This is a genomic window from Grimontia celer, assembly GCF_900055185.1.
GTDB lineage: Bacteria > Pseudomonadota > Gammaproteobacteria > Enterobacterales > Vibrionaceae > Enterovibrio > Enterovibrio celer.
Genome location: NZ_FIZX01000001.1, coordinates 749,729 through 865,071 on the forward strand (window position 1 = coordinate 749,729; position 115,343 = coordinate 865,071).

At 48.5% G+C, this 115,343-nt stretch carries 96 protein-coding genes, 1 tRNA gene, 1 other RNA gene and 1 riboswitch (1 of these 99 cut by a window edge); of the genes, 49 read left to right on the plus strand and 49 right to left on the minus strand.

Going from position 1 to position 115,343, the window contains the following annotated elements:
• Positions 1-22: 22 nt before the first annotated feature.
• From GCE9029_RS03405 to GCE9029_RS03420, 4 genes are all read right to left on the minus strand, one after another.
• Positions 23-3,151, minus strand: coding sequence for an efflux RND transporter permease subunit (locus tag GCE9029_RS03405; RefSeq protein WP_062661033.1), 3,129 nt, complete (start codon positions 3,149-3,151; stop codon positions 23-25).
• Positions 3,148-4,878: an efflux RND transporter periplasmic adaptor subunit gene (locus tag GCE9029_RS03410; RefSeq protein WP_062661034.1), complete on the minus strand. Its 1,731-nt coding sequence runs from the start codon at positions 4,876-4,878 to the stop codon at positions 3,148-3,150. Before GCE9029_RS03410 ends, GCE9029_RS03405 begins: the two co-directional genes overlap by 4 nt.
• A 13-nt stretch (positions 4,879-4,891) precedes the next feature.
• Positions 4,892-6,268: a TolC family protein gene (locus GCE9029_RS03415; protein ID WP_062661035.1), complete on the minus strand. Its 1,377-nt coding sequence runs from the start codon at positions 6,266-6,268 to the stop codon at positions 4,892-4,894.
• An 86-nt stretch (positions 6,269-6,354) separates the two neighbouring features.
• A complete protein-coding gene (locus GCE9029_RS03420) occupies positions 6,355-6,744 on the minus strand; it encodes a hypothetical protein (RefSeq protein ID WP_062661036.1) in 390 nt (129 codons plus the stop codon).
• 182 nt (positions 6,745-6,926) lie between these two features.
• A riboswitch (TPP riboswitch) is annotated at positions 6,927-7,024 on the plus strand.
• A gap of 66 nt (positions 7,025-7,090) precedes the next feature.
• On the opposite strand from GCE9029_RS03420, the gene thiD reads away from it, so the two are divergent.
• From thiD to kch, 4 genes are all read left to right on the plus strand, one after another.
• The gene (gene thiD / locus GCE9029_RS03425; protein WP_062661037.1) at positions 7,091-7,936 is read left to right on the plus strand and encodes a bifunctional hydroxymethylpyrimidine kinase/phosphomethylpyrimidine kinase; all 846 of its coding nucleotides are present in this window, start codon (positions 7,091-7,093) and stop codon (positions 7,934-7,936) included.
• A 13-nt stretch (positions 7,937-7,949) separates the two neighbouring features.
• Entirely contained in the window at positions 7,950-8,735 is a 786-nt protein-coding gene (gene thiM / locus GCE9029_RS03430; RefSeq protein ID WP_062661038.1) for a hydroxyethylthiazole kinase, read from the plus strand.
• A 14-nt stretch (positions 8,736-8,749) separates the two neighbouring features.
• Positions 8,750-9,373 carry a thiamine phosphate synthase gene (gene thiE / locus GCE9029_RS03435; protein ID WP_197475341.1) on the plus strand — a complete coding sequence of 208 codons (624 nt, stop codon included), beginning with the start codon at positions 8,750-8,752 and terminating at the stop codon, positions 9,371-9,373.
• A 128-nt stretch (positions 9,374-9,501) separates the two neighbouring features.
• Positions 9,502-10,710 carry a voltage-gated potassium channel protein gene (gene kch, locus GCE9029_RS03440; RefSeq protein WP_082804261.1) on the plus strand — a complete coding sequence of 403 codons (1,209 nt, stop codon included), beginning with the start codon at positions 9,502-9,504 and terminating at the stop codon, positions 10,708-10,710.
• On the opposite strand, the gene btsR is transcribed toward kch, so the two are convergent.
• The 3 genes from btsR to GCE9029_RS03455 all read right to left on the minus strand — a co-directional run bounded on the left by btsR (position 10,707) and on the right by GCE9029_RS03455 (position 14,708).
• Positions 10,707-11,435 carry a two-component system response regulator BtsR gene (gene btsR / locus GCE9029_RS03445; protein WP_062661040.1) on the minus strand — a complete coding sequence of 243 codons (729 nt, stop codon included), beginning with the start codon at positions 11,433-11,435 and terminating at the stop codon, positions 10,707-10,709. The genes kch and btsR overlap by 4 nt on opposite strands.
• Positions 11,429-13,126 (minus strand): sensor histidine kinase, encoded by a 1,698-nt coding sequence (locus tag GCE9029_RS03450; protein ID WP_062661041.1) that lies wholly within the window; start codon positions 13,124-13,126, stop codon positions 11,429-11,431. The genes btsR and GCE9029_RS03450 overlap by 7 nt, the downstream gene beginning before the upstream one ends.
• 97 nt (positions 13,127-13,223) lie before the next feature.
• On the minus strand, positions 13,224-14,708 hold the full coding sequence (locus GCE9029_RS03455) for a carbon starvation CstA family protein (protein ID WP_062661042.1): 1,485 nt from the start codon (positions 14,706-14,708) through the stop codon (positions 13,224-13,226).
• Positions 14,709-15,093: 385 nt separating this feature from the next.
• Between GCE9029_RS03455 and GCE9029_RS03460 the strand changes: the two genes are divergently transcribed.
• Entirely contained in the window at positions 15,094-15,387 is a 294-nt protein-coding gene (locus GCE9029_RS03460) for a winged helix-turn-helix domain-containing protein (RefSeq protein ID WP_062661043.1), read from the plus strand.
• A gap of 61 nt (positions 15,388-15,448) precedes the next feature.
• On the opposite strand, the gene fabV is transcribed toward GCE9029_RS03460, so the two are convergent.
• The 3 genes from fabV to mobB form a co-directional block, all read right to left on the minus strand.
• A complete protein-coding gene (gene fabV / locus GCE9029_RS03465; RefSeq protein ID WP_062661044.1) occupies positions 15,449-16,645 on the minus strand; it encodes an enoyl-ACP reductase FabV in 1,197 nt (398 codons plus the stop codon).
• A gap of 10 nt (positions 16,646-16,655) precedes the next feature.
• Positions 16,656-17,111, minus strand: a complete 456-nt coding sequence (locus GCE9029_RS03470; RefSeq protein WP_062661045.1) for a methylglyoxal synthase — start codon at positions 17,109-17,111, stop codon at positions 16,656-16,658.
• A gap of 224 nt (positions 17,112-17,335) precedes the next feature.
• Entirely contained in the window at positions 17,336-17,917 is a 582-nt protein-coding gene (mobB, locus tag GCE9029_RS03475; RefSeq protein ID WP_062661046.1) for a molybdopterin-guanine dinucleotide biosynthesis protein B, read from the minus strand.
• A 388-nt stretch (positions 17,918-18,305) separates the two neighbouring features.
• Between mobB and GCE9029_RS03480 the strand changes: the two genes are divergently transcribed.
• The 6 genes from GCE9029_RS03480 to GCE9029_RS03505 all read left to right on the plus strand — a co-directional run bounded on the left by GCE9029_RS03480 (position 18,306) and on the right by GCE9029_RS03505 (position 24,964).
• Positions 18,306-18,806 carry a hypothetical protein gene (locus tag GCE9029_RS03480; protein WP_062661047.1) on the plus strand — a complete coding sequence of 167 codons (501 nt, stop codon included), beginning with the start codon at positions 18,306-18,308 and terminating at the stop codon, positions 18,804-18,806.
• A gap of 52 nt (positions 18,807-18,858) precedes the next feature.
• Positions 18,859-19,968 carry an endonuclease/exonuclease/phosphatase family protein gene (locus GCE9029_RS03485; RefSeq protein ID WP_062661048.1) on the plus strand — a complete coding sequence of 370 codons (1,110 nt, stop codon included), beginning with the start codon at positions 18,859-18,861 and terminating at the stop codon, positions 19,966-19,968.
• 220 nt (positions 19,969-20,188) lie between these two features.
• Positions 20,189-21,187, plus strand: coding sequence for a BMP family lipoprotein (locus GCE9029_RS03490; RefSeq protein ID WP_062661049.1), 999 nt, complete (start codon positions 20,189-20,191; stop codon positions 21,185-21,187).
• Between the two features lie 141 nt (positions 21,188-21,328).
• Positions 21,329-22,873 (plus strand): ABC transporter ATP-binding protein, encoded by a 1,545-nt coding sequence (locus GCE9029_RS03495; RefSeq protein WP_062661050.1) that lies wholly within the window; start codon positions 21,329-21,331, stop codon positions 22,871-22,873.
• Positions 22,870-23,988, plus strand: a complete 1,119-nt coding sequence (locus tag GCE9029_RS03500) for an ABC transporter permease (protein ID WP_046303509.1) — start codon at positions 22,870-22,872, stop codon at positions 23,986-23,988. The genes GCE9029_RS03495 and GCE9029_RS03500 overlap by 4 nt, the downstream gene beginning before the upstream one ends.
• 1 nt (position 23,989) lies before the next feature.
• Positions 23,990-24,964 (plus strand): ABC transporter permease, encoded by a 975-nt coding sequence (locus tag GCE9029_RS03505; RefSeq protein WP_062661051.1) that lies wholly within the window; start codon positions 23,990-23,992, stop codon positions 24,962-24,964.
• A 69-nt stretch (positions 24,965-25,033) separates the two neighbouring features.
• On the opposite strand, the gene speG is transcribed toward GCE9029_RS03505, so the two are convergent.
• Positions 25,034-25,558, minus strand: a complete 525-nt coding sequence (gene speG, locus GCE9029_RS03510; protein WP_002539068.1) for a spermidine N1-acetyltransferase — start codon at positions 25,556-25,558, stop codon at positions 25,034-25,036.
• A 155-nt stretch (positions 25,559-25,713) separates the two neighbouring features.
• Entirely contained in the window at positions 25,714-26,919 is a 1,206-nt protein-coding gene (locus tag GCE9029_RS03515; RefSeq protein ID WP_062663105.1) for a sugar transporter, read from the minus strand.
• Between the two features lie 528 nt (positions 26,920-27,447).
• Between GCE9029_RS03515 and GCE9029_RS03520 the strand changes: the two genes are divergently transcribed.
• Complete coding sequence (locus GCE9029_RS03520; RefSeq protein WP_062661052.1) at positions 27,448-28,572, plus strand: M14 family metallopeptidase; 1,125 nt, start codon at positions 27,448-27,450, stop codon at positions 28,570-28,572.
• Positions 28,573-28,752: 180 nt separating this feature from the next.
• Here GCE9029_RS03520 and GCE9029_RS03525 read toward each other — a convergent pair whose 3' ends face one another.
• Entirely contained in the window at positions 28,753-29,739 is a 987-nt protein-coding gene (locus GCE9029_RS03525) for a hypothetical protein (protein ID WP_062661053.1), read from the minus strand.
• A gap of 343 nt (positions 29,740-30,082) precedes the next feature.
• On the opposite strand from GCE9029_RS03525, the gene GCE9029_RS03530 reads away from it, so the two are divergent.
• Positions 30,083-31,687: an ABC-F family ATPase gene (locus tag GCE9029_RS03530; protein WP_082804263.1), complete on the plus strand. Its 1,605-nt coding sequence runs from the start codon at positions 30,083-30,085 to the stop codon at positions 31,685-31,687.
• A gap of 83 nt (positions 31,688-31,770) precedes the next feature.
• Here the strand turns inward: GCE9029_RS03530 and GCE9029_RS03535 are convergent, their stop codons facing one another.
• The gene (locus GCE9029_RS03535; RefSeq protein WP_062661054.1) at positions 31,771-32,781 is read right to left on the minus strand and encodes a medium chain dehydrogenase/reductase family protein; all 1,011 of its coding nucleotides are present in this window, start codon (positions 32,779-32,781) and stop codon (positions 31,771-31,773) included.
• A gap of 143 nt (positions 32,782-32,924) precedes the next feature.
• On the opposite strand from GCE9029_RS03535, the gene GCE9029_RS03540 reads away from it, so the two are divergent.
• On the plus strand, positions 32,925-33,821 hold the full coding sequence (locus GCE9029_RS03540) for a LysR family transcriptional regulator (protein ID WP_062661055.1): 897 nt from the start codon (positions 32,925-32,927) through the stop codon (positions 33,819-33,821).
• Between the two features lie 72 nt (positions 33,822-33,893).
• On the opposite strand, the gene GCE9029_RS03545 is transcribed toward GCE9029_RS03540, so the two are convergent.
• The 5 genes from GCE9029_RS03545 to GCE9029_RS03565 all read right to left on the minus strand — a co-directional run bounded on the left by GCE9029_RS03545 (position 33,894) and on the right by GCE9029_RS03565 (position 39,102).
• The gene (locus tag GCE9029_RS03545; protein WP_062663107.1) at positions 33,894-34,910 is read right to left on the minus strand and encodes a CNNM domain-containing protein; all 1,017 of its coding nucleotides are present in this window, start codon (positions 34,908-34,910) and stop codon (positions 33,894-33,896) included.
• On the minus strand, positions 34,910-36,286 hold the full coding sequence (locus GCE9029_RS03550) for a hemolysin family protein (RefSeq protein ID WP_062661056.1): 1,377 nt from the start codon (positions 36,284-36,286) through the stop codon (positions 34,910-34,912). The genes GCE9029_RS03545 and GCE9029_RS03550 overlap by 1 nt, the downstream gene beginning before the upstream one ends.
• Positions 36,287-36,584: 298 nt before the next feature.
• Entirely contained in the window at positions 36,585-36,842 is a 258-nt protein-coding gene (locus GCE9029_RS03555; RefSeq protein ID WP_062661057.1) for a hypothetical protein, read from the minus strand.
• Positions 36,843-36,891: 49 nt separating this feature from the next.
• Positions 36,892-37,143 (minus strand): hypothetical protein, encoded by a 252-nt coding sequence (locus tag GCE9029_RS03560; protein WP_062661058.1) that lies wholly within the window; start codon positions 37,141-37,143, stop codon positions 36,892-36,894.
• A 129-nt stretch (positions 37,144-37,272) separates the two neighbouring features.
• Positions 37,273-39,102, minus strand: a complete 1,830-nt coding sequence (locus GCE9029_RS03565; RefSeq protein WP_062661059.1) for an ABC transporter ATP-binding protein — start codon at positions 39,100-39,102, stop codon at positions 37,273-37,275.
• A gap of 560 nt (positions 39,103-39,662) precedes the next feature.
• Between GCE9029_RS03565 and GCE9029_RS03570 the strand changes: the two genes are divergently transcribed.
• Positions 39,663-41,069 carry an eCIS core domain-containing protein gene (locus tag GCE9029_RS03570; protein ID WP_231870029.1) on the plus strand — a complete coding sequence of 469 codons (1,407 nt, stop codon included), beginning with the start codon at positions 39,663-39,665 and terminating at the stop codon, positions 41,067-41,069.
• A gap of 71 nt (positions 41,070-41,140) precedes the next feature.
• On the opposite strand, the gene GCE9029_RS03575 is transcribed toward GCE9029_RS03570, so the two are convergent.
• The 4 genes from GCE9029_RS03575 to GCE9029_RS03590 all read right to left on the minus strand — a co-directional run bounded on the left by GCE9029_RS03575 (position 41,141) and on the right by GCE9029_RS03590 (position 48,264).
• A complete protein-coding gene (locus tag GCE9029_RS03575; protein WP_062661061.1) occupies positions 41,141-44,311 on the minus strand; it encodes a chitinase C-terminal domain-containing protein in 3,171 nt (1,056 codons plus the stop codon).
• Positions 44,312-44,821: 510 nt separating this feature from the next.
• Positions 44,822-45,484 (minus strand): YccT family protein, encoded by a 663-nt coding sequence (locus GCE9029_RS03580; protein WP_062663108.1) that lies wholly within the window; start codon positions 45,482-45,484, stop codon positions 44,822-44,824.
• Between the two features lie 67 nt (positions 45,485-45,551).
• On the minus strand, positions 45,552-46,739 hold the full coding sequence (locus GCE9029_RS03585) for a class I SAM-dependent methyltransferase (protein WP_062661062.1): 1,188 nt from the start codon (positions 46,737-46,739) through the stop codon (positions 45,552-45,554).
• A 139-nt stretch (positions 46,740-46,878) separates the two neighbouring features.
• The gene (locus GCE9029_RS03590) at positions 46,879-48,264 is read right to left on the minus strand and encodes a methyl-accepting chemotaxis protein (RefSeq protein WP_062661063.1); all 1,386 of its coding nucleotides are present in this window, start codon (positions 48,262-48,264) and stop codon (positions 46,879-46,881) included.
• 98 nt (positions 48,265-48,362) lie between these two features.
• On the opposite strand from GCE9029_RS03590, the gene yccX reads away from it, so the two are divergent.
• Positions 48,363-48,635 (plus strand): acylphosphatase, encoded by a 273-nt coding sequence (gene yccX, locus GCE9029_RS03595; RefSeq protein WP_062661064.1) that lies wholly within the window; start codon positions 48,363-48,365, stop codon positions 48,633-48,635.
• Between the two features lie 40 nt (positions 48,636-48,675).
• On the opposite strand, the gene GCE9029_RS03600 is transcribed toward yccX, so the two are convergent.
• From GCE9029_RS03600 to GCE9029_RS03625, 6 genes are all read right to left on the minus strand, one after another.
• Positions 48,676-49,005 carry a TusE/DsrC/DsvC family sulfur relay protein gene (locus GCE9029_RS03600; RefSeq protein WP_062661065.1) on the minus strand — a complete coding sequence of 110 codons (330 nt, stop codon included), beginning with the start codon at positions 49,003-49,005 and terminating at the stop codon, positions 48,676-48,678.
• Positions 49,006-49,097: 92 nt separating this feature from the next.
• A complete protein-coding gene (locus tag GCE9029_RS03605) occupies positions 49,098-49,763 on the minus strand; it encodes a Bax inhibitor-1/YccA family protein (RefSeq protein WP_002539047.1) in 666 nt (221 codons plus the stop codon).
• Positions 49,764-49,976: 213 nt separating this feature from the next.
• A complete protein-coding gene (locus GCE9029_RS03610; RefSeq protein ID WP_062661066.1) occupies positions 49,977-50,726 on the minus strand; it encodes an amino acid ABC transporter ATP-binding protein in 750 nt (249 codons plus the stop codon).
• Positions 50,727-50,744: 18 nt separating this feature from the next.
• The gene (locus GCE9029_RS03615; RefSeq protein WP_062661067.1) at positions 50,745-51,845 is read right to left on the minus strand and encodes an amino acid ABC transporter permease; all 1,101 of its coding nucleotides are present in this window, start codon (positions 51,843-51,845) and stop codon (positions 50,745-50,747) included.
• Positions 51,846-51,848: 3 nt separating this feature from the next.
• Positions 51,849-53,057, minus strand: a complete 1,209-nt coding sequence (locus GCE9029_RS03620) for an amino acid ABC transporter permease (RefSeq protein WP_062661068.1) — start codon at positions 53,055-53,057, stop codon at positions 51,849-51,851.
• An 84-nt stretch (positions 53,058-53,141) separates the two neighbouring features.
• On the minus strand, positions 53,142-54,287 hold the full coding sequence (locus tag GCE9029_RS03625) for an amino acid ABC transporter substrate-binding protein (protein ID WP_062661069.1): 1,146 nt from the start codon (positions 54,285-54,287) through the stop codon (positions 53,142-53,144).
• Between the two features lie 553 nt (positions 54,288-54,840).
• Here GCE9029_RS03625 and GCE9029_RS03630 point away from each other — a divergent pair.
• Positions 54,841-54,931: transfer RNA gene (locus GCE9029_RS03630), tRNA-Ser, on the plus strand.
• Between the two features lie 44 nt (positions 54,932-54,975).
• Positions 54,976-55,121: non-coding RNA, RtT sRNA (locus GCE9029_RS03635), on the plus strand.
• A gap of 70 nt (positions 55,122-55,191) precedes the next feature.
• On the opposite strand, the gene GCE9029_RS03640 is transcribed toward GCE9029_RS03635, so the two are convergent.
• A complete protein-coding gene (locus GCE9029_RS03640) occupies positions 55,192-55,845 on the minus strand; it encodes a hypothetical protein (protein WP_062661070.1) in 654 nt (217 codons plus the stop codon).
• A 518-nt stretch (positions 55,846-56,363) separates the two neighbouring features.
• On the opposite strand from GCE9029_RS03640, the gene GCE9029_RS03645 reads away from it, so the two are divergent.
• The 19 genes from GCE9029_RS03645 to GCE9029_RS03735 all read left to right on the plus strand — a co-directional run bounded on the left by GCE9029_RS03645 (position 56,364) and on the right by GCE9029_RS03735 (position 80,975).
• Positions 56,364-57,701 carry a type VI secretion system protein TssA gene (locus GCE9029_RS03645; RefSeq protein WP_062661071.1) on the plus strand — a complete coding sequence of 446 codons (1,338 nt, stop codon included), beginning with the start codon at positions 56,364-56,366 and terminating at the stop codon, positions 57,699-57,701.
• Between the two features lie 34 nt (positions 57,702-57,735).
• Positions 57,736-58,254 (plus strand): Hcp family type VI secretion system effector, encoded by a 519-nt coding sequence (locus tag GCE9029_RS03650; RefSeq protein ID WP_062661072.1) that lies wholly within the window; start codon positions 57,736-57,738, stop codon positions 58,252-58,254.
• 69 nt (positions 58,255-58,323) lie between these two features.
• Positions 58,324-58,833: a type VI secretion system contractile sheath small subunit gene (gene tssB / locus GCE9029_RS03655; RefSeq protein WP_062661073.1), complete on the plus strand. Its 510-nt coding sequence runs from the start codon at positions 58,324-58,326 to the stop codon at positions 58,831-58,833.
• Positions 58,833-60,314 (plus strand): type VI secretion system contractile sheath large subunit, encoded by a 1,482-nt coding sequence (gene tssC / locus GCE9029_RS03660; RefSeq protein ID WP_062661074.1) that lies wholly within the window; start codon positions 58,833-58,835, stop codon positions 60,312-60,314. The genes tssB and tssC overlap by 1 nt, the downstream gene beginning before the upstream one ends.
• Positions 60,315-60,362: 48 nt before the next feature.
• Positions 60,363-61,712, plus strand: a complete 1,350-nt coding sequence (locus GCE9029_RS03665) for a type VI secretion system contractile sheath domain-containing protein (RefSeq protein ID WP_062663109.1) — start codon at positions 60,363-60,365, stop codon at positions 61,710-61,712.
• Positions 61,709-62,128 carry a type VI secretion system baseplate subunit TssE gene (gene tssE, locus GCE9029_RS03670; RefSeq protein ID WP_062661075.1) on the plus strand — a complete coding sequence of 140 codons (420 nt, stop codon included), beginning with the start codon at positions 61,709-61,711 and terminating at the stop codon, positions 62,126-62,128. Before GCE9029_RS03665 ends, tssE begins: the two co-directional genes overlap by 4 nt.
• Complete coding sequence (tssF, locus tag GCE9029_RS03675) at positions 62,121-63,902, plus strand: type VI secretion system baseplate subunit TssF (protein WP_062661076.1); 1,782 nt, start codon at positions 62,121-62,123, stop codon at positions 63,900-63,902. The genes tssE and tssF overlap by 8 nt, the downstream gene beginning before the upstream one ends.
• Positions 63,884-64,864, plus strand: a complete 981-nt coding sequence (locus tag GCE9029_RS03680; protein ID WP_062661077.1) for a type VI secretion system baseplate subunit TssG — start codon at positions 63,884-63,886, stop codon at positions 64,862-64,864. Before tssF ends, GCE9029_RS03680 begins: the two co-directional genes overlap by 19 nt.
• Before the next feature lie 11 nt (positions 64,865-64,875).
• Positions 64,876-67,491, plus strand: a complete 2,616-nt coding sequence (gene tssH, locus GCE9029_RS03685; RefSeq protein WP_062661078.1) for a type VI secretion system ATPase TssH — start codon at positions 64,876-64,878, stop codon at positions 67,489-67,491.
• An 83-nt stretch (positions 67,492-67,574) separates the two neighbouring features.
• Positions 67,575-68,741 (plus strand): D-alanine--D-alanine ligase family protein, encoded by a 1,167-nt coding sequence (locus GCE9029_RS03690; protein ID WP_062661079.1) that lies wholly within the window; start codon positions 67,575-67,577, stop codon positions 68,739-68,741.
• The gene (locus GCE9029_RS03695) at positions 68,738-70,951 is read left to right on the plus strand and encodes an MFS transporter (RefSeq protein WP_062661080.1); all 2,214 of its coding nucleotides are present in this window, start codon (positions 68,738-68,740) and stop codon (positions 70,949-70,951) included. The genes GCE9029_RS03690 and GCE9029_RS03695 overlap by 4 nt, the downstream gene beginning before the upstream one ends.
• Before the next feature lie 5 nt (positions 70,952-70,956).
• Positions 70,957-72,090 carry an ABC transporter substrate binding protein gene (locus GCE9029_RS03700; RefSeq protein ID WP_062663110.1) on the plus strand — a complete coding sequence of 378 codons (1,134 nt, stop codon included), beginning with the start codon at positions 70,957-70,959 and terminating at the stop codon, positions 72,088-72,090.
• Positions 72,091-72,846, plus strand: a complete 756-nt coding sequence (locus tag GCE9029_RS03705) for a substrate-binding periplasmic protein (RefSeq protein ID WP_082804264.1) — start codon at positions 72,091-72,093, stop codon at positions 72,844-72,846.
• On the plus strand, positions 72,830-73,843 hold the full coding sequence (locus GCE9029_RS03710; RefSeq protein WP_062661081.1) for a type VI secretion system-associated FHA domain protein: 1,014 nt from the start codon (positions 72,830-72,832) through the stop codon (positions 73,841-73,843). The genes GCE9029_RS03705 and GCE9029_RS03710 overlap by 17 nt, the downstream gene beginning before the upstream one ends.
• A 1-nt stretch (position 73,844) precedes the next feature.
• Complete coding sequence (tssJ, locus tag GCE9029_RS03715) at positions 73,845-74,330, plus strand: type VI secretion system lipoprotein TssJ (protein ID WP_062661082.1); 486 nt, start codon at positions 73,845-73,847, stop codon at positions 74,328-74,330.
• Positions 74,331-74,340: 10 nt separating this feature from the next.
• Positions 74,341-75,654 (plus strand): type VI secretion system baseplate subunit TssK, encoded by a 1,314-nt coding sequence (gene tssK, locus GCE9029_RS03720; protein WP_269449264.1) that lies wholly within the window; start codon positions 74,341-74,343, stop codon positions 75,652-75,654.
• A 5-nt stretch (positions 75,655-75,659) separates the two neighbouring features.
• Positions 75,660-76,802: a type IVB secretion system protein IcmH/DotU gene (icmH, locus tag GCE9029_RS03725; protein ID WP_062661084.1), complete on the plus strand. Its 1,143-nt coding sequence runs from the start codon at positions 75,660-75,662 to the stop codon at positions 76,800-76,802.
• A 1-nt stretch (position 76,803) separates the two neighbouring features.
• On the plus strand, positions 76,804-80,265 hold the full coding sequence (gene tssM / locus GCE9029_RS03730; RefSeq protein WP_062661085.1) for a type VI secretion system membrane subunit TssM: 3,462 nt from the start codon (positions 76,804-76,806) through the stop codon (positions 80,263-80,265).
• Complete coding sequence (locus tag GCE9029_RS03735) at positions 80,262-80,975, plus strand: protein kinase domain-containing protein (protein WP_231870030.1); 714 nt, start codon at positions 80,262-80,264, stop codon at positions 80,973-80,975. The genes tssM and GCE9029_RS03735 overlap by 4 nt, the downstream gene beginning before the upstream one ends.
• 42 nt (positions 80,976-81,017) lie before the next feature.
• On the opposite strand, the gene GCE9029_RS03740 is transcribed toward GCE9029_RS03735, so the two are convergent.
• The 8 genes from GCE9029_RS03740 to GCE9029_RS03775 all read right to left on the minus strand — a co-directional run bounded on the left by GCE9029_RS03740 (position 81,018) and on the right by GCE9029_RS03775 (position 91,271).
• Positions 81,018-81,317, minus strand: coding sequence for a PAAR domain-containing protein (locus GCE9029_RS03740; protein ID WP_062661086.1), 300 nt, complete (start codon positions 81,315-81,317; stop codon positions 81,018-81,020).
• On the minus strand, positions 81,314-81,889 hold the full coding sequence (locus tag GCE9029_RS03745) for a DUF6931 family protein (protein ID WP_062661087.1): 576 nt from the start codon (positions 81,887-81,889) through the stop codon (positions 81,314-81,316). Before GCE9029_RS03745 ends, GCE9029_RS03740 begins: the two co-directional genes overlap by 4 nt.
• A complete protein-coding gene (locus GCE9029_RS03750; RefSeq protein WP_062661088.1) occupies positions 81,889-83,877 on the minus strand; it encodes a type VI secretion system Vgr family protein in 1,989 nt (662 codons plus the stop codon). Before GCE9029_RS03750 ends, GCE9029_RS03745 begins: the two co-directional genes overlap by 1 nt.
• A gap of 234 nt (positions 83,878-84,111) precedes the next feature.
• Positions 84,112-85,338 (minus strand): sodium/glutamate symporter, encoded by a 1,227-nt coding sequence (gene gltS / locus GCE9029_RS03755; protein ID WP_062661089.1) that lies wholly within the window; start codon positions 85,336-85,338, stop codon positions 84,112-84,114.
• 278 nt (positions 85,339-85,616) lie between these two features.
• On the minus strand, positions 85,617-86,882 hold the full coding sequence (locus GCE9029_RS03760) for a glycosyltransferase family 87 protein (protein ID WP_231870031.1): 1,266 nt from the start codon (positions 86,880-86,882) through the stop codon (positions 85,617-85,619).
• Between the two features lie 106 nt (positions 86,883-86,988).
• Entirely contained in the window at positions 86,989-88,791 is a 1,803-nt protein-coding gene (locus GCE9029_RS03765; protein WP_062661091.1) for an amidohydrolase, read from the minus strand.
• 70 nt (positions 88,792-88,861) lie between these two features.
• Positions 88,862-89,875 carry an adenosine deaminase gene (locus GCE9029_RS03770; protein WP_062661092.1) on the minus strand — a complete coding sequence of 338 codons (1,014 nt, stop codon included), beginning with the start codon at positions 89,873-89,875 and terminating at the stop codon, positions 88,862-88,864.
• Between the two features lie 181 nt (positions 89,876-90,056).
• Complete coding sequence (locus GCE9029_RS03775) at positions 90,057-91,271, minus strand: NRAMP family divalent metal transporter (protein WP_062661093.1); 1,215 nt, start codon at positions 91,269-91,271, stop codon at positions 90,057-90,059.
• A 315-nt stretch (positions 91,272-91,586) separates the two neighbouring features.
• Here GCE9029_RS03775 and GCE9029_RS03780 point away from each other — a divergent pair, with 315 nt between their 5' ends.
• Together GCE9029_RS03780 and GCE9029_RS03785 are read left to right on the plus strand one after the other, a co-directional pair.
• Entirely contained in the window at positions 91,587-92,078 is a 492-nt protein-coding gene (locus GCE9029_RS03780; protein WP_062661094.1) for a DUF2867 domain-containing protein, read from the plus strand.
• Between the two features lie 64 nt (positions 92,079-92,142).
• Positions 92,143-92,829 carry a ribonuclease T2 family protein gene (locus tag GCE9029_RS03785; protein ID WP_062661095.1) on the plus strand — a complete coding sequence of 229 codons (687 nt, stop codon included), beginning with the start codon at positions 92,143-92,145 and terminating at the stop codon, positions 92,827-92,829.
• Here GCE9029_RS03785 and GCE9029_RS03790 read toward each other — a convergent pair.
• Positions 92,826-94,457 carry an MFS transporter gene (locus GCE9029_RS03790; protein ID WP_062661096.1) on the minus strand — a complete coding sequence of 544 codons (1,632 nt, stop codon included), beginning with the start codon at positions 94,455-94,457 and terminating at the stop codon, positions 92,826-92,828. The genes GCE9029_RS03785 and GCE9029_RS03790 overlap by 4 nt on opposite strands.
• A gap of 375 nt (positions 94,458-94,832) precedes the next feature.
• On the opposite strand from GCE9029_RS03790, the gene GCE9029_RS03795 reads away from it, so the two are divergent.
• From GCE9029_RS03795 to GCE9029_RS03805, 3 genes are all read left to right on the plus strand, one after another.
• Positions 94,833-95,312, plus strand: coding sequence for a GNAT family N-acetyltransferase (locus GCE9029_RS03795; RefSeq protein WP_062661097.1), 480 nt, complete (start codon positions 94,833-94,835; stop codon positions 95,310-95,312).
• Between the two features lie 374 nt (positions 95,313-95,686).
• Positions 95,687-97,507, plus strand: a complete 1,821-nt coding sequence (locus GCE9029_RS03800; RefSeq protein WP_062661098.1) for a M28 family metallopeptidase — start codon at positions 95,687-95,689, stop codon at positions 97,505-97,507.
• 115 nt (positions 97,508-97,622) lie between these two features.
• On the plus strand, positions 97,623-98,201 hold the full coding sequence (locus GCE9029_RS03805; protein WP_062661099.1) for a hypothetical protein: 579 nt from the start codon (positions 97,623-97,625) through the stop codon (positions 98,199-98,201).
• Positions 98,202-98,224: 23 nt separating this feature from the next.
• Here GCE9029_RS03805 and GCE9029_RS03810 read toward each other — a convergent pair whose 3' ends face one another.
• Positions 98,225-99,157, minus strand: coding sequence for an AraC family transcriptional regulator (locus GCE9029_RS03810; RefSeq protein WP_082804265.1), 933 nt, complete (start codon positions 99,155-99,157; stop codon positions 98,225-98,227).
• 166 nt (positions 99,158-99,323) lie between these two features.
• Here GCE9029_RS03810 and GCE9029_RS03815 point away from each other — a divergent pair, with 166 nt between their 5' ends.
• Together GCE9029_RS03815 and GCE9029_RS03820 are read left to right on the plus strand one after the other, a co-directional pair.
• Complete coding sequence (locus tag GCE9029_RS03815) at positions 99,324-99,884, plus strand: cytochrome P460 family protein (RefSeq protein WP_231870033.1); 561 nt, start codon at positions 99,324-99,326, stop codon at positions 99,882-99,884.
• Positions 99,885-99,906: 22 nt separating this feature from the next.
• The gene (locus GCE9029_RS03820) at positions 99,907-100,449 is read left to right on the plus strand and encodes a cytochrome P460 family protein (RefSeq protein WP_062661101.1); all 543 of its coding nucleotides are present in this window, start codon (positions 99,907-99,909) and stop codon (positions 100,447-100,449) included.
• A gap of 348 nt (positions 100,450-100,797) precedes the next feature.
• On the opposite strand, the gene uraH is transcribed toward GCE9029_RS03820, so the two are convergent.
• Together uraH and GCE9029_RS03830 are read right to left on the minus strand one after the other, a co-directional pair.
• Positions 100,798-101,151, minus strand: coding sequence for a hydroxyisourate hydrolase (uraH, locus tag GCE9029_RS03825; RefSeq protein WP_062661102.1), 354 nt, complete (start codon positions 101,149-101,151; stop codon positions 100,798-100,800).
• A 214-nt stretch (positions 101,152-101,365) separates the two neighbouring features.
• Positions 101,366-102,577, minus strand: coding sequence for an MFS transporter (locus GCE9029_RS03830; protein ID WP_062661103.1), 1,212 nt, complete (start codon positions 102,575-102,577; stop codon positions 101,366-101,368).
• A gap of 35 nt (positions 102,578-102,612) precedes the next feature.
• On the opposite strand from GCE9029_RS03830, the gene GCE9029_RS26970 reads away from it, so the two are divergent.
• Positions 102,613-102,741 carry a hypothetical protein gene (locus tag GCE9029_RS26970; RefSeq protein ID WP_306455691.1) on the plus strand — a complete coding sequence of 43 codons (129 nt, stop codon included), beginning with the start codon at positions 102,613-102,615 and terminating at the stop codon, positions 102,739-102,741.
• 170 nt (positions 102,742-102,911) lie between these two features.
• On the opposite strand, the gene GCE9029_RS03835 is transcribed toward GCE9029_RS26970, so the two are convergent.
• The 3 genes from GCE9029_RS03835 to GCE9029_RS03845 form a co-directional block, all read right to left on the minus strand.
• On the minus strand, positions 102,912-103,796 hold the full coding sequence (locus tag GCE9029_RS03835; RefSeq protein WP_062661104.1) for a sulfotransferase family protein: 885 nt from the start codon (positions 103,794-103,796) through the stop codon (positions 102,912-102,914).
• A 140-nt stretch (positions 103,797-103,936) separates the two neighbouring features.
• Positions 103,937-105,646, minus strand: a complete 1,710-nt coding sequence (locus GCE9029_RS03840; RefSeq protein ID WP_062661105.1) for a sensor domain-containing diguanylate cyclase — start codon at positions 105,644-105,646, stop codon at positions 103,937-103,939.
• A gap of 188 nt (positions 105,647-105,834) precedes the next feature.
• On the minus strand, positions 105,835-106,551 hold the full coding sequence (locus GCE9029_RS03845) for a type 1 glutamine amidotransferase (protein ID WP_062661106.1): 717 nt from the start codon (positions 106,549-106,551) through the stop codon (positions 105,835-105,837).
• Positions 106,552-106,979: 428 nt separating this feature from the next.
• Between GCE9029_RS03845 and uvrY the strand changes: the two genes are divergently transcribed.
• From uvrY to pgsA, 3 genes are read left to right on the plus strand one after another with little or no spacing between them, the layout of a single operon-like run.
• Positions 106,980-107,624, plus strand: coding sequence for a UvrY/SirA/GacA family response regulator transcription factor (gene uvrY, locus GCE9029_RS03850; protein WP_062663114.1), 645 nt, complete (start codon positions 106,980-106,982; stop codon positions 107,622-107,624).
• Between the two features lie 15 nt (positions 107,625-107,639).
• On the plus strand, positions 107,640-109,466 hold the full coding sequence (gene uvrC / locus GCE9029_RS03855; RefSeq protein ID WP_082804267.1) for an excinuclease ABC subunit UvrC: 1,827 nt from the start codon (positions 107,640-107,642) through the stop codon (positions 109,464-109,466).
• Between the two features lie 42 nt (positions 109,467-109,508).
• The gene (pgsA, locus tag GCE9029_RS03860) at positions 109,509-110,063 is read left to right on the plus strand and encodes a CDP-diacylglycerol--glycerol-3-phosphate 3-phosphatidyltransferase (protein ID WP_062661108.1); all 555 of its coding nucleotides are present in this window, start codon (positions 109,509-109,511) and stop codon (positions 110,061-110,063) included.
• A gap of 160 nt (positions 110,064-110,223) precedes the next feature.
• Here pgsA and GCE9029_RS03865 read toward each other — a convergent pair whose 3' ends face one another.
• The 4 genes from GCE9029_RS03865 to GCE9029_RS03880 all read right to left on the minus strand — a co-directional run bounded on the left by GCE9029_RS03865 (position 110,224) and on the right by GCE9029_RS03880 (position 114,631).
• Positions 110,224-111,576, minus strand: a complete 1,353-nt coding sequence (locus GCE9029_RS03865; protein WP_062661109.1) for an ATP-binding protein — start codon at positions 111,574-111,576, stop codon at positions 110,224-110,226.
• A gap of 1 nt (position 111,577) precedes the next feature.
• Positions 111,578-112,252 carry a response regulator gene (locus tag GCE9029_RS03870; RefSeq protein ID WP_062661110.1) on the minus strand — a complete coding sequence of 225 codons (675 nt, stop codon included), beginning with the start codon at positions 112,250-112,252 and terminating at the stop codon, positions 111,578-111,580.
• 215 nt (positions 112,253-112,467) lie between these two features.
• On the minus strand, positions 112,468-114,150 hold the full coding sequence (locus tag GCE9029_RS03875) for an aspartate:alanine antiporter (RefSeq protein ID WP_062661111.1): 1,683 nt from the start codon (positions 114,148-114,150) through the stop codon (positions 112,468-112,470).
• Positions 114,151-114,367: 217 nt separating this feature from the next.
• Entirely contained in the window at positions 114,368-114,631 is a 264-nt protein-coding gene (locus tag GCE9029_RS03880) for a GrxA family glutaredoxin (RefSeq protein ID WP_062661112.1), read from the minus strand.
• 346 nt (positions 114,632-114,977) lie between these two features.
• Here GCE9029_RS03880 and GCE9029_RS03885 point away from each other — a divergent pair, with 346 nt between their 5' ends.
• Positions 114,978-115,343 carry the beginning of an iron-containing alcohol dehydrogenase gene (locus GCE9029_RS03885; RefSeq protein ID WP_062661113.1) on the plus strand. The gene runs 816 nt beyond the window's last position, so the window shows 366 of its 1,182 coding nt (coding positions 1-366); its start codon is at positions 114,978-114,980; its stop codon lies off the right edge, out of view.

A 115,343-nucleotide genomic window follows, 5' to 3' on the forward strand; every position in this document is an offset into this window, starting at 1 on the left:
GCTTTTCAGCCCAGTGGATTTGTTATGCGTTTTGGGTGACTTCTTTGTTTTTCCAAAGCTTGAAGATGGCTGGGAGAACCAGCAGGGTAAGTAACAGAGCAGACGCCATGCCGCCAATCATTGGCGCAGCGATACGCTGCATAACCTCAGAGCCTGTGCCTTCACCATACATGATGGGGATAAGGCCAATGATGACTGTCAGCACCGTCATCATGACCGGACGGACACGTAAGCCTGCGCCTTCTCGAATGGCGTCAGTTAAATCCGTCATCTTGAGTGTTTGGCTTTCTTCCTGAGCATGGAGTTTGCGGTAATGCCAAGCCTGATTGAGGTAAACCAGCATGATGACGCCAATCTCGACGGCAACACCGGCGAGAGCAATAAAACCAACACCAACAGCGACAGAGAAGTTGAAGCCGAGGTAGTGCATCAGCCACAGGCCGCCGACCAGAGAGAGCGGCAGGGTAGCCATGATGATCAGTACTTCACCGACACGGCGAAAACTCATGTAAAGCAGCAGCATGATGATGGCGATCGTCACAGGAACAACAACGCTCAAGCGTTCTTTGGCACGTTCCATGTATTCGTATTGCCCTGACCAAGCGAGTGAGTATCCCGCTGGCAGTACCAACTTTTCTGCGACGGTTTGCTGTGCTTCTGCCACATAAGAGCCCAGATCCCGGCCATCGATATCGACAAACACCCAGCCGTTAGGACGCGCGTTTTCCGTTTTGATCATCGGTGGGCCATCTTCGTAGCGAATATCTGCGACATCCGCCAGTGCAATTCGTGCACCGTTTGGTGTCACCAAAGGCAGCTCCTGAAGCTTGACCACTGAGTCGCGGTAATCTTGCGGATAGCGCACGTTGATGGGGTAGCGCTCTAAGCCTTCGATGGTCTCGCCGACATTCATGCCACCCACTGCAGTAGTAATCACCTGCTGAACATCTTTGATGCTGAGGCCGTAACGGGCGGCGGCACGACGTTTAATGTCGATGGTGACGTAACGCCCGCCAGCAACGCGTTCTGCGTAAACTGAGGCTGTTCCTTCGACGCCATTAAGGATTGGCTCAAGTTGGGAGCCAATGGTTTCAATCACCGCTAAATCTGGGCCCGCGATCTTAATACCAATCGGTGTCTTGATTCCTGTTGCGAGCATATCGATGCGGGTTTTGATTGGCATTACCCAGGCATTGGTTAATCCGGGGAATTTCACCAGATCATCGAACTCTTTACGCAGTGAATCTGTCGTGACGCCGTCACGCCATTCTTCGCGAGGCTTCAACTGAATAACCGTTTCAATCATGGTCAGCGGGGCAGGGTCAGTCGCGGTCTCAGCACGGCCAATCTTGCCCCAGACAGATTCCACTTCAGGTACGGTTTTGATCAGCTTGTTAGTCTGTTGCAGCAGTTCGCGCGCTTTACCGATGGAAATGCCAGGGTAAGTGGTTGGCATGTACATCAGGTCGCCTTCATCCAGCGGTGGGATGAATTCGCTGCCGAGCTTACTGGTGGGGTAGTACGCCGACGCCATCAGAGCTATTGCTACCACAATCATGGTTTTCGGGAATTTCAGGCTGAGGTTCAACAGTGGGCGATATAGCGCCACCAAACCGCGGTTTACCGGGTTCTTGTTCTCAGGCAGTACCTTTCCGCGAATGAAGTAACCCATCAACACAGGCACGAGTGTGATCGCCAAACCCGCAGCGGCAGCCATTGCGTAGGTTTTGGTAAATGCCAGCGGCGAGAACATCTTGCCTTCCTGACCTTCCAGAGCGAACACGGGGACAAAACTCAGCGTAATGATCAGCAGTGAGAAGAACAGTGGCGCACCGACTTCCTCTGCCGCTTTGCTGATCACCTGCCAGCGATTTTTGTCCGTCAGCGGCGTTCGTTCAATGTGCTTATGGACGTTCTCTATCATCACGATAGCGCCGTCCACCATGGCACCGATGGCAATAGCGATACCGCCTAACGACATGATGTTGGCGTTAATGCCTTGCCAGTGCATCACGATAAACGCAGACAGAATTCCGATGGGTAAACTGATGGCGATAACCAGCGACGAGCGGATGTGGAACAGGAACAGGGCACAGACCACCGCAACCACGATGAACTCTTCCGCGAGCTTCTTCCAGAGGTTCTCAACGGCCGCATCAATAAGCGTCGAGCGGTCATAGGTTGGGACGATTTCCACACCTTCCGGCAAGCTGCGTTTGAGGTCTTCCAGTTTCGTTTTAACGTTGGCAATCACCTCGCTGGCGTTCTCGCCAAAGCGCATGACAATCACGCCACCAACCGCTTCACCTTCACCGTTAAACTCGGAGATACCGCGGCGCATTTGCGGGCCGATGTTGATGTCCGCGATGTCACCCAGCAACAGAGGCGTGCCTTTGTCGGTGACCTTGATAGGCAGTGATTGAATATCCTCCACGCTGGAAAGGTAACCCGTGGTGCGCACCATGTGCTCGGCTTCGGCAATTTCGATCACCGACGCGCCCGCTTCTTGGTTGCCGTTCTGGATTGCCATGTTGACCTGTTGCAAGGTCAGGTCATACGCTCGCAGTTTGGCAGGGTCAATTTGTACCTGATATTGCTTCACCATGCCGCCGACAGTGGCCACTTCTGACACACCTTCGACCGTTTGAAGCTCGTATTTCAGGAACCAATCCTGCAAGCTGCGAAGTTCAGCCAGATCGTGTTGCCCGGTTTTATCCTGCAACACGTAGCTGTAAATCCAGCCCACACCGGTAGCATCCGGGCCAAGGGTGGGCTTGGCATTTGGTGGCAGTTTGGGTGCAACCTGGCTTAGGTATTCCAACACACGGGAGCGAGCCCAATACATGTCGGTATCATCATTGAAGATGATGTAAACGTACGAGTCACCAAAGAAAGAATACCCGCGTACGGTTTCCGCGCCCGGCACCGCCAACATCGCGGTAGTGAGTGGGTAGGTGACCTGATCTTCCACTACCTGTGGCGCTTGGCCGGGATAGGTGGTTTTGATGATCACCTGAACATCAGACAAATCAGGAATGGCATCAACAGGCGTATTTTTTACGCTGTAGAGACCACCCAATGTCAGGAATAAGGTCGCGACCAACACCAGAAAACGGTTGGCAATCGACCAGCGAATAATTGCGCCAATCATTGATTACCTCCATTCAGCTCCAGCGCTTTAAGTGTGTAGTCAGAACCATTTTTCTGAACCTGAAAACGTACCGTCTGACCTTCTGCAAAACTGCCAAGGTCAACGTCTCCATCCACCGAGAAGTTCATTTCTCCTGCTTCCCAGTTCCACTCATCTACCGGCTTGTGGTTGAGTGTGATCATGCCGAAATCTGCCATCAACATGGAGATATCGCCGACGACCCAAACTTCATTTGGTGTTGTGCTTTCACTGACTTTGTAATCAACGATTTCGTATTGACCGGAAGCGCCTTTCTGCATCTCGAAGTCGATTGCCTGACCTGCAGAGAAGTCGCCCATTTCGATGCCTTCTGCAAAGGTGAAATCCATCACCATGCCCGGCCAGTTCCATTCTGGAACGGGTTCATGGTTGATGGTCAGCATGCGGTGGCCTGCCATCACGTTAGTGATTTCGCCTTTTGCCCACTGAGTTTCTTGTGGTGGTTCTACACCGTTTATTCTGGCGAGATCGGCAGATTGGCTAGACTCAGAATCCAGCATGAAGTGCGCAGAAGTGACAATGCGATCTTGCTCTGTCAGCCCTTGCAGCACCTCGATCTTATCGCCTGCTTCGCGACCAATCTCGATGCGGGCAGAGCGATATTTCCCTTCACCTTCGGCTAATACAACGCGGGTCATACCGCCAGAGCGGATCACTGACGACTTAGGAATGGTTACCACTGCTTCATCGGTCACTGGTTGCAACGCGATATTGGCGAACATGTTGGGTTTGAGATCGCCATCCTGATTCGAGAATTTCAGGCGAACGCGAAGGGTACGGGTTTTTGGATCCAGAATCGGATAAACGTAGTCGACCTTACCTTGCCACTCCTGACCGGGAATCGCGTCGAGTGTCATGGTGGCTTTGCTGCCTGCTTTCACCCAGTGCGCCTGACGTTCGAAGACTTCGGCATCAACCCAGACTTCTTCCAAAGGGCCAGCACTGATCACGGCTTGTGCAGGTGAGAGATAACCCCCTTCTCGAATGTTTAGGCTTGCGATGACACCGTCAGCGAGTGCTTTTACTTCAATAGTTTGTGAGGCTTTGCCACGCTTTTTAATTTGCTGGATCTGTTCGCGGTCGACGCCAAGTGAAACCAGACGTTCGGTCGTGCCTTTAACGAGACCATTTCGGCCAGTGCGGTAGGCGTTGAGCAGTTCTTCCTGCGCTTTGACCAGTTCAGGAGAGTACAGCGTGAAAAGCACATCGCCTTTACTGACTTTCTCTCCGACTGCGTTGATGTAAAGTTTCTCAACCCAGCCCGCGACACGGACGTTGGTTTGCCATAGCAGGCTCTCATCGAAGGCGATGTAACCGACGGTTTCGATGCGTGGAGATAGTTGAGATAACTCAACGGCTGCCGTTTTCACGCCAAGGTTATTTTCAACCGCAGGATCGATTTTCACTGTGCCGGGTTTGTCGTTACCCCCAGCCAGGTCTTCGGCATAAACCGGGATCAAATCCATCCCCATGGGTGACTTGCCGGGCTTATCTCGCTGATAATTAGGGTCCATGGGGGCAACCCAGTACAAGGGCTCGTCTGAGCCTGCAGATGAAGTGCTTTCCGCCATGGCCGACATATCATGGCTGTGTGCCGAAGAGAGGTGCCCTGCCATAAATTGATTCGCTCTAAACCCAATCACGCCACCGATCAGTAACGCCAATGTGGCTACTTGCATTGTTTTCATTGTTATTTCCCCGTTATTGATGAGCGTTTCTTGTTGTTGGTTGTGCGATATTCGGCGTTTCGACGCGGTAGTCAAAGCCACCCAGCAAAGCAGCGAGGTTGCTATTCACTAAGTTCAGGTCAGTGATAAGGCGCTGTTTTTCCAGCGCGAGTGTCAGCTCATCGCTGGCAGCGGCAATCACATCGCTGAACTGTGCGGTGTTGTTCTGATATCCACGTTCAACGGCTTGAGTACGCGCCTTTGCTTGTTCAGTCAGGGTGTTTCGGTAGCGCTCCAAACGCTGTTCCAGGTTTTCCCTGTCAACGAGCAAGGCATTCACCTTGGCGTTCATCTGTGCGAGGAGAAGATCTTTCTGGGATTTGGCTGCACCTACCTGGTACTGGGCAGCAGCATGGTTTTTATCCTGACGGTTATCCGTAAACAGCGGTAAATCCATGGTCAGGTAAGCACTGACTAAATCGGATGCTGGTTGGCCGTTCATGCCGTTTGCCTGTCGGTAGGCATACATGACTTCAACACCAAATTGCGGTGCGTAAGCTTGCTCGGTAATTTCTACCAGCGTTTCGCTGGCTGAAATGGCGGCATCGGTCATTTTGACCTTAGGGTGATCGACCAATAGTGCGTAATGCTCTGTGCCGTCTGAGCGTTCAATGCGTTGGTTTAGGTGTAACCAATCGAGTTGGTTTGACGTGAGAAGTTGACCATTTTGTGCCAGCCATTCTGTACCCAGCCACTCGGAAAGCTGCGAGGTAATGCGGCGCTGCATTTGGGCATTGGCCTGAAGCTTTTCATCCAGCTTGCTCACTTGCAGTTGGGCATTCAGTAGATCCTGCGCTTCATTCTTACCAATCGAATAATTGGTTTGAATGAAGTTGGCCAGTTCGCGCATCAGGCGTTGGTTTTCTTTCAGGATATCTTCGGCTTGTTGCTGATACCCCAGTTCCAGCCAAAGTTGGGTAACACCATTGGCAATATCGCGCTCGCGGGCGTCGACTTGAAGTGACATACCGTCAGCCTGGTGATTGGCTTTTCTTTGCTGTAGCGAGAGGGTTTCACCACGTTCGAATTGTTGCATCAGACCCAAAGAGATATTGGTCATTGGGTCTTGGTCGAACTGAAAACTGTCGATAGGCAGCCCGCCGAACCCGACTTTAAGTTTCGGGTCCATCAGTGTTGCGCTGGCAATGCCGGTTTCACGCATGGCTTGAGATTGCGCATAAAACTGTTTGCGACTGGCATCGTAGCGCAGCGCCTGTTCAATCAACTGTGTCAGAAAGTCTTGCTTTGCCGTTATCTCAGCTGATGTTGCCACGCTGTGGGCAAAAACAGGTGCAGAGACAGAGACCAGAGCACATACCGACAAAGCCAGTAAGCTTGGTTTGAATTTCATAACTAAATCCATTTCTGGCGTCGAAAAGCGACGCGAAAACACACTCAGCGCCTTATTTCGGGCGCAATAAGGTCAAGATGATGGATTTAGGATATTGGAGGTCTGTAGAGAGACTGTGGTTGATAGACCGTCGGGGCTGACAGGTCGGTATTCATCAGTGCCAGTTTGGCCTGATTGAGGGGGGATGTTTGATGGTCTGTGAATAGCGCAAAAGCAGAGAAGCAGGTTGCTGGGCAACAGTTGTGGTCCATGCCTGCTGCTGAGCCGCAGTCAGGGGCAGAGGCTTCGGTCATCATGGTGTGACTGGCATGCGGGTTAGCCATTTGCTCTTTCATTTCGCAGGCGACAACAGGCTGATGATGTTGCGTCATCATTTCCATTGCATTCATTGGGGAGCCAGATGCAATAGCCGACACCAGCATAGCAAGCAGGCTGATGATGGATATCCAGTATTTTCTGAGAGAAGAAATACGCATCTAACTTCAATAGCGAAACGACATTAGATCCAGAATAAACCTTCCCCCTACGGTAAGGTCAATGGCTTTCAATATCACTCGCTACAGATTGCTGGTTTTTCCCACCAGTGAGTGGCTCTCCACAGAACAAAACGTTGAATCTTACTTAGTGATTGCGCTAAACACCGAACTTGTTACTATCAGAGAAATAGTCGGGGAGCCATTTGGCTGAGAACGCATCGCGTGACCCGTTGAACCTGAGGCAGTTAGTACTGACGTAGGGAACTATGATTTCGAACGATATGCATTCCTTCGGATTTCTTCTATCGCTCGATCTCCGTTCCCTGAGTCTTTAAAGGGAACCCATATGAACACATCTTCCAATCCCATATCATCAAAAAGCACTCCTATTGTGTTGACCATTGCTGGTTCTGATAGCGGTGGGGGCGCAGGTATTCAGGCAGATATCAAAGCCATCTCTGCGACAGGCAGTTATGCCTGCTCGGTGATCACAGCAATTACCGCACAGAACACCCGTGGCGTGTCTGCCATTTTTCCTATCCCTATCGAGCACGTTGCCTACCAATTGGATGCGGTGTTTTCCGATCTTAATGTGGTCGCGGTGAAAGTCGGTATGTTGGCAGATGCCAATATCATCAAAGTCGTCGCAGAAAAAATCCGCCATTATCGCCCTCAGTATCTGGTGGTTGACCCTGTGATGGTCGCAACCAGTGGCGATTTGCTGTTGAAACAAGAGGCCATCAGCACGCTGAAAAGTGAACTGCTGCCGTTGGCCAATATCATTACGCCCAATTTGCCGGAAGGCTCCGCATTAACAGGCGCGGAGGTGCCCCAAACCGAGCAAGAGATGAGTGAGATGATTGCAGACCTGCGCGCTCTGGGTGCTGGGTCGGTGCTTTTGAAAGGTGGGCATTTGGAGTCCGACGAAAACAGCAATGACCTTTTGATTTTCGAAGACCACGTAGAAACTTTCTCTGCCAAACGCACGCAGACCAAAAATACGCACGGCACAGGTTGCACGCTGTCTTCGGCTATTGCGTCGTATCTGGCGCAAGGCAATGAGTTAAGTCAGGCTGTAGCTCTGGCCAAACACTATATCTCAGAGGCCATTTCTCACGCGGACGAACTCGAAGTCGGGCAGGGCCACGGCCCGGTAAATCACTTTTACCAAGGACACGGCGCGGTGCGCTGAAAAGGAGCAGGCGATGAACACAGAAACGATCGTAGCGGCACTTAAACAGGTTAGAGAGTCCAAACCGCTGGTGGTGAACATTACTAACTATGTGGTGATGAATAACTCTGCCAACGCGTTGCTGGCGCTCGGTGCGTCCCCAATCATGGCGCACTCCCAGAAGGAAATGGCAGAGATGATGTCATTTGCCGGTGCCTTGGTGATCAATATCGGTACGCTGGACAGCGCTTGGACGCCGCGCATGATTCATGCTGTTGAGCAAGCCAACCTGAATAAGAAAACCGTGGTGCTGGATCCTGTCGGTTGTGGAGCCAGTGCGCTTCGCACCGAGACATCAAGACAAATCGCAGCCTGGGCTGAATCCCTCATCATTCGGGGCAATGCCTCAGAAATCATTGCATTGGCCGGAGAGCGAGCGCAAAGCAAAGGTGTGGATGCGCTGGACAGCAGCGAAGCCGCACTTGGGGCAGCGCGGCATTTGGTCGAAGCTTACAACTGTAACCTTGTGGTCTCTGGCGCGACAGATTACATCGTGACATCTCAAGGGGAAACCCAGCTCAACAACGGCCATGAAATGATGCCTTACGTCACGGGTATGGGGTGCTCGCTGTCTGCTCTCACTGGCGCATTTGCAGCTGTCGGGGAGAAGACCGGACTTGCAGCCGCAGCCGTCATGGGCGTGGTAGGAGAAATTGCCGCTGAAAGGTCAAAGGGGCCGGGCAGTTTGCAAGTTGAAATCCTGGATGCGCTATATCAATTAGATGAAGCGACGCTTCTCAAACGCTTGAAAATCTCATGAATACGGAAAAGACGGTGAACCCATATCGCTTGTATCTGGTGACTGATGACCAACAGGATTTGGATACGTTGAAAAACGTGGTATCCGAAGCTGTGGCAGGTGGTGTCACCATGGTGCAGGTGCGAGAGAAGCACGGTGATGTCAGGGCGTTTATCGAGCGGGCAAATGCGGTGAAAGCGATTCTGGCTGGAACCGGCGTTCCACTTATCATCAATGACCGCGTTGATGTGGCTTTAGCCGTTGATGCGGATGGCTTGCACCTTGGACAGTCGGACATGCCAGCGGATATTGCCCGTGATTTGATTGGTCCTGACAAACTGCTGGGGCTGTCGATTGAAACCGAAGTCCAGCTTAAAGAGGCCGATAACTTACCTGTCGATTATCTTGGTCTCAGTGCGATATTCGCGACGCCAACAAAAACTAATATCAAGAAAGAATGGGGCATTGATGGGTTGAGGAAAGCCGTTGAGCAAAGCGGCTATCCGATTGTCGCGATTGGCGGTATCAACACCTCAAACCTTGATAAGGTGATGGCGACAAGGCTTTCAGGTGTTGCGCTGGTGTCAGCAATTTGCCACGCGGAATCGCCAAAGCGGGCGGCTGAGGAAATCCTTGCCCAAATGAACCGCACAGATTGAATCAAAGTCAGTCTTGAAAACCCGCCCAGCGCGGGTTTTCTTTTGCATCCCGCTGTCTTGCCAACAAAACATAGCGCAAGTGGGCTGAGAACTATACTCCCATCGAATTAGTCTCTCAGGTGACCAGATTGCACATTCATCTTCTTCAAAAAGCGCTCGAATTCTGGCGTCGTGTTCGTCACTCACTGGTCGCCGCATTGGTGTTTATCAATGGCTTTCTGATTTTCCGTTCCGTATGGGGGCAAAACCTCGATTTGGTGGCGCTGTTCCACATCAAAAACTTTACCGACATCAACTGGACACATGCGGTCAATGGGCCTTGGTTACTACTCGGTATGTTCTTGATGCTGAACGCCTTTGGCTTGCTGTTTCGGGCGCGGATTGCCTGGGCGGTAAGCCTGATTCTGCTGATGATTGTGTTCACCTTTACCTGGCATTTTTTCCCGCATCTCGGGGCGCATCTCTATTGGAGTGCCAGTGCTGTTTTACTGCTGATCTTGCTCAGCAAAGACTTCAACCATTCCAGCGCGACGGCTGGCGGTATCGCAGCCTTTATCAGCTTTGCCGTCTTGTTGTTTTATTCCACTTACGGAGCGCTCTATTTCGGTGAAGGCTTCCATCCTGCTATCCATGATTTGATGACGGCGTTTTACTTTTCCATGGTGACCATGACCACTGTCGGTTATGGCGACATTATTCCTCAAACCGAAGCGGCAAGGCTGTTTACCATTTCCGTCATCATCGCGGGAATCACCGTATTCGCCACCTCTTTGACTACCGTATTTGGCCCGATTATTCGGGGCGGTTTGAATAAGCTTGTGAAAGGAGTACAAAAGCCAATGAACAGGAAAAACCACTTTATTGTTTGTGGCACTTCAGTGCTGGCATCCAGCACCATTTGGCAACTTCACAAGCGCGAATTGCCCGTGACCATGGTGACGATTGAAGACGAAGATAAGTTTACCCAGATTGAGCAAAGAGTCGGGACTAAACTGGACATCATTTCCGGCGATAGCACCGACAGTGATGTGTTGCTGGAAGCGGGTGTCGAGCATTGTCATGCTGTGTTGGCCTTAACGGAAGATGATGCCACCAACGCGTTTATCGTACTTTCGGTCAAGGCGATTTCACCTGATATCAAAGTGGTCACCGCAGTGAATGACGCCAAGAATATGAAGAAAGTAAAGCGGGTGAATGCGGACGTATTGCTATCGCCTCAGCTGTTTGGCAGCGAGATCCTCGCCAGTGTGTTATCTGGGGAGCCCATCAGCAATGAACAGTTGTTGGGTATGCTGCTGCGCTCCGGTGATGGTTTGGTAAAGGAAGAGCAAGATTAGCCTGTCAGCCCAATCACTTCCTTCAGCGTTTTCAAGTAGCGACGACTGATTGGAATCGTAAACCCGCTGGCAGTAATCACTTCCGCCAGTCCGTTTTCCAGCAATTTGATTTCGCTAATGTGATTGACGCTGACCAGATACTGGCGGTGACAGCGCAGTAGCGGCGTCTTTTCTTCCAACGTTTTTAGGGTGAGTTGAGTCGTTGGCGTTTTATCTGCGGTGTGAACATGTACGCCACTGATGTCACTATACACACTCTCAACCTGATCAATTGGTATTAGCAGAATGCGGTTATGGCCAGTGCAGGGGATTTGGCACAGCTTTTCTGGTGCCAGTGCGGATAGATTCTGTGGGGCAGACTGTTTTTTCACTGTGCGGGTCAGTTTCTGCACGGTTTTGATTAAGCGGCTTGGCTCAACAGGTTTTAGCAGATAGTCAAAGGCATTCTCTTCGAATGCTTCAATGGCGTATTGATCGTACGCAGTGACAAAAACAACAAACGGCATGTTTTCCAGGTCCAGCATGGAAAGTAGTTCCAGCCCGGTGATTTGCGGCATCTGAATATCCAGAAACACCACATCCGGCTTCAATTCATTGATTTTCTTGAGGCCGATGATAGCGTTTGGCGCATCACCGACTATCTCAATCTCGCCGGTTTCTTCCAACAATGTCGCGAGTTCTTCGCGGGCAAACTGTTCGTCGTCAATGACCAGTGCGGTTAACATCCTACCTTTGCACCTGTGCTTACTTCTGAGGCCGGAATAATAAACGTCATCCGGGTGAATTGATCGGGTTCGCTTTCAATTTTCAGCGATGAGTCACGCCCAAATTGATGCTCAAGTCGTTTCGTAACAATTTCTAGCCCAAGCCCCTGGTGATTCTCCGGCGGTGGCATGAAACAACCCGCGTTGTCTTCCACTGAAATCGAAAACCCGTCAGCCGTCGGCTGGCTGAAAATACGCACGGTTCCCCCTTCCAACAAGTTTGAAATACCGTGTTTGATAGCGTTTTCAACCAGCGGCTGAAGGGTGAAACTCGGGATTTGCACATCCAGCAAACAATCGTCGATTTGTATGTCGACACTCAGTCTGTCAGTGAACCGCGCTTTTTCAATGCTGAGGTAAGCGTTCACATGGTCGAGCTCGTCGCGAAGCGACACAGAGCGAACATTTTGCTTGAGGTTGCTGCGAAAGAACTGCGACAAGTTCTGAATCAATTCGCGGGCTTTATCCGCATCGCGACGGACTACAGCGCTGATGGTATTGAGTGCGTTAAACAGAAAATGTGGGTTCACCTGAGCGTGAAGCAGTTTTACTTCCGCTTGGGTTAGTAAGGACTTCTGTTGTAGGTAGCCACTGAACAGGATTTGGCTGGAAAGCAGCTGGGCAATCCCTTCAGCCATCGACATATTGATGGTCGAAAATAGCTTATGTTTGCGTTCGTAAAGCTTGATGGTGCCGACGACGTCTTCGCCGGAACGAAGCGGAATGATGAGAGCCGAGCCAAGTTTACAATCTGCTGAGAGCGAGCATTGGTAAGGCTTTTCTGCGCCATCCAGATACATGATTTTGTTCATCTCAATGGCATCAAGCGTGTTCTGCGAAGAGATTTTGGTGTCCGGTAAGTGGTGGTCATCGCCGATGCCAACAAAGGCTAGAATCTTTTCCTTGTCGGTAATAGACACCGCACCAACTTGGGTTTCTTCATAAATAATGCGGGCTATTTTCCCGGCGGATTCGCCGTTCAAACCGTTATGGAGAATACCTACGCAGCGGTCAGCAATGGTCAATGCGCGACGGGAAAAAGAGGCAGAGTACTTTTCAAAGATGGTTTTTCGGTCCTGAAGGATGCTCATAAACAGGGCAGCGCCGCAGGAATTGGCAATGATCATTGGCGCGGCGATAGTCGAAACCAGCGCATAGGATTGGTCGAAAGGTTTTGCTACAAGCAAAAGAATCGCCATTTGCACCACTTCTGCCACAAAGGTAATACCGAATACCACCACGGGGTTGAATAGCTGGCTGACGCGGTTTCGCTTAACGAAATACACATGCATCAGACCGCCAATCAAACCTTCTGCGGTAGTGGATATCGCACAGGCTAAATCGGTAAACCCGCCCAGAGAATAACGGTGAATGCCGCCCGTTAAACCCACGAAAAAGCCAACAACAGGCCCACCAAAAAGGCCGCCCATCACAGCGCCAATTGCGCGGGTATTGGCGATGGCATCATTGATCTGAAGGCCAAAATAGGTGCCGAGAATACAAAAGCCGGAGAAGAGCACGTAACAAATCAGGCGGTGGCTTAAGCGGGATGAAATGTTTAGCAAAGGCAGGACAATCGGCGTTTTACTCAGCATATAAGCCAGCACCAGATACACGCACATTTGCTGCAGCAGCGAAATAACCAGTTCCATGGTGAACCTTTGTTTTAGTTTTCTTCATTGTATCTGCACAAAATCCAGATACAACAAGAGCCTGCTAGGCAGGCTCTTTCTCTAACGTTTTGTTATATCAGGCAGTTTTGGTCTCCACTTTTGGCTGCTCTTCATCAGCCAGGTCAGTTTCACCTTTACCTTTAGAGGTTTTAATCACGTAGCCTGCAGCGGTCAGGGCAAACAGTACGCCAGCACCGGTCGAAATATTCATTGGCAGACCAAAGCCCAATGAGCTGTTGTTCAGAATGAAGGTCACACATACAGACGTCATGAACATAGCAGGGATAGTGGTGATCCAGTGCAGCTTGTTGTGACGCAGCAGGTAAGCAGATGCAGTCCACAACATCATCACTGCTGTCGCTTGGTTCGCAAAGCCGAAGTAGCGCCAGATAATTCCGAAGTCTACCTGAGTCAGGATGCCACCGATAACAAACAGAGGCACAGCCATCATCAGGCGGTTACGCAGTGTTTTCTGTTCCATGTTGAAGTACTCAGCAAGGATAAGGCGGCTAGAGCGGAATGCGGTGTCGCCAGATGTGATAGGCAGGATAACCACACCCAGGAAGGCGATGATGCCACCGAACACACCCAGCAGGCCAAATGATGCACTGTAGACCACGTTGCCTGGGCCGCCGTTTGCGACTGCTTCATTCAGTCCCTCCAGCGTGCCGAAGAAAGACAGGGCAATCGCACACCAAATCAGCGCGATGATGCCTTCACCAATCATTGCACCGTAGAACACAAAGCGGCCGTTCTTTTCGTTTTCCATACAGCGCGCCATCAGCGGAGACTGGGTCGCGTGGAAGCCAGAGATTGCGCCACAAGCGATGGTGATGAACAGGGCTGGCCACAGTGGCATATCGTTAGGGTTCAGGTTGCTGAACATGTCGCTCACTTCAAAACCGCCCATTACTGTGTGCTCGTCAGAGAAGCCAATCGCGGTCATCAGGCCAACAGACATGAAAATCAGTAGCGCGCCGAAGAACGGGTAGAAGCGACCGATGATTTTATCGACAGGTACAATGGTCGCGATGATGTAGTAAGCGAAGATGATAACGACCATGCTGGTCATGGTGACCGTCAGGCTGGTTTGCTCGTTGATCAGGTTAGTGATCATGCCAGCAGGGGCTGAAACGAACACAACACCGACGAGAAGCAGAAGGATAATGGCAAAAATGTTCATGAAATGTTTTGCGCCGTTACCCAGATAGCGACCGGTAATCGTTGGTACTGATGCACCGCCATTGCGGACAGACAACATGCCAGAGAAGTAGTCGTGTACTGCACCTGCGAAGATACACCCCACCACAATCCAAAGCATCGCCGCTGGGCCGTAAAGCGCACCCATAATCGGACCGAAGATTGGGCCCACACCCGCAATGTTCAGAAGTTGAACCAGATATACCTTAGGGGTCGACATCGGCACATAGTCAACGCCGTCTGTTTTGGTGTGAGCAGGGGTTTTACGGTGTTCATTAACGCCGAACACTTTTTCGATAAATGCCCCGTAGAGGAAGTAGCCGCCAATCAGCGCAGCGACACAGGTGAGAAACCATATCATAGCCATTGTCCTTATTGAGTTGATTCACGGTGCCAACTCTACGGCTCGCCTGACAATGATGCATTCGCTCAGTGGTTGAGTGGTGGAATAGAAAATTAAGTGGTCGTTTAGAGGATTAAGCGGCAGTGACTTTGGTGAGTCTATGATGAGCAGTAGATTCTATAAACTACTCCATTGATATAACAGGAAAAACAGATGGTGAAATCAGTAAAATGCTGCTGGATACCATGGTGTTGCAATCCCACCTTCATATTGACGGTTAGCTCGTTTGTCGATAAGACGTGAGTTGCTGCACTAAAAACGCGGGATAACATTTTTATGCCATGCTTTGGCGTTACACTCAAAGTCAGTCTAAGTCAGGCTAAAAATCTGAAAGGGAAAGCATTTGAGTAAACCGAGCAAAACCAAAACCAGTTTCTATCGCCGCTTGCTGGTGGCGCACCTTATCGACAACGGCGTAAACACCGTCCCTAGCATCATGGATGTAACCGGCATGCCAAGACGCACCGCGCAAGACACCATTGAAGCGTTGGGTGAGTTGGACATCGAAACCGAATTTGTCGGTGCCAATAAAAATGGCGGATACCAAATCACCAATTGGGGCGCGATAAACCGCACTTGGGTGAAAAAGCATCTTGCCGAGATCAAAGCTTTGTTGGACTATCCAACGACAGGATAATCGATTGAAAATGGCAGGTTAATCCTGCCATTTTATGTTCTTATGTGAACCAAACAGAAAGCTAGGGACGAAGCGTTTTCAACGCTTCAATATCGACCTCTTGGGTGTAGTCGACAGAAGGGAATTCAAAACCGTTGAGCTGCAAAAACTCACCCAATACGCCTTTGTAATCGCCAATCTCAGCGAAGCTATCCGGCGTCATTTCGGCGAGCAGTGCGTTCACTTCTTGCTGCACATCATCACGCAGTTCCCAGTCATCAATGCGGATGAGGTTCTCCTCGTCCCGCTCAGTGTGGTTTTGCCACTTGCTATAAAACAAGCGGTTCATCTGCTCAATGCAACCCTCATGAAGCCCTTTCTCTTTCATCACTCGATACAGCGCCAGAAGATAAGGGGTCAACCCTGGTATAAACACGCTGGCTTTGGTAACGAGTGCTTTGCAAACCGCAATGTTGGCGTTGCCCTCGATGTTCTCAAGCAGAACGTTGATGTCATCACGGGTGTTGTGCAGATGGGTTTTCGCCAGCCCCAGTGTGCCTTTGTGGTAAATGGCATGAGTATGCTCAGGACCAATATAAGAGTAAGCAACGGTTTCACACCCTGTTGAAAGCAAGTTTCTCTCGCTGAGGAATTGAATCCAGCTTAACCAGTCTTCTCCACCCATTACCTTCACGGTTTCGTCTATTTCCTGCTCGGTTGCAGGCGGCAGTGAAACTTTATCCAGACTGTTTTTCTCGAAGTTAACGGAATAGCCTTCTACGGTTTCCCCAACAGGGCGAATCGCCGAACGCCAGAATTCGCCCGTTTCCGGATTAGGTCGAATGCCTGTTGCGAGGGAGTAGACGACCAAATCAACCTGACCACCCAAATCCTGTTCAATCGCTTTTGCCACTTGCTCACGGGTCTCAGCAGAAAACGCATCGCCCAAAATGTTAGTGGATATCAGTCCTGCTTTTTCAGCAGCTTCATGGAAGAAGATATTGTTGTACCAGCCGGCGCTACCAATACCTTTTTCGGACATGCCACGTTCAAAGGAGACGCCAATGGTGGCCGCTTTTGCAGGGCCAAATGCCAGTGCAATGCGGGAAGCGAGGCCAAACCCAGATGAGGCGCCCAGTATCAACACACGTTTTGGTAGTGCATCTGACGCGGATTGTTGTGAGAGTGATTTTGAAATTTGCTCAGAGATAGCGGCCTGGCAACCGAAAGGGTGGCAGCTACGTGCTACCACACCTTGAATTTGGGGCAGGATAATCATGAGATAAGGATTAAAGCCTTTCTGATAGGTACTTGTCGTAATCCGGTACTTCGATATCAATTTCGTGCGTCATCATTGGTGAGGTGATGAGGTAGTTAGCTGATGCACGGTTAATGGCTACCGGAATGTTCCAGACCGCAGCGATGCGCAGTAGTGCTTTTACGTCTGGGTCATGTGGTACGGCGCTGAGTGGATCCCAGAAGAAGACCAGAACGTCGATTTTCTTCTCACAAATCATTGCGCCCAGCTGTTGGTCACCACCCATTGGACCACTCATTAAAGAAGTGATGGATAGGCCAGTTTCTCGGCTCAGAATATTACCAGTAGTTCCTGTAGCGAAAAGTTGGTGGTGAGCAAGCGCGTCTCTGTGTTCTTTCACCCAACGCAGTAATTCTGATTTGCAGTGGTCGTGGGCAACCAGCGCAACTTGTTTATGAGGACTGACGGTGCGGGTAGTTGACTTCATATCTAACTTCTTATGCATTTTTATAAAGTCCCATTTTGAAGTTTTTAACCGAAACGGGCGACACAATAATGGGAAAAGGCAGACATAGATCGTCAATTCGCCTTATATGCATCAATTTGGCTGCTGCAATAGTATACAGGTGACGCCAATAGTCCCGACACAAATTGATTGTGGCACCGTAAGTGCGCTTATTCACGTCAATATGTTAGGCAAAATAGGTGTTTTTACAGCTCAGAATCATAAGCGAGAAATTTCTCACTTTCGGGCGCATTTGTCAGCCAGTGTTTTATGAATTCAGCAATGTCTGAAGGTTGGTTCAGATCGAGACTTGGCAACTTGAACGTATCAAAAGCATCAGGTTTCTGGTCATAAGCAACGGCGATAATATGTTGGTCGCAGGTAAAAAGGGTTGGCTTTCCATAGCTTGGCCTGTGTACTTCAATCTTCGTGAGAGTGTCATCGCGAAAACCTTCTACGAGGACAATATCAAGCCGTGAATGATCGAGTTGAACCAAACATTCTCGCAGTTCAGGCTCACGTTCTTCGTCGTCGTGATACTCAAAAAACAGCATGTGGCGTTTGGACGTTGCCAGTAAAAGTTGATCACTGCCCGCATAGCGGAGTCGATAACTGTCTTTGGTGGGTTTATCCGGTTCGATGTTGTGATGGCTGTGTTTCAAAAGCCCAACCCGCAAGCCAGACGCTCTTAAATGAGGGATAACGGCTTCGAGCAAGGTGGTTTTACCCGAGCCGCTGAATCCGGCAAAGCCAAGTACGGGTGTCAGAATGTTTGATTGGGATGTCATCTATATTGCCAATGGCTAATTTTCTAAAAATTGATAAACCGCTAATGAATATGCCATACGGTTAATGTTTTTTCGTGCAGAAAAAATGAAACGCACTACATTTAGTTTCGTATGTTAATCGTTCGCTGTTGCATATGGGTGGTAGCACAGTCGCTGATAAATCCCAGCCGAAACCGATTTATTGACAGAGTGATGGGATAAACCTCTCTACTTTGGTCAGAAATTCCACAGGTTTTTGGTCTGAGGTATACAATCAATGCTGAATACAAATGATGTGTTATTGGGATGATATTGCAGGGCAAATTGGATGCGCCCGTAGCAGTCAACCCGCGTCAGACAGGTATTCTCGCCGACCATTATGAACACAACATTATCATGGAGCGATAATATGTGGGTTACCCTCGATTTTGAAGCGTCTGGCCTCACGGAAGCTTCATATCCCATTGAAGTTGGCTACAGTTTGCCCGATGGCAACAGCGTCAGCTTACTGATCAACCCAGATACCTCTCCCGAAAACTGGCAATACTGGGATGAGTTCGCCGAAACTGAAATTCACGGTTTGAGCCGTTTCTCGCTAAAAACAGAAGGACTCTCCGTCGTAGACGTTTGCACACACCTTAATGGTGCACTTTGTTATTACGACGACGTACTGTGCGACAGCCAGTGGGATCTGTTCTGGCTGGGTCGACTGTATAAAGCCGCGCACATGCGACCAACCTTTACGCTCACGGAAGTGGGTCATTGGCTGCTGAACCATGATGGAATTAACCGGGAAGATTTTCTCACCGCGCTGGAATCACTGGGGCCTGCGCCACATCGTGCAGAGGCTGATGCCAAGTATATCCGCGAAGCCTTGTCTATGGTTCTTAGTCAGGAACGCTGTTCTTAGGGGGCTCAGAGGGTTACCATTCGCTGACTGAAAACGAGCGAGTAGTATCATCATGTCTGAGCACACATCTGAGCAAAAATCGCTGAGGTTTGCGACGTTTAATGTCGCGATGTCTGCAGATAAATCCGGCGAAGTCTTCAGCCAACTGAAAGAGGAAACATCTCGCCGTTTCACTAGCATAGCGGCCATCATTCAAAATACTCAACCAGATGTTTTATTACTCTGCGAGTTCGACCATCTCGGACATGGCGGTGATGATGGCATGCTGGCGTTTTTCCAAAAGGAATATCTGGAAAAACCACAACTCGGTCAGTCCGCTATTCATTTCCCTCACACCTACCTTTCTGCGACGAATACCGGACTACCTGTCGTTGAAGGGGATGATATCTCACTGTCACCAGAAAGAGCGCATGGATTTGCGAGACATCACGGCCAGTACGGGTTCGTTATCCTCAGTAAATACCCGCTTGATATCGAAAACAGTCGAAGTTGGCAGACGCTACCTTGGCAGGATTTTCCCGGTAGCCGCATGCCAGAATCCTACTTTCAAGCGAAGGGGTTGCAATCTATCCGCCTATCATCCAAGAACCACATTGCGCTGCCTGTCCTCGTTGGCGACCAGCGTATTCATTTAGTGGCTTGCCACCCAACACCGCCGGTTTTTGATGGACCTGAGAGACGTAACCTCAGAAGAAATGCCGATGAGCTCCGTTTGCTCCACGACATCGTCACCAACGCTGCGTTTCTCGTAGACGACAAAGGAAAGGGCGGTGGGCTGGATAACCGTGACGCCTTTGTGATCATGGGAGATCTCAATGCGGACCCCGCCAACGGTGACGGAGACAGAGCTCAAATCCGAACCTTGCTGTCTGACCCTATTCTTCATGACGTTCAACCCCATAGCGCAGGCGCTTCTTCGTGTATCTCTGACTCACGGATGAGAGGCAAAAGCCGTGCGACCCACAACCGCGGGCTAAGACTGGATTATGTGCTGCCGTCACATCATCTTAAACCTGTCGATTCGGGTGTTTTCTGGCCAAAAGTGAACGATGCATTAGCGTCATTCATCTATAACGAGAGTGGCAAGCCGGTATCAGGTCGGTCTTCCGATCACCGTCTTGTATGGGTGGATGTGATATTGCAGGGAGCTTCACAGGAGTAAACTCGTGAAAACGAGAAGGTGAGCACAGAAAATAAGGCTGGGTGTGAATGTGTTCAAGATTTCATCGCAAGCGGAACGATATTTGTCCGTACTTTGTGGATGAAATGTTAATTTGTCCTATGAATACATATATCCGAATCATATGAAGCTCTGAGTCTTCATGTGGCTAGCGTATAAATTTCTCAAATAACGGATTTCCTCAATAGATGGAGTATCAAGGATGAAAACGATCACCTCACTGGCTGCAGCAGTTACCCTGGGTCTTATGTCTGCATCGGCGTCAGCAGCTCAGTTCAAGCCTTCTGTCATTTTCGATATGGGTGGTAAGTTCGACAAATCATTCAACCAGGCGGCTTACACTGGTGCAGAAGCGTTTAAGACTGAAACAGGCATCAGCTATGGTGAGTTTGAAATCACCAATGAAGCACAGCGTGAGCAAGCGATGTTGCGTATGGCTCAGCGTGGTTTCAGCCCTATCGTTGCGGTAGGTTTCCAACAAGCACCTATTGTAGAGAAAGTGGCGAAGCAATTCCCTAAAACTGAATTCGTTATCATCGATGCAGTGGTCGATCTGCCAAACGTACGTTCTGTTGTGTTTAAAGAGCACGAAGGTTCGTTCCTGGTAGGTGCACTGGCGGTGATGAAAAGTGAAAGCGACAAAGTCGGTTTCGTTGGCGGAATGGACATTCCTCTGATCCGTAAGTTCGCGTGTGGTTACGAGCAAGGCGCGAAGTTCCAGGCAGACGGTGCGGACGTTATCCAGAACATGACGGGCTCAACACCAGCAGCATGGAACAACCCAACCAAAGGTGCAGAGCTGGCGAAATCTCAGTTCGATAAAGGTGTAGACGTAGTTTACGCTGCGGCGGGTGGTACCGGTGTAGGTGTTTACCAAGCAGCCGTTGATGGCAGCAAATATGCTATCGGTGTCGATTCAAACCAAAACTACCTGCACCCGGGCGTAATGTTGACCTCTATGGTTAAGCGCGTAGACGTTGCGGTACAAGACGCGTTCAATGACGCGAAGAACGGTGAGTTCACTCCGGGTCTGCAAGCCTTGGGTCTGAAAGAAGGCGGTGTTGACTGGGCACTGGATGAGTTCAACCGTGACCTCGTGACTCCAGAAATGGAAGCGCGTGTGAAAGAAATTCGTGATGACATCATTGCTGGCAAGATTATCGTTCATGATTACTTCAGCACGGATTCTTGCGAATATTAATTCGTGATTTTCGCCCCCGGTGGATCTGATCTCCCGGGGGCGATTTGCATCAAGAGATAGCGATTTGTCTTGCAACCTAACTTATTGCTCTCACAGGGATAATCGCTTAAGTCGTTCTTCAATTGATGCCAAGGAGCTGGCATGACACAACCCGCCATTCAACTGCGAGGGATCAACAAACGATTCGGCGCAGTTCATGCAAACAAAGACATCGACCTCACGGTAATGCCGGGCACTATACACGGTATTGTCGGGGAAAACGGTGCAGGTAAATCGACACTGATGTCGATTCTCTACGGTTTCTACCAAGCCGACTCCGGCACCATCGAAGTCGATGGGCAAACCGTAAATATCAAAGATTCCCAAGATGCCATTTCCCATGGCATCGGCATGGTTCACCAGCACTTTATGTTGGTGGAAACCTTCTCTGTTCTTGAAAACATCATGCTCGGCGCAGAAGGACACAGCCTGTTGGATGTGGCCTCGAAAAACGTCGGCGGCGCGTTGGAAAAAATTGAAGAAGAATACGGTTTGACCGTTGATTCCAATGCGATTGTCGGTGAGCTTCCTGTTGGCATTCAGCAGCGTGTGGAAATCCTCAAAGCCTTATATCGTGGCGCACGCATTCTGATTCTGGATGAACCGACAGGCGTTTTGACGCCGCAGGAAATTGAACAGTTTTTCGAGATCCTCAACACCCTTAAATCACAGGGTGTCACCATCATTCTGATCACGCACAAACTCAAAGAGATCATGGCGATCACCGATTCTGTGTCTGTCATGCGTCAGGGGGCCATGGTCGCACATCGACAAACAGCAGAAACCAATGTTGATGAGCTGGCGGAATTGATGGTGGGGCGAAAGGTTCTACTACGTGTGGACAAAACCGACGCAACGCCCGGCGAGGAGCGCCTTAACGTAAATAACGTTTCCTGGTTCGACAGCCGTGGCGTTAAGCGCTTAAAAAATCTGAACTTCAGCCTTAAAGCGGGTGAAATTCTGGGTGTTGCAGGTGTTTCAGGCAATGGTCAGTCTGAACTGCTTTCTGTGCTTTCAGGTGTCACGGTTCCACAGGAAGGGGACTTTACCTTAGCTACCTCCAAAGGCAGCCAGAAGTTCGGCAGCAAAGACAGCCGTGATGCAGGCTTAATGCGACGTTTGAGTGTGGGCCATATTCCGGAAGACCGTATCAAACAAGGTTTGGTAAAAGCGATGCCTGCCTCGGAAAGCGCGATTCTCGGCTTCCAGCATGACATTGCTTACGGTAAAGGCTTGCTCGATCCGATAGCGATTGAAAGAGCAACCAAAGACATGATGGAGCAGTACGATGTGCGTCCTGCTGATCCACAACTGAAATCCGCCAACTTCTCTGGTGGTAACCAACAAAAACTCATCATTGCCCGTGAAATGCTGCGTGAGCCAGAAGTCCTTTTGGTGGGTCAGCCTACCCGTGGTGTGGATATCGGTGCGATTGAATTTATTCACCGCAACCTGATAGCCGCCAGAGATGCTGGTGCCGCGATTCTACTGGTTTCGACAGAGCTTGAAGAAATCATGTCACTGTCCGACCGCATCATCGTATTGGTGGATGGCGAAATCACCGGCGATGTGATTGCCAAAGACATGGATGAGCGTCAACTCGGTATCTTGATGGCGAACGCCGCAGAAGAGGAGGGCGCAGCATGAATGTACCTCAACAAAGCGCCCCAATGTGGGTGAAAACCTTTCTGGTTCCTTTTATTCAGCTTTCTGTCGCGCTGGTGATTTCAAGCTTAGTGGTATTGTTGGTAGGGGAAAGCCCAACCGCAGCATTTAGCGTGATGATTCAGGGTGCGACTAATCTGGAATTTGGCGGACTGAACAACACCCTGTATTACGCGACAAACTTTGTGTTCACTGGGCTGGCAGTTGCCGTCGCTTTCCACGCGGGTTTGTTCAATATCGGCGGTGAAGGGCAGGCCTATATCGCAGGTTTAGGCATCGGCATTTTGATGCTGCTACTTGATGGTGTGCTCAACATGTGGCTGATGGCTCCATTGGCTATTTTGGTCGCGGCGGCTTTCGGTGCGCTTTGGGGCGCTGTGCCGGGGTATCTGCAGGCAAAACGTGGTTCGCACATTGTGGTTACCACCATCATGTTCAACTTTATTGCCTTCTCCGTGATGGGTTACGCGTTGGTTGAACACATCGCCAAATACGGTGGTAACTCGACTGATTCGCGCTATTTCAACCCTGAAGCCGTGTTCCCGAAACTCTATGAACTCGGCGCAAGCTATGGTCTCGAACTGCCATTCTCTCTGCTGAATCCTTCCATTCTGATTGCACTGCTGGTGGCGTATCTGGTTTGGGTTCTGATGTTCAGAACCCGCCTTGGCTACGCGATTCGCGTCGTCGGGCAGAATGCAACAGCGGCAGAGTATGCTGGTATCGACGCCAAGAAAATCATCATTATCGCGATGACCATTTCTGGTGCACTAGCAGGCTTGATGGCGGTGAATGAAGTTTATGGTGCGCAAAACCGCCTGATTCTGAACTTTACTGGTGGCTTTGGTTTCATCGGTATCGCCGTGGCACTGATGGGGCGTAACCATCCATTTGGGATTGTGGTTGCTGCATTGCTGTTCGGTGCGCTTTATCAAGGTGGTACAGAGCTGCAGTTTGAAATGCCAAGCCTGAACCCAGAACTGATTATGGTGATTCAAGGCCTGGTGATCTTCTTTACGGGAGCGCTCGACAGATTAATCCGCAAGCCGGTCGAAGGCTTCTTTATGCGCCGCAACGCGCAAGCAGAGGGGGCGTAACATGGAATGGTTTAACTGGATCCTCTCATCTGCCGACTCCACACTGCGCCTTGCTGTTCCATTGATTTTCGCAGCGATGGCTGGGATTTTTTCTGAGCGTGCTGGCGTGGTCGATATCGGCCTTGAGGGTAAAATGCTGTTTGCTGCGTTTGCTGCAGCTGCGGTTTCCTACGTGACTGGCAATCCTTGGCTTGGCCTGCTGGCAGCGATTGCTGGCTCAATGATGTTGGCGTTGGTTCATGGCTATGCGTCCATCACTCAAAAAGGCGATCAGATTATTTCTGGCCTAGCGGTGAACTTCTTCGCCTCAGGAATGACGATTACCCTCGGCCATGCTTGGTTTCAGCGTGGTGGTCAAACGCCAACGCTGCACAACGATCAGCGATTCCTTCCGGCTGAATTGCCAGGCGCTGAATGGCTAGGCGATACCATCCCTGTGATTGGTCCGCTTTATCGAGATGTCATTTCCGGTCACAACATTCTGGTGTATCTGGCCTTTATCGCAGTGATCATCACTTGGTGGGTGTTGTTCAGAACACGCTTCGGTTTGCGTCTTCGTGCGGTAGGTGAAGAGCCAAATGCGATTGATACGGCAGGTATCTCGGTGGTTTGGTTACGTTACCGTGCGGTACTGATTGCAGGTTTGCTGTGTGGCTTGGCGGGTGCGTACCTTTCTACTGCGCAGAATGCGGCGTTTGGTAAAGAGATGACAGCAGGTCAGGGCTATATTGCGCTGGCAGCGGTTATCTTCGGTAAATGGCAGCCACGCAATGCGCTGCTGGCCTGTTTGCTGTTCGGCTTCCTCTCAGCGCTGGAAACGCGTATGCAGGGCGTGTCGATTCCGCTGATTGGCGTGTTGCCAACCCAGTTGTTCTCTGCACTGCCATACGTGTTGACCGTGGTACTTCTGGCGGGCTTTATCGGCAAAGCGATTGCTCCGAAGGCAATTGGGCGACCTTACGAGAAAGAACGTTAATGGTTTAAATCAGTACAAAATAAAACGAGGGCAAATGCCCTCGTTTTTTTGTTCTTTAGCAATCTGCGGTTAAGCGTTTCGCTTTGCCAAGTAGTCATCCTGAAGAATGTACATGCGTTTAATGTCGCAGTACTCACCGTTCACGAAGATTTCCTTCACCAGATGACCTTCCTCAACGAAGCCACACTTATTGTACAAGTGAATCGCCTTTTCGTTGTTCACTGCCACATTCAGATAAACCTTGTGCAGGTTCAGAATCGTAAAGGCGTAGTTCAGGGCCTTGTTGATTAGCGTCTTCGCGTAGCCGCAACCTTGAAAATCTGGCGCGATAATAATCTGGAACTCTGCATTGCGGTGAATCGAGTTGATTTCCACCAGTTCCACAAGGCCAACTGCCTGCTTCTGCTCGTTCTCTGCGATAAAACGACGCTCAGTACTGTCGTGAATGTGCTTTCTGAACAGATCTTCCAGCTCATAGTAAGACTCATAAGGTTCTTCGAACCAATATGACATGATAGAGCGGTTGTTGTTTAGCTGGTGGATAAAGCGAAGATCGGTTTGCTCAAGGGCGCGCAATCGAATAGCGTTTTGCATACTATTTCTCGTTCTAAAGTGTCTGTTAGCGCGACTGAATTTTTGTCGGCGACGGAAGATATCACCGGATTTCGAAGTTGGGAAATGAATTGTTTTGACGTTTTGATTGCCGATAGATAAAAGCCGCTGATTCCGTCAGCGGCTTTGAGCTCTGGCTATTGAGATGGCACTTGAACCAACTCCGGCTCCGTGTCGTCTGTTCTATTCTTCCGTACCAAATACCAGAGTGGCAGTAGGCCAAAGCTGATCACAGCAAGAGCAACAAGGCCGTTTTTCGCCGCGCCATAGTGAAGCACAACCTGACTCCCCAGCAGCGCGCCGCCGCCAATCCCCACATTAAAAATGCCGGAGTAAATAGCCATGGTGATATCGGTTGCTTTCGAGCCATATTCCAGCGCGCGTGTTTGCAAGGCGAGGGCGACTGTCATCATCACCGCGCCCCAAAGTGCCACACCTTGGAAAAGCTGGAATATGCCAACGCCAGATCTCGATAGCATAGAAAGGCAGAGCGCCAGCAAACCAAAACCCAGAATCAGCAGGGTGTTTGGATGACGAGGCTGAAGCCGGCTGAACAATAAGCTGCCAACAATACCCGCAGCGCCGTAAGTCATCAGCGCCCAGGTGGTGACATCCGCACTCATATTCCAAACCTGCTGAATCAGCGGTTCAAGATAGGTGTAAGCGGTAAAATGAGCAGTGACGATAATCGCCGTCAGCAGGTACAGGCTCAGTAGCGGCTTATTACGTGCAATCTCAGGCAGGCTGGATAAGTTACCGGAGTTGGAAACCGGCAGCGTCGGCAGCCAGCGCCAAAGCGCCAACATCAGCATGCCAGAAATCACACCAATGCCGCCGAAAGTCGTGCGCCAGCCAAACCACTCACCAACAACGCGACCTAATGGAACGCCCATCACCATGGCTAACACTGTACCTGTTCCCAACAGACTGATTGCTACCGCGCCTTTGCCTTTTGGTGCCATTCTTACCGCCATCGCGACACTGATCGACCAGAAGACTGAGTGCGCAAACGCGATACCAACACGGGAAACCAACAACATGTTATAGCTGCTTGCCATGGCAGAAACGGCATGGCTGGCAACAAACAACGCGAATACGCCTAGCATTAAGCGGCGACGCTCAAAATTGGCAAGCAGCAACATCACTGGCAAAGAAGCCAGCGCCACAATCCAGGCGTAAATCGTCAGCATTGGCCCGACCTCAGCAGGGCGCATACCAAAGCTTTCGCCAAGGTTGGCCAACATGCCGACAGGGACAAACTCGGTGGTATTAAAAATAAAGGCGCTCAGGGCGATCAGAAACACTCGGAGCCAAGGCAACAGATTTTGTGATTTGGTGTGCATGGTGATGAGAAACGACAGGCAAAAAATAAACAACTAACGAAAAAGGAACGCGAGTGTAATGCAGGTTCAAAAAAGAGGCAATGGTCAAAAAAGTTGCAATCAAATTTACGCTTCATTTAACAGGGAAAGACAAGCTTGGACGACTTTTAGTCAACTGAGCCAACCAACCGAGCTATTCATCATTTCATACAGTTTTATACCCAAACGACCTGAAGATGCTCGCATTCAGAGGTCATCAATACGTTCAATTCGAGGCAAATTCCGCGAGGAATAGTCATTCTATTTCCGTGGTATTTAACAAAGAACTGGGCGCATTGATGGCCTCCCTCCGGGCGAGTTGACTGACGTCGTGCTCTTTGTTGTTCCTTTTTGATGGAGATGGCTACACCTGCAAAGGAACGCCGGGATCACAACGCCAGTCAAACTCGCTGAATCCTGCATCTTCAGGTTGTTTGGGTATACTTGCTTTCGCGAACCGGGAACTATGCTAATGTGACTCCCAAATTCCGATAAGAAAGACGATCAACAATGAAAATCTTCAGCAACTTTGACAGCGGCAACATTCTGGTGGTTTCCGCTGACTCACCAGCCAATATTCAGCTTTCAATCCCAGCCGACAACAACACTGAAACCGCGCAATGGTTCCACTTCCGTTTGGAAAGTGAGTCGCAGGAACTGCACCAGTTCACGCTGCTAAACCTTGCTAAATCTGCTTACCCAGAAGGTTGGCAGGATTACGATGTAGTTGCCTCTTATGACCGCAATGAGTGGTTCCGTATTCCTTCAGAGTTTGATGGCGACAACCTGCGTTTCTCGGTGATACCTGAAGCAAGCTCAATGTATTTTGCCTATTTCGCGCCTTACTCTTACGAGCGTCATCAAGACCTGCTGCATGAAGCGCAAACCCACTACGCCTGCAAACTGGAAACGCTGGGTGCAACCATTGATGGCAACGACATCAGCCTGTTGACCATTGGTGAACCAGCCGAAGGTAAGAAGAACATTTGGGTGATTGGCCGCCAACACCCGGGCGAAACCATGGCCGAGTGGTTTATCGAAGGCTTACTGATGCGCCTGTTGGATGAAACCGACACCGTCGGCAAAGCGCTGATTGATAATGCAGTTATCCGTGTTGTGCCTAACATGAACCCGGATGGCAGCATCCGTGGTCATCTTCGTCACAATGCGGTCGGCGCCAACCTTAACCGCGAATGGCAAACGCCGACGGTAGAGCGAAGCCCAGAGGTTTTCTACGTGCGCGAACGCATGCTGGAAACAGGCGTAGATATGTTCCTGGATATACACGGCGACGAAGCCATTCCGTACAACTTTGTGGCGGGTAGTGAGGGTATTCCTTCCTACGATGAAGAATTCGCTGCGCTGGAAGCCCACTTCAAGCAAGCGCTGCTGACCATCACTCCAGAGTTTCAGGACGAGCACGGCTATCCCAAAAGTGCACCGGGCACAGCTAACCTGACTGTCGGTTCTAACTGGGTGGCAGAGCAATTCAAGTGTCTGTCTTACACCGTTGAAATGCCTTTTAAAGACCACAACGATCAGCCAGACGAAATTTACGGCTGGTCACCAGATCGCAGTGCCGCCTTCGGTAGTGACATGCTGGCCGCCATTTGGTCGACATTGCCGAAGCTTTGATGGGTTGATTGAAGAAGTGAAACGCCACCGAGAGGTGGCGTTTTTATTTGAAAGTCTTTGGGCAAGACCTCATTGCTTTTCAAACTTGGTAGAAACTATCACCCTCTATACATAGTGGCCCCATAAACTGCAGCTGAAGGCATCACCAAAGGTCAACAGATCCTAAACCTAATCAAAGCACTATTTGACTTGGTATCTCAGTAGAACTTCGTTATCCAACACAACATTCGTTGACCAAATAAAACTGGCTCCTGCGCCACTGAACTTCTCGATAAAGTTCATGTAAGCCTTTTTGTTCTTTACTCCGATTTCATCTTCCGAATATAACGTTGCTTGAGGCCAAGAAGTTGAATCAAAATTTTGCTTCATCCAGGTACTTGGGGTTTCCCAGTGTGCGGCGTAAGCATCTTCGCCTGCATCAGTACCTTCCGTCGTGCATGATTCAGACAAACGCTTGCCATCGATTTCGCTCAAACAGGAAAGGTCATAAATTGGTGAGGTGTAGTATGTTTGCGCTTGCCAGTCCTGGCCTGTTACAGTGCCATCACTAAAGCTTGCGATAAAACCACCGTCTCCCGGGTGAAAACCCTTTCCACGGTTGTTCTCAGTTCCCAAACCTAAGTTTTCTTCCCAATCGACGACTTTCACTGCAATCGTATAAGGTTTATTCACTTTAAACTTGACGATGCTAGCGTTGAATGGAGTAAATGGTACGGTGTCTGTAGCGATGAGTTTTCCGTTGATGTAAAGCTCAAAATAATTGTCCGCAAAGATATAACCCGTGATGACTTCGGCGTCTTCATCGATGACTGCGGTAGGTATATTGGTCTCATCAACGTCGGCGAGACCTTGAGGAGTGATATTGGCGCACTCCTCATACAGGTCGACTGCCTTCGTGGCAGTTGTAAAATGGTTTTTGGCAGGGACAGTCCAAATTTTCCCCTCAGAGTCTGCGATCTCTCCAACACCAGCCACTCGGCTTCGTCCGTTTTTACACTCAAACAGATTTGGCTCGATGGTTGTTGCACGACCTTGAGTAATGCTTGCAGAGCCATGGTAATCGCTAATGCTGGAGGACGATTGGGTAATATCCGATGAAGGAGAACATCCTGCAGCAATTAGAATAAGAGATGGAAGGGTAACAGTTGCAATCCTTTTAGTCGCCATTCAGTAAAAGTCCATAATTAGTAATAAGATAGGTCGGTTAAGTCTAGTCAAAAGAAAGAAACGAACGTGAATGTCTAGTTTTATTGACCTACGCATAGTAACGATTCATCGGTAAATTAATGTAAACCTCCCGTAATGATTGATTATGTTAAGGTCTATTTTTTGTATTTATCACCTCTGAGACAAAGCCCCTTTAATGTGTTGTTACCAAGCATCATTACCTTTGTTCACTATCTCCCATCTGTTCAATCCCAATTTAGTCTGTATAATTCGCCGCCTGTTTGTTCGTGCCACATAAAGCGGCGCTCAGAACGCTTCACATCATTCATCTAGGAATACTTCATTGATTTCAACCGCTAACATCACCATGCAATTTGGCGCGGAGCCGTTGTTTGAAAACATCTCAGCAAAGTTCGCTAACGGTAACCGTTATGGCCTGATTGGCGCGAATGGCTGTGGCAAATCGACCTTTATGAAGATCTTGAGCGGCGCACTGGCACCTAGCTCAGGTAACGTGTCGATCGCGCCGGGATTGAAGTTGGGTGTGTTGAGTCAGGATCAGTTTGCGTTTGAAAACTTTAACGTGATTGATGTGGTCATCATGGGTGACAAGAAACTATGGGAAGTGAAGCAAGAGCGTGACCGCATTTATTCTTTGCCGGAAATGAGTGAAGAAGATGGCATGAAAGTCGCGGAGCTTGAAGTCGAGTTCGCGGAAATGGACGGCTACACAGCAGAAAGCCGCGCGGGCGATATCCTGATTAAAGCAGGTATCGAAGAACACCTGCACTTTGGCCTGATGCAGCAAGTAGCGCCGGGTTGGAAGCTGCGTGTGCTGCTGGCTCAGGCGCTGTTTGCGAACCCAGATATTCTGTTGCTTGACGAACCGACGAACAACCTGGATATCCATACCATCGGTTGGTTGGCGGAAGAGTTAAGCCAGCGTAAGTGCACCATGATTATTATCTCGCACGACCGTCACTTCCTGAACACCGTCTGTACCCATATGGCAGACATTGATTACGGTGAGCTGCGCATCTATCCGGGTAATTATGACTACTTCTTGGAAGCGTCTGGTTTGCAACGCGAGCAATTGCTGGCGAGTAACGCCAAGAAGGCGGCCGAAATTAGCGAGCTCCAAGAGTTTGTGAACCGCTTTGGTGCCAACGCTTCTAAAGCGAAACTGGCGAGTTCACGCGCGAAACGCATGGACAAAATCAAACTGGATGAAGTGAAAACCTCCAGCCGTATCAGTCCGTCGATTGATTTTGGTGAAGGCAAGAAACTGCACCGTCAGGCGCTTGAGCTGCAACAAGTGGGTCATGGCTATAACGGCGAGATGTTGTTTGAAAACGGTAATCTGCTGCTGGAAGCAGGCTCGCGCCTTGCGGTTATCGGTGAGAACGGTGTGGGTAAAACCACGTTGCTGCGCTGCTTGGTGAACGAGCTTGAGCAAACCCAAGGTGTGGTGAAGTGGGCGGAGAATGCGTCTGTCGGTTACTGTCCGCAGGATTGTACTGCTGACTTCGACAATGACATGACCATCTTTGAGTGGATTTCTCAATGGCGTACCGCGAAGCATAACGACCTAATTGTGCGTGCGATTCTTGGGCGTTTGCTGTTTACCGAAGATGACGTGAACAAGAAAGCCAGAAACTGTTCGGGTGGTGAGAAGAACCGTCTGATCTTCGGCAAGCTGATGATGCAAGACATCAACGTGCTGGTGATGGATGAGCCAACCAACCACATGGATATGGAAGCAATTGAAGCGCTGAACAGCGCGCTGAAAGTGTATCCGGGAACGCTGATTTTCGTCAGCCACGACCGCGAGTTCGTGTCATCACTGGCGACGGCGATTATCGAAATCAAAGACAAGAAGCTGGATTACTTCCAAGGTACATACGAAGAGTATCTTGCCCACCAGCAGAAGGTGTTGAGCGCGGCCTAAGCGACTCAACGGGCGGTTCTGATTTAATGCCATAGAAAACGCCACCTAGAAGGTGGCGTTCTTGCACTCTGCGGTTTGCCCGGTTATTCGCAAACCAAGACAACCTTTCCGCTGACGATGCGGTTTTCTATCAATTCATGTGCTCGGTAGGCTTCACTCAACGGCACCTGTTCGGCGACGATAGGGCGCAATTCACCAACTTCCAGCTTATTAATCAGTGAGGTTAAGGCTTCTCTGTACCAGCTTACGTTCTTCCGAACTTCTTGGGGCAGGGCGCAGAAGTAAACCTGTTTGCCGTTGGGCATCAAGTTGATAAAACCAACCTGTGCGATGCCCAATATCATTGGCAGCAAGCCGCCAAACTTCCCACCTGAGAACCCATAGCTGACTATCGTTCCTCCGCGTTTAACCACGCGACAGGTACGATTGAGATGGCTTCCCCCAAAAGCATCAAAGGCCGCATCAATACCCTTGGGAAACTGAGACTTCACCACCCGAACGAAATCCTCAGCTTGATAATCAACCGGAGTGGCGCCGAGTGTTCGAACCAGATCATGCTTCGACTTGGAAGCGGTAGAAAGCACCCGTGCACCTGCCGCGGTTGCCAATTGAATCAGTGCTGATCCAACACCGCCCGCACCGGAGTGAACCAGAAGCGTTTGTCCTGGCTGAATGTCGGCTTTTTGAAAGAGAATGCAATAGGCCGTCAGGTAGTTCAGACAAAGGCTGCACACTTCTGCTGGGCTTAGATGCTTGGGATACTTCACGAGATATTGGGAGTCGATACACAGAAACTCTGAATAGCATCCGAAGAAGGGATTCAGCGCCGTTACATGGTCGCCTTTTTTAAATCCGGTCACACCTTCTCCGACCTCATCGACGATTCCTGCAAAATCATACCCGGGCGTAAATGGTGTTTTGGGCGCGAGCGGATAGCCTCCCCGTTGCGCCATGATATCTGCATAGCCCACACCTGCTGCGAGCACTTTGACTCTAACCTCATTGGCTTGTGGTGTTGGCATCGTTTCTGTCAGTGTCTCCAGTACTTTTGGTGCGCCGTGTTGGTTGATGATCACTCTTTGATTGTTTTGCATAAAGCCCCACTATCTCATTGTCACTAATCAATTATTCGCCTTGCGGGTTTTTGACTACCGACTGAATTTACAAAAGATGCTGTGCAGCTTACTATTTGAAAAAGAATAATGAACAAACAAAAAAGAAAGGTGGCTATTCATATATGAATATCGATTGGCGTTCATGGTATCAGTTTTTGGCTATTGCTGATTGTGGAAGCTTGAATCAAGCGGCAGAGAAACTGGGGAGCTCACAACCAACGTTGAGTCGGCAGTTGTTAGCATTAGAAACCCAGTTGGGGCGAAAGTTGTTTGACCGAAGCACACATGGACTGACCTTGACCGACTTTGGCAAAACCTTGTTGGAAGAAAGCCAGAATATGGCAGCGTCGGCAGATAGATTGCAGCGATTAGCGCATGGACAGGATTTAACGTTGAGCGGCTCGGTGCGACTCTCTGTGAATGAAATGATTGCCCAGTATTGTTTGCCTGCTTTGCTGCCAGCGTTCTTGAATCAATATCCTGATCTGCAAGTACAGGTCGTCGTCACGAACCAAGCATCGAACCTTGATAAGCGCGATGCTGACGTTGCGGTTCGAATGTTTCGTCCTCACCAACAAGATCTGGTCATGCGTCATTTGCTCGATATTGGTATTGGCGCTTATGCGAGTGACATTTATCTGGATTTGCGGGGAATCCCGTCAACGCCAGAGGCGTTGATTAAACATAGAATTTTGGGGTTTGACCGGGATAAACAATTGGAAGATGGTGCCACTGCGTTAGGTTGGCCGATTAAGAACGATGATCTTCACTTTCGAACGGACAATATGGCGTTGATGGTTGAGGTTGCGGTCAATGGGGGAGGGATTATCTTTACCCATGATTACGTCGCCAATCTACGTAGCCTCACCCACATAGATTGCGGTTTCACCATTCCATCTGTACCGGTTTATCTCACGTGTCACCGGGATGTTCAGCACAACCAGAAAATACGGGTACTGATGGATTTTCTAGCTGAAAGACTACCACGGTTTATTGCTGACTATGCTGGCAAGCAGTGAGCGAATAGAAGCCATAGATAGAAAGCAAAACGCCACCCAAGGGTGGCGTTTATAGTGTTTACGGTTAACCGATTAGCTCGTTGCTGATGTTGGCAGCACACGCTTCAGAATATCTGCCAGCGTGACCACGCCAATCATCTTGTCGCCTTTGCTCACAACAGCAATCTGCACACTTGCTTCACGCATACGCGCCAGCGCTTCGTATACCGGCGTATTTGCGTCAAGTACATGCGCCTTGCGTGCGATTTCACGTGCAGGGCGGTCAGCGGGTTCCAGCAGAGTATCACGCACATGAACCACAAGCGGTTTGAGGCCACGGTTTCCGAATACCAGAATACGCATGTGTCCAGATTCCATCGACACCTTGCGTACTTCCGCAACAGTCGCGCGCTTGTCGACATGGGCCATGACCTGACCTTCTGTCACCAGCGTTTCAACCGGGATTGAACTCAGGTCAATCAGGCCAGAAAGTTGCTTTTGAATGCTCGGTTGCAACGTACCCACTTTACCCGAGTGTTCAACGAGTTGACGGATGGTATCAATGTCTTGTCCACCGACAGCAGCGCTTTCTACGGGCTCAACACCAGAAGCTTTAACCAGTCGGTTTGCGATGCTGTTGATCCAGTTCAGTAGCGGACGCAGGGGCCACACGTAAGCGCGTGCTACCAGACCAATCGCCAATGCTGATTTTTCTGGATGCGCAATCGACCAAGACTTCGGTGCCATTTCACCTACCACAAGGTGAAGGAAGGTCACGACAAACAGCGCAAAACCAAATGATGCACCACCTGCTGCCCAATCCGGCAGACCCATCGAGGCAAACACTGGGCTCATCCAATAGTCAACCGCTGGCTTGGTGACTGCACCCAACGCAAAGGTACAGAAGGTAATACCCAACTGAGCACCGGCTAGCATCAGTGTCAGGTCATTCATACCGCGCAGTGCAGCACGTGCAGATGCACTTTCCACTGCCATTTCTTCCAGGCGGTGGCGGCGTGCACCCATCAACGCAAATTCGATGATAACGAAGAAGCCACTCAATACGATGAGGGCAGTGGTCACCAGAGTGACAATCAACGGATCAGTCATCATTCTTCACCCTCCTCAACTGGATTCTCTACAAGCTTGACGCGCACCTCTGTTGGAACGTGTCGCTCAATACGCAACACTTCAACCTCAAGATGGCGCTTGAACAGCTCGCCAGAAGCAAATTCGGATGGGTCGACTGGCAGCTCGATAATGACTGTCTCGCCTTCAGCCGGAAGGGCACCACGTTCAGCAATCAACATACCGGCGATGGTTTCTACATCGTCTTTCGGCAGGTCGTAGCCAATCGCACGCTCTACTTCATCGATGTGAACGTCACCTTCCATCAGCCATACGTTGTCGCTTTGCGGCACAACAGCATCAGCCGCGTCGGCGTCGTGTTCGTCGGTGATTTCACCTACGATTTCCATCGCCAGATCTTCAATCGTCAATACGCCGGCAAAGCCGCCGTATTCATCGATCACACATGCCAGATGGTTGGTTGATTTCTCTAGCTGATCCAGAGCGTCTGGCAGACTCATTAGCGTTGGCAGCACGGTAGCAGGGCGCATCACTGATTCTACGGTGTCGTTAGCGTGGCCAGCATCAATACGTGCCAACACATCAGGAAGATGAACCACACCCACAGGCGCATCGTCATCGTTCACCACAGGGTAACGGGTATGTGCTTGTGCCATCAGAGACACCAGCTCAGTCAATGTGGTTTCCGGCTCCACCCAGTCGACTTGTGAACGAGGCACCATGGCATGTTCTACATCGCGTTCTGGGAAATCCAGAATACGGTCCATCATCAGTGACAGTTCGACAGGAATATCACCGGTTTCACGCGAGTTAGCGATGATGTGGTGCAAGTCTTCTTCCGATGCGCTTACGTCGAGATCGTGCACAGGTTCAATGCGAACCGCACGAAGCAGCAGGTTTGCAGATTTGTCGAAGAAGCTGATGAAAAAGCCGAAGACTGACATATAAATCAGGGTCGAACGGGACATCATCAGGGACATTGGTTCTGCATTGGCGATCGCGAGGTTCTTCGGATATAGCTCACCCATGATCATTTGAACGACCATAGCGACGCCAAGGGTGATGACGGTACCGAGTGCGATACCCGCCTCTAGCGATAACCCAAAGCCTTGTAGTAATACACCCAGAGACTGACCGACCAGAGGTTCCGCAACGAAGCCAAGAACCAGACCAGTTACCGTAATGCCAAGTTGGGCACCGGAAAGCATAAAGCTGGTACGCTTGGTCACTTTGAGCGCGCGTTTTGCAGCTTCATCGCCCGTGGCAGCAAGGGTTGCGAGCTTTGCTCTGTCCACGGCCATGTACGCAAACTCTTGGGCAACGAAGTAGCCGTTTGCTGCGATAATAGCCAAGATAAATAGAATGCCGAACAGAAGGGTAAGGAGGGTCTCAATCATTGCTGTGTCCTCCCTTGATGACAAGAAGCCAGTAAGGTTTGACACAATCGACTAGAGTTGGGGTCCACAAAGTATTCCTACAGTAATAACAGGAAGCGCAGTATATTTCCGCGATGTGGAAATAGTCTAGTGAATAGTTTGATTATCCCCTGCAAACTTACTGAGACACAGGGCCAGCGGGGTTTCCATGCCATCTACAGGTTGGCTGCAATGGCCGAAAATCGTGGCTTATCACGACGAATTTGGCCATTTCTGGGGTTACGGACTGTTACAAATATCCTATGGCCTGAGCTCGGCTTTAACTGTCCAGCTTGCCAGAAGCTTTCTTCCCTAAGAAGTACCCCACGCAGAAAACCGCAATAAATACGATTGTCGCCAGCACGTAAGCCAATACTTCCGGCGCACCCAGGCCGAAGGCGAAGGCAAAACTGATTCCCAGAAATGCTTCTCTGAGCCATTCTGTTGCGGGCGAATTAGTGCTCATGCCGAGCATACCAATAAAAAGAAGAAGGGCGAGCAGGCCGACTTTCAGGCCGATAAGGGTGGAACGTTGCATACATGGCTCCCGTTAAAAAACGGGCGCCAGTATACGACAATTTATTCGGTTATAGGCACTGCGCAAGCTGGCCTTTTTTCGTTGCAGCCATTACACAGCCGCGTGCACTGTCAGAAGCAGCTTTACACTGACTCATCAGCTCACCGGCTGATGGAGCCAAAGCGCCCAGTACTTTTTGTGCATGGCTAACGACTTTGCCGCAATCACTTTCGGCAACAGGGTCGTAATCAGAACAAGCGGTGAGGCCGAGAACTGCGGTGGCCAGAAGAGTTGTTTTTATGGTGGTTTTCACGTTGAACATAAATCTCATCCCCTACAATGATTCAATACAAGGGTAGGAGAGCTTTCCTAACTTTGCGATTTTGAAAGACAACTGAGACAAAAAAGGACGCCGAAGCGTCCTTTGTTATCCCGTTTATTTTTTATCGGATTAGTCTCCGATAAAACCGCCAGTTTGATGCTGCCAGAGTTGGGCATAGATGCCGCCGCTCGAAATCAACTCTTGGTGGGTGCCTTGCTCAACGATTTCGCCCTGATCGAGAACGATGAGTCTGTCCATCGCAGCGATGGTGGATAGTCGGTGTGCAATAGCAATCACCGTTTTACCTTCCATCAATTGATAGAGACTTTCCTGAATCGCTGATTCTACCTCTGAGTCCAGTGCGGACGTGGCTTCGTCAAGGATAAGAATAGGTGCGTCTTTTAGTAGTACACGGGAGATTGCCACGCGCTGACGTTGACCGCCAGACAGCTTCACGCCGCGTTCGCCTACCTGTGAATCGTAACCACGGTTTCCATGCGGGTCGCTCAGGGTCTCGATAAAGTCGTGAGCCTGCGCTTTTCTTGCGGCAGCGAGCATGGCTTCTTCGCTTGCATCCGGATCGCCATATAGGATGTTTTCGCGGATAGAACGGTGCAGCAGGGAAGTGTCCTGCGTCACCATGCCGATATTGGCGCGCAAAGAGTCCTGCGTAACGGCAGAAATGTTCTGTCCATCAATACGGATTTCACCGCCTTCCACATCGTGAAAACGCATCAGAAGGTTCACTAAGGTTGATTTACCCGCACCTGAACGACCAACCAGGCCGACTTTTTCGCCCGGCTTGATGTTGAGGTTCAGCTTTTCAATCACGCCCTTACCTTCACCATAGTGGAAGCGAACATCGGTGAAGTTAATGGCACCTTGAGGTACTTCCAATGCAGGTGCGTTTGGCTTGTCCAACACTTCGACAGGTTTAGAAAGCGTCGCCATGCCGTCGACCACGGTACCAATGTTTTCAAACAACGAACCGATTTCCCACATTATCCACTTCGACATGCTGTTGATACGCAGTGCAAGGCTGACGGCAATAGCAATCGCGCCAACGGTGATGGCGGAGTCCAGCCAGAGCCAGATAGACATAGCACTGATAGAGAACAACAGGGCATAGTTGGCGATCTCAACCGAGATATTGAAGCCAGTGGCTAAACGCATCTGGCGATAGACGGTGTCCATAAACACGCCCATGCCTTCTTCGGCGTGTTGAGTTTCTCGATCTGTGTGTGAGAACAGTTTGACCGTGGCGATGTTGGTGTAGCTGTCGACGATGCGGCCTGTCATCAACGAGCGCGCGTCTGCTTGCTCGGTGGAAACCGCTTTCAACTTAGGGACAAAGTAAATTTGAATACCAATGTAAGCCGTCAACCAAACCAGCATCGGCAGCATCAGTCGGATATCTGCCTGGCCCACGATAAACAGCATGGAGATAAAGTAGACGGCAATATATACCGCCACATCCAGCAGCTTCATCACGGTTTCTCGAATCGATAGGGCAGTCTGCATGACTTTGGTGGCAATACGACCTGCGAAGTCATTCTGATAGAAGCCGATGCTCTGCTTTAGCAGGTAACGGTGTGCCATCCAGCGAATGGACATGGGGTAGTTACCGAGTAGCGACTGGTGCAATACCAAAGAATGCACAGCGACAAGTATGGGCATACCAATCAGGATAAGCAGCCCTATCCCAATCAGAGTATTCCCTTCGTCGGCCAGAAAGGTGGTTTTATCTTGATTAGTCAGCCAGTCAACCAGCTGCCCCATAAAGCCAAAAAGAGAAACTTCCGCAATGGCGATAAATGCAGTGAGCACCGCCATGGTGATTAGCGGTCGTTCAAAACCTTTGGTGTAGTGACGGCAAAATGCGAGTAGGCCATTGGGTGGCTGTTCAGGTTGCTTTGGCGGAAAGGCCAGCGTAACGCGTTCGAACAATTTATAGATCATGAATCCTTCCGGAGTAGGATGGTTGCGCTCAATAGCAGAAATTCAGTACGGAAAGAATTGATTATTAGGTACTTTCCGGAGCTGGTTGACGCGAACCCAAATGAAAGACGATGAGATTCTATCAGGTTTATCGGATTGAATAATGCCAATGTTTTCTACGGAACTGTTCAAAAATTCTGATGATTGCGATTGGCTTTGTCATCGCCGATAGGAACTGAACTTATTTTATCGAGCCGATACCAGCAAAACGTCAATATAATTGGCAGTCGTGTCTGAATCATGACATTTCGCATGCTCCTGCCTAGAGAGTCAGGCGCATTTTGCTACGTTTGAAGATTATCCATGCCAGCTTCCGCGAAGCCTTGATTTAGCGCGGCGCAATAAAACCCTCTGTGAGGTGCGTGATGTTTGCATTTAGCCAGCGAGAAAATGAATCAGCCCGACAAAATCCCTCCATATTCAATTCCCGCCCTCAACGGCGCTTCATTGGCAATGCCTCAAAGGGGTGTCAGTGCCAAAACTGTTCAGCCAAGGAAGAGAGAAGAGAGACATCATCAATTTTGGACAAGCCGGTCCAGCTGCAAATGTTCAGCTCAGGTGGGTTGAACTCTGATGCCGCAGAGCGGGAAGCCGATACAGTGGCAAATCGCGTGATGAGTAAACCCTCAGGGCAATGTTCGTCCTGTCAGCAAGAAAGACAGAGTGCGCTGACCTCACTGTCTTCGCCTACCATACCAACCAATCTTAAATCTCTGCTGCACAGCTCCGGAACTCCGTTAGCAGCGCCCGTTAGACAAGACATGGAAAGCCGGTTTGGGTATGACTTTTCCGGTGTTCGGGTTCATACCGACGAGCAATCAGCGAATTCAGCCTCTCAATTGGGAGCAAGGGCGTTTGCTGTCGGTAGCCACATTGTTTTCAATCGCGGTGAATACAAACCAGAAAGCGCCGCAGGCCAAAAGACACTGGCTCATGAGTTAACCCACGTATTGCAGCAATCGAAAGCGGGTAAATCTACAACACAAATGTTAAGTGAGGCCGATTGTGCTAAAAGCTGCACTAAGAAAGACGGCACCAAAACGGCCACAGGTAAATTCAGTATTACCGTATTTGCGGACAAGGAAGGGTCTTTTTTGCTACTGCCAGCTACGCACAAAGTCGGGCATGCGTGGATTGAGCTTCAGGATGATAAAGGGAATTACTGGAGTTATGGTTTCTGGCCAAAAGAAGGGTATGACGCCAGTGACATGAAAGCTGATGTAGATGGCTGTGTACACCACCCCGATAAAACAACGCACAACGAGAATAACCCGGCTAAACAAACCTTTGAACTGACTGCTGAGCAGTTCGCAGCGGCGAAGAAATATGCGGTGGATACTTGCACCAAACGGCCGAAGTACAATTTGTTTGGATTGCAATGTACCGAGTTCGCCAAGCGCGCTCTTACAGCTGCGGGGCAAGGCAGTGCTGGTGGATTTGGGCTTATTTGGGAAAGCCCAAATGCTTTGGCTTCATGGATTAAAACGCATGCATTGGAAATAGGCTTCAACATCACGGCTGATACTTCGGCTGATGACAAAGCCGGGCAGGGTAGTGCGGCATTTGAGCTTAAATATCGACATCAGTTTTATTCTTTGCTGGGAACTAAACTCCGCCTTTATGGCGTTGGTCGGACTGAATTGGGCAGCCCAATAAAACTCGGTTCGGCAGGTGTAGGGATGGAGCTGAATGCGCAGAAGGTCTATTTGCCACAACTGTATGTAGAGGCGGGTGGTGTATTTGGCGACCTTAACCCTAATCCAGGCGTTGATAACTTTGGCGCAGGTATCACGGCAAGCGCCGGGTTACGCTACAACATTGATGAATTAGCGTTTGTGGGTGTGGAATACAATCTGGTCAAAGATCTGGTTAACAAAGATCCTGAGCTTCACCGAATGGTGTTCAGTGTGGGATTCAGGTTGTTTTGACTGTCACATAGAAAAAGAAAGCCGACTCAACAGAATCGGCTTTATCCAGTTCAGTTCGTTAAGTTAGTGGATTAACCACACACTTTGGTCCAGCTACCATCGCTACCTGGAACAGATGCAGTCCACCAGTTTGCTTGGTAAACAACGCCGTCTTTCACGACTTTGTCACCTGCTGCTGCGTGGCTTGGGTTGCCTGCCCAGTCAGTCTGAGGGAGATTTGGGTAAACCACGATGCCAGTCGTGTCACAAGTACCTGTGCCACCACCATTGTCGCCGCCACCGTTACCACCGCCAGCAGACAGGTCTGCCAATGGCAGGTCGCTGTACTCAGATGCGAAAGCGTAATCAACGCCATTGATGTTCACTGTGTAGTTCGCAGGGCCAGAGATTGGCAGGTAGTACACAAAGTCCAGTTCATACGTTGCACCAGGAGCCAGAGAGTCCCACGTTGGCAGTGAGAACGCCAGACGGTGCATAGTACCTTCCAGTCCACCAATGTTGTTCGCTTTGGTGTGGCCAGAAGAAATGACATTCACTTTACCGCCATTCTGACTCTTCGCGTTGTCTGGTGCTGAGGTCGGAATGTCAAACTGGAACTCAGTACCACCAGGCAGTTCTACGCCAGTATTGTTGGTGAAAGTGATTTTCGGGTTGATTGGGTAGTTTTGGTCGCCCACTTTGAAGCCACCTACGCTAACCGTAATATCAACCGCTTCGGTAGGCATTGCAGTCTCAGACAGTTTCGCACCGTAAGGTGTCGCTGCTGCAAACTTGTCGTAGATTGCTTTGGTCATGGTGTTACCCATGTGGAACTCACCGTTACCAGTCGCACAAGCATTTTCAGTTGGGTCTACAACGTCAGTACGGTTGCCGTTCGCGTCCAGTTGGTAACATGCGTAGTCACCCGCCAGTTCCCAGAACATGATGCCGCCGATACCTTTGTCGATAACGTAATCAGATTTCACCTTGATTGACGCTTCGTCTTCAGTAGACAGGAACACTTGCTTCTCAGCATTCCACAGCCATGGCGCAACAGCTACTGAGTCGTAGTTGCGCTGGTAAGTACCTTTGAGAACGTCTTGTGGATCGTTCGCTGGGTCCAGTTTGTAGGCAGATGCGTAGGTACCGAAAATGCCATGCTCAAGGTTCTTCGCATGCCACATTGGGTTAGAACCTGCACCCATTTCGTTACCTTTTGGATCCGTATCGTGCCACATGTTGTCGATACCGATCGCGCCGTGACCACAGTTGTTCTTCTCACCTTCACCGGTGCCTGGTTGACACTCAGCTTGGTTAGGAAGTGCAGCTTTACCCCACAGACCGTTTTCACCGCCTGTTACGCCCTGCCAACCACGGGTGTAGTATGGAACACCAATGTTGATACGGCCTGCTGGCATTGAGCCACGGAAGTAGTGATATGCCCAGTCAGTGTTCAGGTAACCGATACCGCCATACTGGCTGGTGCCGTATACGTTCCAAGCGGCTAGCTCAGAGTCTTTACCTGTGTCGAACAGTGCGGCGTTGTGACCAACGTGATCATTCCACGCACCGTGCAGGTCGTAAGTCATGATGTTGACGTAATCGAGGTACTTGGTGACATCGAAGGTTTCCATACCACGCAGCAGGTAGCCAGAAGATGGCGCTGCGATGGTCAACATGTAGTGGTGACCGTCTTGCTCAGAAGCGATATCGACTTTCTCACGAAGGACACGCATCAGCTCTTGGTAAGAAGCCCACAGGTATGGACGACGTGGTTCCATGAAGTCTTTATCGTACGGGTTACCTGCGCCTGCCATTGAGGTTGGGTATTCGTAGTCGATATCCAGACCATCGAACTTGTATTTACGCATCATTTCAACAGCAGAATCTGCAAATTTCTGGATACCTGCATGGTTGATTGAGCCGTCAGCATTGGTGGTCATGGTGTAGAAACCGCCGTCTGCTACACGGTTACCGTCAAGGCCAAAGTGACCGCCGGTTTCCGCCCAGCCACCGATAGAGATCAGTGTTTTAACGTCATGTTTCGCTTTATACGTAGCCAGTGCACCGAAGTGACCTTTAAAGCCCAGCGCTGGATCAACTTCTACGCCTGGCCATTCTTTACCTACCGCGGCGTTGGTTGGATCGTTCACATCACCGATGTTGACTTTGCCGTCAGCACCGATGCTTACGAACGCATAGTTGATGTGAGTCAGCTCTTCCCATGGAATATCTTTAACAAGGTAAGCGGCTTGCGGGTCATCGCCTGAGCGCCAGCTGGTGAAGTAACCGATGATACGACGAGGGTGGTCGGCACCCATGTCTTCACGACCTTCTGCGTCGTAGATCGTACAGTAAGGAACGTTAACGCCAGGTGTTTGGAACAGGCCTTCTGGACGACAGTTAGATACTGTTGGTGTGCCCGCTACAGTAACGGTGACCAGTGCAGAATCAGTTGATGCGCCTTTGTCATCTGTCGCTTTCGCATATACAGAGACGTTGCCTGCTTTGCTTGCCGTCCAATCCAGCGTGTATGGAGCTGCGGTTGATGTGCCAACCAATTGGCCTGCCGCGTAGAAATCAACTTTTGCTACAGTGCCGTCAGAGTCTGCTGCATCTGCAGTCAGTGTAACAACTGCGCCTTGATCAACAGCTTTTGCGGAAACTGCAACAGACACGGTTGGTGCTTCGTTGCCTGGCAGTACGACGCTAGGTTGCACGAAAACTTTAACTGGCGCGCTTTGCGTTGCTGCGCCTTTATCGTCTGTCGCGCGAACGAAGATAATGTGTTCACCTTCCGCCGCCGTCCAGTTAAAAGAATATGGAGAAGAAGTATCTGAACCGATAGATGCGCCGTCAACGAAGAATTCGACGTTAGCGACGGTGCCATCTGAATCTGATGCCGTTGAGTTGATGGTGACAACGTCACCTGTGTTGATTACATCAGCTGAGCTTGGCGAGTCCAGAGATACAGTTGGTAAAACGTTATCTGGTAGCGTTACATCGCCAGTGTCACACTGGTCAACCAGCTTCCACTCTTTGAAATCGCCGGATGAAGTCGCAGGGCTGTTACCCTTCGTCCACCAGTTAGCTGTGTAAACCTTGTTGTCGTTTTGAACTGTTGAGCCGCCGCCATATGCTTTGTCTGCTGACCATTTTTCAATGTTGGTACAGTCAACAGCAGCTTGAGCATTGAAAGAGAACATACACGCTACGGCGATTGCCGAGAGCGCGAATCCTTTGCTCTTACCTGTCACATCCATTGGATATCCCTCGAAAATAATATGTTATCTATTAATTTGTATGTTGTTAGCGCACTTAAATCGCGCAATAAATAAAGTAGAGGAGTTGCAAGGGTGAGACACCCCGGATTTCGTCAGATTTAGATCTCTAATCAGTTCCTGAATTGAAAAGCTTTGCGCTCTTGGTAACGACTCACAGTTTCAATTGGTAAATTTTCACGTGCTGCATGAAATTTGTGCGATGAATATGTGCTCAACAGCAAAGATGGAATAGCCAATGTCAGATGATAAATGTCGACAATAAGTGTTTGTATATAGTTACTGAATGGTTTATAGGTATCTTTGCTGTGAATACTGTTAACAATAAATATTTTTCTGCGAGGTGTACTGCGGAAGAGATGTCGATGACTTTGAGAGTGGACAGGGAAGGATGCGACTCAGTTTGAAGAGTGGTTGAGAGATACAGACCCAGTTAATAAGCGGGAAAAAAGAAGGCCGCTTAATCTGCGACCTCTTTCAATTGTTGAGTGCTTAGCGAGCGTTTACAAAGGCTTTGAAGCGCGCTTGTGTTTCGGCATCTGCTTTCTCAAACCAGTAGTGGAGCTGGTACTCCACTTCATTCAATGCATCTTGCCCGCCAACAACGACTCTTGCTCGTGGGGCTGTATTTGACTGTGCAGCTGGCTGTGAGACAACTTCTGATGCGGTCAGTTGCAATGATGCTGGTGCATCTGTTTGGTTGAAGTGTTGCATCTCGGAGAGGTAATCGCGACTCAACTGGAAGCCTGATTTAAGCAGTTTGTTTTGCTCAAATGCGATACGGGATTCGTTGGTATCCAGAATGGCGAATTCAGGATTGTCATTGAATTGTCGAACCTGACGCTTGTTTTTGTGTTCTGGGAAATCGAAGAAAATTTCGGTATCAGCCGCGTCAAACTTAACGACCAGCACATCCGAGCGGACAAAAGATACGTCTTTGCCTTCCTCAAAGCTTTCCACATAGCGAAATGCCACCTGTTGGGTGCCATTTTGAAGTACCACTGATTCTTCTTTGCCAAATACAGAAGATTTGTGAGCTTTACCGTTGTAGGCAAGTAGCTCAATATTATCGTTCAAATTAAGTTTGACGTCAGCGTGAGCGCCAAAAGAAAGCAAAGCGGTCAACACCGACGCAAAAGCGAATTTTCTCTTCATTGTGTTCCCCAAGAAAGATGTAAAGCGCAGCCCATAAGACATGGTCTTTGAGCTGCTTGTTTTATAGTTATTTAACGTGGCACGCGAAACCTTTCAGGTAGAAACCTTCTGGGTAACCGCTATCAATTGGGTGGTCGGCCGCTTGCTCAAAGCGCTCGATAAATTGAACGCTGCGATGTGCGTCTAGTGCTGCATCCGCGATGATCTTCTGGAATAAAGCGTTATCCATTAGACCAGAACAAGAGTAAGTCAGTAACGTTCCACCAGGTTTCAGGATCTGCATAGCCAGCATGTTGATGTCTTTGTAACCGCGACATGCACCAGTCAATTGTGCTTTAGATTCAGCAAACTTAGGTGGGTCCATGATGACAACGTCAAACAGTTCACCGGCGTCACGATATTCGCGCAGCAACTTAAATACATCCGCATTTACAAACTGTGCTTTCGACAGGTCATAACCGTTCATTTCGGCATTAGATTTTGCGATATCCAGCGCGGGTTGTGAAACGTCCACATTAATGACTTCTGCTGCATCGCCTTTCAGCGAGTAAAGACCAAACCCGCCGGTGTAACAGAAACAGTTCAATACACGCTTGCCGTTAACGTATTTAACTGCCGCTTCACGGCTGTCGCGCTGGTCAAGGTAGAAACCGGTTTTGTGGCCACCTGTGATATCGACACTAATTTTCACACCGTTTTCTTCAATCACAACAGAAGCTGGTGGTAACTCACCGTGCAGAACGCCTGTGCGCTCTTTCAGGCCCTCTTTCTTGCGCACTGATACATCTGAACGCTCGTAGATACTGCACTCTGGGTACTGTGCGATAAGCGCCTCTACCAGATTGTCTTTTTGCGCTTCCGCGCCAGCACTTAATAGCTGACAAACCAAGAAGTTCTCATAGCGATCGATAGTGATGCCAGGTAAACCATCAGATTCAGCGGCAATCAGGCGGTAACCTGTCAGGCTATCACGGGCAGCCAAAACATCGCGCAGACCTTGCGCTTCTTGAAGGCGTTTTTTGAAGAATTCGACGTTGACTTCTTCTTGTTCGAAAGTCCAAACACGGACACGAATTTGGGAATTAGGAGAAAACGCACCGCGAGCCAACCATTGGCCTTGATGATCATATACATCCACTGTTTGACCGAGGGATGGCTTACCCTCTACGCGTTGAATACCACGGGAGAATACCCATGGGTGGCGACGGCGCAGTGACTTTTCACGGCCTTTAACCAGATAAACAGACGGATTCATTGGTTTTTCCTAACTTCAAAATATGGGTACCGAGCTTTGAAAACGCGGTAACCGGTAAAAGGTGGTGTATTGTCAGAGAAGCTTGGCAATAATGCAAACGGCCGCACTTTAGGCGGCCGTTTTTTCATCAGAACAACCGTTATTCAGTGCGAAGGCCTTTCACCAGATCTGTAAGACTGGATGATTGTTTTTGCAGATTAGTGACATCTTGAGATGTTTGCTGAATCATTTCGCTTACTTGCCAAGCTTGTTGGCGCACACGTTCAACATCTGAAGAGATGGTACCTGCAACGCTGCCTTGTTGGTTGGCGGCAGTTGCGATTTCAGTGCTACGGTCGGTAATGCGCTGGCTACGTTCAGAGATGGAGCTGATTTCCAGATCGATGTTCTGCATCAGGCTTTCACTCGCCGCTGCGTTATCAACAGTACCTTGCATCACGCCACGCAGATGCGCAGTGTTATTCTCAAGATCCTGAATCATCCGTTGAATTTCGACAGTCGTCTGTTGTGTTCGACCTGCCAGAGAGCGCACTTCATCGGCAACAACAGCAAAGCCACGGCCTTGCTCGCCTGCTCGTGCCGCTTCAATCGCTGCGTTGAGTGCCAGGAGGTTGGTTTGCTCTGAAATCGCACTGATAGTCGCAACCATGCTGCCGATTTCATTCGAGTTCTGTTCCAGTGAAGCCACTGCTTGCGAAGCGGCTTCAATTTCGGATGCCAGAGCCTGAATTGCTTGAAGCGTTTGGGTTACCTGAGTACGGCTTTGTTGAGATGCAACGCCTGCTTCGGAAATTTCGTCTGAGGTTTGCTCTGCATGGGAGGCAACGTCACGGATTGAACCCGCCATTTCTTCGGTTGCACTGGCCAATGAGTCGAGATACGTTCGCTGCTCGGTTGATAAGCTTTCACTGTCAGCGCTTCGACGACCCAGATCTGCAGAAAGTTCTTCCATCAGTTCTGAAGCATTCTTGATTGCTTTAACAAGTTCGTGTTCGCGGTCGGCAACTTTGTCGACAGTAGTTGCAATCACACTGAATTCGTCGCGAACTGGGAAAAAGTTCATTCGGCTTGTCAGGTCTCCATCCAGCATGCGCTGAAGGGCGTGGTTCATGGTATACATGGCACCGCCAATAAAGCTCGATACGTAATGCAGTGCCATTAGACCCAGAACAAACAAAGCAAGCATCACGACCCAAGAGGTTGCGCTGATTTGCGCCCAGAAGCCATCTGTGTAAGCCGGTTCGTAAGCTGCTGGCGCGCCGTAGGCAGATGTTTGCTTGATACCATTTTGCGCAAGAACGCTTGCGGCTTCGTTTGCACTGATGTCGTAGTGAGACAACACGGCGGTTAATGCTGCACTATGTTTTTCTTGTACCTGTGCAACTTGAGCTTGAGAAGCAGAGTAAAAAATTGAACCCGTTGCGATAGCAAGAGCAAAAATGAAAACATAAAGTGCGTAGAATTTTTCTTTCAGACTGAGTTTGATCAGGTACTGATCGACCCAGCGGAATGGAGTTTCTTTCATGATGTGAGCTCCCCCAATAAATGTGAGCACGTGCATATATACCGTATGGCATATTACACCGTTACATATGCACAACACTAATACAGGAATGGTGATAAATGTCACAAATATGCGTCAAGGCAACCGTCTCTGGTCGAGTTCAGGGAGTTGGGTTCAGGTTTCACACGGCTCACGAAGGCTTGAAGCTGTCACTGAGCGGTTATGCGAGAAACGAAACCGACGGTACTGTGACTGTTTTAATGTGTGGTGACGAGAAGAATGTTGAGGCTTTGTTAACTTGGCTGGACAAAGGACCACCGACAGCGAACGTCACGAAATTGACCCATGAGCATGTTGATTGGCAGGCGATTGATGGCTTCTCTATTCAATAGCAGAAACTGGAAACGGAAAAAGGAGCCAAAGGCTCCTTTTTTAAATGCATTTTACTGGCTTTGGCAAACCCGCTAGCTTGGTCGCTTGCTTTGCTGGACCTTTAGGGAACAACTTATACAAGTAACGGCTGTTACCTTTTTCCGGACCATACTTTTGCTCCATCGACTTCACTAGGAGGCGAATGGCAGGGGAGGTGTTGAACTCTTTATAAAAGTCCTGCACGAAGTAGACCACTTCCCAATGCGCCTCAGTCAACTCAATGTTTTCCTGTTCAGCCAGCATCGGAACCAACTCTTCATGCCAATCAGCAAAGTTTTTCAGGTAACCCTGAGCATCGGTCTCGATTTGCTTACCGTTTAATTCCAACATGGATAACCTCGTATTTCGAACGCGCAAAGGATAATACCTAAACAGAAACAAAAAAAGCTCCCGAAGGAGCTTTTTCAAATCAACATGTTCGATTAATCGTCGCCACCGAAAATGCCAAGCAGTTGCAGCAGGCTCAGGAACAGGTTGTAGATAGACACGTACAGGCTGATTGTCGCGGAGATGTAGTTAGTCTCGCCACCGCGGACGATAGACTGAGTGGTCAACAAGATAACACCTGTTGAGAACAGCACGAAGATACCGCTGATCGCGACAGACAGCATTGGCATTTGCAGGAAGATGTTTGCAATCATACCCACTACCAGCACGACGAAACCAGCCAGCAGCATGCCGTTCAGGAACGAAAGGTCACGCTTGGTAGTTAGTGCGTAAGCTGAACACGCCATAAAGGTTAGAGCTGTGCCACCCAGTGCCGGAGCAATTGCCCAGCCCATACCAGCGCCTACATACATGTTTAGAATAGGGCCGAGGGTATAACCGGTGAAACCGGTGAACAAGAAGGTAAACACCAGGCCCATTGAGTTGTTCTTGTTCTTTTCAGTCAAGAACAGCAGACCGTAGAAACCAACCAGGGTGATAATGATACCCGGGTAAGGTAGGTTAGCAGCCATTGATACGCCAGCTACGACAGCCGCCCATACCAGAGTCAGTGACAACAGAAAGTAGGTGTTACGCAGTACTTTGTTTGTCGCCAATACACTCTCTTGTGTTTGACTGGCTGAAACAAAACGTTCGTTCATAGGTTTCTCCCAATGGGGTACATATTTTGTTTATTACGACATTAATGGCGTCTTCGGCTTAATTTTTCAAGTCGCAATTGTCGCACAAGTGATAATAATGCGGCTTAGCCTCTGAAAATACTAATATATCGTGCCACACGGTCGTAATTGAGTTTGTAAATGGATGTTAATAAGCCGCTACACTCAGTAAGTGTAGCGGCTTTTTATTAACAATTAATGATGCAGGATTTGGCTGAGGAAGAGCTGAGTGCGGTCAGACTGTGGGTTGTTGAAGAATTCCTCTGGAACATTTTCTTCAATAATTTCACCGGCATCCATGAAGATAACGCGGTCTGCCACTTCTTTCGCAAAGCCCATTTCGTGTGTCACACACAGCATGGTCATGCCTTCTTCTGCCAGTTCAACCATAACATCGAGTACCTCACGAACCATTTCTGGGTCGAGTGCCGAAGTTGGTTCGTCAAAAAGCATGACGTTAGGGTTCATGCATAGTGAACGGGCAATCGCCACACGCTGCTGCTGACCACCAGACAGTTGACCTGGGTACTTGTCAGCCTGCTCTGGGATTTTTACACGCTCGAGATACTTCATGGCGATCGCTTCTGCTTCGTCTTTCGGCATCTTCTTCACCCAGATAGGTGCAAGGGTGCAGTTTTCCAAAACAGTAAGGTGCGGAAAGAGGTTGAAGTGTTGGAAACACATTCCGACTTCTTTACGTACCGCTTCGATGTTTTTCAAATCGTCTGTCAATTCAGTGCCTGCAACAACGATCGAACCTTGCTGGTGTTCTTCAAGGCGGTTGATACAGCGAATCATGGTGGACTTGCCAGATCCTGACGGGCCACAAATAACGATTTTCTCGCCTTTTGCGACTGACAGGTTGATGTTTTTCAGCACGTGAAACTGACCATACCATTTGTTCATATCGGTCAGTTTGATAACAGGGGTGTCTTGTTGACTCATAAATACAATCCTTGTTCTTTATCGCTTGTGACCGGTATGAAGCTTGTTTTCCAGATAGATACTGTATCGGGACATGCCGAAACAGAAAATCCAGAAAACGAGAGCAACGAACACGTAGCTTTCTGTTGCGAAGCCGAGCCAGTTCGGGTCGGTGTTAGCGGCCTGACCAATACCCAACACGTCGAACATACCGATAATCAGCACCAGACTGGTGTCTTTAAACAGACCGATAAAGGTATTTACGATGGATGGAATAGTAATTTTCAGTGCCTGTGGGAGGATGATGAGATTCATCTTCTTCCAATACGTCAGACCCAAAGCATCAGCGGCTTCATATTGGCCTTTTGGAATTGCCTGCAGACCACCACGAACCACTTCCGCCATGTATGCCGAGGCAAACATCACTACACCAATTAGTGCGCGAACCAGCTTATTGGTTTCAGACTCCCCGGACATGAACAATGGCAACATCACCGACGCCATGAACAGTACAGTGATCAATGGCACACCACGCCATACTTCAATGTAAACGGTACAGAGGCTACGAATAATCGGCATTTCAGAACGTCGACCGAGTGCCAAAACGATGCCAATAGGGAGTGAGATGACGATACCGACGATAGCGATGATCATGGTGATCAGCAATCCGCCCCAAAGGTGCGTTTCCACTTTTGGCAGACCAGCAACATCACCAAATAGCAGGAAAACCGCCATGATTGGGAATGCCACCAAAAACAGCAGCAGAATCCAACCGCGTTTTGGCGTTTTTTCGTAGATAAGCAGTGCCGTGAAAATGGCTAGAATTGCATAGAAGAGTTTAGGGCGCCACAACTCTTCACTCGGGTAAAACCCGAACATGAACTGTTCGAAGCGAACATTAATGAACACCCAACAAGCGCCATCACTTGTGCAGTCTTCTCTCGTTGTGCCAACCCAGTCTGAATTCAAAAACGCCCAGTCAAACACAGACCATAGCGCCATGATAGCGATATAGGCCAGCACGACTGTCATCACTGAATTGAGCGGGGTAGAGAATAGGTTTTTTCTCAGCCAACCCACTGCACCCACGGTATTCGGTGGGGGTGGCAGATCAGGTTGAAACTCATGTTTTCTTGTCATGGGTTACCTCTCAACCAGAGCCATCTTGGCGTTGTAAATGTTCATCAACAGCGACGTCAACAAGCTGAGAGTAAGGTAAACCCCCATCGTCATTGCAATGATTTCGATAGCCTGACCTGTTTGGTTCAGCGTTGTACCGGCAAAAACCGACACCAAGTCCGGATAACCAATGGCCATCGCGAGCGAAGAGTTCTTCGTTAGGTTCAAGTATTGGCTGGTGAGAGGTGGAATAATGATACGCATAGCTTGCGGGATAATAACCAAGCGTAGAGTTTTTCCACGTGGTAAGCCCAAAGCCATAGCTGCTTCAGTTTGTCCATGGCTAACAGCATTAATGCCGGAGCGCACGATCTCAGCAATAAATGAAGCCGTGTATATGGACAATGCAAGAGTTAGAGCCGCCAATTCTGGGATAATCGATATACCCCCGCGGAAGTTAAACCCCTTTAGTTCCGGATATTCCAATGACACTGGCATGCCAGCGACGAAGAACGCAATCAGTGGCAAGCCGATGATTGCGGCCAGTGAAATAGAGAAAACCGGTGTCTGTTCACCCGTTGTTTCCTGTTTGCGTTTCGCCCATCTGGAAAAGACAAAACTGAAAACGAGCGCAACGGCTAAAGCAATAAATATGATGTTTGAACCTTCTTCGAACACAGGACGGGTAAAGTACATACCACGCACATTGAGGAAGAAAGATTCGCCGATACTGATACTTTCTCTTGGGGATGGCAGAGCTTGAAGAACCGCGAAATACCAGAAGAAAATTTGAAGAAGCAACGGGATATTTCGGAAAATTTCAATGTACACCGCAGCAAAACGGCTTAGTAACCAGTTGTTGGAAAGCCTGGCGATACCCATTAAGAAACCGATAACTGTGGCAAACACAATACCGAGTACAGATACCAATGCGGTGTTTAACAGGCCAACGAAAAACGTGCGGCCATAAGAGTACGTTTCATCGTACTCGATAAGCGTCAAACCAATTCCAAATCCCGCTTCCTGCGTTAAGAAACCAAACCCTGTAGCAATACCGCGTGACTCGAGATTGGTCAGGGCATTGTTGACGATGGTGTAGACGAAAAACACCAGCGCGATAATAGCTACAGCTTGGAAGACAACAGAGCGGAACGTCGGATTGTAAATGATGCTTTGCTTCTTCTCAGGTCGCGCGACGGCTCCTGAGTTCAGCGCATTATCTTTAGATGCCATACATCTGCACCTCTATCCTTTTAACGTTAATTATGGGGCACAGAATCCTGTGCCCCAGCATGCGTTTGTTAAACGAACGACTTATTAGCGGATAGGTGGCGCATACAAGATGCCGCCGTCACTCCAAAGCGCATTCACACCACGTGAAATTTGCAGTGGAGAGTCAGAGCCGACAGTGCGCTGGAAGCTCTCGTCGTAGTTACCTACCTGTTTGATTACCTGGTAACCCCAGTCATCATTCAGGCCAAGGCCTTTACCTTTAGGACCGTCTTGGCCAAGGATACGGCGGATGTTTGGATCTTTAGAGTTCACCATCTCATCGACATTGGCAGACGTGATGTTGAATTCTTCACCATTGATCATGGTGTTCAACGTCCACTTAGCAATGTTGAACCAGTTGTCATCACCTTGGCGAACAACAGGGCCCAGAGGCTCTTTAGAGATGATTTCTGGCAGTACAACAGCACTGTCTGGATCAGCCAGCTTGATGCGTGATGCATACAGGCCAGATTGGTCAGTAGTGAGTGTGTCACAGCGGCCTGACTCAAAACCTTTAACAGTTGCATCGTACGTATCGTAAACGACTGGTTTGAACGACATGCCGTTAGAGCGGAAGTAGTCAGATAGGTTAAGCTCGGTCGTTGTACCTGATTGAACACATACCGACGCACCATCAAGCTCCAGTGCGCTCTTCACGCCCAGATCTTTTTTCACCATGAAGCCTTGGCCGTCATAGTAGTTAACACCGACAAAGTTCAAACCCAGAGTGCCGTCACGTTGCAGTGTCCAAGTGGTGTTACGTGAAAGAACGTCGATCTCACCAGATTGCAGTGCGGTGAAACGCTCTTTCGCTGTCAGAGGAACGAATTTAACTTTGCTCTTGTCGCCAAGTACTGCAGCAGCCATGGCTTGACAGAACTCTACGTCAATACCTTCCCACTCGCCGTTAGCGTTAGGGTTAGAGAAACCTGGAAGGCCGGTGCTCACACCGCAGCTAATAACGCCTGCTTTCTTCACTTTCTCCAGAGTATTTTCACCTTGGGCAGAAGGAGCAGGTGCCTGTGCAGTGCTCGCTTTTGCTTCAGACAGTTGCTTCTCGAGTGAAGCTACCTGCTTTTGAAGGTCGTCGATTTGTTTCTGACTTTCAGCGCTGTTACCACCGCTGTCACAGCCTGCAAGCAGTAGAGCTGAGAGCACTGCGAGCCCGAGTGTCGACTTTTTATTAACCATACCTATCAATCCTTTATTGGTTATTACTGGTTGTTACTCATGGACAAGGCTCATAAGAGGCAAGCAGCCTAAAAATGATGTGAACCTCGTAAAACCATTTAGAAGTTTCATTAACACAAAGTTAACAAAAATTAGTATAGGGGGTGAAAACATGGCTGCAAATTGAACAGTTTGGAGGTGTGATCTAGGCATTGATCTTCGAAGAAATGAGACATTTTTCGGGAGAAAATGTGAAGAAGTCCAACCCCTAACATGCTGTTTTTATGTAAATGAGAGGTGAAATTGTTTAACGAATAATCAACACGCAGCAACAATGCCATTACCCGATTATTTTTTAGGGTTTAGTTTTGACTAGAATACTGTCTCAAGTTTGATTAGATGTTTATGCATTTCCAAATTCGAAATACAGCTTGATTAGGGATAACTGATTGAATACAGGCCAAGAGCTGATTGTGATATGCACATGATGGCTTAAATGTATGCATTCGAACCAAAATGCATAAATAATGTGTTTACACCGTGCAAAGTGCACATTAGTATACGCAGCACTTACGGAGAGATGGCTGAGTGGTTGAAAGCACCGGTCTTGAAAACCGGCATACGTTAATAGCGTATCTAGGGTTCAAATCCCTATCTCTCCGCCACATTAGATTAAGCCCGCTCAATGAGCGGGCTTTTTCGTATTTGAAATAAACCTGTGTAGATAGGGATGCAGAACCCTAGACCCTAGGTTCAGCCGAGCGAAGCGAGACAACGTTGCCCGGCGAAGCCGAGGAGGCAACGGCCCGAAGGGAAGGGCGCGAAGCGACCGCATAAATCCCTATCTCTCCGCCACATTAGATTAAGCCCGCTCAATGAGCGGGCTTTTTCGTTTCTTGGTATGTCACTTGAACGAGCGAGTCGATTAGGTTGGCTTGATAAAGCTTCTTGGTGCGATGTCTAAGTTCAACAGGTGACGAATTCTTCTTCCGCTGAAACCTGGACTCATGCCGCCAATGCGCTGCCAAGTTGACCAACCAGGAACGCCGCTGCTCTTGTCATACCACCTGTCTTGGTCAATACCGCCTACATAGTGAGTCTGGTCTTTTTCGCCGACAAAAAACGCATGGTCAGTTTTGGCTACAACCGATTGGGAAGTAGGGGCATCGAGTTTCCCGCTTGTACCACCGCCGCAAAAATCACTGACCGCTCGCAGTACATTGCTTGCTCTAAGGTTCGTATCAGGACAAGGGCTGCTGGTTGCAATGGAAACGCTGAAATATGGGTTATTCACACCGCTGCCATCTCTTAGGATTTCGAGCAGTCGAGTGGTGTTTGCGTACGCTTGCGCTGTGTAGTTTTCATCCAAATGACAAAGAACGGTGCTGTCAGACTGGTTTTCAACAATGATTAAACAGTGACAGGGTGCAACGCCCGTTGTCGTTAGTACTGTTCTTGATTGGTCTGGAAACTCGTTAGGTTGAAAGCAAAATCCTGCGTAGCCTTGCGGCACCGCGAGAACTTTTGCAGCTTTGGAGAGGACACTGTCTAGGTTGCCCTTGTTTTGGATGGTAATCATGTAGAAATATCCCTTTCAATCTATAACCAGCGAATAAGTGAGCAACAATAACCGCGTGCTCTAACTTCCTCTTTTTCTTGTCTTATCGCGTCGGCGACCCGCTTTCCTGCATGCGAGGCCAGCCTATCGATTTCTTAAATTCATACTATGAGCAGATTTTTTCTAGCGAAACGCTAAATCGGCGTATTGAGAGATTTATTGCTGCCTAAAGAGCTCGGATGTGATTAGAGTATCGTTATAATGTAACTTTTATGTTTCACGTGTTTCGATAATTGGATTGATTTCTTTTTTATGCTACAAAATTAGAACGATTTAAGTTGTTTAGAAGCGTTTTGATATGAATTGAGATGTACTTACTTTCGTTGGCTTGGGTTACTTACTTAGCAATACAAAATTATAAAAACAAACCCACACGGTCACTAAGTGTATACAAACGTCTAATTCAGTTGGTTATTTTAGCTAAAACTAATTATTCACCGTAAAAGGAAGCCGCGGTGAAATAAGGAAACTGCATAGGTATGGTATTCACGGAAGAAATCCAGCAAAAATTTTCCTCCCCAATTTCAGATGAGCATCCCTGCGGGACCTATTTAAAGAACGACCGTGCTAGCTTTAGACCCCTCAGAAATGAATTCAATGTTGCTCAAACAGCATTGAGAAAACTTGCACAAAATCCAGATGAACAAGAACTGGAGGCGCTTCATGAAGAGAACCTCGTCGCATGGAAGCAGCTTGGCAAGACGCTAAACAACACATTTGAGCACCAAAGCAGAGACATTGAACTTATTGGGTGGATGCTGGCAGTCCAGCTTATCGTTGATGACAGTATCGACGGAGCTGCAAATCTTATTGGCTGGCTGAATGAGTTAATTGACAGCCATTGGGACAGCCTCAACCCGGTACTCCCCGCAGAAAAGCTCAAAGGTGAGGGCGAAGATGCTCAGAAAGATCAATATGAAGCCAAGGTAAAAGCATTTTTCCAAATATGTGGAGACAGCGAAGACAGTAGCCTCTTATATGGTCCGCTTCTTATGCTGCCTATCGTTGGCGATATCACTTTCTACCAATACCAGAGTGCAGAGAACAAAGGGCAGGCTGCACATTTGCGCCAAGAAGCACTTCACCTTTTAGCTTCCCAGAAATCTGCGGTTCAGCAACGTGCTGATAATCTAGATAGGTTATCCAAGCATTTACTTTCTGTGTATGAGTGCGTGAACAAATATACGCAGCCATTGCTAGTTAAAGGGGTTAATTTTACTTTTGCCCTCTCCCTTATTGGTAAAGTACAGAACGCAATCACGTATCTGACGGGATTAAAACCCGCACAGGAGTCTGTGGCTCCAACAGTGGACGAAGCAGAACCTGTTTCATCAGAACCCGCACCTACCGAATCTCAACCTCAAACCATTACTCAGACCGCAACAGAGCAAGCCAGCATTGCAGTCACTACGACTGCGAGCTTCGCGGATGCTGCCAAGGTGAACAATATGAACAGAGACCAAGCCTTCGTTCAACTTCGAGAGCTGGCTGAGTACTTCCGGGTTAGCGAGCCTCACAGTCCTGTCTCCTTCCTTCTGGAAAAGGCTATTCGGTGGGGATATATGTCGTTGCCAGAGCTGATGACCGAGTTAATGGCAGACAAGAAAAACGATCAGGAAAAAATCTTCAATCTTATTGGTTTAGACAACGAAGGGCAGGTGCAGCTGCCAGAGCATTCGGCGAATCTCAGCTCAAGTTCGTCTCAGCCAGTACCACAACCGACTCAGTCGCAGGCTCCTCAAGCTTCTGAGGCGAAGGAAACACCTCAACAAAACTCAAGTAACGCCTCCACTGGTTCAACAGGTTTGCGCTGGTAAGGCAATGTTTGTTCATAAATAAATAGGGAAAATTATGGCAAGTATTTACATGCGCATTGATGGCGTGGATGTTAAGGGCGGCGCGACGATTGCTGGTTTGGATGGCACTGGATGGTTCGCGATCAGCTCTTACAAATGGGGTGGTGTGCGTAATGTTGCAATGGACATTGGTAACGCAAACAACGCTGACTCTGGAATGGTAGCGATCACGGAAGTGAACTTTACCAAACAGACTGATGGTGCATCAGAAGACCTGCTTTCTTTCCTCTTTAACCCAGGTAAAGAAGGGAAGATGGTAGAGATTGCGTTCACCAAGCCCGAATCAGGTGGTCAGGGTGCTGTTGTCTACTTCCAAATCAAACTGTCCAACGCTCGTCTTGTTTCTTACAACGTTGATGGCAGCGATGGCTCTCAACCTGTTGAGAAGATTGCGCTTTCTTACATCGAAATCTCCCAGAAGCACAACTATGAACTGGAAGATGGTGAGCTGAAAGACGGCGGTATCGTTACCTACAACATCCCTCAGGGCAAGCTCCTGTCTGGTGCTAAGTAATTTAAAGGCGCCAGTTTTTGTGGTCGGCGCCCATTCTTAGTGACGTAAATTTAGAAATGGAATTGTGTTATGGCACTGAATGCACAACATAAACGAGTAAGTAAGAACCGAGTCAGCATTACTTACGACGTAGAAACCAATGGCGCCGTTGAAACGAAAGAACTTCCGTTCGTTGTCGGTGTGATCGGAGACTTCTCAGGTCATAAACCTGACTCAGAGAAAGTTGACCTGGAAGAGCGTGAGTTCACTGGCGTTGATAAAGACAACTTCGATGCAGTGATGACGCAAATCCACCCGCGTTTGAGCTACAAAGTGGATAACAAACTCGCTGATGACGACAGTCAGTTTGAAGTTAACCTCAGCTTCCAATCTATGCGTGACTTCCACCCTGAGAGCTTGGTTGAACAAATCGACCCACTCAAGCAACTGGTCGAAACACGTAACCAACTCAAAGACCTTCTGAGCAAAGCTGATCGTTCCCGCGACCTTGAGCGTCTTCTGAAAGAAGTGCTTCAGAGCACTGATGCGATTCAGGGATTGGCAGACGAGCTGGGCGTAAAAAAAGAGGGAGATGAGTAATGTCTACTGAACAACAAACCAACCAAGCCGGCGCAGAAGCGGCGGAAGGTCAGGCGAGTTTTCTGGAGCGAGCAATTACTGCAACCACTCAGACTCCGCCTGACACGACAAAAGAACTGCTATCTAACCTGACTTCGCAGGTCCTGGATGGCACGGTGACCTGGGACAAAAACCTGACCCTGACCATTGAGAAAGCGATTGTTGCGATTGACGGTAAGATCTCTGAGCAACTTCAGTCAGTGATGAAAAATCAGGACTTCCAGAAACTTGAAGGTACTTGGCTTGGTCTGCAAAAATTGGTTAAGAACTCTGATTTGGGCCCTGACCTGAAGATCAAACTGGCTGACTACACCAAAGATGAACTGCTTGAGCAGTTTGAAGATGCGCCAGCTATCGATCGCAGCCGCTTCTTCACCATGATTTACCAAGAAGAATTCGGTACTGCTGGTGGCCAACCATACGGCGCGCTGATTGGAGACTACGACTTCGGTTACGGTGATGAAGACGTTGCGCTTCTGCGCTACATGGGCGAGGTGGCTTCTGCGTCTCATGCCCCATTTGTTGCCGCGGCGAACCCAAGCATGTTCGATTTCGATTCGTTCCAAACCTTCCAAGAAGGTAAGCCAGTTGCAGCAGGCTTTGATTCACCAGCATACGCAAGCTGGAACGCGTTTCGTGCGAGCGATGACAGTCGCTACGTTGCCTTAACATTGCCAAAAACACTGGCTCGCTTGCCGTATGGCGCGAACACCATTCCGGTGAAGTCTTTTGCTTTTGAAGAGTTGAGCACTGGCCCAGATGGTACTGCGGTGCCAGAGTCAGAAAACGACTTCGTATGGAGCAACGCAGCATTTGACTACGGTTTGAACCTGACCAATGCCTACCGTCAGTTCGGCTGGTGCACTGCCATCCGTGGTAACGAGAACGGCGGTAAGGTCGAAAATCTTCCGAACTTCACCTTCAAGAATGACGCTGGTGATCTGCTTCAGCAGTGTCCAACCGAAGTCAACCTGACAGATGAGCGTGAAAAAGAACTGAGCGACCTTGGGTTCTTACCACTGGTTCACTACAAGAACACTAACTACGGTGTGTTCATGGGCGGCCAGACTGCGCACAAACCAAAAACTTACACCGATCCTGATGCGACAGCGAACGCTGCAATCTCTGCCCGTCTTCCGTACACCATGGCGAGCAGCCGAATCGCGCATTACCTGAAAGTGATGGGTCGCGACAAGATTGGTTCAAACCTTGAAGCGTCTGACGTAGAGCGTGATCTGAATACTTGGATCCACCAATACGTCAATCCAAATGCTATCGGTAACGAAGCGAAAGCACGTCATCCACTTGTAGAAGCAAAAGTGACCGTGCAAGAGCAAGCCGGTAAGCCAGGTGCTTACTCCGCTGTTGCTTACCTTCGCCCTTGGCTGCAAATGGAAGAATTGACGACCTCCCTGCGGATGGTTGCCAATATTCCGGGTTAATCTATCGCGGGGTGCGACCCCCGCTTTGGTAATGGACTACCGCCTATGATGTATAGCCATGAATCAGCGACATACCAATCCAGCGAGCACTGGCGGGCTTTGCTGGATGCTTCGCGTTCCAATGAGCTGGGTAAGTTCAAGGCACTCCTTGGCAATCTGATTTCATCGATGGATGAAACGATCAGTGAGCAGCTTTCTGAGGTGATTCAGGATGCTTCTTTCAAGAAGCTTGAATCCAGTTGGAAAGGGCTGGAGTCCTTGGTTGAACTGCCTATATCAATGCGACGCATCAAAGTGAAAGTGTGGGACGTGACTTGGAAAGAGCTGGCGAACGACGTCAATCTTTCGTTCAACGTGACCCAATCAACGCTTTATCGGAAAACCTATTCGCAAGAGCTGGATACGGCAGGCGGGCAGCCTTTTGGACTCTTGGTTGTTGATCACCGTGTTCATCCGGAATTCAGTGAAGACAGCGATTATGACGACCTTTATTCATTGCAACTGCTGGCTGAGGTCGGAGAGCGGGCACTTTGCCCTATTGCTCTGGGAGTCGACCCCAATTTCTTCGGTGATGACCCAGCAAGACAGATGCACGACAGTGCCAGAATCGCCCGTATCTTGGAAAGCGATGACTATCGTTCCTGGCAGCTTCTGAGAAAAAGCAGTGCAAGCCGATTTCTTCATCTCGTGCTGCCCGAATACAGTCAAAGAGAGCCTTGGACTCACTATCCAGCAGGGTTTGTCTTCGACGAGCATCCAGTTAAAGACCCTATTTTGTGGGGTAATCCAGCGTTCTTGCTAGCCGCTAACGTGCTTCGTGAATTTGACCGTATCAGTTGGTTTGGTTTCTTGCGTGCTTACGATGAAACCGCTGAGCACGGTGCGATTTTGCTCCACAAAAAAGGGCAACACGGCCGTGTTGACCTCTACAGCGAAGACGACGGTTTTTGGTCTGAACAGGGTTTTATTGCTCTCACCAGTTTGTATCTCAGCGGGCAGCAGGGGTTCTTCTCGAACCAGTCAGTTTGGTTACCACCGGATGAAGCAAGCCGTTTATTGGGCATGCTTCAAACAAACTTGATGGCTTGCAGATTTGGGCATTACATCAAAGCCCAACTTCGCGATCAGGTAGGCAGTTTTGATAGCGCTGCGGACTGCAAACGCAGCCTTGAAAAATGGATTCAAAAATACATCAGTGAAGTCGACTATGGTGATGACGCCATTATGGCGAGATACCCACTGAAATCCTGCGATATCACACTGGTAGAGGACCCATCAGATAAGACCCGATATCTCTGTGAGATCAAGCTACAACCTCAATACCAATACGAAATTCTTGATGCGCAAATAGTGCTGGCAACTGCGGTTTCTGCCAATGAAGTGGGAGAAGCAGCATGAGTTTAACTATGAAAATCCGCCAGCAATGGCACAACGATCTCGATGACACCAGAGATGCCATTGTCTCCCACGTAGCATCTCTTATTTCCAGCAGGGCACCTATCTGGAAAGAATCTTTGAAACCAACACTGCAAGGCACAGTCGCAGCTCTCGGAATGCAAAACATCGCGCGTTCTCAGAGCAAGGCAAACAGTGAAGTGGTGGGAGAAGAGATCCGTCAACTTATTAAAACCTTCGAGCCGCGTCTTTCTGGCGTTGAGCTCGAAGTAAACGAAGAAAGCACCCGAAAAAACCAGCTGGAGTTTCGCATCACTGCAGTCATGCACACGGATCAAGGAGATGAAACCGTGGTGTTTGACTCTTTTCTCGATTTCAGTACCAGCAAACTAGATGTAAGGAAGACCAATCTTGTCTGATTCGTTGCTTGCCTATTTTGAACAAGAACTCAGGTTTATCCGCGAAGAGGCGGCGGCGTTCTCACAGCGCCACCCCGGTGCTGCAAGCTCTCTGGGACTTAACAAGGAAACCGTTGATGATCCTCACGTTGCGAGGCTGATAGAAAGTGTCGCCTTGCTGAACGGTAAACTGCAGAAACGATTGGACGACGCCTACCCGGAATTTACCGAAAGTCTGCTGCGATTACTCTTTCCACATTACCTGCGACCCGTTCCTTCATTCAGCATACTCAAAATTGATGTGGGAGATGATGCGACAGCCCAGCATCAGTTGCCTCGTTACACCGAATTTGATGCCACAGACGAACAGGGTAACCACGCTGTTTTCAGAACCACGCAAAATCTGACGTTAAACCCTATTGAGCTGCATGAAGTTGAAGTGGCAATGGCGCCATTTGATATTGCAAAACCGAGAGGCGCAGAGCAATCAAAGGCAATGGTGGCGTTTTGTGTCAGAGCGTTTGATGAAGGAACGGAAGTGTCTTCACTTGGATTACCGTTCATTGATATGCAGCTTCAAGGTGATCCTAACCTGATGCTTCGTTTCCATGACATGCTCATGGCCGGAATCCAACAAGTTGTGATTAGTTGGGAAGGTGGTGAAAAAATCATTGGTAAAGAGTGCATTGAAGTTGTGGGTTTTGACAGTGAACAATCTACATTGCCATACCTCGCCAGCAGCTTCTTTGGGTTCAAGTTGCTTACTGAATTCTTTGTATTTCCAGAGCGATTCCATGCGCTGAGGTTTAACTTTGGAACTGCCCTGAATCAGGTTTCAGGCCATGCCTTTACTGTTAAAGTATTTCTCGATGACATGGCAGTGGATGTGGCGCGCGCAATCAGTCCTGACAATTTCGACTTACATTGCACGCCAGTGGTGAACCTTCACGAGATAACGGCTGAACCAACCCGTATCGATTTTTCTCAGTCGTCGTATCCTTTGATTCTGGATGCTAGCAAACCTAACGACTTGTCTCTTTTCTCCGTTGAAAAAATTGAAGATGTTAATGAGCAAGGGGCAACTGTGATCCCTGAGCTCTATAAGAATACCTTTCAAGATTCAGAGACGGGATATCGTTGGCAATTAGCTGAGCGCGATTTGGAAACGGGTGAACGCGAGTACTGCCTGAAAGTGGCTGACACACGCAATGAGAGTGCAGACAGTGAACCGAGAACTTGGATAGTCACTGCACTTTGTTCTCATGGCAGAAATGCCGCCAAGCTGACAACCAATAGCCAACTACAGTGTCGGGAAACCATCACAATCCCGGGTACGCCTTTGCTCGCACGTCGCCCAACGCAACCCGCGCATAAAAAAGATCTTCAAAACAGCTCTTGGGTCCTGTTATCACACCTTCATTTTAATTATCACGCCATCTTTGGCGCAGAGGATCCGCTGGCTAACCTGAAATCGCTGTTTCGTCTATACAATCACCATGAAAGTCAGCAAATCAATGCTTACATCAACGCGCTGGTTTCGCTTGAAACAGAACAAGTCGTGGCACCAATCCGTGTTTCAGGCAAAAGCTGTTTTTCCTATGGCACCAAGGTTCGTGTGTCCTTGAATCCTTCCGATCTTGTAGGCGGGGTTGTGCTGTTTTCAAACCTGCTGGATAGATTTTTTGCCTGTTTTGCCGGATTCAACAGTTTCACTCAAGTGGAAGTGTTGTTGGAAGGCTATGACGGTATCTACAAGGTGTTTCCAAGGAGGTCAGGATGCAAAAGTCTTCTCTGACCAACTGGGTTGAGCATCCTTATCTCGCTTCGCTTCAACGCAGTTGGCAGCTGATAAAGCACCATGCCCAGGCGCAAAATGCGAGGCCATCTATCCGGTTTAAAGCTGCGAAGTTGCCAGCTTATTACCCTTCTGCGGTGGTAAATGTATCTCATCGTTTTGGGCATGAGTGGGAAGTCACTACCTCTCTAGAGGCGCTTTCGGGTACCAAAGGTGTCATGCCGAGAAGCCTTTATAAAGAAGCGATTAACGCTGTCTTTGAGGAAGAAGACCACGCGTTACTCGATTTCTTTGACAGCTTTAACAACCGTTATTACCGACTCTATTGCCAGTCGATGTTCAAGCATGATTTAGCGGCTCAATGTGAAGAAGAAACCTTTTCCTGGAGCAACTATCGCCCCTCAATCACACGCCTTTTATCCAATTTGCACGGTGCTGTAGCAAAGAAAAACACTATTCCAGATAGCCACTTTGTGCAGTACACAGGATTGATTGGCCTGAAAGTAACCTGCCCGGAAACCTTGCGGCTGATTCTTGAAGACTACTTTGGCTATCCGTTCAACGTTGAACGGAGCCAGCTGACCTATCAACCCATCAGCAGCGATGCACTGACACAAATTGGGTTTGAAGGTAGAAATCGCCAGTTAGGTTTTGATGCCCTGATTGGTAAGAAAGCGGCAATGGCAGGGCAGAGCTTAGACGTAAAAATCTGTCCTCAGAGCTATGAGGCATACAAAGAAATACGTGGTGACAGGCGATTAATCGCCGCCATTGGCCAGATGGTGAAGCAGTACATCGGTGTGAATTTGAAATTTCGGCTGTTGATGAAAGTGAACGGTCAATATTTGCCAACGTTGAAGCTGGCGGAATCAAAACGAAAAGGGCAGCAGTTAGGCCAATCGGCATGGATTACCACGCATAACAACAAGATGACATTTGTAGAAATGCCACTTAAGGGATAACGGACATCACTATGATTAACATTGAACTGCAAAACCTCGTGCGTCGCCTGGCGCCAGGCGTGAAATCTTCTCTGGAATCGGCGGCAGGCGATTGCATGTCGCGCACGCATTATGCGGTTGAGCTTGAGCACTGGTTTTCTCAATTGCTGCAAGATACTAGCTTGGGCTGGCACTCAGCAGTGAGCCAAAGCAACGCTTCAAAAGATACCCTTTTAGATGAGCTGGACAACAAACTGTCTAGCCTTGCCAGAGGTAATGACTCTGCGCCATCACTCTCCCCCAATCTGATTGAACTGATGAAAGATGGTTGGCTGCTGGCTTCTCTTAACCAATCTCAGGCAAGCGTTAACGAATTTCATGTGTTGTTGGTGCTTCAACAACGCATAGCCCAAAGCGCGTATAACGGTCCACTGAGCAACTGGATTTCAAATCTTTCGACCGAATGGCTAAAAGCGAAAGCGCAGGAAACGTCGAAAGGTAAATTGTCAGAGTCTTCTGCAAGTGGAAGCGCAGCAGCTCCTGAGATGGGAGAGGCAAGCACTGCGGCTCTGGATAAATACACACACAATCTCACTGAAGCAGCGCGAAATGGGAAACTTGATCCTATTTCAGGCCGCTCAAGTGAAATCAGAAAATCAATTGATATTCTTTGCCGTCGCCGCCAGAACAGCCCAATCCTCGTCGGTGACCCAGGTGTGGGTAAAACCGCCATTGTAGAAGGACTGGCACAGCAAATTGTCGATGGTAATGTGCCACCTGCACTAGAGAATGTAGAGCTTCGCAGTCTGGATCTTTCTTTGTTGCAAGCGGGCGCGAGCATTAAAGGTGAGTTTGAAAACCGCCTGAAAGATATCATCAACGAAATCAAACAATCCCCAACGCCAATCATCATGTTTATCGATGAAGCACACACCTTGATTGGTGCCGGCGGTGCAGCAGGGCAAAACGATGCTGCAAACATATTGAAGCCAGCTTTAGCACGTGGTGAGTTTCGTTCACTGGCGGCCACAACTTGGGCGGAATACAAACAGTATTTCGAAACCGATGCTGCATTGACCCGTCGCTTCCAAGTGGTTTCTGTGGGTGAACCAAATCAGGATGATGCCATTCAGATGCTTCGTGGCGTCAAAGACAGTCTTGAAAAACACCATAATGTCAAAGTGATGCAAGAAGCGATTGAAGCGGCGGTAAGCCTTTCAATTCGTTATCTCCCAGAGCGCAAACTGCCTGATAAAGCCATCAGCCTTTTGGATACAGCGTGTTCACGTATCGGTTTAAGCCAAAGTGCGACGCCGCAACAGTTAGAAGGACTCGCCGAACAAATCCGTTATACCAATAACGAAATTGAATCTCTGCGTCGTGAGTCTGCGCTGTGGTCTGTTGAAAACGACCAACTGTCAGCGGCAGAAGCTCGTCTGGTGTCTTTGCAAGAAGAACATGACGCACTGGAAAAACAGTGGGATCAAGAAAAGGCGTTGGTTAGCGCTATTCTCTCGCTACAGGATTCTCTCGACGAAAAATACCTGGCAGGTGAAGACATCACCAAACTGCCAGAGCGCAATGAGCTGGACCAGAAAATGTCCGAGCTTCACGAACTTCAGGGGGAGCAGCCTTTGGTGCTTCCTCAAGTGAACCAGCAGACTATCGCAGAGGTGATTTCACTATGGACGGGAATTCCTGTCGGCAACATGGTGAAAGAAGAAGTCGACCGACTGATGAATCTGGAAACCCATATTGCAGATCGCGTTATTGGCCAGGTTGCACCGATTGATGAGATTTCCAAAGCGATCCGCATGTCCCGTGCTGGTCTGACGGATCCGCGCAAGCCGGTGGGTGTGTTCCTGATGTGCGGACCAAGCGGGGTAGGTAAAACGGAAACCGCTTTGGCGCTGACGGATCTGCTTTACGGCGGCGAACAGAACATCACCACGATCAACATGACCGAGTTTAAAGAAGAACACAAAGTTTCAATGCTTCTTGGTTCTCCTGCGGGCTATGTGGGTTATGGCAAAGGTGGTGTGTTAACAGAAGCAGTCCGTAAGAATCCTTACTCTGTTCTGCTGCTGGATGAAATGGAAAAAGCGCACCCTGGTGTGCATGACCTTTTCTACCAAATCTTCGATAAGGGGACGATCAGTGACAGTGAAGGCCGCGATGTCGATTTCCGAAATACCATCATCATCATGACATCTAATGCGGCTGATAGTGCCGTAGTGTCTGCATGTATTAATGGTCGTCCTACTATCCCTGAAGTCACCGAGCAAATCTTCCCTGAACTCCAGAAATTCTTTAAACCTGCGTTCCTTGGACGTGCCACCGTGGTGCCTTATTTCCCGCTGAATGACGAAGAGATGGCGGCGATTGCCAAGCTGTCTCTGAAGCGCATTGAGAAGCGGGTAGCGGCACATTATGGCGCAACGTTTGGTTACGAAGACGCGGTCATTGACCAACTGGTTCAGCAGAACAATTCGCCAGAGACAGGCGCACGTGCGATTGAGCAAATTATCAATCGTACCTTGATGCCGGAGCTCGCCAATCAGTGCATTACCCGTATGAGTCTGGGTGAGCCAATCACTGAAATTAAGGTTCGCGCTGAAGGTAATCAATTTGGATTCGATATTTCATAACCGTCGAATCCGCCGGGCACCGACTTAGGAGGTCGGTGCCCAGTAAATAAGTTAGAAAAGTACCCAAGCAGTAAAGGAAGTATATGAGCGCAAAGGTATTCAACCCACAGCAGTTAACGTGGATTAAGGAACAGGTGAAGATTGCAGTTGTCTGTGGCAGCGAAAAAAGCTGTGCGGAAAACTACATCTATGAAAACCTGAGCCCGCGCTCGACTAAAACTTATCGACGGGTAGCAGAAGACATTGCAGAGACGTTAGAAGAAGTAGGTTTCAAACACGTTTCTCTGCTGGAAGAAAACATCTATTTGCCTCAACAGCTCAAAGAAAATCGGATTGATGTCGTGTTTTCGAACAGTGGCGGACTTCAGGGTTACGATTCCATGTGCCATCTGCCGTCGATGCTGGAAATGCTCGGTGTACCTTACATCGGCCATGCACCAATGACCGCAGGTTTGTTGGACAACAAACTGCTATTTAAAAACGAGCTTTCTGCACTCGGTATCCCGACGGCACCTTTCATTACCCTTGAACCGGGCGAGTTGCTTGAAAAAGGCGCACATCAGCGAGCGCTGGATTACATCGACAGTGAATTTGGTGAAGGTTACATCGTTAAACCTATTAGCGGCCGGGCTTCCATTCACGTTTATACGGTGTTTGACCGCACCGAGCTGCAAGCTGTTGTCGATAACATTCATCAAGCCACTAACAATTCTGTTTTGATTGAACCTTATCTCTCTGGGCCGGAGTTTGTTGCTGCGGTGGCGGGTTCTGTGCTGTATCGCGATGGTGGATTATCCGACATAGAAGCACCGTTCGTGTTTTCGGTTACAGAGCGCGTGTTGTCAGACGATGAGCTGATTTTTACCTCTATGGATCAGCGTCCTATTACCAAAGACAGACTCAAGACTGTGACAGACGAGGAGTTGAGAGCGGATATCGTCGCAATTGCACGCCAGATATTTCAGTCATTCAATCTGCACACATTGATTCGCGTTGACCTCAGGATGGATGGCAAAGGACGACTGTTTGTACTTGAAGCCAATCCTAAGCCTGACCTCAAGCTACCAAAAGGAAGTGAGATAAACCTGGTTGCTTTTGGACTCGATAGAGAGGAGATGAGTTATCAGGAACTCATTCAGTCATTGGTGTTTAACCGTCTCCAATATCTTTATCAGGAGCGCCCCGCGACGGTAACTCATTGCCTGAATGCAGACTTTGCACTTCTTTCAGTAAAAGGGGAGTGTGAATGAGCCAATTGATTAGAAACAGCCGTGTTCTCTTCGGCATTCTCCTGGTGAGTTTGTCGCTGTTTATGATCATTGTTGTTGGCTACGCACAGACGTTAAAAAGCTATCAAACTCAAACCCGTGAAGCGATTCAGGCGCAGGCGGAAGTCGCCAAACTCAACATCGAACAAATCTTGAGCTCAGGTGTGCCACTTCATGATATTGCTGGTTTGAATACGCTGTTGTCACCGATTGCAGACACAGATCCTTCCGTGGTTGATCTTCGATTAACCTCTGGTGAAACAGAGCTTTACCGATACACCAACAGCGTGATTGAAGGAAACCTCATCACCATTCCGTTGAACAATAAGTTCTCAAGGGTGGGTGCGTTAGAAATTCTTCTCAGTGATGCGCCTATAAAGTCCAAGGTAGATAACAGTTTTTCAGTGATGCTTTGGGTGGCTCTGATTTTATTGGCGCTGTTTATCTGGTCGGTGGCGTTAAACCAAAGCGGCTCACGCTATCTGAAAAGCTTCTCCGTGGTGTTTCTCACCATGACTTTGTTGGTGGTTGGTCTGGTGACAGTGCTGCTCAAACAGAGTCTGGAAAATAAAGCCGATGCGATGGCTGACATTATCGGGCACCGCCTTGCGCCAGTGATGCAGGCTGAAATCTCTCCACTGCTGGTGAGCGGTGTCGATGACATGCTGGCGGACTTTATTCATTCGAACGAAGAAATTGCGTCACTGACAGTAATGGTCAGGGGCGAGCAAGTCGCGCAAAGCTTAGACAACGATGGCCTACAATGGGCTTCTCAATTTGCCAGCTATGAAAGTGTGGATGCACACAACAACGCTATCCGGATAGCCTTCCACCCCGAAGTGCTGCTTGAGCAGTTGCTCCATGTTCTGAAAAGCTTTGGCATCCTGTTCGGTGGTTGTGCATTTGTTTGCTTTGCGTTTGTGAAGCTTCTTAGCCGTGAAGAAAAAGCCATTCAACCAGAAGATGTGTTGGATAAAATCAAACCATTGATGCTGATGACAGTTTTGATGGAAGCGCTGATGGCGCCGATTCTGCCTGAGTTTATCGAACAGGCAGCGCTGGCAGCAGGTTACTCTGAAGCATCAGCTTCTATCTTCTTCTCACTGTATTTCTTGGGCTTCACCTTGACACTCCTGCCGGCATCGAAGTTGACAGCATTTGTCGATAACAAACGCATCCTGACTTACGGCATTGTGCTTTCCGCAGTGGGCAGTCTTGCGCTGGTAATGAGCGACCATTTTGCCACCTTACTGGCGGCGCGGTTCGTGTCTGGTATTGGTCAGGCCGCCGTATTTATCGCAGTTCAACAGTACATCCTGACCTACAGTGGCACCCACAATAAAACTCAGGCGACCGGCATTATTGTGTTTTGCTTCAACGCCGGATTCATTGCAGGTGCGGCATTTGGTGCTCTGCTCGTCGATATGATGAGTGTGAACGGTATCTTTATGCTTTCTGCATTGATTGGCCTTGGCATGTTCTTGTTTGCACAGTGGCTGCCTTCCATTCAGTCGCAAGCATCTGTTGTCGAAGGAGAGTCCCGTACCAAGGTGGTTATTGATGCGGCTCGCGAACTTAGCCGGGAATCAAAACGCTTCCTTACTCATGGCTCCTTTGTGCGTACGCTCCTGTTTGTCGGGATCCCGGCAAAAATGCTACTGACAGGTGTGGTTTTCTTCGCGGTACCGTTGCTGCTTTCACAGCAGATGATCGCCAGTGAAAGCATTGGTCAGGTGTTGATGGCTTACGCCATTGCGGTGCTCTTTATCAGTGGGAAAGCTGCACCGATGATAGACAGAAGAGGCAGTGCTAAGTTGTCCTTAAGTCTGGGCGGTTTACTCACCGCTGTTGCTTTGGTGCTGTTGGGTTGGGGACTTGATGGTGAATCATCGTATACCGTCGCATTTGCCACGATTGGAATGCTAGTTCTCGGCTGCGCTCACGGGCTCATTAACGCACCTGTCGTTACTCACATCGTCAATCATGTTTCTTCGGATGAAGAGAGCTCAGCAGCAGCAACCTATCGATTCCTTGAACGGTTCGGCCATGTAAGCGGTGCAATTTTAGTGGGCGGCTTGTTTGCTGTTGTCGGTATTCAATCCACATTTATCGCGCTCGCCATTTTCTTTGTTGTAGCGGCTTTGCTCACGCACTTCCTTGATTCTGAAAAATTGATGGAGGTGAAACTGTGAGAACCTTGATATCCACTATTTGCCTTTTGCTGTTGGTGTCCTTTTCTTCATTGGCGAGTGACAACTGGCCCGATTGGTTGGGAGATACAGTGAAACAATCAGCGGGAAATGACTGGCGTTTTAGTGGCGATCCTGAGTCACTGCAAATTCTTCCTGCCCGTGAGAACCCCAAAATTTGGGTATTGGTATCCCGAAAAGCAGCATCCTACGACACAGCATTGAAGACGATGCTTCAGGTCTACAAACAAGAGTTTGATGCAGTGTCGTTCCATGTCGTGAAATTGCCAGCTGCGTCTACTGACCTTAATGCTTTGCTAGAGAACGCTGAGGCGAATGCAGACTTACTTTATACCGTCGGTTCAAAAGCAACAGTAGCGGTGAGTAAGGCATACCAAGGCGGAGAGTTACCCATTGTTTCGGTAAATGCCAAAGACCCGGTATTGATGGGATTGGTGGATACCTATGAAGGCACAGGCAGTAATTTTGCTTACACCTCGCTGAATCTTCCTGCCAACGTCACTTTGAGCTTCTTGCTCAAGTACATGCCAGACCTTTCCCAAATTGGCGTGCTGTACGCGCGAACTAATGCTTCTGCTTATCTCACCCAATTTCTGCCGCTTCAGAAAGAAGCTGAAATGCGCGGTATCCGTGTATTGGCGATGGAAGTTGACGAAGCCATCGAAGACCAGACTCTCAGCACGGTGATGGAAGCCGAAATTCACGCCATGAAAACGCAGGATCCGGATCTCAGTCAGTCTCTTTTGTGGCTGACAGGTAGTTCCAGCCTTCTGTCCCGCGTGGACGAAATCAATCAACAATCTTCGGGCTTACCTCTTTTGACTGTGGTGCCCGAAGCCGTCAGCGGCAATGAAAACAGTGCTCTGATGTCTGTCGGCGTAAGTTTTGTGAACAACGCGCACCAAGCCGCACTTTATGGCATCCGTATTCTCCGTGATGGAGAAGCTGCTGGCAGTCTTCCTGTTGGCGTGATTTCACCGCCAGATATTTCCATCAGTTTCCGACAAGCCAAAAGACTGGGTAAGCCAGTGCCTTTGGTGTTGCTTGAGATGGCAAGTGATGTGTATGCGGACGATGGAAGAGCAATTCGTTCTCAGGGCATGAGTATGGAGAAACAATAAATGGGGGCGTGGAAGCAACCAGTGAAACGAATCAATACAGCAGCGAAATGGCTAACACTGACCGCTTGTGTCGTCGCATCTTCTCCAGCAATAGGGGCGAAGGCGCCCGACCGTTTATTGCTGACAACGCAAGAGTGGTTTCCGTATCAATATCAGGAAGACGGTGAGCTTAAAGGGCCGGGCATTGATGCCGTGAAATGCGTGATGAAGGAAATGAAACAGCCTTATCAACTCACGATGACGAAGTGGGATAAAGCGCAGCTGATGGTTGAGGTTGGCAGCCAGCATGGCTTCTTCCTGGCCTCTCAAAATGCGATTCGGGATACGTACGCTGTGTTTTCAGAGCCATTGGACGAACAGAATTGGAGTTGGGTTTTCCTCTCTGATTCAACAGATGTAGGCAGCGATAAATTCAAAGAGCACGTTGAAGTCGCAGCGCTTTTTGGCTCCAACAAATGGTTTTGGCTACACAAGCAAGGTTACAAAGTCGAGCGTAAACCCCGCTCTGCAAAGGCAATGCTCGATTTACTGTTGAACGGCGAAGTTGGCGCAATACTCGCCAATGACGCTGTGATTGACGAAACAATAAAACAACAAGGTGTCAGCTATCGGGCGATTTCTAGAAAGCGGGTAAAGAGCAACCCGCTAGGTGTTTATTTCTCACGCAACTTTGTAGAGAAGTACCCGCAGTTTATTGACACATTTAATTCTTCTGCCAAGAAATGTATGGGATCAGGCTATGCCGCTATCAATTAGGATTATTAGCTCGCCCTCTGGTGAGACCGTTTCAGAGTGGAATAAACAGTTCCCCGAAGAAGGCGGGGAAATTGGCCGCGCTTATGGCTCAACACTCCAACTGAGTGACGCGAGCCGTGAGATTTCCGGCACCCATGCCGTTATAAAAAAATCACCACGTGGCTATCAGGTGATGGACAGTAGCACTAATGGTTTGTTTATCAACGGTGCTCCCCAACCACTAGGGAAGGGCAATCAAACCACACTCAGTGATGGTGATGTGCTGAATGTAGGTCAGTATCGCCTATTGGTGTCTTGCTTTGTGCCGGAACAAGCAGCCATCTCAAGAGAAGCGAGTCTGGCTGGCACGCAATCAGTACCTTTCAGTGATGACCCATTTGCCAGCAGTGCTGCGGCTGATATAGGGGAAGCACCGGTAAGGCCTGCACCGACATTCTCTCCCAATATGGGAGGACAATCGTTCCAGCCATCTCAATCTAGTCAACCACAGTCCAATGGATTCAGCGCTGATTTTGGCTTCTCTCCATCTTCCGACCTTCACGGAGACGATCCGTTTCAGCAGGCACCTGAACCACAGCAAAAGCGCGCCTCCTCGCCACAAGATCTAATGAAGGATTTTACGGATGATCCTTTCGGCGACGATGAATCAGGGGAAAGTTTTCCAAGCTTCACGGCGACACCGGAAGACGTTTTTGAGCCAGTGGGTAACAACCATTCTTCATTAGCAGAGTACCTGACGCCTCGCGAACATGAGCAACAGTGCGTTGAAAAAGCCATGGAGCTTGCCTTTGCCCGTTTACTGGAAGAAATGTCGCCAGATTCACTGGAGCATATGTTCAATGACCTTGTGCGGCCTTCGTTTTTCGGGCGGAAACCAAAGTACTGGGACATGTACAAACGTTATTTCCAGCGACAAGTATCGAATAGGGATTGGCAAATCAAGTTTGGTGCATATTTTCAGGAATCCTACCGCCTGCTGAAGATGGGAGAGAAATAAGGTGAAGCTGTATTTCATATTTTTTCTCTCCTTGTTGCTGACAGGATGCAGTGCCTCGTCGCTGAACCCTCTCAATTGGTGGGAAGATCCGTTAGCGCCCGTTTTCACGATAAAAATTGATGCGGCGAGCAATATCAATCCGAATGTGGATGACTTGCCGTCACCGGTAGAGGTGCGCGTTTATCAATTGGCGGACAGTGAAGCCTTCAATCAGGCCGACTTTATTCAGATTTATAACGATGACCAAAGCACCCTTAAAGCAGGTTTGCTACTAAAGCGCTATTTGCCAAGTGTGATGCCAGGAGGCTCTGAACTTGAAGTGATCCCGATGAGCCCTGAGACAAAGTTTGTCGGTGTGATTGTGGCATTTGCCAACTACCGGGAAGCAAACAACAAAGTGATTTTTGAATCGTTGGGTTATTTCCCTCAAACCCTTTCCCTTCAACTGGATGGGATCAACCTAACGATGACTGGCGAAGAGGATTGAAGCCGTGGACATGAAAAAGGTCGTATGGAGTGAGGGCATGTTTCTTAGCCCTCAACACTTCCAGCAACAAGAACGGTATTTGGAGCATTTCACCAAGTCCTATTGTGGTCAGATTGCACCGGAAAACTATGGGTTATCACAGCTTGAGCTGGACGCTTCGATGCCAAAGATTGGCAAGGTGGGTGTGAAAAGCGCAAAAGGTATATTCCCTGATGGCACACCTTTTGAGCTCACCCAAGGCCTAGTAATAGATGTACCCAAAGGTACGTTGAACAAGCGTGTTTATCTGGCCATTCCGGTTTACCGCACCGGTGTGGTTGACGTGGGTGATGGTCTGCACATGCGTAATACACCGCTTGAATACAGCGCGTATGACACCACCCGCGACCACAGCGATGCTGTACCGCTGGAAATTGCCGAGCTCAACATTGTGTTGAAGATGGAAGGGGAAGACCTTCAGGATTACACCTTGTTGCCTGTTGCGTTTGTTTCTGAGCATAAATCGGAAGGTGAAGTACTGCTGAACAAAGCGTTTGTTCCTGCCTGCCTGAGCTTCATGGTGTCTGATTACCTTAAAGATTGTGTCTCTGAAATCTATGCCCAGATGCAATACCGTGCACAAACCATTTCTACCCGTTTGCAAGTGGATAGCGGAAGTAAAAGCTATCAGGCGCTGATGCGTGATTATCTGTGGCTGCAAACTTTAGGGGGATGGCTTCCTCAGATCCGTCATTGGATGGAGACTGGTTCGCTAAATGCTGAAGCCCTTTATCTCGAATGCATCGCCATGGTTGGGCAAATGCAGGGGCTGGAAGGTCGTATGCCCGAAGAGTTTCCAAAGTGGAATCCTAATGCCATGTACGACAATTTCTCGTTGGCATTTGCGGAAATGCAAGTGCTGCTAAGAGAAGTGCAGTTGGACAACGTAACAACACTGCCTTGGGATTCCAGCCTTTTTGTTACCCGTCGTCTACTCAGAACCATCGTGAAAGATCGTGCGTTGTTCAATAACGGCCGCTTCATCATGGTGGTTTCGTCAGACAGTCTGGGTGCCGTTGAGTTGGGTGAACAGTTCCCGCTGGCCGCCAAGCTGTCAGGGAACAGTGACATCGCGGATTTGGTTCGCAATGCCTTGTCTGGTGTCGATCTTCGCTATCTTCCTGTTGCGCCGACAGAGCTCAAATCCCGCAGCAATGCAGCGTACTTTGAGGTGAATGTGCATGCAGAGCTTTGGCAGGTGTTGGTGAAACGCGATGAACCGATTGCGCTGCATATTGATGAGCGTGTAGGTAACGTCAATGTTGAACTTCATGTGATCAGGTAACGACTATGAGCGGATTGTTTAATGAAGAACCCACCATTGTCGTTCGACGACAACCAGCTCAGTTTCAACCGAGTGCACCCCAACAGGATGTGATGCCGGAGCTGGGTGACAGCGCACAGGTGATTGAAAATTTGGCTGTCTATGGTAGCCCTTTGCTCAATGCTGCAACTGAGCTATTGGGTACTCTCGTGTCTTTGCCACGTCAGGGTGAACCTAGAGACCTCGATAGATTCCGACAGCAAATTCTAGACGGCATTAGCAATTTCAAACGTCGGGGGCTTTATCTGGACTATCACCCAAGTGTGATTGAAAGAAGTTGCTTTGTGCTTTGTGCGGCTTTCGATGAAATCATCCTTTATACCGAGTGGGGTCAAAGGGCGAGATGGGAAAACCATTCGCTGTTGAGCAAGGTTTTCAATCAACGTAATGGCGGTGAAGTCTTTTTTGCGTTGTTGGAGAAAGCTTGCCAGCAACCGGCAAAACTTACGGATTTTATCGAACTTCAATACTTGCTGATCATGCTTGGCTTCCAGGGGCGTTATCGTCACGTTGACCCGAGCGCTTTGCATGATGTGAAGTCAGATGTTTACAGTATACTCCGCCATTATCGTGAAGAGTCCCGTCTTCCTGTTCCGAACACACCGCAACTGAAAAAGTACAAGCAACCCAAGAAGCCTCTGAGTATTTCTAAGATCGTCGTTTGGACAGCCGTTTTACTGGGCAGTGGCTATTTCGCTTCTGAGTACTGGTATCACAACAGAAGCGCTGCATTGCTTTCTCAGTTCTCCCAGCTTGATTTAAGTGATGTGAATCTTGCTGAGACCAATCAGGATTTGGTGTACGTCAGTACGCCTGAGGATTTGGGGCTAGCGCCGCTTGTTCCTGATGAGCCGGAAGTGGCAGAAACGAAAACGTCTTCCAATGTGAATTGGGAAATCCTTCTGGCTGTATTCTCACAATCCTCTGATGTCATCAAACTTTCTTCTGAACTCAGCAAGTCAGGTTATGACACTTATTCCATTGAAACAGACAATGGCACCGAGCTAATCATGGATGCCGGCACGAATCTCAGTGCGATCAAGAAACTTAAGAATGAACTGAATGTTCGCTACGGGCTCAATGCGACCATCCGGAGGGCACAGCAATAATATGAAAAAGGCAATCCTCCTTTTCTTACTGGCAATTTTGTTGTCAGGTGTATGCATTGCAGGCTGGTGGTTTACACCGCAAGCAGAGCAATGGCAATGGTTGAAAATCACCTTGCTGGTGGCTGCAGTATTGTTGCCATTGATTGTCCTGATCATAGGTTTGATAACGCGCCCTAAAACAGAGGAGTCAATACAAAAGCACGACCAACAAGTGCTTTTGGAGCAAGACACCAAAGCCATTCGCGATATTTTCGCAGCTTCAACCAAGAAAATCCGTGGTGACGGCAACCGCAAGCTTTCTAGCATGTATGCACTTCCTTGGTACCTGATGATTGGTCGCCAAAACAGTGCGAAGAGTGCGTTGCTTCGTCAAAACGACATGGAGCCGGTGCTGGATATTCAGCTCAGCGAAAACGACGCTAAGCAATACCTTCGCTTCTGGAGTAACGACTATCTCGTCGTTCTCGAAGTCGGACATCGTATATTCGACCATGATGGCGTCGACAGTGCGTTATGGAAAGTGCTCGCTCAACAGCTGATGAAGTATCGCCCAAGACAAGGGCTAAATGGTGTTATCACTGTTGTTGAATCAAACCGTTTGATTGAAGCGGACAAAAAGGAGCGACAGGCGCTTGCGGCAACCCTTCAGGATGCCATCTTGTCTTTGGGTGAAAAGCTGGGCGTTGATTTGCCTGTCTACAGTGTTTTCACCAAGGCTGACACTATCTCTGACTTTGTCCCTTTCTTTGAAAGTTTCTCTGGGCGTGATGTTGATAATCCATTCGGTATTACGCTTTCCAATGACGACACTCACCGCTTTGATGCGATGCAGTTTGACGAAAAAGCCAAGCTGCTTCTCAAAGAGCTGGTGAAGCAGCAAATGACGCTGCTAAGGAATGTCAGCAACGAACGCACAGACTCCGTTGTCGCGCTTCCGTATCAACTCCGTATTTTCTTTGATCAGGCAAAGAGTCTGATGGCAGACGTAGGGAGAGAGAACCGGGTGCGAAGTGCCGTATGGGTACGAGGTGTTTATCTGGTTTCGAGTGGGCAGAGCGGCAAAGAGTTAGATCTGCTGACTCAGGTAGTGGCAGAAAAAGCCGAGTTCAATGCCTTATCCCGACGGGAACAACTTCCTGGACGTCGCGGCTATTTTGCAGCAAGGCTTTTCTCTGATGTCTTGCTTCCTGAACGCACGATTACGGCGATGAACCCATTCCGACAAACACGTTATCTAGTGTCGAGAACCGCCATGGTGGCAGTTGCACTTCTGTTTGTGGGTGGCGTTTCAGCGGTGGTTAAAGAAAACTGGGATGCCGATGAAGCGTGGAGGGCTCAAGCGTTAACGCAACTGGGGCTTTACCAAAATGATATCAATCGTTTAGCGAAAGAGCCTCACACCATCATTGATACCATCACAGTATTGAACGAGCTGCGTGATGTCGTCAAAGAAGGTGTTGCGCCTAAGCCTTGGTATGGCGTAGTGAGTATCAATCAAGAGGAAACCGGGCAGGAGGTCTATCGTATTTACGAAGAGCAATTGCATCTGTTTCTTTTGCCTCGAGTTGAAGAGCTGATTAGCAATGAACTCTACGTGTATGTCAGCTTAGGGAATCCAACCCGTATCTTTGAAATTCTGCGTTTCTACAAGATGCTCTTCAACGAGCAGCAGTTAGATAAAGATGCCTTAGTTGGGTATCTGCTGGAAAATTTGGAAGATCAGGGCGAAGCGTCAGTCGAGGATGTGCAGACGCTTTCCTTGCTGCTTGAAGATTTGTTTAGTAGCAATTACGACCATGCGATCAAACCTAATGAAGAGCTGATTTCGGTAGCATCAAGCAACCTTGAAGGCTTGTCACCTGAAAGGTTGATTTACGCGCGCCTGAAGAGCCTGCCGAAGTACCGTACTCAGGTGGACCTTCGTCGCCAGTTGGGTGACAAATTCGATGTGCTGTTTGAATTCACTGACGGTTTTCATGGTTATGTGATGCCCGAAGTGTTCACCAAGCAGGGTTTTGAGGCTCTGGATTTATCGGCTTCTTCTCCTGTACTGAAGCAGCAATATCAGGAGTTCCGCGCTATCCAGGGCGATTTGTCTCCGGTTTCCATTACGGAAATGACGGCCCTGAGCAAACAAATACAACGTTTGTATTTTGCTGACTATATCTATCGCTGGCAGGATATTCTGACCAACATCAGGGTGAAGAATTTCACGTCTACGACAGACATGGCGTATACGCTTCGATTGGCAAGAGAACCAGCCAGTGGTCCGCTTATTGATTTGTTAGATGCGGTTGTTATCAACACGACGCTGGCAAAAGAAGAGTCAGCCGATACGGCAGGTGTCCAGAAAGCCGCCCAAAAGCTGGGGCTTGGCAAAGTGGCTAAGGCAGCAAAAACCGCTGACAAGGTCAACAAAGTTGCTGGTGACAAACTGCTAAAACTTCAGCCAAGTTACGTCGTCAATGAAGCATTTGCTGGATACAGCTCTTACCTGAAAGGACAAGGGAAAGAAGGCAGTCCGCTTCCAGTCGATCAGTTAACCGCTCAGTTTGACAGCCTTAATACTTACTTCGATACAGCGCTGACTAGCCCGGATCCAGGCAAAGTCATGATGGATTATGCCATTGCCCACGCTCAGGGTAGTCAGGATCCACTTGTTCAGTTTGGTCGGGAAGCCAGTAAAGCGCCGGGTCAGGTGGCGAAATGGATTAACTCTATCGAGCGACAAGCCTGGGAGCAGGTTATCTTGTCGAGCGCTGGCTATCTGAACAAGCAATGGGAACAACGTGTCTATCAGTTCTACGCTGCAGCGGTAGAAGGACGCTTCCCATTTTCGCTCCAAGGGCGTGGTGAAGTGGCGATTGATGACTTTGCCAGCTTCTTCAAGCCACAGGGTAAAATCGACAGTTTTATCGACCAGATGCTGATGCCATTTGCTTACTGGGATAATGGCCTATTGAAGCTTCGCGAGATTGACGGGCAGGTGATGCCAATCAGTGCTTCGGCCCGGTCTCAGCTGAAAAAGGCCAAGAGCATCAGTGAACTTTTCTTTGGCTCTGCGGGGCAAGAACTGGCGCTTCAGGTTTCAATCCGCCCAAGCTCGATGAGCACAGACGTGACTGAATTCCAGATGCGTGAGGTGGAAAATGTATTCTCTTATCGCCATGGGCCGAGAGTGTGGAGCGACGTGTCCTGGCCGTCAATTGGATTGGATGGCTATCTCAGTACCAGTTTCTACCAAGGCGACAACCGTGTGGCGACCCGTTCTTACTCTGGCGAGTGGGCGTTGTTCAGGGCAATTTTTGATGGCGATTCCAGCTCAACAAGCGACAGACGCATCAACAAGCTAAAGTATGAAATAGATACGCACAAAATCGTGTTGGATTACACGTTATTGGATAGCTCAATTGCGCTGAATAAGGACCTGTTCACGCAGTTCAATCTACCGAGGCGCCTATGATGAATGCCAATGAGCTGAAGCTTGTTGCTGAAGCGTTGGCTATGAAAGAGAGCTGGCAAGAGGGCACGATCGTTGATCGAAAATATCAACTTAGCCAGCCTCTCAGCTCCAAGCCTGTGGCGAATGCCTATCTTGCAACAGAATTGGAAACCGGAAATTCGGTGGTGCTTCGAAGAGCGCCACCGGGTGCGGAAAGAGGCAGTCTTGAAAGAGAATGGGAAGCGCTTAATGCATGCAAAGGAGAAGGTGTGCAAGAGGCGCTTTCTTTATATCCTGCTTCAGGTTTTCTTTCGGTTTCTTTTTATGCAAACAGCACACCTCTTATCGCACTTAATCCAGAGCAAGCTGAGGCTTTTCCGATCCTTCTGCCAAAAATACTGAAAGCCATTAGCCATTGTCATAAGCAGGGCTGGATACATGGCGATATCAAGCCTTCCAATGTTATTTGGGATCACGACACCAATGGGATTTGCCTTATTGATTTTGGCGCAGCCTTACCGATTGGTCTCTCCCGAAAGAACCTTGCAGCGTGGCACATGAGTAAAGGTTTCTCACCAGACTCTCAGGTGCAGGGGGCGGGTATCGCGCATCCGTCAGATGACTGGTTCGCATTGATTCGCTGGATCAGACAACTGGACGATGTGGAAGTGTCTGAGGTCGCGAGACATAATCTGGACAGAACGTTGGAATGGCTAGGAACGCAGATGTAATCTGCGTCCACTTTCTTTTTTTTCTCGCTACGTTTTCTCTTGTTAGCCGCCGATAAGAACGGTCGGCATTCCTACCACTATGGTGCCGCCATGCGCGGTCATGTCACCCATACGCGCAGCGGGCAGGTTACCGAATAGCACCGTCGCGCTGCCTTTAGTAATGGTGTCCGGTGGACCGACACAGGTGCACATTTGTCCAACTGTAGCTGCGGGCATATTTCCTACCAGCACAGTGCAGGGTAAAGGAAGTATAGGACCCCCAACATGTGGTATTGGCGGTACGGCTGGTGTTTGCATAGGGCAAACATGCATGTCGCCGGCTCTGGCTGCAGGTAAAGTCATGCGGCACTCCCTATGTTTCCATTTCCGCCATGCGCGATGTTAATGCCCATTTCGATAAACTGGCGATATCGATTCTCGGCCTCGGCACCGTCAGGAAGAATGGCGGTAAGATTGATGGAGCCCCCAACCGCCTGTGCGTATAGATACTCCGGTGGCGGGACAACGGGATCTGTCGGACCTGTCATGCTGCCTCCGCTCCAGAATACAGCTTGTGCTATCCAGCCAGCTCCATTTTGGAGAGTGGCAGTATTGGCGGCTTGTTCAGCGTATCGACGGCTGGTTTCATCGGGTGTGTGTACCCAAGCTTTTGCTGACCTGATGGCGTCTTGCTCTTGCTCGCTCCAGTCGCTGCGAAGACCTGCACAGCAGCATCCCCACCATATGGATTCACGAACTGGCAGTGCGTGTGCGAGGAAAATGACTGCATCGGCAAACTGTCCTGCATTGACGGCGCGTTCGAGGAGCTGTTGTGGGGTAAGGCCAGGCTCGATTAGCGGTAAAATGCCATCCTGAGGTTGGTAAAGCTTCAAAATATCATCCGCAAAAACCTGGGGTATTTTTACGTAACTCATTAGTTCACCTTCGCGATTGCGCCTTGAATTTGTACCATGGCGCCGCCTTTTACTTCGGCCATTGCGCTGCCGTTAATGCTGACCATTGCCCCTTTGATGTCTGCTTTTCCTGAACCTTCAACCGTCACCATTGCGCCCTTGAGTTCCGCTTTACCACTGCCGTTGATGCTAATTTGAGGTGCATCGAGTTTGATGCCACTGTTGCTGATTTCCAGTTTGCAGGCACCAACAGAAAGGGTGATTTTGGTTTTCCCACTGATCTCGATGGTTTGTCCGTCAACAGACACTTTGGAAGACGCTGAAATTTCTGCGTTGCTGCCAGCATCGACTTTGACATTTTTATCCGACGACAAAGCCATATCGGCTTTACTGTCGACGGAATACTTATCTTCGGTTTTTGAGGTAAATGCTTCTTTGCTGGAAATGTCGATCGTCTTCTCGACCGCCAGGCTTTCTTTGCCGGTAACGGTGCGTTTGGCGTCATTGAGCACTTCCACCATCATGTCTTTTTCTGCATGAAGGAAAACCTGCTCTTTGTCTTTGGCATCTTCAAAACGAAGTTCGTTACCGTTCTTACTGCTGCCTTTTGGTGTAGAGCGGGTTTTGATACCACTTTGGGTGGCTGAAGAGTAGGGCGGTACATTTTTGGCGTTGTAGATTGAGCCTGAAACGACAGGCCTGTCTGGATCCCCTTCGATATAACTCACTAACACTTCATCGCCAATTCGTGGGATAAACTGAATACCGAATCCGTTACTGGCGGCCCCCTGAACGACAGGCAGCCAGCAGGAGGCATTCTCGTCACTCTTACCATCAACATCCCAATGGAACTGGACTTTCACCTGACCGCTTTTGTCTTTATAGATCTCTTCACTGCTTGGGCCGCTGACCGTAGCGGTCTGCACGCTATAAATGCGAGGCTTATCGATGTAAGTAGGGCGGTAATTCGTTTTGGATGGAATGCAGGAGAAGCTGTTACTGCTTTCGAATTGTCTGCCGCTTTCACCACCGGAAAAGCGCGATGAAATGGATACGACGACATATTCCTGATTGTACGAAGTAACAGGATGACCTGAGAGGGTAAATTTCCCGCCGACGTTGAGTGGCGCTGCTTTGGAAGACCCTTTGCTGGTTACTTTGGTCGCATCATTCGCTTCCATTTGACGCTTAGCACCATCGCGGATGGCTGACTTGTCAGAGAAACCCTGTCCGTAGCGATACTCTGTGAGTGTAGATACGCTTGCGGTGCTTGATGACTTCTGGGCACCACTGCTAATGGCTTCGGCAATAGATTCGCTGTGATCGCCAAGGGTCAAAGACGAGGCATTCACCGTTGTGTTGGTTTGCCAGGTTTTTAGTTCGCGGGAAGGCTCAGGGTAAGAAGACTGGAACGTCAGTGTACTGTTTGTGATGGCTTTGAACGCCTGATTGGTATCACCGATGACAACAGAGGGCGTTGTGCCTGAATGATCGAAGTGATGGTGCCAGCCTTCAAAGCTCAACAGGCGTTGAACGAAGGCGAGATCTGTTTCGTCCGCCTGGGTGCAGTATTCATGAGTGGTACCAGAGCCGGATACTGAAATCTTCACATAGCTCTTAATGCCTGCACTGGAGAACACAGACTCAATCACCTGCTTGGTGGACATGTTCTGGAAGATTTTTCGGTTGTGGCGGAAAGCAAGGAGCGACAGCGGGTCTTTGGCCTCTACTGTGTAGTAGTAGAGTTCTTTTTCTTCACTGTAACTTTGAAAGCTAATGCCGGTGAGAAGACCGGAAAGCTTGAGTTCTTCGGCAGGTGTCGTGACTTCAAAAAGCGTCGTTTTACCCAATGACTTTTCGGAAATTTCATCTTCGCTGACGATAGAAGCGCGAAGCTGACAGAAGCCGGACAGTTGAGCGTCCATATTCAGATCAGTGACAATATAGGGTCCCTTGCCATCAATCTTCCCCGTAATTGGGCGCACACTTGTTTCGTAAGACGTCCCCATATGTTGCCCCTTTAATCAGACTATCCATAGTGCGGGCTAACTTCGTTTATGAGATTTTAACGCACTGTTAAGAAAATTATTTTTATCTTAAGACATCTGATATTTGAATAGGGGAAAACAGGTGTAGTTGCGACCTTGATCGAACAATTGTGCAAAGCATTGAAAGCAGGTTGCTTAGTGTTCAATGAGTCATGGTAGTAGATAGAAAAATCCCCGCATGAGGCGGGGATTGTTTTAGCCGATGAACGTCAGTGTGGTTTGTAGAATGATTAGGTTGACGATATCAATGAAGAACGCGCCCACAATCGGGACCACCATAAAGGCTTGTGGAGATGGGCCGAAGCGGTTAACCACTGAACCCATGTTCATTACGGCCGTTGGTGTCGCACCAAGACCAAAACCGCAATGTCCGCTCGAAATCACCGCTGCATCATAGTTCTTACCCATTACACGATACGTGACGAAGTAAGAAAACAGCGCGAGCATCAGAGACTGCACCATCAGGATTGCAAGGAATGGTAACGCCAGATCGAGAATGTTCCAGAGCTTCAGACTCATTAGTGCCATGGCAAGGAACAGTGCCAGTGAAACCGTACCCAAAATATCGACAGTTTCCACATCCAGCTTTTCTACTTTAGTTACTTCGAGAACGTTGGTAATGACAACGCCGATAAACAGGGCGTAAACAAAGTCTGGGATCATCAGCCAGCTGATTTCAAAACTGCTGACCCACTGTTCGAGATACTTTGCGCCGGTCACACAGATCAATAGGACAAACAGGGTTTCGATGACTTTTTTCGCAGTAACTTTGTCTTGCTCATTCTCGTTATAAGTGACCAGTTCAGGGAATTGCTCATGCGTATTGTTGGTGTTGCCGTACTGGGATTTTAGCTGTTTTTTTTCTACCAGACGTTGAGCAACCGGGCTGCCAATAATACCGCCCATCACAAGGCCAAAAGTGGCGGAAGCCATGGCAATCTCAAGCACATTCTCCAGTCCATAAACATCCTGGAAGGTTTGAGACCATGCTGCACCCGTGCCATGACCGCCCGAAAGGGTAATGGAGCCGGCAATCAAGCCCATCAGCGGATCGAGCCCCAGCGCTGTTGCCATCGAAATACCAATGCCGTTTTGCAGCACGATATACAGCGAAGCAACACCGAGAAAAATAAAGACCTTTGCGCCGCCTTTGAGGAGTTGAGTGTAGTTTGCCGCCAGTCCAACGGTTGCAAAGAACATCAGCATAAAGGTGTGTTGTAGCGGAAGGTGAAATTCCAGTTCAATGCCATTGAAGTGCAGCGCAGTAATTGCACCTGCCACCACCAAGCCACCGACGATGGGTTCGGGGATGTTGAACTTCTTAAATGCGGATACGCGGGCGTTAATAAAGTGTCCCAGGAACAGCACAAAAATCGCAATCAGGAAGGATTCAAGTGCGCCCACGGAAATGAGTTGATTCATAAAGCCTCTGTGTTCTCATCATCTTCCGTAATGAGTGAGAGTCTTTTTCTAGCGCGCTTTGGAGAGAGTATTTGACTAAATCTATTGGCGGTATCCATAACCGCGAGCGCTTGCTGGCTTAAAACAGGGCGATGTTATCTCATATTGTTGAATAGAATGACAAGTCTATCCGGGAAAATATTCACTCTATTTATGTGGAATTGAGTACAAAAAAGACCGCGCACAAAAGGCGCGGTCTTCTGTTTTTAGGAAGAGTAAGCAAGGTCAACAGACCCTATCTAGTGTTGCGGAAATAGTTTGTGTCGATAAGTCGCCACGATGAAGGCAATCAGAGGATAAAACCAAATCAGGTGATTAGCGTGGATTTCCTTGAAGGTGACTTCAATGATGATTAGGAGCAAGGTGAAGCAGACGAGGGTTTCCTCGGTGGATAACGTCCGTCCAAAGTTTCTTACCAGCAAATATACCAAAGCGCTGAGCTGTGCGAGTGGGAACAGAACGTGTAGTACTGGGGGTGTGATGGAGTACAAACTGGTGGAGTCATAGTTGAGGCCAAAACGGAGAAAGAAGACGTTCTCCATCAGGCTTTGGTAATCCCATACAAGAAAAGCCATCATCGGTGTTACGCCAATCACGCACCCTGCTAGAAATGTCATTCTGATGTCTTTCCGAAGGAACATGGCGAGCAGGAAAGCGGCAGGGGAGAACTTAGTCGCAAACGATAACCCCATCAAAATACCAGCCCAAAGCCATTTGTCCCGCTGTGCGAATACCATTCCCAAAAGCAACAGGGAGACTGGATAAATGTCGTTCGCACCAACCTGGAAAACCTCGTACCAAAGACGTTCCGGCAGGAAAAATAGCATTAAAGCGATAAGTACAGTGCTTCGTACTTGCCAGCGACTTTGACCTTTCATGTTGCCAACAATAAGCATGCACATGGAAATAGCTGCAATGGCGAGAAAAACCATGCTCATGACTTTGTAACCAACCCCTGGGAAAAATGCAGAAGGTGCATAACCAAGCAGCATTGCCGGTCCGTAATGAAAGCCTCTGTGTTCGGCTGCAAGCTCTGGCCTGATGTTGATTTCCTGACTGAGGTAAGGGTTTTCACCTTGGAGGAACAAGAGTCTCGCTGCGTGCTCCGTGGTATAGCCAATATCTACAGTAGGTGCGGTGAAAAGAGCATCGCCATAACCGTTTAACATACGGTAGAAAATGGCAATAACAACCAGCGAGGCGAACAGGGCTTCACCAATAAACAGGAAATTGGGGAGGGATTGAGTTTGTTGCCGATGCCTGAAAAGGGTTAGACAAAGCGCGAATAGCCCACTGAAACACAAAAACTTGGTGAAAGGCTGTCCCCAGTCATAGGTCTGGAAAAGTCGATAAATGCAGTAAATAAAGACAACAGAAAATAGCACCGACGATGCCGCCAGTGTGAGATTGAGGAGGTGTCGAAGCGTAAGTCCGTTCTCCAAAGTCGTTGTAAAGCGCATAGCAAACCCCTGTGTGTGAACACTGGAACCAGTGTTCAGGATCATGCTCGGCTATTTTATCCCCTATCAATAAGCCTATACCTAAATGAAACAGATTGCGCATTAATGGCAACCTGTTTTGCAGTTTACTGATTTTTTTGGTTAACAGATCCTAGTGTTTATGAGGGATCAGGCCCGCAATCATCATAGTGTGAGAGGCGAGTTTCTGGCATCTGGTCGAACTGGCACAGCTTTCCAAAGCCGTTTTGTCATTGGCTTTGGTATAAATGATTTCACCGTTTTTAATCGTTGTTAAAACAGAAATGTTCGCGAGTTTCATTGGGTCGATGGTGAGAGGATTATCTGAAAGTAAAACCAAATCGGCGACCTTGCCTACTTCAATCGAGCCTTTGGTGTCTTCCTCAAAATGTTGATAGGCAGACCAGATGGTTTGCGCTTTCAGAGCTGTCATTGAAGAAACTCTCTGATCTTTCCCCAGAATGCGACCGCTACGTGTAATGCGGTTAACTGTTGCAGAGTAGACCCTCATCGAATCCGGGAAGGCGACCGGCGCATCATGATGTGAAGTGAAAATCATGCCTCTATCCATTGCCCAGCCCGTTGGGGAAATGTTCTCTGCACGTTCATCACCCAAAACGGATTGTGCATGCCAGTCTCCCCAATAGAAGGTGTGCATAGGGAAAAACGACGGGATAACGTTAAGGTCTTTGAACGCCTGAACCTGATCTTCACGGGCAGTCTGGGCGTGAATAGCCACGAATCGACGTTCTTTTGCGCCATATTTAGCCGTCGCATTCTTTACTGCGCGGATGTACTGGTCAATCGATGCATCACCATTAGCGTGGGTGAGAAGTTGCCAACCGTTTTCCATCGCCATCCCGACATACTTCTCGGCGTCTTCATCAGACATGATTGGGTAGCCGCGGTACTCCGCATTTTGGCCCTCCGGTGGAACAAGGTATGGTTTAGTCAGCCATGCCGTTTTTCCCTGTGGTGAGCCATCCAGCGTCAGCTTGACGCCGCCTAGGCGGAAGCCATTGGTATAGGATCTGCTGAGATAAGGCGCTTTCAGAGTCTCGGTACCGAGTTGAATGTCAGTGTAGGCAACAACATCAATCGGAAGCGGGTCATGCTGGGCAATCTCATACATGGTTTTGATGCTGTCGGACATGGACCTGCCTTCCTGCGCCGTGGTGTAACCGTATTTGGCGTACAAATCCATACCTGCACGGAACAGCATTTCGTTTTCATCGGGGCTGATTTGCGAAAATAGCGGGATCAAAGCGCCAAAGAAAGCGGACTCTTCCAGTACGCCGTTGGGTTCGTCGCTCCCCTTCACACGGCGAATAACACCCCCGGGAGGGTTCTTGCTTTTCGCAGTCAGTTTCATCATCTCCAGCGCCTTGCTGTTCATCACGCCAAGATGGCCAGATTGATGAATAATGAGAATCGGTACTTCAGTGGATACTTTATCGAGATCAAATCGCGTCGGATGTATCTTTTCTTTAAGCTGGGAGTCGTCGTAGCCAAATCCAATGATAAAGTCCTGTGCCTTGTTAACAGGCACTTCCGCCCATTTCCTAAGGGCTTGCTGCAAACTGGCAATATCAGTCACGGGACCATCCGGAGGCGACAAAAGGTTCGCAGAAACGGCCTGCAAACCTGTATTCATCACGTGGCCGTGGGCGTCAATAAACCCAGGGATCATCGTGAGTCCCTTTAAGTCGACAACCTTGGTTTTGTCGCCTTTTAAACGCAGCACATCAGCATTTTCCCCAACTGCCAGAATCTTCCCGTTCAGGATTGCCACCGCCTGAGCCTCAGGCTGCGCGTCATTCACGGTAACAACCTGCGCATTGTGGTAAATAGTGTCGGCAAAAGGTTTTGGTGGGCTGGTGGCAAGTGCTGGAGCAGTAATGAAGAGTGCTGTGAGGGCAGCAGTTGAAACTTTCATGGAGACTCCTTGGAATAGCAAGACGGGCTAAGCCCGCCTTTAATTCAGTGCATTATGAAACTGATTGGAATCAGTGTATGCCGTGTTTATCCCAAAAGTCGTCCAGATTTTGCATCATTTCCTGCTTGCGCTCATCAGATACAAATGAGGCTTCAATCGCGTTACGGGTGAATTGCGCCAACTGTGATGGGCTGGGAGACAGTGCCTTATTAAGGGCAATGAAATTGTCTGTCATATAACCACCAAAAAACGCAGGATCGTCAGAATTCACAGTGACACAAAGACCTTGGTCCAGGAGGGTGAGTATGTTGTGATCCTCCATTTTGTCGAACACGCGAAGTTTGATGTTAGATAGCGGACAGACAGTCAGTGGCATTCGAGAAAGTGCCAGAGTTTTGATCAGCTCAGGGTCCTCACTGCTTTGAACTCCGTGGTCGATGCGGCTGACATGGAGCAGATTTATGGCATCCCAAATATTGCTGGGTGGCCCCTCTTCACCCGCGTGGGCCACGGTTTTTAGTCCAAGCGCTCTGGCTTCAGCAAATACGCGCTCGAATTTTTCCGGTGGGTGCCCAAGCTCAGAGGAATCTAGCCCAACAGCAACAAGGCGATTGAGGTGAGGTTTCGCCATTTCCAACGTTTCAAAAGCGGCCTCTTCTGATAGGTGGCGGAGGAAACACATAATGAGTCTGCTGGTGATCCCCAGCTCTTTTTCGCCCTGACGGAGCGCGTGATAGATACCGTTGATAGCGGTATCGAACGCAATGCCTCTCTCAGTATGGGTTTGTGGGTCAAAGAAGATTTCCGTATGCATGACGTTGTCAGCTTTGCAGCGAAGCAGATAAGCCCAAGTCAGATCGAAGAAATCGCGTTCGGTAATGAGGACATTGGCACCTTGGTAGTAAATATCGAGAAATGATTGAAGGTTATGGAAGTGATAGGCGCTTCTGGCTTCCTCAACACTGGAATAGGGCGTTGAAATACCGTTTCTTTCTGCTAACTCAAACATCAATTCTGGCTCTAAGGAGCCTTCGATATGAAGGTGTAACTCGACCTTGGGTAAACACCGGATAAACTTTTCCATCGTCTTCTCCCTGTTTGTAACTATCTGAAAAATATAAATTGGAAGGGCAAAATCTTGAGAATGGAATGCTGTATGGATAAAAGCTAGTTGGTGTTGACCCATCGGTCAAATTTTGAGGTTGTTTCTAGAGTTCACAAAAATGCCGCCTTTGACAGGCGGCATTTCTAAATGAAAAGGAAGCTTAACCAATGAATTTGGCAATGAAGTTCTGCACATTTCCCAGGCTTGAAATCGCCATGATGACGACAATGGCAGCACCTGAAGCAGTCAGATAAATCGGGTGCTTGTAATCTCCTACAATGTCTTTGCGGCGCGTCGCAGCTAAAACAAAGCCCAACACGACAGGGAGAATGATACTGTTCACCAGACCTGCCAGCATCAGCAGCAGGATTGGCATGTTCATCATCACGGTACCGACGCTGGTAAAGATGATGAAGCCACAGCACCAGGCTTTTTCGTTGCGGGCAACAACCGGGAACAGGGTTTTGATGAGTGAGATGGCCATGTAGGAGTTACCCACCACCGACGTGATAGACGCCACAAACAGCACCAGACCAAAGATAAAGTATCCCATTTCCCCTGCGCCTTGACGGAATGCGTCAGCGGCTGGGTTGGCTGTATCCAACACTGCACCTGCAGCAATCACACCAAACACGGCCATGAAAAGCAGAATTCGAATAACGACGGCGATTGAGATACCCGCCCAAGCCGCTTTGTTAATATGCTCAACGTTGTCTTTGCCTTGTAGGCCGATATCAACTAAACGCTGTGCACCAGTGTAGTAACCACCAACAGCACCACCGACAATAGTCAGGGTTGGAAGTAGCAGGCTGCCCATGTCCGTTGGCATCACTGCCGCTGACAAAGTTTCTCCCATTGGCGGTAGGCTGGTCATCGCTACATAGGCAATCAACATAATCATGAACAAGCCAAGATACCGCGCCATTTGGTCCATGCGTTTTGAAGCGTTGTGTACGACAAACAACAGGCAACCGACAACACCGGTAAATAATGCACCCCAAGTGGTATCAACCCCAGTGAGTACATTGATACCAAGTGCTGCGCCACTGACATTACCGAAGTTGAATGCAACGGCTCCCAGAGCCAGCAAAATACCGATGAAGTAGCCTGCACCCGGTGCAATTTTGTTGGCAATATCCTGAATGCGAAGACCAGATACACCAACAATTCGCCATAAGTTCATCACAATGCCGAAGGTGATAAACATAGAGGCGAACACAGGGAATGCCATGTCGATTTTATAAATGTTGGTGAAAACAGCGGTTTGCGTCAGAAAGCCAGGACCAACAGAGGTGGTAGCCATTAAGAACGCGACGCTGAAAATGGCTTTGGATTGCCAGTTCGTATTGAGGTGAGTATGTGCTTTTGCGGTCATGCCGATTCCAGATTTTGTTGTCTTCCTATTTATTAAAAAAAAGAAAAACAACTGACCGGGATCAGCTGATAAAGAGCGATTAAACTCTTGAAAAGACAAGCTCTTGCGAGCTCTCTTTTTGCTGGGCGCGGATGTTAATGGTAACCATCAGGCAAGTCAATCACTGAACCGCAAATAGTTTGCGGTTTTTTCATCTTGGTTTTCGATGGTGACTTTTGTGACCAGAAATGGATTCGGGCATACCTAATTCTTTATGCATGTGATACGGTATTAAAAAAATGACGAATCGTCAAAAGTAATAAAAGAGGATAAATCATGGATGGAATACCCAGCTTCACTGAGCTTTATCGTTATTCGGATAATGCCTATTTTGCAGATAACTACACCAAAGAGATCGATTGTCAGGGCGAATCAGCCATGGAGGTTTATCTACGGGTGATGAACAGCACACCGGATTGGGTGAACAAACTGATGAAAATCCGCAACGAAGTGGTTTCTAGAATGGGCTTAAAACACCTCGGTAATCTCGATGACTTTTACCCTAAGAAAACGGCAGATGACTATCAGATAGGCGATAAAGTCGGCATTTTCGAAATGATCTACAAATCTCACTCAGAAGTGATCATGGAAGACAGAGATAAACATCTAGATGTGAAGTTGTCATTCTTTGTTGAACCTCACGGTGACAAAGCGTTGGTGACGGCGAGCTCTGTTGTTCACGTTAAAAACAATTTCGGCAAGGTATATATGTTCTTCGTTGGGCCAGTACACAAAATTATCGTACCAGCGACACTCAAGAAGCTCTGATGTGACAATTGATACGAAGCATAATATCTTTCTAGCCATCTCAATGTTCTAAAAGGTAAGCGTTGTGCTTCGGTTCCTTCCCTCACTTAATTACTTTTTGCTCGTTGCTGCTCTGGCGTTTCTCTCAGGCCCAGCGTTAGCAGCTCAAGCTCTAACGCCTGAAAGCTGCGATATTGATGTGTCTGACCTCAATCCTCGCTATGACAACCGTCTCGACTACCAAAACAAAAACGTACCTACTGATTTCTTCCTGTTGGTTTACTCCAATTCGCCGGGCTTTTGTAAAGCGATGAAGCGAAAAGGTCGTGAAAATTCCGTCCGCTTTCAATGTGAATCTGGCAACGACTTTGGTTGGGTGATTCATGGACTTTGGGGAGAATCAGAAAAGGCCTACAAATCTGGTAACAACAAAGGACATCCGCGATTTTGCAAAGGGGATTTGAAGCCTCTTCCGTTGGAAACCATCAAACCTTACCTTTGCATGAGCCCTGGTACGCGATTGCTGCAAGGTCAGTGGGAAAAGCATGGAGCTTGCGACTTTGATACGGCAGAAGAATACTTCGATAAAACGCTGGAGCTTGCCAAGCAATTTGAGTTGCCTCCGGCCAATCTCAATGCCAAAAAAGCGATCCGCTGGATGCGTGATAACAATCCTGAGCTTAAAGACACTTGGCTGCATCAAAGCCGACATGAATTTGGTATCTGCTTTGATAAAGCATTCAACTTAATGTCTTGTCCGCAAAAGCGCTAAGCGGGCTTTTCGGCGGCATCGCTTTCGTCAGGCTTATTGTTAGCCTTAGCGATGTCGTCCAACAATTCATTAATCTTCGTCGCATCTTCCTCTGAAGCGCCATCCAACAAAGCTTCCTGCAGCAGGCTGTTAATCCGCTCCTTCCTCAATATGAACAGGTCATGAAGCGAGTAAGCCACTTCCAATCGCCGTTTGGGGAACTGTTCAATCAAGTGGCGAAGCATGTCACCACTTCGTTTCGGGTAAGCAAGCACAATATTCTTTGCTACGTCATTGGCGTTAAGCGAGGAGCCTTGCAGGGCAAGTCGAATCAAAATTCCTGGGTCTGAAGGGTTTTGCCCAAGAGCTGCAATCAACAGTTTGAGCTCAGGGTTGGCCTTGTCGATATCTTTGAAGTCCATCATTGGGTCATAGTCGCTGGAGCTACCCAAGGGTTGAACGTTAACCTTGAAGGTCGAAGCTGCAGGCAAGGTTTCTGTGCGCACAAAAAGCTTTCTTGCCATTAAGAACATAAAGACAAAGATATGGACAGTGATGATGTAGTAGTACAGCCAAACCACGCTGAATTCATTCATCAGGAAACTCGCTACGATGGGGCCAATGACACCGCCGACGCCGAGTAAGACTTGCATCGTGCTGGTGGCTGGCATAGCTTCTTTTGAATCAATGTGGTCAAACACTTGAGTGACGGCGAGCGGGAATAAGGCTACGCCAGAACCGCCTGAAATCCAGAACAGCACGGCGAGAATTTCAATCGGGTAGGGGTAGAAGTTATCCAATACGATCAGACTGTTGCTGATAATCCCCATAAACATAAGGCCTGATGCCACGACACGTTTGTCATAGCGGTCAGCCAGCCAACCTGTTGGAAACTGAGTGAGCAAACCGCCCATTTGGTAAGAACCCAGAATCAAAGATAGCCAAATGCCTGATATTCCTTTGCTATACGCGTAGAGCGAAATAAGCGAAACACTGGCGGCGTTAATCAATCCAGCACAAAAGCAGGCCAATGTTCCTGAAGGAGAGTATTGCCAGAGCTTTTTCAGTGAAATAGGAACGGCTTTTTTTGGCAGCTCAGGCGCAGGTAAGCGACTCATCGACATAATGATGAGTGACACACACAGAAACACGGAAATCACACCAAAAAGTCTAGGGTCGTTCTCATTGAACGCACTGAAAAGAAAAGGTGCCGTACCGAAACCGATAGCAAAGCAGATTTGATATGTACCGTAAACGCGCCCCCGGTTGCTGCGGTCGCTGAGTACATTCAGCCAGCTTTCCAGCGTGATGAATGAGGTCACATAACAAAAGCCCGCTACCGCGCGTAAAGCGGCCGTGATGGCGATATCCGTGGTATAGCTGTGGACGACAGAAACGATGGAAAGCGTCGCCGCCATTGAAGCAAATGCACGAATGTGTCCGGCACGGAGCACTGCTCTGGAGCCAAACAGTCCGGCACAAATTGCACCTACAGCAAACATACTCATTGCCAGACCGATATCGGCTGTCGGGTAGCCGTTTTCCTTCATGCGAATAGGTAGCATGACAAAAAAGAGGTTGTGGCTGATAGCAAACCCAAATATCGTGAAGAGTATGGGTCGTATCCGTATGAATATATTCGCTTTCATGTCCGTATATGCCGCGTAGTATCAGCTCCAAAAGTGAAAGAATTGGAACCTTTTTATGAGTAGTTTAAAGAGCAAAAGATTGAAGTTTTTATGAGGGTTTTCTATCAAACCAACTCTGAGCTTCAAAAATGCGTGTTAGCCAGAAAATGTTACCACTGAGAGTGCGTGGAAATGAGAGAACTCAATGGCTTTCACTGCTGGCTCTCGTAAATCCGACAGGTTTCTTATTCATGAATGAGTATGGTCTAGTTTTGAGTAGTCTGAAGGAATTGGGCATGGAAAGGTTTCAAGTATCTATAGATTGCTTAGGTAAAAAATAAAACGTAAACACGGACTTCTAATATTCTTATAGAGTATGAGATTAAAGGGTTTAAAATGATAACGATTAGAAAATTTAAACAAGAAGATGAGATAGACGTGCTCGCTATATTGTTGGAAGAAGAACAAGTGAAGTTTACGGCGTCACCAGAAAATTTCGTCTCTGATACCGAAGCGAATATTGTCAGGTTTGTTATTTCCAAGGATGACAATCTGGTTGGATATTTCAAAATAGATAATGATTTTCACTCGGACATATTAGGTGAAAACAATACCGGAGTAGGACTCAGAAGTTTTGCTATTGATCGTCGGTATCAAGGAAAAGGAATTGGGAAAAAGACGGTCTCCATATTAGCAAGTTCAATTAGTGAAGAATTTAAGACTTATAGGTGGGTTTATCTCACTGTGAATTGTAAGAATGAAGTTGCCTATCAGACTTACCTGAAAGGTGGATTCGAGGATACCGGAGAGCTTTACTTGGGCGGTCCTGTTGGTCCGCAACACATCATGCGGGCGAAGTTGCATGAACAGAGTTAGTTTATCTTGCATGATAACTGTGTAAGTCAGAATTGATAGACGTCAGAAAGTGAATATATCAATTGGAAAATTGAATTTTAATGCTTTATGATGTTTATTGAATTTGTTGAAGTTGTCATGTTACACCCAGATATGGAGTTAATTGTTTAAATAACTAACTAAAACTCAGCACTAATTTGTTTTTCTTACAGTGTTATCTCATTAATTAAAACCTGCCTCTTGAACTGGTCATATATTTCTAATGAAAGCTTTTTCTCTTTTCAGTGAGAAATTGTGACACCCTTTCCGTTAACAAAATTTTAATAAAGCGATTTTCTGGAAGATTATTGATGTGAATGTTTGACTGATGGCGTCAATTAAAAAGGACGACACAAATGAAAACATTCAACGTTAGTGGTAAAAAAATTGTAGTGATTGCAATGAGTGCAGCACTACTAACAGGCTTTGCAGGCTGTGAAGATCCAAGATGGGTTGCAAACAAAGTCAGTAAGGCGATGAAAGAGAAAAACCTGTTTGACCATCTGGAAGCGCTGGAAGCGGCTTCTGTTCCAACGCCGGATGGTAATTCCATCACCCGTGCAGCAGGGACTGACGGTTATGAGAATTCCGCAGACTACATCATGAAAACGCTCGAGAAGCATGGCTATGAAGTCACCTTGCAGGAATTTGATTTCCGAAGTTGGGTTGAACTTGATGGCACAACTTTGAGCGTTAACGGACAGCAACTGGTGCATGTTCGTGATGCGACTGATGATATTCCAGCAGACTATGCGGCTATGTCTTATTCAGGCAGTTCAGATGGCGCAATCAGCGCAGACATCGCTTTTGTTACTCCCGATTTTAATTTTGATTCACCTGACTATGACGATACCGATGGTTGTGAAGCCACAGACTTTGATGGTGTTGATGTAACCGGAAAAGTGGCTGTTATCCAGCGGGGTGGCTGTACGTTTGATTCCAAAGTTGTGAATGCTGAAAACGCTGGCGCAGTTGGCGTAATTGTTTTCAACCAAGGCAATGACGAAGGGCGCAAAGGTGTGGTTAACGGCACCTTAGGTAGCGACTCTGCAGCCACTATTCCAGCGTTTGGCGCGCGTTACGACTTGGGTAAAGGCTGGTATGACGCATTGGAATCGGGCGCGATTACCGCAGCACTGTCTGTCCAGACACAGGATGAAGTCGTGGTAACGGAAAACGTATTGGCTGAAACCAAAGCGGGTGACCCTGACCAAATTGTGATGGTTGGTGCGCACTTGGATTCTGTTCCTGAAGGCCCGGGTATTCAGGATAACGGGTCTGGTTCAGCGGCGATTCTTGAATATGCCATCCGCCTCAAGAAGAAAATGAAGCGACTGCCAGTCACCCAGAAAAACAAAGTGCGTTTTGCTTGGTGGGCTGCGGAAGAAGCGGGCCTCGTGGGTTCTGAATACTACACAGGCGAAGTGTTTGGCGCTTACTACGCGGATGCGCAAGCGCAAATCATGGAAGAGTTGGGTATTTCTGACCCGAGTGAGCTGACGGATGAACAGCGTGAGATGGTCGAAGCCCGTTACCTCGAAATCAACCCGATTAAGATGTACCTCAACTTCGATATGATTGCGTCACCTAACTACATCTATGGCGTCATGGATGGCGATTTGTCTGACACCAAAGACAGCCCTGACAACGCCTACCCAGGTGACTTCGAGCCGCCGGAAGGCACGGGTCATATTGAAGGCCTGTTTAACGAGTTCTTTACTGACAAAGGCGAAGTGACGGTTCCTCAGGCGTTGTCAAAACGCTCTGACTACTCAGGCTTTGCTGATTGGGGCATCGCATTTGGTGGTTTGTTCACCGGTGCTGAGAAAACCAAATCAGCAGAGGAAGTAGAACAGTTCGGCGGTGAAGTGGATGTTGCCTACGATAAGTGTTACCACCAGGCGTGTGATGACATCAACAACGTCAACAGCGTTGCGATGGAGATGAACTCGCGAGCACTGGCTTACGTGGCAACCTTCTATGCGATGAGTGAAGATTTGTATGCTGATGACAAAAACCAACAGGATGCAGCACCAGAAACTCGCACGCTGAGAACCTTGGCCGTTCACGACGGACATGATCATGAACACCGTATTGGTGAGAAGATCAAATCGGCGTCACGTGAAGTGGCAGATCATGGTCATTTCCACGGTGACTTCGACCAAGACCGTAAGTAACACAATGAGCTAGACAAAAAAGGGAGCCGTTTGGCTCCCTTTTTGTCTTCATTTGAAGACATGACGGTGTCAAGTTTTCAGCTATCCTTGTTTTGTTAATGCAAGGAGCAAATAAATGAAAAAAGTTAAAGTATTAAGGGTGATGCTCTTATCGTCAGTGGCTATGAGTGTGATTGGTTGCGCAGGGACGCCTAAAACGGCCGAAAGTCTTCCAATTGCAAACGGAAATGGAGCTGTTGTAATTCCTATTTCGATGGAAAATACAAACGAAGCGAAAAAGTATCCTTGTCGGTCAATATCTTTTGAAGTTAAGAAGGTATTTCGCACTCCTGAAGAATTAGATAAATTTGAAGCGAGAGAGATTTATCTTTTCGACAAGCCTAATTTTGGGCTTATTACAGACCTTGAACCCGGCGAGTATATGTTTGACGAGTTCAAGTGTCATGCAAACTACCGTAGAGTGTTTAATGATGGGCAGTCATATATTAGAAAACGCGCTAGTGTCTACTTTGAGGTTGAGCCAAACACGGTAACTGTTTCAAGTCAGACTTTCGTGGGCGAAAGTGAATACGATGCAACAGGATCATCTTCTTTTAGTGCTCATTTTGAGTATGTCACTAAGCAGGACAAAGAAAAGGCCCTCAAAGCTCTGAAAGCAAAAGGGGTTCCAGCAGGTTGGAGCTTCAATTTCTAGTACTAATTTTACATGTGGGTATGCTATTCATTGCGTGCCCTAATTTCCGCCGGTGTCATCCCGAGCTCCCTTACCAGAGCGCGGCTGAGAGTTCTCCCAGAAGTAAACCCTAAAGACAGAGCAATCTTATCAATCGGGTCTTTGGTGTATTTTAAGGCGTTATAGGCTTTCAAGCGTCGCCATTGGCTAAGGTAGGCAATAGGTGCCATTCCAAGTGCTTCCTGAAAATGACGAACCAGAGTGGCTTTAGACATGCCAACCTGGCGTCCAATCTCTTCGAGAGTCCAGTCTTTTCCAGGTTCGCGATGCATCAACATGAGAGCTTGATGGATACGTTTATCTTTTACCGCTTTTAGGAAACTGAAGTTTTCTTCACTTTCGCTTAAGAAGTGAGACATTATCTTTAGAAATAGCGCTTCTGTTAGTTTATCGACGATGGCATTTTTACGATATCCATGTTCCGCAATCTCTTTGTCTATCAATATGACGATTTGCCAGATAGTACTGTCGTGTCCGATGTTATTGAGGTGGATGATGGGTGGTAGCGCATCAATGATGGGATGGCTTAAACCAGCATCAAACATAATAAGACCGCACATTAACTTGTGAGTGGTTGGTCCGTTTTGAAATAAGGGTTTACCTAGCTCACATGCATCCTCAGCGATGTGGCTTAGTGTTCTTTCATTCTCCGGTGAATCCGCTAGCCAATGCGCATCCCCTCCAGGTAATAGGAAGATATCCATCTCGTTTGCTTCAAGAGGCTCAGCTTTGTCCAGACCAACAAAGCAGCTACCTTTGAGGGCAATGTGAAACCTCGGAAAGCCCCGCTTTTCCAGATCTATGCCCCAAGGTGCACTGAGATCGGAACTGAAAAAGACATTCCCCCTAAACCTAAGAGTTTCAAAGACATCCGAGAGATAATTAAAGGTTTCTTCGCTTTTGATTCCCTGAGGCACTGATCTGATTCCCTATGAGGTAATGTTGGTTGCTAATTTAGCCTAGACTGATGCTCAATGCTCTCCTATTGAGAGTTTTAACTGTAAGCAAGGTGAGAAAATGGATGTAAAAAACATAGCAAATGCAAATACGTACATACCTCTAATCCTAGCATCGGTAATCGGTATGAGTGGATTCGTTTCAACAGCTGCTATCGCAAAGGACTATTTCACCGTTAAAGATGGCGAGCTACAGCGCCCCACGGGCTACCGTGAGTGGGTATATGTCGGCACACCAGTGACACCAAATGACATGAACAATGGCAAGGCGGCATTCCCAGAGCATCACAATGTCTATATCGATCCTGAGAGTTGGGCTGTATGGAAAGATAAGGGCGAATTCCGAGATGGGACTATCATCATTAAGGAACTTGTCAGCGTCGGTAGTAAAGCTGCTGTGAGTGGTAATGGTTACTTTCAAGGTGACTACATTGGTTTGGAAGCCACTATCAAGAGTAAGAGCCTGAACCCAAATGAGCCAGGTAACTGGTCTTACTACAGCTTTTCAACGCCTGACCACACAGCTCTAACCGAGACCGCGAGGGCTTTCCCAGCAGCAGCGTGCAATGCTTGTCACCAAGCTGCAGCTGCGGATGACTTCGTCTTTACGCAATACTACCCAGTGTTGCGTGCAGGCAAAGCAAAAGGTGAGGCGGCAACCGGCGGACACAGTTCCAGCCTAAAATAATCACAAAGCAATGGAGTAATGTATGAAGAAGGCATTTCTTGTCGGCTTGCTTGCCGCAGGCACAGCGTTTACCGCGCTTGCTGCCAATGACGCGTTTTCACCTTATGTTGATGAAAAAGGAAACATCAGCTTTCCCAAAGACTTCAGAACTAACATGGTCCATTTAGGATCTTGGTTTGTTCCTGAAGGCGGTGCGAGCGGTTTCCATGGTGTTTACACCGAAAAAGAAGCAGTGGAGGCGTTTCGCAAGAACGGTAAATTCCCAGACGGTGCAACCCTTGTGAAAGAGTTGCGGGCTCACAACACGGGTAACTACACAACCGGCAGCGGCGTCAGCCATGAAACTGGCGACATTAAGCAATGGTTTGTGATGGTGAAAGATGGCGAAGGCCGCTTTTCCGACAATGGTTCGTGGGGTGATGGCTGGGGCTGGGCCCTGTTCAAAACTGATGATATGAACAAGAATGCCTCTGCAGATTACAAAACGGATTGTCTTGGTTGCCATGTACCCGCAAAAGCCAATGATTGGATTTACACCGAAGCATACCCAATCCTGAGCGAATAGCAGAACAGGTTAATAGATAACTAATTCCCTCGTAAGAACAAGCCAGCCCAAAAGGCTGGCTTTGTTTATTCCTATGAATGTATACCCAAACAACCTGAAGATGCTCGCATTCAGAGGTCATCAATGCGTTCAATTCGAGGCAATTTACACGAGGAATAGTCGTTCTATTTCCGTGGAATTTAACGAAGAAGTGGGCGCATTGAGGCCCTCCCTTCGGGCGAGTTGACTGACGCCGTGCTCGTTGTTGTTCCTTTTTGATGGAGGTGACTACACCTACAAAGGAATGCCGCGATCACAACGCCAGTCAATCTCGCTGAATCCTGCATCTTCAGGTTGTTTGGGTATCTTTTAACTTCCGCGATACGTCGAATAACCATAAGGGGAAACAAGCAGCGGGACGTGATAGTGCTGATTGTGGTCAGAAACGCCAAACCGAATCACGATTTCGTCAAGAAAAGGCAAAGTTTCCAATGGCGTATTGGTATTTCGGAAGTAAGAAGCGGTCGCGAATACAAGCTGATATTGACCGGAAGTGAGTAACCCTTCCTCAATAAGCGGAGAGTCTGTTCTGCCATCATTATTGGTGATGGTGGTGGCCAGCGGGTGAAGGCCTTCTTCGTCAATGCGATAAAGTGATACTTTTACACCATTGGCGGGTTTCCCTCGCGCGGTGTCCAGAACATGCGTCGTCAGTTTTCCCATTTATTCACCCCAGTGTGAGACGTCGACTTTCTGCTGTGATACGAGAGCGACCTGAAGAGGTCTTAACAAAAAATTAGCATTTGATGCGTCAATATCCCAACGCGAAGTGACAAAAGTTTGAGCAAGCGCTGAATGCGTTTGAGTTTTCGATATTTTTGAGGGGGAGGGCAAATTTTTAAGAGGGAAAACCGGGCCACGATAGCCCGGTTTTTTATTAAGCACTTTGCAATGTTGGACGAGTGACTGGTTTGTCATTTATCGGTAAGTGGATAAGCGCCGCTGCCAATGCCAAAACAACGGTTGTCCACCAGATTGGCTCGTAAGATCCATAGTAGTCGAACACACGTCCGCCAACCCATGCGCCAATGAAACTGCCTATTTGGTGAGTGAAGAATACTAGGCCATAAAGCGTCGACATGTAGCGTGGACCGAAAATCTGACGCACTAAACCGGATGTCAATGGCACAGTTCCTAACCAGCAGAACCCAATGGCTGCACCAAAAATAGTGGCTGTATTCGTGGTTAAAGGCACAGTAATAAACAGAGTCAGTACCACTGAGCGCATCATGTAAAGAGAAGTCATCACATAGCGCTTGTTAAATCTGTCACCCATTAAGCCCCAGAAATAAGAGCCAAAGATATTGAAGATGCCGACATACGCCAGTGCCATAGCAGCAGTGTTTCCTGGCAAACCTTTGTCTGCGATATAGCTCGGTAGGTGTGTCGCGATAAACATCACCTGAAAACCACAGACAAAGAAACCCGCATGGATAAGCCAATAACCCGGATGACGGAATGCTTCTGCCATGGCCTCTTTAAGCGTTTGCTCTTGTTCAGCTTGCCCACTTGCTGAAGAGGAAGGATTCGCAGTTTTCATGAAAACCGCAAAAGCGATCATCAGGGTACAGAACATTGCAAACACCTGCATGGCAGTCTGCCAGTCGTAGTTTGCTAGCAGCGACTGAGCTCCTGGGATCACAGCGAACATACCGAATGAACCCATGGCTGCTGTCAAACCAAACGCTTTAGCCGTGTGCTCCGCGGGCACGACTTTGGCGACAGCACCCAAAACGATGACGTAGCTGGTTGCGCTCAAACCCAAACCAATCAACACACCCATAGAGATGTAGAGCACACCGGTACCGGTCGCGATTGAAGTGAGGTAAAGACCGAATGCATAAGCAACGCCACCCATGGTGATAATGCGTTTTGCACCAAATCTATCCGCCGCCATGCCCACGAAAGGTTGGAAAAGTCCAAACAAAAGGTTTTGAAGAGCAATAGCAAGGCTGAAAAATTCACGACCTGACTGGAAGGTGTCAGTGATAGGCATCATGAAGATACCGAATGATTGCCTGATCCCTAGGCTGATAATCAAAATCCCTATCCCCAGCCATACAAGCAGCGGGAAGCGGAAAATACTCATTAAGTTACCTTTGTTTACTGTGTTATGTGGGACCCGTGGGTCTGATTTTCGTTATTCATTTGGTGGTGTTGATGGCAACCACCGTCCACGGCGTAATCAGCAAAAGCGCGCTGCAATGGCGTGCAATGTTGAACACCGACCAGGGTGACAGTCAGTACCAGTAACCATCTGACAAGCTGGGCAAAAAGTGATTGTGAAAACATGGTGCCTCAAAGCGGAACCCAAAAGAGCGCGTAGGGTAGGGAGAATCAGGACATGAAGCAAATGAATTAGATGCAAACAAGCCATGCGTAAAACGCATGGCCTATAAAACCTTAAAACATCAGGGAAGCAGTTAAGTCGCCGGACACCAGGTATAAACCGTGTTTACATCGGTGGCTGGCATTTTCAATACCTTGTTGCTGCATCGAATTTCGTTTTGTTTTAACGCGGCGTTCACCGTTTCATTGGCGGGTAGCTCTGCGAAGTCGAGGATTTTCTCTATCACCCGCTCTGGTGTGGCGACAAAATCCTCATAATTTACAGACAGCATGTTCAAATCCAGTTCAGTGGCTTCTAGTTTGGCCGTTTGAATCAGTTTATTGAGTTGGAATGCGGTTCCCGCAACAGCATGACCGCGTAAGCGATCGTATTGCGCGAGCTCCTGCAAGGAGTAAGCACCCCGCCACCACAATAGGTTTTTGCCTTGATACTCCCATTCCTCTGTTGAAATCATGGAATGCACTGTCGACGCGGGGTCGCGACTAATATGTACAAACTTGGCATCCGGAAAAAGGCTGTTCAGGTAGCAAAGGCGTGAAGGGCCAGTAAATCGCAACGCAAGACGGCTTCGGCTAGAGAGTTCAATGCGCCGGCTAAGGATTTCCCTGATGGAAGATATTTCTACTGGAGTGGCATGTTTACCTCGGGCGAAACCGCGGTAAAAATCAATTTCTTCACGGGTATAGTCATCCCAGAAATTCATTGCTTCTGACGGCGCAGGGGAAAACTCTCGCGCCAGCGATCCCAAAAACGAGTTGTTCTGCAGCGCTTTGTTTCGAAATGCACATTTGCGTTTGAAAAGGCGATGCTGAAAATCAGATTTAGGGTGTTTCTCAAAGCTCTCATCAAGCCAACAGATCTGATCGTGGTGCATCACGATATCGGAGATGAGCGTCACTCCCGAGCGAGGTGGGCCCACAAAGATCAATGGTTGGTTTAAGTTTGAGGCTCTGTTCATATCAACACTCCTTCTGATTTATATGCATCAAGGAGCAATTAAAGTGCCAAAGTGATTAACCCATTAATTCATAGGGATAAAACGGTATGAAGTACGGGGTATCATCTTGGATTGCAAAATGAAAATGCGAAACACGAATATCAGTTAGGGCTTTCAATATCGCGAATGTTGGCATCTCGGTAAAAAGTTGACGTTCGGTTTCGTCCTTGGTTTTTAGAGCGGTACATGGCGGTGTCTACGCGTGTGACAACAGTTTTCTCATCGTCGCCTTTTTCAAATTCGGTCACGCCAAGGCTGATAGTCACATGGGGAAAGCCATCAAAGTTGTCTTTTGCCACTTCTAGCCTCATCCGTTCCGCCAGACAAACGGCATCGCTACCGTGTGTATGCGGCAGCAAAGCGATGAACTCCTCGCCGCCCCATCGACAGAAAACATCTTCAGAGCGGAGAAGATTACGAATCAGGTAAGCGATACGTTTCAGTATTTCGTCGCCAGTAAAATGTCCGGCTTCATCGTTCACTCTCTTGAAGTGGTCAATATCGAACAGAATGACTGAGAACGGTTCGTTATAACGCTTGAAGCGATTGATTTGGGCGTCGATATGTTCATTAAAAGCACGACGGTTAAGTAGATGAGTCAGCTCATCAACGGAGGCGAGTGAACGGAATTTGGCATTGCTCCGTGTAATGTCGGTAACATGCTGCTTCAGTTCTTTTTCTAGTGTTTGGCTGGCACCAAGCTCAGAGGCCATTTCATTAATCGTCTTTGCTAGCACGCCTAGCTCATCTGAGCGATTAATATCGCTTCTCGCATCAAGGTCACCTTGGCCTATCCGAAAGGCCACATTGGTAAGCGTGCTGATGTCGTTACCTGTTTGCCGCAACAATCCGACAATAACGATAAACGCCACCGTAATAAACAAAGCGGAATAGAGCACGAAGCCGAGGTTGTTTTCGTTTTGGAAGTGGTTAATAAGCGTTATTGGCTCGCTGACAACGAAGATATGGGGAGCAGAAAAATAATTGGCGCTGGCAGTGTTGGAATGATCATCTTTAGCATGATTGGCTAGCTTGAGCGTTGTCATACCCACTAAGTGATTGGGGAGCTTGGTGGTGTTGGTGCCATTGATAATGCCATTATCAAATGCTTCGAGTATTTCCAAGTAGTACTCTCGACCGATAGGGGATTTAGCAAAGTAAACTTCCCCATTGTGATTCATGAGTAACGCATTGACGCCATCATGCAGATTATCGAAAAAACCTTCATGGTGGCGGAAGGTCTGGGAAAGGTTCAGGTTCAACCTAAGTGCGCCAATCGTCGCGCCTTCCTGTTTGATAGGTTGGGTAATTCCCAATATGTAATCAGTGTTTGAATGGAACTTGGGAGAGGTGAATATCAGGCTGTGTTCCCCATTAAGTGCTTTCTGCCACCAAGGTTCCTGTTTGACACTGTCTGAATCTCGCTGGATGGTTTGAGCGACAATATTGCCGTGCTTATCGGATACTAGGATTTCCTGATAGACACCAGCTCGAATGTTTTTTGAAAAGTGGATAAGAAAGTCTGACGCTGCCTTTTTGTTTATTTCAGATTGTTTATTGGGAGGGGTATTGGCATCTCGCAATACGTGGATCAAATAATGGTTTGTTGCGAGCAGTTGACCAATTTCTGTCTCTGTATTGATCACCGCTTGAAAGTGATGTGCAAATTCCGAAGACTCTTTTGCAAGAACACTTAAGTGCTCGCTTTCGATAAGCGCGCTATCGGATAGCCGTTTCATGACGACCATGGGCACGACCGTCAGTAGGCAGAATATTGCAATGCTAATCACTGCTTTGGTATGCAGCTTCATAGCGTCGAATCCAAAAACATAATACTAGATCGCGCTGTTGTCATTGATATTGTAAATATGAAACCATTTTCTCATTAACCTCAATTGTAGTGGGGAATAAGAAAATAGACGCATAAAGTTCAGCCGCATTGAGATGCGGCTGTCAAAGTAGCGAGTTACGTGGTTATGTTGGGGGGCCGCTGATTGCTTTAGCGGTTTTGAATCTGACAGAAATGGAAAATCAGTGAAATAGCTTGTTCACGATCGCCTTCACCTAAAGTCTCCAGTGAATTGATGGCGTTATTAACGACCTCATGACCTGCTTTTTCACGCAAACGCTCTATTAACTGGGTGAGAAACTCAGGTGTGAATTCTGGGTGGCATTGCATCGTCAGGGCTGTCTGTGATTTCTGAGTGATAGCGATAGGGCAGAAATCGGACCCTGCTATCACGTCAAACCCGCTTGCCGGAGAAAGAACCTGATCTTGGTGACAAGCAATCAAGTTTAGTGTGTGGGAGAGCACCACGCCCGACGCTGCAGACTGGGAGTTCGTTTCGATAGGATAAACGCCCATGCCCCAACCTTTATCAGACTTCTCAACACGTCCTCCCAATGCATAATGAATAAGCTGGTGCCCGAAACAAACGCCAATCATGGGCAGATTGGCTTCATCACAATCACGGACAAACTGGGCGACAATTTCAATCCAAGGGTCTGTGTCGTAAACGCCCCATTTACTGCCTGTTACCAACCAGATATCACAATCGCTTGGCGAGGAAGGGTACTCTTCCTCATGGCAACGGTAACTTTTGAACGTTGATATGCTGCTGCCCTCAAACATGCGCTTGAATGCATCATCATAGTGCCCGTACTTTGGGATGGAATCAGGGTAATGATCGTCGCAGAGTAAAATGCCCAGCTTCATGTCGAGAATGCACTCCTTGCAAGGTTTGTGTGACTGTGAAGACTTACTGGAAAAGTGAACCTAAAAGACAGATTTCACCAACTAAATGTGTAAGTAAACGATAATGAAAGACCTAAAAAAGCATAAAATATGCCGATTAAGAATATCTGGGTGTCGCGCTTTTTAGATATTTGGGTAGAAAATTGAAAATTGGTTGCACGGCGTAACTTTTTGTACTCAATAGAAAATTTTCTGCCAATTCGTCAACAAAGACTAATTTAAGACACCATGCTGTTTAAATTATGACTGATTAGCTATAAAAACATGCTCTCTTACACAGAATCAATGTGTTCGCTCTTTTATTGTTGGGTTAAACTCAAGTAAGATGCATCGAAAGTCGAGCGCCATCCCGGCGCATGGCGAGCCAAAATCATAGTGGAGAAACAAGCTTGATTAGTGTTTTCCTTGTAGATGATCACGAGCTGGTTCGCACAGGGATACGCCGTCTTCTTGAAGACGAGCGTGGTGTTAAAGTGGTAGGGGAAGCCGAAAGCGGTGAGGAAGCAGTCAAGTGGTGTCGTAGCAATCATGCTGACATTATCTTGATGGACATGAACATGCCTGGTATTGGTGGTTTGGAAGCGACGCGAAAGCTCCTACGCTATAACCCAGACGCCAAGATTATTGTTCTGACAATTCATACAGAAAACCCATTTCCAACCAAAGTTATGCAAGCGGGCGCGGCTGGCTACCTAACCAAAGGTGCCGGAGCAAGCGAAATGGTTAACGCAATTCGTGCGGTGAATAGCGGTCAACGCTACATTTCACCAGAGATTGCGCAGCAAATGGCCTTGAGTCAGTTTTCTCCTGCGCAGGAGAACCCTTTCAAAAACCTTTCAGAGCGCGAGCTCCAAATCATGATGATGATTACGAAAGGGCAGAAAGTAACTGACATTTCAGAGCAGCTAAACCTGAGCCCGAAGACAGTCAACAGCTATCGTTACCGTCTGTTCAGTAAGTTAGGTATCAATGGTGACGTTGAACTGACCCATCTTGCGATTCGTCATGGTATGCTAGACACAGAAACGCTTTAACTATTTCTGTTCGCTGTGTTTGATGCCAAAAATTTCCTAAAATCAGTCTCTGACAAACCCGGCGTCTATCGAATGATGGACGCTTCGGGTGAGATCATTTATGTCGGTAAAGCCAAATCTCTCAAGAAGCGGCTTTCCAGCTATTTCCGTACTAATGTCTCCGGTGAGAAGACTCGTGCGCTGGTGAAAAATATCGCCAACGTCGAAGTCACGATCACGCACAGCGAAACAGAAGCGCTGATCCTTGAACACAATCTCATCAAGCAGCACCTACCGCGTTACAACGTGTTGTTGCGTGATGACAAGTCTTATCCGTATATCTTCCTTTCTGCGAGTAAACACCCGCGAATTGCCGTGCACCGTGGCGCGAAAAAACGCAAAGGTGAGTACTTCGGTCCGTTTCCTGATGCAGGTGCGGTGCGCCAAAGTCTGTATTTGCTGCAGAAAATTTTCCCAGTTCGCCAGTGCGAAGATTCCGTTTACGCCAACCGTACCCGCCCGTGTTTGATGTACCAAATCAAACGCTGTGCTGGCCCCTGTGTAAAGGGCATCATTCCCGATGAAGATTATGACGAGCTGGTGAACTTCACCCGTTTGTTCTTGCAAGGCAAAGACCGTCAGGTTATCGCTTCGCTGGTAGAGAAAATGGAGAACGCGAGCCAAGCATTGCTGTTTGAGAAAGCGGCAGAGTATCGCGACCAAATACAAGCCCTGCGCCGCGTTCAGGAGCAACAGTTTGTTTCGCAAGACAGCGATGACGATCTTGATGCTATTGGTGTTTCTATTGAAAACGGTGTGGCCTGTATTCACGTACTTTTCCTGCGTCAGGGCAAAGTGCTTGGCAGCCGCAGCTATTTCCCGAAAATGCCAGCTGATACTGATGTGAATGAACTGGTTTCGAGCTTTATCGGTCAGTTTTATGTGAAACAGGCGGAAGGAAACACGATTCCTACCAGTATTCTGATTGGTCAGGACTTGGGTGACGAGCTGACCGATCTCGCAACCGCATTGTCCGACATTGCAGGCCGTAAAGTGAACCTGCAATGTAAACCACGAGGCGCCCGCGCCCGTTTCCTCAAGCTTGCCCAGACCAATGCGGCGACGGCGCTCACTAGCAAAATCAACCACAAGATGACCATTCACAACCGATTCAGTGTGTTGTCAGAAGCACTGGAACTTGAATCGGTGAAGCGCATGGAATGTTTCGATATCAGCCACACCATGGGTGAGCAAACGGTCGCGTCATGCGTGGTTTTCAATCAGGATGGCCCTGTTAAACAAGAATACCGTCGCTATAACATCACCGGCATTACCGGTGGTGATGACTATGCGGCAATGGCGCAGGTGCTTGAGCGACGCTACAGCAAACAGGTCGACCCGGAAAAGATCCCGGACATCATTTTGATTGATGGTGGTAAGGGGCAACTGAACCGGGCGTGGGAAGTGGTGAAGCCGCTGCTTGCCGACTGGCCGAAGCATCCTATGTTGCTTGGCGTCGCAAAAGGGACAACGAGACGCCCTGGTCTCGAAACATTGATTAAAGTGACGGGGGAAGAGTTTTCTATGCCATCAGATTCTCCTGCGTTGCACCTTATTCAACATATTCGCGATGAAAGTCATAACCATGCCATTTCCGGTCACAGAGCGAAACGTGCAAAAGCGCGGAAGAGCAGCGTGTTGCAAGAAATTGAAGGGGTAGGGCCAAAGCGTCGTCAGGCGTTGCTCAAATACATGGGTGGAATTCAGGAACTTAAGCGTGCTTCTGTAGAAGAAATCGCCAAAGTGCCGGGTATAAGTCGTGTTTTGGCTGAGAAGATTCATTCGTCATTGCAACAGCAATAACTTTCAAGCACCATAGGCCGTCACTCACAAAGTATTATAAGTATGCGACTGAATATCCCCATTATCCTGACCCTTATACGCATCGCATTAATCCCTGTTTTTGTTATCGCGTTCTATCTGCCTTATGAATGGTCAGCTTTCGCTGCTGCTCTGATTTTCGTTATCGCGGGTGCGACTGACTGGTTGGACGGTTACCTCGCTCGAACCTTGGGTCAAACCACCCGTTTCGGTGCATTCCTGGACCCTGTAGCTGATAAAGTGATGGTGGCAATTGCGCTGGTGCTTATCGCTGAGCATTACAATTCTATTTGGGTGACCATTCCTGCAGCGACGATGATTGCCCGCGAAGTCATTATTTCAGCTTTACGTGAATGGATGGCAGAGCTGGGTAAGCGCGCGAATGTGGCAGTTTCCTGGGTAGGTAAATTTAAAACTGCAGCACAAATGTTTGCTCTGACTATGCTTCTATGGCGAGACAGTGAGTGGGTGATTTACGTAGGTTATGCGGCGCTTTACATCGCGACAGCACTAACTTACTGGTCGATGTACCAATACCTGTTGGCAGCGAAAGACGATTTGCTGAATGCAGACGATTAATACTGAATTGAATGAAAAGGCCGCATCAGCGGCCTTTTTTGTGTCTGCAATTCTGCTACCGATTTGCGGATGCTTGATAAGAAAATGCCCTGCTTAGTAGCAGGGCATGTTCGGTTGGATTCGTTTCAACGTAATCCTATCTGATCGCTTGCTAGAAAGGCTATCGCAATTTCGGGAAGGTCATGATGAATGCAGCACCTTCCAGCTCGGATTCAATCACGCGAATCTTACCGCCATAACTTTCGACAATTTCGTCGCAAACCGCCAGGCCTATCCCGGTTCCCGGGTTCAACTGATCGGCACGCACACCGCGCTGGAATATAGATTCACGCAGGGTTTCAGCAACGCCAAGGCCATCATCTTCAACCGTGAGAACATAGTGGTCGATCATTTCACGGCTGGAAATCCGCACTTCACTGATACAGAAGCGGAATGCATTCTCCAACAGGTTACCAAGAAGCTCGGTCAAGTCAGCCTTGTTTAATGGCAAAGAAGGTAACTCTTGAAGGTTCAGCGTGACGTTTACGGGTTTATCGCCGTAAATCTTAGAAAACATACCTGACAGACTGTCGATAACGGGGCGTAGTTCAGTTTTCTCACGTACCAAACCACGTTGGCCGACTAAGGCTCGCTTCAATTGATACTGAACCATGTCATCCATCTGGCTGACTTGCTCTACGATGCGTTTGCTCATGATTTCACGGCTCAATGAGCTGTCATCTAGCAGTGCGTTAGTGGCGGCTAGCCGGCTTTTCAGGCTGTGGGCGAGATCATCCATTGCATGGCGATAGCGTTGGGTCTGGTCTTTGCGCAGTGTAATCATTCGGTTTAGCGCATCGGTGACATCTTCCAATTCCTTAGGGTAATCAGAATCCAGGGTTTCGCGGCGTGACTCTGCAATCTCGTTTAATTCACCGGCTAGCTTGCGTAACGGACTGAAACTCCAGTAGGACGCCGCATAAAGTAGGCCTGTCGCGGCAAAGAAGGCCAATCCCACATAGAACCAGGTCTGGCGTTTTACATGAGCCAGCTTTTCCAGTTGAGGGCTGACATCACGCACCACAATAAAGAGTTCGCTGGTGGAGTAGGTCGCTTCAGAGATGACATGGACGACATAAGGAGACTCCTTGTAGTAGATCATGTCCGGTTCTTTCATGGAGTAGGGGACATACAGACAAATGTCGCTCATTCCACTGTTGCGCGCTTCTGATGACATCCAAGAGGCCGAGCCGTCTTGTTCACAGATAAAAGCCAAATATTCTGAGTGTTTGGTTTCTGGTATAGGTTGACCAAGATTAGGCGCGTTCTGGCCAAGCTCAAGCATATTGTCCCGACGGAGCTCACCGACGATATGAGGTACCTCTGCCACCAATTCGGAGGAATACATAGCCACGTAGTTCTTCACGTAAACCTGATTGATGAGAAAACCCACCAACAGCGAGAACAAGAAGATAATGGCAATGGAAGTGGAAATGACCCGTTTGTGGATCTGAGGCATTACTCTCCGCGCCATATTAGGTCACCTGTAATTCAAAGATGTAACCCTGACCACGGACGGTAGAGATGGGGTTATCCTGACCGGCTCGTGTGAGCTTTTTACGAAGCCGGCTCATCATCACCTCAATGGTGTTTGGATCACCCTCCTGATCTTGATAGAGCACATCCAGCAGACGTTGCTTTGATACAACCTGGCGGTTGTGACGCACCAAATATTCCAGCAAGTCGTACTCAAACGCTGTGAGTTCGATAGGTGCTTCGTCGATAGACACCTTTTTCGCCAACAGGTCGATGGAGATTTTGTCGGCTTTAACTTCTGGCTTCACGAAGCCAGCACTGCGGCGAACCAAAGCATTAAGTCTGGCTACCAGTTCTTCTTTCTGAAATGGCTTCACCAGATAGTCATCAGCACCTGCATCGAGACCCGACACTTTGTCTTGCCAGTTCGCGCGACCAGTGAGAATGAGGATAGGCATACGAATTTCAGCGCGTCGAATATCGCGGATCAGGCTAAGGCCATCTCTGTCAGGCAGACCCAGATCCACAATTGCGATGTCATTGGGATAATCTTTGGCAACGAACAGCCCTTCAGACGCGGTTTTCGCGCAGTGAACCTGATTGCCAAGCTCGGAGAGTTCGGTTTTCAGGTGGTGGCTCAGAAGTGGATCGTCTTCGACAATGAGAATGCGCATAAATCGTTACCTTACTGATCTGTCTTAGCTTTCAGCCAGCCTATCGAAAGTTCCTGAGAAAATCTTGCGCCATGGCAAATAAGTTGTCGGTTTGTTCCCAACCAACAAACTCGAAAGGCTTGGTGTCTGAATTTTACTGACTTGTATTGATTTGGATGATTCAACGAACAGTTTAACGCCTGTTCGCTGAATCATTACTGACTGAGAGCGTCAGATCAGGTGAGGATAACGAGAAGTGTGCCGGCAAACGTCAACAAAACGTTGGCAATGGCATAGGTACCTGCATAACCCAGCGCTGGGATAGTACTGCGGGCGTGCTGGTTAATCATATCCATGGCTGGCGCGCAGGTACGCGCACCAATGATGGCACCAAATAGCAGCGCGCGGTTCATGTTCAGAATATACGCACCTACAAGGTACGCCAAAATCACGGGCACAACACTCACTGCTAACGCGCCAAACATGATGGTGAAACCCATCTGTTGTAGGTATTCAACCAGGTTACCACCCGCGCTCAGACCCACACCGACCATAAAGGTCATCAGCCCAAGCTCTTTCAGCATGTTGATTGCGCCTTGCGGAACATAACCAAACGTAGGGTGGTTAGCACGCAGGAAGCCAAGCAAGATCCCGGCAATCAGCAGTCCTGAGGCATTACCCAAACCGAGTGTCATCTGCCCGAACGTCATGGTGATCAAACCAAAAATCAGACCGAAGATGAAGAAAGAACAGAACGCCAACATGTCTGAAACTTGACTGTGAATCGAGATAAAACCGATTCGCTCAGCAAGTCCCATGACACGACGCTTCTCGCCACTGACCTGCAATACATCCCCTTTAGACAGCAAGATGTTGTGGTCCATTGGCATTTCAATCTGCGCGCGGACAACACGGTTCAAGAAACAGCCGTATTCGGACAAATTCAAATCTGATAGGCGCTTACCGATGATGGCGTCGTTTTTCACCACGATTTCTTCTTCAACCACGCGCAGGTCAAGCAGATCGCGATCGAATACCTCTTTCCCGTTTCGGAAAGAAGGGTCCAGACGGGCGTGGCTATCTGGGTAACCCACCAGTGCGATTTCATCACCTTCCTGCAAAATGGCGTCACCATCTGGGTTAGCGAGGATACCGTTACGGCGGATACGCTCGATATAGCATCCCGTCTGGCGATAAATACCCAGCTCTCGTAGGTTGCGGCCATCCACCCAGTTAATCAGCTCAGGCCCGACGCGGTAAGCTCGAATAATCGGCAGGTAGACTTTGCGTTGTGAAGAATTACCAAGCCCACGCTCCATCGCAATCTTCTGTGCAGAATGCTCAAGGTTTTCCTTTTGCAGCTTGGGCATAAAATTCGCGAGTACAATCAGACTCACCAAACCCACTAAGTAAGCCAATGCGTAACCTACGCTCAGGTTATCAATCATCCCGGCGAGTTGATCTGGGGTAAAGCTGCCAGCAAGCCCCGCGTTTAGTGCATCTTTTGCACCTACCAGAACCGGCGTTGCTGTCATCGCTCCTGCCATCATGCCCGTAGCAATGCTGCCATCCACACCAAATTGGTAACGCATCAACAGGGTAATGCCAACGGATGCGGCAAGCACGGTAAATGCCAGCACCAGGTATGATTTGCCGTCGCGGAAGAAGATGCCAAAAAAGTTTGGTCCGGCTTCGATACCTACACAGAAAATGAACAGCATAAAGCCAATGTTCAGTGCCTCTGGGCTAAACGAGAAGCCTGCATGGCCAAAAGACAATGCGGTGACAAGTACGCCAATGGAGTTACCAAACTGGAAGCTGCCGATTCTGATTTTGCCGATGGTGAGGCCAATGGCCAAAACAACGAAAAGGAGGAGGATGTCGTTATTAACAAGTAGGTTGTAGACGTCTATGTTCACTGAACAGTAATCCGCGCACGGGTCAAAGGGAAATTCTGGGGCGCCATTATACGCATTTGCAATGAAATGTAATGGAAACTCGCATGAAAAATAGTATTAAATTTTGCTGACTTTCCTAATGGAAAGTATGAAAACCTGTATTGGTGCCAACTTTCTGTTTTTGAACAATAAAAAAGCCGGCATGCTTGCCGGCTTTTTCAGGAAAATCTAAAGGAAATTACTGGTACAGACCCAGATTTTCTTTTGCGTAAGCTTCGAATTCAGTAAAGCCACCTACGTGCTCTTGGTCAACGAAGATTTGTGGCACAGTTTCAACTGGCTTACCTACGGTTTTTTCAAGGTCAGCTTTGCTGATACCTTCCGCGTGGATGTCTACATAGCGGTAGTTGAAATCGTCACGCTCTTCTTTCAGTTTGTCAGCAAGATCCTTTGCACGAACACAGAATGGGCAACCTGGGCGACCAAAAATAACCACGAACATATTCATTTCCTTTCTTATTCAATTTGATTGGATGCTGCCATGTATAGGGAAGGTGCCCCGTGGCTTCATCATCTGATTGAGAACAACTATGCCTCAAGCACTTGGCAGATAAAAGAAGGTTTTGTCTCTTAATTCAATCGAAATTATCTATCAATCGGAAAATGAACAAAGCGCGCATTTTTAAAAGGGTGTGACGAAGGCTGCACATGTTTAAAACAGGGAAGTTTTAAACCCTCAGTCTCTGCTTTGTATCAATTTTATATTCACTCAAGTGCGTAAATTGAGAGGTGGATTTTTTCGGTTTGAGGATCTGCTTTTCGTTTCTGACCAGATCCAGGGAGGTGCCATGTTTCAGTTTATGACCGCTACGCGGATTATTTTTGGTGAAGGCGCGCTTAACAACTCCTTCTCTATATTCAATAACTACGGATACAGCGCGCTTGTTGTGACTGGTCGCGACGACCAACGTGCCGATTCATTGCTCGCTTATCTTTCCCAGCAAAATATTCGTTATCAACGTCTGGCAGTTCATGATGAACCGCTTATTGCCATGGTGGAAGAAATGGCTGCTGCTGGGCGCTTGTTCAAGCCAGATATGGTGATAGCGATAGGCGGCGGCAGCGTGATGGATGTTGGCAAGGCACTGTCAGCCCTTATCCCCAACCAGGGCAGTGTTTATGACTATGTGGAAGTCGTTGGCCGGGCTCTGCCA

Bases quoted from the DNA above. Each gene is read 5' to 3' on its own strand.
- GCE9029_RS03405 (WP_062661033.1), bottom strand. From the start codon at position 3,151: ATGATTGGCGCAATTATTCGCTGGTCGATTGCCAACCGTTTTCTGGTG.
- GCE9029_RS03410 (WP_062661034.1), bottom strand. From the start codon at position 4,878: ATGAAAACAATGCAAGTAGCCACATTGGCGTTACTGATCGGTGGCGTG.
- GCE9029_RS03415 (WP_062661035.1), bottom strand. From the start codon at position 6,268: ATGAAATTCAAACCAAGCTTACTGGCTTTGTCGGTATGTGCTCTGGTC.
- GCE9029_RS03420 (WP_062661036.1), bottom strand. From the start codon at position 6,744: ATGCGTATTTCTTCTCTCAGAAAATACTGGATATCCATCATCAGCCTG.
- thiD (WP_062661037.1), top strand. From the start codon at position 7,091: ATGAACACATCTTCCAATCCCATATCATCAAAAAGCACTCCTATTGTG.
- thiM (WP_062661038.1), top strand. From the start codon at position 7,950: ATGAACACAGAAACGATCGTAGCGGCACTTAAACAGGTTAGAGAGTCC.
- btsR (WP_062661040.1), bottom strand. From the start codon at position 11,435: ATGTTAACCGCACTGGTCATTGACGACGAACAGTTTGCCCGCGAAGAA.
- GCE9029_RS03450 (WP_062661041.1), bottom strand. From the start codon at position 13,126: ATGGAACTGGTTATTTCGCTGCTGCAGCAAATGTGCGTGTATCTGGTG.
- GCE9029_RS03455 (WP_062661042.1), bottom strand. From the start codon at position 14,708: ATGATATGGTTTCTCACCTGTGTCGCTGCGCTGATTGGCGGCTACTTC.
- fabV (WP_062661044.1), bottom strand. From the start codon at position 16,645: ATGATTATCCTGCCCCAAATTCAAGGTGTGGTAGCACGTAGCTGCCAC.
- GCE9029_RS03470 (WP_062661045.1), bottom strand. From the start codon at position 17,111: ATGAAGTCAACTACCCGCACCGTCAGTCCTCATAAACAAGTTGCGCTG.
- mobB (WP_062661046.1), bottom strand. From the start codon at position 17,917: ATGACATCCCAATCAAACATTCTGACACCCGTACTTGGCTTTGCCGGA.
- GCE9029_RS03480 (WP_062661047.1), top strand. From the start codon at position 18,306: ATGTGGGTTACCCTCGATTTTGAAGCGTCTGGCCTCACGGAAGCTTCA.
- GCE9029_RS03485 (WP_062661048.1), top strand. From the start codon at position 18,859: ATGTCTGAGCACACATCTGAGCAAAAATCGCTGAGGTTTGCGACGTTT.
- GCE9029_RS03490 (WP_062661049.1), top strand. From the start codon at position 20,189: ATGAAAACGATCACCTCACTGGCTGCAGCAGTTACCCTGGGTCTTATG.
- GCE9029_RS03495 (WP_062661050.1), top strand. From the start codon at position 21,329: ATGACACAACCCGCCATTCAACTGCGAGGGATCAACAAACGATTCGGC.
- GCE9029_RS03500 (WP_046303509.1), top strand. From the start codon at position 22,870: ATGAATGTACCTCAACAAAGCGCCCCAATGTGGGTGAAAACCTTTCTG.
- GCE9029_RS03505 (WP_062661051.1), top strand. From the start codon at position 23,990: ATGGAATGGTTTAACTGGATCCTCTCATCTGCCGACTCCACACTGCGC.
- speG (WP_002539068.1), bottom strand. From the start codon at position 25,558: ATGCAAAACGCTATTCGATTGCGCGCCCTTGAGCAAACCGATCTTCGC.
- GCE9029_RS03515 (WP_062663105.1), bottom strand. From the start codon at position 26,919: ATGCACACCAAATCACAAAATCTGTTGCCTTGGCTCCGAGTGTTTCTG.
- GCE9029_RS03520 (WP_062661052.1), top strand. From the start codon at position 27,448: ATGAAAATCTTCAGCAACTTTGACAGCGGCAACATTCTGGTGGTTTCC.
- GCE9029_RS03525 (WP_062661053.1), bottom strand. From the start codon at position 29,739: ATGGCGACTAAAAGGATTGCAACTGTTACCCTTCCATCTCTTATTCTA.
- GCE9029_RS03535 (WP_062661054.1), bottom strand. From the start codon at position 32,781: ATGCAAAACAATCAAAGAGTGATCATCAACCAACACGGCGCACCAAAA.
- GCE9029_RS03540 (WP_062661055.1), top strand. From the start codon at position 32,925: ATGAATATCGATTGGCGTTCATGGTATCAGTTTTTGGCTATTGCTGAT.
- GCE9029_RS03545 (WP_062663107.1), bottom strand. From the start codon at position 34,910: ATGACTGATCCGTTGATTGTCACTCTGGTGACCACTGCCCTCATCGTA.
- GCE9029_RS03550 (WP_062661056.1), bottom strand. From the start codon at position 36,286: ATGATTGAGACCCTCCTTACCCTTCTGTTCGGCATTCTATTTATCTTG.
- GCE9029_RS03555 (WP_062661057.1), bottom strand. From the start codon at position 36,842: ATGCAACGTTCCACCCTTATCGGCCTGAAAGTCGGCCTGCTCGCCCTT.
- GCE9029_RS03560 (WP_062661058.1), bottom strand. From the start codon at position 37,143: ATGTTCAACGTGAAAACCACCATAAAAACAACTCTTCTGGCCACCGCA.
- GCE9029_RS03565 (WP_062661059.1), bottom strand. From the start codon at position 39,102: ATGATCTATAAATTGTTCGAACGCGTTACGCTGGCCTTTCCGCCAAAG.
- GCE9029_RS03575 (WP_062661061.1), bottom strand. From the start codon at position 44,311: ATGGATGTGACAGGTAAGAGCAAAGGATTCGCGCTCTCGGCAATCGCC.
- GCE9029_RS03580 (WP_062663108.1), bottom strand. From the start codon at position 45,484: ATGAAGAGAAAATTCGCTTTTGCGTCGGTGTTGACCGCTTTGCTTTCT.
- GCE9029_RS03585 (WP_062661062.1), bottom strand. From the start codon at position 46,739: ATGAATCCGTCTGTTTATCTGGTTAAAGGCCGTGAAAAGTCACTGCGC.
- GCE9029_RS03590 (WP_062661063.1), bottom strand. From the start codon at position 48,264: ATGAAAGAAACTCCATTCCGCTGGGTCGATCAGTACCTGATCAAACTC.
- yccX (WP_062661064.1), top strand. From the start codon at position 48,363: ATGTCACAAATATGCGTCAAGGCAACCGTCTCTGGTCGAGTTCAGGGA.
- GCE9029_RS03600 (WP_062661065.1), bottom strand. From the start codon at position 49,005: ATGTTGGAATTAAACGGTAAGCAAATCGAGACCGATGCTCAGGGTTAC.
- GCE9029_RS03605 (WP_002539047.1), bottom strand. From the start codon at position 49,763: ATGAACGAACGTTTTGTTTCAGCCAGTCAAACACAAGAGAGTGTATTG.
- GCE9029_RS03610 (WP_062661066.1), bottom strand. From the start codon at position 50,726: ATGAGTCAACAAGACACCCCTGTTATCAAACTGACCGATATGAACAAA.
- GCE9029_RS03615 (WP_062661067.1), bottom strand. From the start codon at position 51,845: ATGACAAGAAAACATGAGTTTCAACCTGATCTGCCACCCCCACCGAAT.
- GCE9029_RS03620 (WP_062661068.1), bottom strand. From the start codon at position 53,057: ATGGCATCTAAAGATAATGCGCTGAACTCAGGAGCCGTCGCGCGACCT.
- GCE9029_RS03625 (WP_062661069.1), bottom strand. From the start codon at position 54,287: ATGGTTAATAAAAAGTCGACACTCGGGCTCGCAGTGCTCTCAGCTCTA.
- GCE9029_RS03640 (WP_062661070.1), bottom strand. From the start codon at position 55,845: ATGATTACCATCCAAAACAAGGGCAACCTAGACAGTGTCCTCTCCAAA.
- GCE9029_RS03645 (WP_062661071.1), top strand. From the start codon at position 56,364: ATGGTATTCACGGAAGAAATCCAGCAAAAATTTTCCTCCCCAATTTCA.
- GCE9029_RS03650 (WP_062661072.1), top strand. From the start codon at position 57,736: ATGGCAAGTATTTACATGCGCATTGATGGCGTGGATGTTAAGGGCGGC.
- tssB (WP_062661073.1), top strand. From the start codon at position 58,324: ATGGCACTGAATGCACAACATAAACGAGTAAGTAAGAACCGAGTCAGC.
- tssC (WP_062661074.1), top strand. From the start codon at position 58,833: ATGTCTACTGAACAACAAACCAACCAAGCCGGCGCAGAAGCGGCGGAA.
- GCE9029_RS03665 (WP_062663109.1), top strand. From the start codon at position 60,363: ATGTATAGCCATGAATCAGCGACATACCAATCCAGCGAGCACTGGCGG.
- tssE (WP_062661075.1), top strand. From the start codon at position 61,709: ATGAGTTTAACTATGAAAATCCGCCAGCAATGGCACAACGATCTCGAT.
- GCE9029_RS03680 (WP_062661077.1), top strand. From the start codon at position 63,884: ATGCAAAAGTCTTCTCTGACCAACTGGGTTGAGCATCCTTATCTCGCT.
- tssH (WP_062661078.1), top strand. From the start codon at position 64,876: ATGATTAACATTGAACTGCAAAACCTCGTGCGTCGCCTGGCGCCAGGC.
- GCE9029_RS03690 (WP_062661079.1), top strand. From the start codon at position 67,575: ATGAGCGCAAAGGTATTCAACCCACAGCAGTTAACGTGGATTAAGGAA.
- GCE9029_RS03695 (WP_062661080.1), top strand. From the start codon at position 68,738: ATGAGCCAATTGATTAGAAACAGCCGTGTTCTCTTCGGCATTCTCCTG.
- GCE9029_RS03705 (WP_082804264.1), top strand. From the start codon at position 72,091: ATGGGGGCGTGGAAGCAACCAGTGAAACGAATCAATACAGCAGCGAAA.
- GCE9029_RS03710 (WP_062661081.1), top strand. From the start codon at position 72,830: ATGCCGCTATCAATTAGGATTATTAGCTCGCCCTCTGGTGAGACCGTT.
- tssK (WP_269449264.1), top strand. From the start codon at position 74,341: ATGAAAAAGGTCGTATGGAGTGAGGGCATGTTTCTTAGCCCTCAACAC.
- icmH (WP_062661084.1), top strand. From the start codon at position 75,660: ATGAGCGGATTGTTTAATGAAGAACCCACCATTGTCGTTCGACGACAA.
- tssM (WP_062661085.1), top strand. From the start codon at position 76,804: ATGAAAAAGGCAATCCTCCTTTTCTTACTGGCAATTTTGTTGTCAGGT.
- GCE9029_RS03735 (WP_231870030.1), top strand. From the start codon at position 80,262: ATGATGAATGCCAATGAGCTGAAGCTTGTTGCTGAAGCGTTGGCTATG.
- GCE9029_RS03740 (WP_062661086.1), bottom strand. From the start codon at position 81,317: ATGACTTTACCTGCAGCCAGAGCCGGCGACATGCATGTTTGCCCTATG.
- GCE9029_RS03745 (WP_062661087.1), bottom strand. From the start codon at position 81,889: ATGAGTTACGTAAAAATACCCCAGGTTTTTGCGGATGATATTTTGAAG.
- GCE9029_RS03750 (WP_062661088.1), bottom strand. From the start codon at position 83,877: ATGGGGACGTCTTACGAAACAAGTGTGCGCCCAATTACGGGGAAGATT.
- gltS (WP_062661089.1), bottom strand. From the start codon at position 85,338: ATGAATCAACTCATTTCCGTGGGCGCACTTGAATCCTTCCTGATTGCG.
- GCE9029_RS03760 (WP_231870031.1), bottom strand. From the start codon at position 86,882: ATGATCCTGAACACTGGTTCCAGTGTTCACACACAGGGGTTTGCTATG.
- GCE9029_RS03765 (WP_062661091.1), bottom strand. From the start codon at position 88,791: ATGAAAGTTTCAACTGCTGCCCTCACAGCACTCTTCATTACTGCTCCA.
- GCE9029_RS03770 (WP_062661092.1), bottom strand. From the start codon at position 89,875: ATGGAAAAGTTTATCCGGTGTTTACCCAAGGTCGAGTTACACCTTCAT.
- GCE9029_RS03775 (WP_062661093.1), bottom strand. From the start codon at position 91,271: ATGACCGCAAAAGCACATACTCACCTCAATACGAACTGGCAATCCAAA.
- GCE9029_RS03780 (WP_062661094.1), top strand. From the start codon at position 91,587: ATGGATGGAATACCCAGCTTCACTGAGCTTTATCGTTATTCGGATAAT.
- GCE9029_RS03790 (WP_062661096.1), bottom strand. From the start codon at position 94,457: ATGAAAGCGAATATATTCATACGGATACGACCCATACTCTTCACGATA.
- GCE9029_RS03795 (WP_062661097.1), top strand. From the start codon at position 94,833: ATGATAACGATTAGAAAATTTAAACAAGAAGATGAGATAGACGTGCTC.
- GCE9029_RS03800 (WP_062661098.1), top strand. From the start codon at position 95,687: ATGAAAACATTCAACGTTAGTGGTAAAAAAATTGTAGTGATTGCAATG.
- GCE9029_RS03805 (WP_062661099.1), top strand. From the start codon at position 97,623: ATGAAAAAAGTTAAAGTATTAAGGGTGATGCTCTTATCGTCAGTGGCT.
- GCE9029_RS03815 (WP_231870033.1), top strand. From the start codon at position 99,324: ATGAGTGGATTCGTTTCAACAGCTGCTATCGCAAAGGACTATTTCACC.
- GCE9029_RS03820 (WP_062661101.1), top strand. From the start codon at position 99,907: ATGAAGAAGGCATTTCTTGTCGGCTTGCTTGCCGCAGGCACAGCGTTT.
- uraH (WP_062661102.1), bottom strand. From the start codon at position 101,151: ATGGGAAAACTGACGACGCATGTTCTGGACACCGCGCGAGGGAAACCC.
- GCE9029_RS03830 (WP_062661103.1), bottom strand. From the start codon at position 102,577: ATGAGTATTTTCCGCTTCCCGCTGCTTGTATGGCTGGGGATAGGGATT.
- GCE9029_RS03835 (WP_062661104.1), bottom strand. From the start codon at position 103,796: ATGAACAGAGCCTCAAACTTAAACCAACCATTGATCTTTGTGGGCCCA.
- GCE9029_RS03840 (WP_062661105.1), bottom strand. From the start codon at position 105,646: ATGAAGCTGCATACCAAAGCAGTGATTAGCATTGCAATATTCTGCCTA.
- GCE9029_RS03845 (WP_062661106.1), bottom strand. From the start codon at position 106,551: ATGAAGCTGGGCATTTTACTCTGCGACGATCATTACCCTGATTCCATC.
- pgsA (WP_062661108.1), top strand. From the start codon at position 109,509: ATGCGACTGAATATCCCCATTATCCTGACCCTTATACGCATCGCATTA.
- GCE9029_RS03865 (WP_062661109.1), bottom strand. From the start codon at position 111,576: ATGGCGCGGAGAGTAATGCCTCAGATCCACAAACGGGTCATTTCCACT.
- GCE9029_RS03870 (WP_062661110.1), bottom strand. From the start codon at position 112,252: ATGCGCATTCTCATTGTCGAAGACGATCCACTTCTGAGCCACCACCTG.
- GCE9029_RS03880 (WP_062661112.1), bottom strand. From the start codon at position 114,631: ATGTTCGTGGTTATTTTTGGTCGCCCAGGTTGCCCATTCTGTGTTCGT.